The 115343-nt window shown below is 72.8% G+C and carries 99 protein-coding genes and 5 pseudogenes (2 of these 104 running past the window's edge); 68 read left to right on the top strand and 36 right to left on the bottom strand.

Translation table 11 applies throughout. From position 1 onward, the window contains the following. From ABD981_RS37205 to ftsH, 3 genes are all read left to right on the top strand, one after another. Nucleotides 1-784, top strand: partial view of a [protein-PII] uridylyltransferase gene (locus ABD981_RS37205; RefSeq protein ID WP_046905477.1) — the end only. The gene continues 1688 nt to the left of window position 1, outside the view; the window shows 784 of its 2472 coding nt (coding positions 1689-2472); its start codon lies off the left edge, out of view; it ends in the stop codon at nt 782-784. 101 nt (nt 785-885) lie between these two features. Next, nucleotides 886-2436 carry a signal recognition particle protein gene (gene ffh / locus ABD981_RS37200; RefSeq protein WP_046905478.1) on the top strand — a complete coding sequence of 517 codons (1551 nt, stop codon included), beginning with the start codon at nt 886-888 and terminating at the stop codon, nt 2434-2436. 131 nt (nt 2437-2567) lie between these two features. Continuing rightward, on the top strand, nt 2568-4484 hold the full coding sequence (gene ftsH, locus ABD981_RS37195) for an ATP-dependent zinc metalloprotease FtsH (RefSeq protein ID WP_046905479.1): 1917 nt from the start codon (nt 2568-2570) through the stop codon (nt 4482-4484). Nucleotides 4485-4511: 27 nt separating this feature from the next. On the opposite strand, the gene ABD981_RS37190 is transcribed toward ftsH, so the two are convergent. Then, entirely contained in the window at nt 4512-5246 is a 735-nt protein-coding gene (locus tag ABD981_RS37190) for a class I SAM-dependent methyltransferase (protein WP_046905480.1), read from the bottom strand. Between the two features lie 331 nt (nt 5247-5577). Here ABD981_RS37190 and ABD981_RS37185 point away from each other — a divergent pair, with 331 nt between their 5' ends. From ABD981_RS37185 to ABD981_RS37105, 17 genes and pseudogenes are all read left to right on the top strand, one after another. Further along, nucleotides 5578-6171, top strand: coding sequence for a hypothetical protein (locus ABD981_RS37185; RefSeq protein WP_046905481.1), 594 nt, complete (start codon nt 5578-5580; stop codon nt 6169-6171). Between the two features lie 157 nt (nt 6172-6328). Next, complete coding sequence (rpsP, locus tag ABD981_RS37180) at nt 6329-6766, top strand: 30S ribosomal protein S16 (RefSeq protein ID WP_046905482.1); 438 nt, start codon at nt 6329-6331, stop codon at nt 6764-6766. Between the two features lie 2 nt (nt 6767-6768). Next, nucleotides 6769-7008, top strand: coding sequence for an RNA-binding protein (locus ABD981_RS37175; protein WP_030206382.1), 240 nt, complete (start codon nt 6769-6771; stop codon nt 7006-7008). Nucleotides 7009-7125: 117 nt separating this feature from the next. Beyond that, nucleotides 7126-7689, top strand: coding sequence for a ribosome maturation factor RimM (gene rimM / locus ABD981_RS37170; protein ID WP_046905483.1), 564 nt, complete (start codon nt 7126-7128; stop codon nt 7687-7689). Continuing rightward, nucleotides 7686-8508 (top strand): annotated as a pseudogene (gene trmD, locus ABD981_RS37165) (tRNA (guanosine(37)-N1)-methyltransferase TrmD). Before rimM ends, trmD begins: the two are co-directional and overlap by 4 nt. A gap of 128 nt (nt 8509-8636) precedes the next feature. Further along, the gene (rplS, locus tag ABD981_RS37160) at nt 8637-8987 is read left to right on the top strand and encodes a 50S ribosomal protein L19 (RefSeq protein WP_046905485.1); all 351 of its coding nucleotides are present in this window, start codon (nt 8637-8639) and stop codon (nt 8985-8987) included. Nucleotides 8988-9026: 39 nt separating this feature from the next. After that, complete coding sequence (lepB, locus tag ABD981_RS37155) at nt 9027-9839, top strand: signal peptidase I (protein WP_046905486.1); 813 nt, start codon at nt 9027-9029, stop codon at nt 9837-9839. Then, the gene (gene lepB / locus ABD981_RS37150; RefSeq protein WP_046905552.1) at nt 9832-10932 is read left to right on the top strand and encodes a signal peptidase I; all 1101 of its coding nucleotides are present in this window, start codon (nt 9832-9834) and stop codon (nt 10930-10932) included. Before lepB (ABD981_RS37155) ends, lepB (ABD981_RS37150) begins: the two co-directional genes overlap by 8 nt. Continuing rightward, nucleotides 10847-11812 carry a signal peptidase I gene (lepB, locus tag ABD981_RS37145; protein ID WP_046905553.1) on the top strand — a complete coding sequence of 322 codons (966 nt, stop codon included), beginning with the start codon at nt 10847-10849 and terminating at the stop codon, nt 11810-11812. Before lepB (ABD981_RS37150) ends, lepB (ABD981_RS37145) begins: the two co-directional genes overlap by 86 nt. A 65-nt stretch (nt 11813-11877) precedes the next feature. Continuing rightward, nucleotides 11878-12627, top strand: a complete 750-nt coding sequence (gene lepB, locus ABD981_RS37140) for a signal peptidase I (RefSeq protein WP_046905487.1) — start codon at nt 11878-11880, stop codon at nt 12625-12627. Continuing rightward, nucleotides 12624-13118, top strand: a complete 495-nt coding sequence (locus ABD981_RS37135; RefSeq protein ID WP_046905488.1) for an NUDIX hydrolase — start codon at nt 12624-12626, stop codon at nt 13116-13118. Before lepB (ABD981_RS37140) ends, ABD981_RS37135 begins: the two co-directional genes overlap by 4 nt. 55 nt (nt 13119-13173) lie before the next feature. After that, nucleotides 13174-13482, top strand: a complete 309-nt coding sequence (locus ABD981_RS37130; protein ID WP_005311352.1) for a DUF2469 domain-containing protein — start codon at nt 13174-13176, stop codon at nt 13480-13482. Nucleotides 13483-13590: 108 nt separating this feature from the next. Continuing rightward, nucleotides 13591-13956 carry a YraN family protein gene (locus ABD981_RS37125; protein WP_046905489.1) on the top strand — a complete coding sequence of 122 codons (366 nt, stop codon included), beginning with the start codon at nt 13591-13593 and terminating at the stop codon, nt 13954-13956. Then, nucleotides 13956-15569: a YifB family Mg chelatase-like AAA ATPase gene (locus ABD981_RS37120; RefSeq protein WP_046905490.1), complete on the top strand. Its 1614-nt coding sequence runs from the start codon at nt 13956-13958 to the stop codon at nt 15567-15569. The genes ABD981_RS37125 and ABD981_RS37120 overlap by 1 nt, the downstream gene beginning before the upstream one ends. Then, nucleotides 15566-16729, top strand: a complete 1164-nt coding sequence (gene dprA / locus ABD981_RS37115) for a DNA-processing protein DprA (RefSeq protein WP_046905491.1) — start codon at nt 15566-15568, stop codon at nt 16727-16729. The genes ABD981_RS37120 and dprA overlap by 4 nt, the downstream gene beginning before the upstream one ends. 245 nt (nt 16730-16974) lie before the next feature. After that, nucleotides 16975-17811, top strand: coding sequence for an RNA polymerase sigma factor WhiG (gene whiG / locus ABD981_RS37110; RefSeq protein WP_046905492.1), 837 nt, complete (start codon nt 16975-16977; stop codon nt 17809-17811). 57 nt (nt 17812-17868) lie between these two features. Next, the gene (locus tag ABD981_RS37105; RefSeq protein WP_046905493.1) at nt 17869-18429 is read left to right on the top strand and encodes a TetR/AcrR family transcriptional regulator; all 561 of its coding nucleotides are present in this window, start codon (nt 17869-17871) and stop codon (nt 18427-18429) included. A gap of 122 nt (nt 18430-18551) precedes the next feature. Here ABD981_RS37105 and ABD981_RS37100 read toward each other — a convergent pair. Continuing rightward, a pseudogene (locus ABD981_RS37100) lies at nt 18552-18896 on the bottom strand (peptidoglycan DD-metalloendopeptidase family protein); the annotation flags it as partial. A 253-nt stretch (nt 18897-19149) separates the two neighbouring features. On the opposite strand from ABD981_RS37100, the gene rpsB reads away from it, so the two are divergent. From rpsB to ABD981_RS37070, 6 genes and pseudogenes are all read left to right on the top strand, one after another. Further along, the gene (rpsB, locus tag ABD981_RS37095; protein WP_046905494.1) at nt 19150-20034 is read left to right on the top strand and encodes a 30S ribosomal protein S2; all 885 of its coding nucleotides are present in this window, start codon (nt 19150-19152) and stop codon (nt 20032-20034) included. A 111-nt stretch (nt 20035-20145) separates the two neighbouring features. Next, complete coding sequence (gene tsf / locus ABD981_RS37090) at nt 20146-20982, top strand: translation elongation factor Ts (protein WP_046905495.1); 837 nt, start codon at nt 20146-20148, stop codon at nt 20980-20982. 157 nt (nt 20983-21139) lie between these two features. Next, nucleotides 21140-21904 (top strand): UMP kinase, encoded by a 765-nt coding sequence (gene pyrH, locus ABD981_RS37085; protein WP_046905554.1) that lies wholly within the window; start codon nt 21140-21142, stop codon nt 21902-21904. A gap of 94 nt (nt 21905-21998) precedes the next feature. Next, entirely contained in the window at nt 21999-22556 is a 558-nt protein-coding gene (frr, locus tag ABD981_RS37080) for a ribosome recycling factor (protein WP_046905496.1), read from the top strand. Beyond that, nucleotides 22556-23666, top strand: a pseudogene (locus ABD981_RS37075) (phosphatidate cytidylyltransferase). Before frr ends, ABD981_RS37075 begins: the two are co-directional and overlap by 1 nt. A gap of 138 nt (nt 23667-23804) precedes the next feature. After that, entirely contained in the window at nt 23805-25418 is a 1614-nt protein-coding gene (locus ABD981_RS37070) for an MFS transporter (protein WP_046905498.1), read from the top strand. 19 nt (nt 25419-25437) lie between these two features. Here the strand turns inward: ABD981_RS37070 and ABD981_RS37065 are convergent, their stop codons facing one another. After that, a complete protein-coding gene (locus ABD981_RS37065) occupies nt 25438-26280 on the bottom strand; it encodes an SLATT domain-containing protein (RefSeq protein WP_205628091.1) in 843 nt (280 codons plus the stop codon). Nucleotides 26281-26546: 266 nt separating this feature from the next. Here ABD981_RS37065 and rlmN point away from each other — a divergent pair, with 266 nt between their 5' ends. The 4 genes from rlmN (at nt 26547) to ABD981_RS37045 (ending at nt 31660) form a co-directional block, all read left to right on the top strand. Next, a complete protein-coding gene (gene rlmN, locus ABD981_RS37060) occupies nt 26547-27653 on the top strand; it encodes a dual-specificity RNA methyltransferase RlmN (RefSeq protein ID WP_046905499.1) in 1107 nt (368 codons plus the stop codon). A gap of 232 nt (nt 27654-27885) precedes the next feature. Further along, on the top strand, nt 27886-28977 hold the full coding sequence (locus ABD981_RS37055) for a thiamine ABC transporter substrate-binding protein (protein WP_046905500.1): 1092 nt from the start codon (nt 27886-27888) through the stop codon (nt 28975-28977). Then, a complete protein-coding gene (locus tag ABD981_RS37050; protein ID WP_382748469.1) occupies nt 28953-30641 on the top strand; it encodes an ABC transporter permease in 1689 nt (562 codons plus the stop codon). Before ABD981_RS37055 ends, ABD981_RS37050 begins: the two co-directional genes overlap by 25 nt. Further along, the gene (locus ABD981_RS37045; protein WP_046905502.1) at nt 30641-31660 is read left to right on the top strand and encodes an ABC transporter ATP-binding protein; all 1020 of its coding nucleotides are present in this window, start codon (nt 30641-30643) and stop codon (nt 31658-31660) included. The genes ABD981_RS37050 and ABD981_RS37045 overlap by 1 nt, the downstream gene beginning before the upstream one ends. Before the next feature lie 76 nt (nt 31661-31736). Here the strand turns inward: ABD981_RS37045 and ABD981_RS37040 are convergent, their stop codons facing one another. The 5 genes from ABD981_RS37040 to ABD981_RS37020 all read right to left on the bottom strand — a co-directional run bounded on the left by ABD981_RS37040 (nt 31737) and on the right by ABD981_RS37020 (nt 36819). Next, nucleotides 31737-32867 carry an LOG family protein gene (locus tag ABD981_RS37040; protein WP_046905503.1) on the bottom strand — a complete coding sequence of 377 codons (1131 nt, stop codon included), beginning with the start codon at nt 32865-32867 and terminating at the stop codon, nt 31737-31739. Nucleotides 32868-32937: 70 nt separating this feature from the next. Continuing rightward, nucleotides 32938-34014, bottom strand: coding sequence for a hypothetical protein (locus ABD981_RS37035; protein WP_046905504.1), 1077 nt, complete (start codon nt 34012-34014; stop codon nt 32938-32940). Then, nucleotides 33996-34724 carry an ABC transporter ATP-binding protein gene (locus ABD981_RS37030; protein WP_046905505.1) on the bottom strand — a complete coding sequence of 243 codons (729 nt, stop codon included), beginning with the start codon at nt 34722-34724 and terminating at the stop codon, nt 33996-33998. Before ABD981_RS37030 ends, ABD981_RS37035 begins: the two co-directional genes overlap by 19 nt. 224 nt (nt 34725-34948) lie before the next feature. Next, nucleotides 34949-36328 (bottom strand): aspartate aminotransferase family protein, encoded by a 1380-nt coding sequence (locus ABD981_RS37025; protein WP_205628092.1) that lies wholly within the window; start codon nt 36326-36328, stop codon nt 34949-34951. Further along, nucleotides 36313-36819, bottom strand: coding sequence for an Lrp/AsnC family transcriptional regulator (locus ABD981_RS37020; RefSeq protein WP_046905507.1), 507 nt, complete (start codon nt 36817-36819; stop codon nt 36313-36315). Before ABD981_RS37020 ends, ABD981_RS37025 begins: the two co-directional genes overlap by 16 nt. 190 nt (nt 36820-37009) lie before the next feature. Here ABD981_RS37020 and ABD981_RS37015 point away from each other — a divergent pair, with 190 nt between their 5' ends. The 4 genes from ABD981_RS37015 (at nt 37010) to ABD981_RS37000 (ending at nt 41005) form a co-directional block, all read left to right on the top strand. Further along, nucleotides 37010-38446, top strand: a complete 1437-nt coding sequence (locus ABD981_RS37015) for a gamma-aminobutyraldehyde dehydrogenase (protein WP_046905508.1) — start codon at nt 37010-37012, stop codon at nt 38444-38446. Between the two features lie 124 nt (nt 38447-38570). Continuing rightward, nucleotides 38571-39770, top strand: a complete 1200-nt coding sequence (locus ABD981_RS37010) for a polyamine ABC transporter substrate-binding protein (protein ID WP_123954094.1) — start codon at nt 38571-38573, stop codon at nt 39768-39770. 11 nt (nt 39771-39781) lie between these two features. Continuing rightward, the gene (locus ABD981_RS37005; protein ID WP_123954087.1) at nt 39782-40402 is read left to right on the top strand and encodes an HXXEE domain-containing protein; all 621 of its coding nucleotides are present in this window, start codon (nt 39782-39784) and stop codon (nt 40400-40402) included. 30 nt (nt 40403-40432) lie between these two features. Then, complete coding sequence (locus ABD981_RS37000) at nt 40433-41005, top strand: hypothetical protein (RefSeq protein ID WP_046905509.1); 573 nt, start codon at nt 40433-40435, stop codon at nt 41003-41005. Here the strand turns inward: ABD981_RS37000 and ABD981_RS36995 are convergent. The 6 genes from ABD981_RS36995 to ABD981_RS36970 all read right to left on the bottom strand — a co-directional run bounded on the left by ABD981_RS36995 (nt 40971) and on the right by ABD981_RS36970 (nt 46674). Continuing rightward, a complete protein-coding gene (locus ABD981_RS36995) occupies nt 40971-42161 on the bottom strand; it encodes a serine hydrolase domain-containing protein (RefSeq protein WP_046905510.1) in 1191 nt (396 codons plus the stop codon). The genes ABD981_RS37000 and ABD981_RS36995 overlap by 35 nt on opposite strands. Before the next feature lie 121 nt (nt 42162-42282). After that, nucleotides 42283-42981, bottom strand: a complete 699-nt coding sequence (locus tag ABD981_RS36990; RefSeq protein WP_046905511.1) for a response regulator transcription factor — start codon at nt 42979-42981, stop codon at nt 42283-42285. After that, nucleotides 42978-44147 (bottom strand): sensor histidine kinase, encoded by a 1170-nt coding sequence (locus ABD981_RS36985; RefSeq protein WP_382748474.1) that lies wholly within the window; start codon nt 44145-44147, stop codon nt 42978-42980. Before ABD981_RS36985 ends, ABD981_RS36990 begins: the two co-directional genes overlap by 4 nt. After that, a complete protein-coding gene (locus ABD981_RS36980; protein ID WP_046905512.1) occupies nt 44148-44927 on the bottom strand; it encodes an SAM-dependent methyltransferase in 780 nt (259 codons plus the stop codon). Further along, nucleotides 44924-45613, bottom strand: coding sequence for a glycerophosphodiester phosphodiesterase (locus ABD981_RS36975; RefSeq protein WP_046905513.1), 690 nt, complete (start codon nt 45611-45613; stop codon nt 44924-44926). The genes ABD981_RS36980 and ABD981_RS36975 overlap by 4 nt, the downstream gene beginning before the upstream one ends. A 35-nt stretch (nt 45614-45648) precedes the next feature. Beyond that, entirely contained in the window at nt 45649-46674 is a 1026-nt protein-coding gene (locus ABD981_RS36970; RefSeq protein ID WP_046905514.1) for an adenosine deaminase, read from the bottom strand. 76 nt (nt 46675-46750) lie between these two features. Here ABD981_RS36970 and ABD981_RS36965 point away from each other — a divergent pair, with 76 nt between their 5' ends. Further along, nucleotides 46751-47338, top strand: coding sequence for a DUF4190 domain-containing protein (locus tag ABD981_RS36965; protein WP_046905515.1), 588 nt, complete (start codon nt 46751-46753; stop codon nt 47336-47338). Between the two features lie 186 nt (nt 47339-47524). Here ABD981_RS36965 and ybiA read toward each other — a convergent pair whose 3' ends face one another. Next, nucleotides 47525-48067 carry a riboflavin biosynthesis intermediates N-glycosidase gene (gene ybiA, locus ABD981_RS36960; RefSeq protein WP_046905559.1) on the bottom strand — a complete coding sequence of 181 codons (543 nt, stop codon included), beginning with the start codon at nt 48065-48067 and terminating at the stop codon, nt 47525-47527. A gap of 175 nt (nt 48068-48242) precedes the next feature. On the opposite strand from ybiA, the gene ABD981_RS36955 reads away from it, so the two are divergent. The 8 genes from ABD981_RS36955 (at nt 48243) to ABD981_RS36920 (ending at nt 57999) form a co-directional block, all read left to right on the top strand. Further along, complete coding sequence (locus ABD981_RS36955; protein ID WP_046905516.1) at nt 48243-49757, top strand: gamma-aminobutyraldehyde dehydrogenase; 1515 nt, start codon at nt 48243-48245, stop codon at nt 49755-49757. A 49-nt stretch (nt 49758-49806) separates the two neighbouring features. Beyond that, complete coding sequence (locus tag ABD981_RS36950) at nt 49807-51054, top strand: ABC transporter substrate-binding protein (RefSeq protein ID WP_046905517.1); 1248 nt, start codon at nt 49807-49809, stop codon at nt 51052-51054. Nucleotides 51055-51097: 43 nt separating this feature from the next. Continuing rightward, a complete protein-coding gene (locus ABD981_RS36945; RefSeq protein WP_046905518.1) occupies nt 51098-52267 on the top strand; it encodes an ABC transporter ATP-binding protein in 1170 nt (389 codons plus the stop codon). Then, on the top strand, nt 52264-53196 hold the full coding sequence (locus tag ABD981_RS36940; protein WP_046905519.1) for an ABC transporter permease: 933 nt from the start codon (nt 52264-52266) through the stop codon (nt 53194-53196). The genes ABD981_RS36945 and ABD981_RS36940 overlap by 4 nt, the downstream gene beginning before the upstream one ends. Further along, nucleotides 53196-53990 (top strand): ABC transporter permease, encoded by a 795-nt coding sequence (locus ABD981_RS36935; protein WP_046905520.1) that lies wholly within the window; start codon nt 53196-53198, stop codon nt 53988-53990. The genes ABD981_RS36940 and ABD981_RS36935 overlap by 1 nt, the downstream gene beginning before the upstream one ends. 36 nt (nt 53991-54026) lie before the next feature. Beyond that, nucleotides 54027-55454 carry an NAD(P)/FAD-dependent oxidoreductase gene (locus ABD981_RS36930; protein WP_046905521.1) on the top strand — a complete coding sequence of 476 codons (1428 nt, stop codon included), beginning with the start codon at nt 54027-54029 and terminating at the stop codon, nt 55452-55454. Nucleotides 55455-55617: 163 nt separating this feature from the next. Continuing rightward, a complete protein-coding gene (locus ABD981_RS36925) occupies nt 55618-56097 on the top strand; it encodes a hypothetical protein (protein ID WP_046905522.1) in 480 nt (159 codons plus the stop codon). Nucleotides 56098-56193: 96 nt separating this feature from the next. Beyond that, nucleotides 56194-57999, top strand: coding sequence for a chitinase (locus tag ABD981_RS36920; protein ID WP_046905523.1), 1806 nt, complete (start codon nt 56194-56196; stop codon nt 57997-57999). 9 nt (nt 58000-58008) lie between these two features. On the opposite strand, the gene ABD981_RS36915 is transcribed toward ABD981_RS36920, so the two are convergent. The 4 genes from ABD981_RS36915 to gabT form a co-directional block, all read right to left on the bottom strand. Then, nucleotides 58009-59304: an McrC family protein gene (locus ABD981_RS36915; RefSeq protein WP_123954089.1), complete on the bottom strand. Its 1296-nt coding sequence runs from the start codon at nt 59302-59304 to the stop codon at nt 58009-58011. Continuing rightward, the gene (locus ABD981_RS36910) at nt 59288-60193 is read right to left on the bottom strand and encodes an McrB family protein (RefSeq protein WP_345530551.1); all 906 of its coding nucleotides are present in this window, start codon (nt 60191-60193) and stop codon (nt 59288-59290) included. Before ABD981_RS36910 ends, ABD981_RS36915 begins: the two co-directional genes overlap by 17 nt. Nucleotides 60194-61684: 1491 nt before the next feature. Next, the gene (locus ABD981_RS36905; protein ID WP_165590876.1) at nt 61685-62509 is read right to left on the bottom strand and encodes a phosphatase PAP2 family protein; all 825 of its coding nucleotides are present in this window, start codon (nt 62507-62509) and stop codon (nt 61685-61687) included. An 88-nt stretch (nt 62510-62597) separates the two neighbouring features. After that, a complete protein-coding gene (gabT, locus tag ABD981_RS36900; protein WP_046905525.1) occupies nt 62598-63932 on the bottom strand; it encodes a 4-aminobutyrate--2-oxoglutarate transaminase in 1335 nt (444 codons plus the stop codon). 283 nt (nt 63933-64215) lie between these two features. On the opposite strand from gabT, the gene ABD981_RS36895 reads away from it, so the two are divergent. The 12 genes from ABD981_RS36895 to ABD981_RS36840 all read left to right on the top strand — a co-directional run bounded on the left by ABD981_RS36895 (nt 64216) and on the right by ABD981_RS36840 (nt 82361). Next, on the top strand, nt 64216-66828 hold the full coding sequence (locus tag ABD981_RS36895; RefSeq protein ID WP_382748478.1) for an ATP/GTP-binding protein: 2613 nt from the start codon (nt 64216-64218) through the stop codon (nt 66826-66828). Nucleotides 66829-67034: 206 nt separating this feature from the next. After that, complete coding sequence (locus ABD981_RS36890) at nt 67035-68633, top strand: PucR family transcriptional regulator (protein WP_046905526.1); 1599 nt, start codon at nt 67035-67037, stop codon at nt 68631-68633. Nucleotides 68634-68765: 132 nt separating this feature from the next. Beyond that, a complete protein-coding gene (locus ABD981_RS36885; protein ID WP_123954090.1) occupies nt 68766-69752 on the top strand; it encodes an EamA family transporter in 987 nt (328 codons plus the stop codon). 372 nt (nt 69753-70124) lie between these two features. Then, nucleotides 70125-71570 carry an aldehyde dehydrogenase family protein gene (locus ABD981_RS36880; RefSeq protein ID WP_046905527.1) on the top strand — a complete coding sequence of 482 codons (1446 nt, stop codon included), beginning with the start codon at nt 70125-70127 and terminating at the stop codon, nt 71568-71570. A 342-nt stretch (nt 71571-71912) separates the two neighbouring features. Continuing rightward, the gene (locus tag ABD981_RS36875) at nt 71913-73841 is read left to right on the top strand and encodes an acyl-CoA dehydrogenase family protein (protein ID WP_046905528.1); all 1929 of its coding nucleotides are present in this window, start codon (nt 71913-71915) and stop codon (nt 73839-73841) included. Between the two features lie 96 nt (nt 73842-73937). Then, nucleotides 73938-75185, top strand: coding sequence for a 3-phosphoshikimate 1-carboxyvinyltransferase (aroA, locus tag ABD981_RS36870; RefSeq protein ID WP_046905529.1), 1248 nt, complete (start codon nt 73938-73940; stop codon nt 75183-75185). Between the two features lie 34 nt (nt 75186-75219). Then, nucleotides 75220-76470, top strand: a complete 1251-nt coding sequence (gene dxr / locus ABD981_RS36865) for a 1-deoxy-D-xylulose-5-phosphate reductoisomerase (RefSeq protein ID WP_046905530.1) — start codon at nt 75220-75222, stop codon at nt 76468-76470. Further along, entirely contained in the window at nt 76467-77771 is a 1305-nt protein-coding gene (locus ABD981_RS36860; RefSeq protein ID WP_046905531.1) for a M50 family metallopeptidase, read from the top strand. The genes dxr and ABD981_RS36860 overlap by 4 nt, the downstream gene beginning before the upstream one ends. A 103-nt stretch (nt 77772-77874) precedes the next feature. Next, nucleotides 77875-79032 (top strand): flavodoxin-dependent (E)-4-hydroxy-3-methylbut-2-enyl-diphosphate synthase, encoded by a 1158-nt coding sequence (gene ispG, locus ABD981_RS36855; protein WP_046905532.1) that lies wholly within the window; start codon nt 77875-77877, stop codon nt 79030-79032. A 120-nt stretch (nt 79033-79152) separates the two neighbouring features. Further along, nucleotides 79153-79998 carry a GNAT family N-acetyltransferase gene (locus ABD981_RS36850; RefSeq protein WP_046905533.1) on the top strand — a complete coding sequence of 282 codons (846 nt, stop codon included), beginning with the start codon at nt 79153-79155 and terminating at the stop codon, nt 79996-79998. Between the two features lie 43 nt (nt 79999-80041). After that, complete coding sequence (locus ABD981_RS36845) at nt 80042-80587, top strand: GNAT family N-acetyltransferase (RefSeq protein ID WP_046905534.1); 546 nt, start codon at nt 80042-80044, stop codon at nt 80585-80587. A gap of 70 nt (nt 80588-80657) precedes the next feature. Then, a complete protein-coding gene (locus ABD981_RS36840) occupies nt 80658-82361 on the top strand; it encodes a proline--tRNA ligase (RefSeq protein ID WP_046905535.1) in 1704 nt (567 codons plus the stop codon). A gap of 57 nt (nt 82362-82418) precedes the next feature. Here the strand turns inward: ABD981_RS36840 and ABD981_RS36835 are convergent, their stop codons facing one another. The 7 genes and pseudogenes from ABD981_RS36835 to ABD981_RS36805 form a co-directional block, all read right to left on the bottom strand. After that, nucleotides 82419-82607: a hypothetical protein gene (locus ABD981_RS36835; protein ID WP_046905536.1), complete on the bottom strand. Its 189-nt coding sequence runs from the start codon at nt 82605-82607 to the stop codon at nt 82419-82421. Nucleotides 82608-82689: 82 nt separating this feature from the next. Beyond that, nucleotides 82690-83748 (bottom strand): glycosyltransferase family 2 protein, encoded by a 1059-nt coding sequence (locus tag ABD981_RS36830; protein WP_046905537.1) that lies wholly within the window; start codon nt 83746-83748, stop codon nt 82690-82692. Between the two features lie 187 nt (nt 83749-83935). Beyond that, nucleotides 83936-84676: a response regulator transcription factor gene (locus ABD981_RS36825; protein WP_046905538.1), complete on the bottom strand. Its 741-nt coding sequence runs from the start codon at nt 84674-84676 to the stop codon at nt 83936-83938. Between the two features lie 110 nt (nt 84677-84786). Further along, nucleotides 84787-85818, bottom strand: coding sequence for a slipin family protein (locus tag ABD981_RS36820; protein WP_046912501.1), 1032 nt, complete (start codon nt 85816-85818; stop codon nt 84787-84789). 135 nt (nt 85819-85953) lie between these two features. Next, a pseudogene (locus ABD981_RS36815) lies at nt 85954-86839 on the bottom strand (aminoglycoside phosphotransferase family protein). Nucleotides 86840-86884: 45 nt separating this feature from the next. Then, nucleotides 86885-87301, bottom strand: coding sequence for a ferritin-like domain-containing protein (locus ABD981_RS36810; RefSeq protein ID WP_046912499.1), 417 nt, complete (start codon nt 87299-87301; stop codon nt 86885-86887). Then, entirely contained in the window at nt 87298-87855 is a 558-nt protein-coding gene (locus ABD981_RS36805; protein WP_345530549.1) for a hypothetical protein, read from the bottom strand. The genes ABD981_RS36810 and ABD981_RS36805 overlap by 4 nt, the downstream gene beginning before the upstream one ends. Before the next feature lie 156 nt (nt 87856-88011). On the opposite strand from ABD981_RS36805, the gene rimP reads away from it, so the two are divergent. The 9 genes and pseudogenes from rimP to ABD981_RS36760 all read left to right on the top strand — a co-directional run bounded on the left by rimP (nt 88012) and on the right by ABD981_RS36760 (nt 99203). Next, nucleotides 88012-88518 carry a ribosome maturation factor RimP gene (gene rimP / locus ABD981_RS36800; protein WP_046912514.1) on the top strand — a complete coding sequence of 169 codons (507 nt, stop codon included), beginning with the start codon at nt 88012-88014 and terminating at the stop codon, nt 88516-88518. Nucleotides 88519-88520: 2 nt separating this feature from the next. Further along, nucleotides 88521-89516, top strand: coding sequence for a transcription termination factor NusA (nusA, locus tag ABD981_RS36795; protein WP_046912513.1), 996 nt, complete (start codon nt 88521-88523; stop codon nt 89514-89516). A gap of 74 nt (nt 89517-89590) precedes the next feature. After that, complete coding sequence (locus ABD981_RS36790) at nt 89591-89872, top strand: YlxR family protein (RefSeq protein ID WP_123955322.1); 282 nt, start codon at nt 89591-89593, stop codon at nt 89870-89872. A 148-nt stretch (nt 89873-90020) separates the two neighbouring features. Beyond that, entirely contained in the window at nt 90021-93110 is a 3090-nt protein-coding gene (gene infB, locus ABD981_RS36785; protein WP_345530548.1) for a translation initiation factor IF-2, read from the top strand. 138 nt (nt 93111-93248) lie between these two features. Continuing rightward, nucleotides 93249-93542, top strand: a complete 294-nt coding sequence (locus ABD981_RS36780; protein ID WP_046912270.1) for a DUF503 domain-containing protein — start codon at nt 93249-93251, stop codon at nt 93540-93542. Nucleotides 93543-93578: 36 nt separating this feature from the next. Next, the gene (gene rbfA, locus ABD981_RS36775) at nt 93579-94019 is read left to right on the top strand and encodes a 30S ribosome-binding factor RbfA (protein ID WP_046912269.1); all 441 of its coding nucleotides are present in this window, start codon (nt 93579-93581) and stop codon (nt 94017-94019) included. Further along, nucleotides 94016-94915 (top strand): tRNA pseudouridine(55) synthase TruB, encoded by a 900-nt coding sequence (gene truB / locus ABD981_RS36770; protein WP_046912268.1) that lies wholly within the window; start codon nt 94016-94018, stop codon nt 94913-94915. Before rbfA ends, truB begins: the two co-directional genes overlap by 4 nt. 190 nt (nt 94916-95105) lie before the next feature. Continuing rightward, nucleotides 95106-98099: pseudogene (locus ABD981_RS39000) on the top strand (trypsin-like peptidase domain-containing protein); the annotation flags it as partial. Nucleotides 98100-98249: 150 nt separating this feature from the next. After that, nucleotides 98250-99203 (top strand): bifunctional riboflavin kinase/FAD synthetase, encoded by a 954-nt coding sequence (locus ABD981_RS36760; protein ID WP_123955247.1) that lies wholly within the window; start codon nt 98250-98252, stop codon nt 99201-99203. 194 nt (nt 99204-99397) lie between these two features. Here the strand turns inward: ABD981_RS36760 and ABD981_RS36755 are convergent, their stop codons facing one another. The 8 genes from ABD981_RS36755 to eccE form a co-directional block, all read right to left on the bottom strand. Continuing rightward, nucleotides 99398-100420, bottom strand: coding sequence for an oligopeptide/dipeptide ABC transporter ATP-binding protein (locus ABD981_RS36755; protein ID WP_046912267.1), 1023 nt, complete (start codon nt 100418-100420; stop codon nt 99398-99400). Continuing rightward, nucleotides 100417-101382 (bottom strand): ABC transporter ATP-binding protein, encoded by a 966-nt coding sequence (locus ABD981_RS36750; protein WP_046912266.1) that lies wholly within the window; start codon nt 101380-101382, stop codon nt 100417-100419. Before ABD981_RS36750 ends, ABD981_RS36755 begins: the two co-directional genes overlap by 4 nt. Further along, on the bottom strand, nt 101379-102263 hold the full coding sequence (locus tag ABD981_RS36745) for an ABC transporter permease (protein WP_046912265.1): 885 nt from the start codon (nt 102261-102263) through the stop codon (nt 101379-101381). Before ABD981_RS36745 ends, ABD981_RS36750 begins: the two co-directional genes overlap by 4 nt. Beyond that, nucleotides 102260-103324: an ABC transporter permease gene (locus ABD981_RS36740; RefSeq protein WP_046912264.1), complete on the bottom strand. Its 1065-nt coding sequence runs from the start codon at nt 103322-103324 to the stop codon at nt 102260-102262. Before ABD981_RS36740 ends, ABD981_RS36745 begins: the two co-directional genes overlap by 4 nt. Nucleotides 103325-103327: 3 nt before the next feature. Continuing rightward, the gene (locus ABD981_RS36735) at nt 103328-105175 is read right to left on the bottom strand and encodes an ABC transporter substrate-binding protein (protein WP_046912272.1); all 1848 of its coding nucleotides are present in this window, start codon (nt 105173-105175) and stop codon (nt 103328-103330) included. Between the two features lie 206 nt (nt 105176-105381). Continuing rightward, nucleotides 105382-108528 (bottom strand): SCO5717 family growth-regulating ATPase, encoded by a 3147-nt coding sequence (locus ABD981_RS36730; RefSeq protein WP_345530547.1) that lies wholly within the window; start codon nt 108526-108528, stop codon nt 105382-105384. 235 nt (nt 108529-108763) lie between these two features. Further along, entirely contained in the window at nt 108764-109645 is an 882-nt protein-coding gene (locus tag ABD981_RS36725; RefSeq protein ID WP_425586547.1) for a hypothetical protein, read from the bottom strand. A gap of 38 nt (nt 109646-109683) precedes the next feature. Beyond that, complete coding sequence (gene eccE, locus ABD981_RS36720) at nt 109684-111009, bottom strand: type VII secretion protein EccE (protein WP_345530546.1); 1326 nt, start codon at nt 111007-111009, stop codon at nt 109684-109686. 190 nt (nt 111010-111199) lie between these two features. On the opposite strand from eccE, the gene eccB reads away from it, so the two are divergent. From eccB to ABD981_RS36700, 4 genes are all read left to right on the top strand, one after another. Further along, complete coding sequence (eccB, locus tag ABD981_RS36715; protein WP_345530545.1) at nt 111200-112741, top strand: type VII secretion protein EccB; 1542 nt, start codon at nt 111200-111202, stop codon at nt 112739-112741. Nucleotides 112742-112755: 14 nt separating this feature from the next. Then, on the top strand, nt 112756-114015 hold the full coding sequence (gene mycP / locus ABD981_RS36710; protein WP_345530544.1) for a type VII secretion-associated serine protease mycosin: 1260 nt from the start codon (nt 112756-112758) through the stop codon (nt 114013-114015). 179 nt (nt 114016-114194) lie between these two features. Next, on the top strand, nt 114195-114533 hold the full coding sequence (locus ABD981_RS36705) for a WXG100 family type VII secretion target (protein WP_345530543.1): 339 nt from the start codon (nt 114195-114197) through the stop codon (nt 114531-114533). 44 nt (nt 114534-114577) lie between these two features. After that, entirely contained in the window at nt 114578-114871 is a 294-nt protein-coding gene (locus tag ABD981_RS36700; protein WP_345530542.1) for a WXG100 family type VII secretion target, read from the top strand. A 72-nt stretch (nt 114872-114943) separates the two neighbouring features. Here the strand turns inward: ABD981_RS36700 and ABD981_RS36695 are convergent, their stop codons facing one another. Continuing rightward, the gene (locus tag ABD981_RS36695; protein ID WP_132918945.1) at nt 114944-115189 is read right to left on the bottom strand and encodes a DUF397 domain-containing protein; all 246 of its coding nucleotides are present in this window, start codon (nt 115187-115189) and stop codon (nt 114944-114946) included. A gap of 120 nt (nt 115190-115309) precedes the next feature. Beyond that, nucleotides 115310-115343 carry the final stretch of a type VII secretion protein EccCa gene (gene eccCa / locus ABD981_RS36690; protein ID WP_345530541.1) on the bottom strand. It continues 3920 nt past the right edge of the window, so only the last 34 of its 3954 coding nucleotides appear in the window; its start codon lies off the right edge, out of view; the stop codon is at nt 115310-115312.

Raw genomic sequence — 115343 nt, 5'->3', positions numbered from 1 at the left:
CGGGCCCGCCGCCTGGTCCTCCTGGCGCGCCTCCCTGGTGGCCGATCTCGTCAAACGCGTCGCCGGGGTGCTCGCGGGGGAGGAGCTGCCCGACCCGGAGGCCGCCGCGCCCAGCGCCGAGCAGGAACGGCTCGCCATCGAGGCGCTGCGCACCGGCGAGCCCGTCCTCGCCCTGCACACCGAACCCGTCGTCGCCGGTGCCGGGGAGCCCGAGCCCGTCGGCGTCGAACTGCTCGTCGCCCTGCCCGAGCGGCCCGGCGTGCTGCCCGCCGTCGCCGGCGTGCTCGCCCTGCACCGGCTCACCGTGCGCGCGGCCGAGCTGCGCGCCGTCGCCCTGCCGGCCGAGATCGGCAAGGGCCCCGTCCTCGTCCTCGACTGGCGGGTCGCCGCCGAGTACGGCTCGCTCCCCGAGGCCCGACGGCTCCGCGCCGACCTCGTGCGCGCCCTGGACGGCTCCCTCGACGTCCCCGCCCGGCTCGCCGAACGCGACGCCGCCTACCCCCGGCGCCGCGGGGTCGCCGCCCCGCCGCCCCGGGTCACCGTCGCCGCCGACGGCTCCCGGCTCGCCACCGTCCTGGAGGTCCGCGCCCAGGACGCCCCCGGCCTGCTGCACCGCATCGGCCGTGCCCTGGAGGGCGCCGAGGTCCGGGTCCGCAGCGCCCATGTCTCCACCCTGGGCGCCAACGCCGTCGACACCCTCTACGTGACCCGGCCGGACGGCTCGCTGCTGGCGTCGGAGGAGGCGGCCGGACTGGCGCGGACGCTGGAGGAGGCGCTGCGCTGAACGGCCGGGGCGCCCCGACCCGTACCGGCCAGGGCGCCCCCGTCCGCGGGACGGATACCCTTGGGGGACTGCCCGCCCCGACCCGAGGAATCGCGACCACCGTGTTCGATACGCTTTCCGACCGCCTCAGCGCGACTTTCAAGTCCCTCCGGGGTAAAGGCCGCCTCTCCGAGCAGGACATCGACAGCGCGGCCCGGGAAATCCGTATCGCGCTCCTCGAGGCCGATGTCGCGCTGCCCGTCGTCCGCGCGTTCATCAAGAACGTCAAGGAGCGGGCCGCCGGTGCCGAGGTCTCCAAGGCGCTGAACCCCTCGCAGCAGGTCATCAAGATCGTCAACGAGGAGCTCGTCGGCATCCTCGGCGGCGAGACCCGCCGCCTGCGGTTCGCCAAGACCGCCCCGACCGTGATCATGCTCGCCGGTCTCCAGGGTGCCGGTAAGACCACCCTCGCCGGAAAGCTCGGTCTCTGGCTCAAGGGCCAGGGGCACTCGCCGCTGCTCGTCGCCTGCGACCTCCAGCGCCCCAACGCCGTCACCCAGCTCTCCGTGGTCGCCGACCGCGCGGGCGTGGCCTTCTACGGCCCCCAGCCGGGCAACGGCGTCGGCGACCCGGTCCAGGTCGCCAAGGACTCGATCGAGTACGCGCGCGGCAAGCAGTACGACATCGTCATCGTCGACACCGCCGGCCGCCTCGGTATCGACCAGGAGCTGATGCAGCAGGCCGCGGACATCCGCGACGCCGTCAGCCCCGACGAGATCCTCTTCGTCGTCGACGCGATGATCGGTCAGGACGCCGTCAACACGGCCGAGGCCTTCCGCGACGGCGTCGGCTTCGACGGCGTGGTGCTCTCCAAGCTGGACGGCGACGCCCGCGGTGGTGCGGCGCTCTCCATCGCGCACGTCACCGGCAAGCAGATCATGTTCGCCTCCAACGGCGAGAAGCTGGACGACTTCGACGCGTTCCACCCGGACCGCATGGCGTCCCGCATCCTCGGCATGGGCGACATCATGTCGCTCATCGAGAAGGCCGAGCAGACCTTCAGCCAGGAAGAGGCCGCCAAGATGGCCTCCAAGCTGGCGTCCAAGAAGGGCCAGGAGTTCACGCTCGACGACTTCATGGCGCAGATGGAGCAGGTCCGCAAGATGGGCTCCATCTCCAAGCTCCTCGGGATGCTCCCCGGCATGGGGCAGATGAAGGAGCAGATCGCCAACATCGACGAGCGCGAGGTCGACCGCGTCGGCGCCATCATCAAGTCGATGACCCCGGCCGAGCGCCAGGACCCGACCATCATCAACGGCTCCCGCCGTGCCCGTATCGCCAAGGGTTCCGGTGTCGAGGTCAGCGCGGTCAAGGGCCTGGTCGAGCGGTTCTTCGAGGCCCGCAAGATGATGTCCCGCATGGCCCAGGGCGGCGGCATGCCGGGCATGCCGGGGATGCCGGGCATGGGCGGCGGCCCCGGCCGGCAGAAGAAGCAGGTCAAGCAGGCCAAGGGCAAGCGCAAGAGCGGCAACCCGATGAAGCGCAAGGCCGAGGAGCAGGCCGCCGCGGAGCGCCGCGAGCAGGCGCAGGCCGGCGGCGCCTTCGGGCTGCCGGCGGGCCAGGACCCGGGCCAGTTCGAGCTGCCCGACGAGTTCAAGAAGTTCATGGGCTGAGTGCCCACCGGAGAGGGGCCCGCGGCGGTGCGAAACCGCCGCGGGCCCCTTTTCACTCCCGCGCGTCATCCGTAATGCCGGGTATGCCCGGCTCTTCGATACTGGGGCCACTGCCACCCCGAGGAGAGCACGTGGCCAACCCCGTACCCCCGCGCGACCGGACCGACCAGCCCTGGCGCTCGGAAGGGGCTCCGCCGTCCCCGCCGCCCAAGAGGAGGATGCCCGGCGGCTGGGGCAGCCTGATCCTCACCGCGCTCGCGGTCTACCTCATCGCCAACCTCGTGCTCGGCTTCTTCAACGAGGGCGACGGGCCGACCATCTCGTACACGGAGTTCGACAAGCAGGTCGCGGCCGGCAACGTCACCAAGATCTACTCCAAGGGCGACGCCATCCAGGGCCAGCTCAAGACCAAGCAGCCCGTCCCCGACGGCGACGGCGACTACACCAAGTTCCAGACCCAGCGGCCCGCCTTCGCCGACGACGACCTCTGGGCCCAGCTGACCAAGCAGAACGTCGTCGTCACCGCCAAGCCGGTCGTCGCGGAGCGCAGCTTCCTCGCCAACCTGCTGATCTCGCTCGCCCCGATGCTGCTGCTCATCGTGCTGTGGGTGTTCATCGCCCGCCGGATGAGCGCCGGCATGGGCGGCGCCGGCGGCATGCTCGGCCGCAAGGCCCCGCCCAAGCCCGTCGAGCTGGACGGCGCCAAGCGCACCACCTTCGCCGACGTCGCCGGCATCGACGAGGTCGAGGGCGAGCTCAACGACGTCGTCGACTTCCTCAGGAACCCCGACGCCTACCGCGCGATGGGCGCCAAGATGCCCCGCGGCGTGCTGCTCGCCGGACCGCCCGGAACCGGCAAGACGCTCCTCGCCAGGGCGGTCGCGGGGGAGGCCGGGGTGCCCTTCTTCTCGGCCTCCGCCTCCGAGTTCATCGAGATGATCGTGGGCGTCGGCGCCTCCCGGGTGCGCGAGCTCTTCGCCGAGGCCCGCAAGGTCGCCCCCGCGATCATCTTCATCGACGAGATCGACACCATCGGCCGGGCCCGCGGCGGCGGCGCCGGCATGGGCGGCCACGACGAGCGCGAGCAGACGCTCAACCAGATCCTCACCGAGATGGACGGCTTCACCGGCTCCGAGGGCGTCATCGTGATCGCCGCCACCAACCGGGCCGACGTCCTCGACCCCGCCCTCACCCGCCCCGGCCGCTTCGACCGGATCGTCCACGTCAACCCGCCCGACCGCGGCGGCCGCGAGGCCATCCTCAAGATCCACACCCGGGAGATCCCGCTCGCGCAGAACGTCGACCTCGAACACGTCGCCAAGACCACCCCCGGCATGACCGGCGCCGAACTCGCCAACCTCGCCAACGAGGCCGCCCTGCTCGCCGTCAAGCGCCAGCAGAAGGCCGTCACCCAGTCCGACCTCTCCGACGCCCTGGAGAAGGTCCAGCTCGGCGCCGAACGGCCCCTGGTGATGCCCGACGAGGAGCGCCGCCGCACGGCCTACCACGAGAGCGGCCACGCCCTGCTCGGCATGCTCCAGCCCGGCGCGGACCCCGTCCGCAAGATCACCATCGTGCCGCGCGGCCGCGCCCTCGGCGTCACCCTCTCCACCCCCGAGGCCGACCGCTACGCCTACACCGAGGAGTACCTGCGCGGCCGGATCATCGGCGCGCTCGGCGGCATGGCGGCCGAACAGGTCGTCTTCGGGGTCATCACCACCGGCGCCGAGAGCGACCTGGAGCAGGTCACCGGCATCGCCCGCGGGATGGCCGGCCGCTGGGGCATGAGCGAGCGGGTCGGCCGCCTCACCGCCATCCCCGGCGACGCCCAGCAGGCCTACGGCCTCTCCGCCGCCCCCGCCACCCTCGACACCGTCGACGCCGAGATGCGCCGCATCGTCGACGAGTGCTACGAGAGCGCCCTGCGGCTGCTCCGGGAGAACCGCGACAAGCTCGACGCCCTCGCCGAGGCCCTCCTCGCCAACGAGACCCTGGAGGAGGCCGCCGCCTACCGGGCGGCCGGCATCCCGCGCCTGGAGAAGGAGTAGCCCCGCGCCCCACGCGGGACCACCCCGCTACGGCAGGCGGGCGATCACGTACCGGAAGACGTTCGGCATCCACACCGTGCCGTCCGCGCGCACGTACGGCTCCAGCGCCTCCAGGAGCTCCTTCTCCACCTGGTGCGCATCCGTCGCCCGGACCGCCGCGTCGAACTCGCCCGTCGACAGCAGCCCGCGCACCGCGCTGTCCGGGCCCGCGTAGCCGAACGGGCAGGCCACCCGGCCCGAACCCTCCCAGCGCAGCCCCGCCGCCGCGACGGCCGCCTCGAGCTCCTCGCCGTCCTCGCGTTCCCCCGGCACCCAGCCGGTCAGCCGCTCCGCGACCCGGAGCACCGAGGCCGTGGCGCAGCGCTCCGGCGGGCCCCAGCCCGCCACCACGACCGCCGCGCCCGGCTGGGCCGAGCGGGTGAACGAGGCCGTCCCCGCGGTCAGCGGGCCCGTCCCGTGGAAGGCCGTGATCACGTCGTACGGGTCGCCCTCCGGGGGCCCCGCCATGCTCACCGTCCCCTCCGGGAGCCGCTCCCTCGCGAGCGCCAGCCGGGCGAGGTCGTCGTCCGTCCCGGCCACCCGCGCGCCCCGCGCCGCCGCGATCAGCAGGGCCAGTCCGGAGCCGCAGCGCAGGCCGAGCACCGAGGACCGGGCGCCCACGCCGAGCCGGTCGTAGACCGTCTCGTAGAGCGGCACGAGCATCCGTTCCTGGATCTCGGCCCAGTCGCGCGCGGGGTGGTGCGGGACGAGCGTAGGTGTCATGGAAAGCGCCCCAATCGGTGCCTGGACGACGACCCCCCGTAGTCAGGGAACTGCGCATCCCGCCCCGCGTCCAGTGCTCGGGCCGTACGACTTCCGGACAGGGGGAGGAGGCGGTTTCGCGACGAGTGGGGGGCGGTGCCCGACTTCGGGCAGGAGCCCGGTACTGTCCCTCCCACCAGGCCCCCGGCGCATGTGCCACCACCGCGCGCCGGGGCGTATGCGCCGCTACGCACCGGCTTGACGGGCAACCAGGGCAACTGACGGGTACGTGCAAAATATTTGGGATGCCCCGGAATGGAACCCGGAGGGGATCAGGCTCGTTGTACCCGACGTGAGCACGACACCCCCTGTTCTCGCCGCAGAGCTGGCACAGGCGTGGGCCGACATTCAGCGGTACCACCCCGAGCTGCCGGACCTTGCCGCGCCCGAGTCCCTGATCGGAGAGTCCTCGTCCGCCTGCGGCGCCGAGCTCTCCTTCGAGCGACTGCTCCACGAGGCAGTCCACGGCATCGCCGCCGCCCGAGGTGTCCGCGACACCTCCCGGGCCGGCCGCTATCACAACCGCAGATTCCTCGCGATCGCCGAGGAGCTGGGCCTGGACCATCCCGAGGAACCGCACGCCAGCAGCGGCTTCTCCCTGGTCACCCTGAACGCGGAGGCCAGGCGCCGCTACCGGCCCACCATCGAGCGGCTCCAGCGCGCGCTCAAGGCCCACACCGTCGCGACCGCCGCCGACACCAAGCGCTCCTTCCGCGGACCTGCCGCCCGGCACGGCTCCTCGGGCGGCGGCGTGCGGGTCAAGGCCGTCTGCGACTGCGGGCGCAACGTGCGCGTGGTCCCGTCCGTGCTCGCCCAGGCGCCGATCGTCTGCGGCGGCTGCGGCAAGCCCTTCCGCATCCCGGAGACCGTGGGCGCCGCAGGCTGACCTCGCGGTGTGTGGCACAATGGCTAGCTGTACTCGACAGTCGCACAGGACCCCTCTCTCCTCCGGCTGACGCGTCCTCCGGGCCCCTCGGGTTCCGCAACCCCACGTGGCATCCCGTTGGTGCCCAACCACGTCAAGACCAGGAGACACCACTCCAGTGGCAGTCAAGATCAAGCTCAAGCGCCTCGGCAAGATCCGCCAGCCCCACTACCGCATCGTCGTCGCCGACTCCCGCACCCGTCGGGACGGTCGCGCGATCGAGGAGATCGGCCTTTACCACCCGACGTACAACCCGTCGCGTATCGAGGTCGACTCCGAGCGTGCGCAGTACTGGCTGTCCGTCGGCGCCCAGCCGACCGAGCCGGTTCTCGCCATCCTGAAGCTCACCGGCGACTGGCAGAAGGCCAAGGGCCTGCCGGCCCCGGAGAAGCCGCTGCTCGTTCCGGCGACCAAGGAAGCCAAGCGCGCCTCGTTCGACGAGTTCGCCAAGGCTCTCGAGGGCGGCGACGCCAAGGGTGAGGCCATCACCCCGAAGGCCAAGAAGGCCAAGGCGGACGAGGCCGAGGCCGAGTCCACCGAGACCACCGAGGCCTGAGCATGCTCGAGGAGGCTCTCGAGCACCTCGTGAAGGGCATCGTCGACAACCCCGACGATGTGCAGGTCGCCTCGCGCAACCTGCGTCGCGGCCGTGTGCTCGAGGTTCGGGTCCATCCCGAGGACCTCGGCAAGGTGATCGGCCGCAACGGCCGCACCGCGCGTGCGCTGCGCACCGTCGTGGGCGCCATCGGCGGCCGGGGCATCCGCGTCGACCTCGTCGACGTGGACCAGGTGCGCTGAGAAGAGAACACCGGCACGGGCCGGGGAGGGCCTAGCGCCCGCCCCGGCCCGTTGTCGTACCCGCCCGATGGGCGTACGGACGTCGTACCCCCGGGAGAGACAGGAGAGAGTGGAGAAGTGCAGCTGGTAGTCGCGCGGATCGGCCGCGCCCACGGGATCAAGGGCGAGGTCACCGTCGAAGTGCGGACGGACGAGCCCGAGCTCAGGCTCGGCCCCGGAGCCGTCCTGCTCACCGACCCGGCCTCCACCGGGCCGCTCACCATCGAGACCGGCCGGGTGCACAGCGGCCGCCTCCTGCTGCGCTTCGAGGGAGTCAAGGACCGCACCGGCGCCGAGGCCCTGCGCAACACCCTCCTGATCGCCGAGATCGACCCCGAGGAGCTTCCCGAGGAGGAGGACGAGTACTACGACCACCAGCTCGTGGACCTCGACGTGGTCCTCGCCGACGGCACCGAGATCGGCGTGATCTCCGAGATCTCCCACCTGCCGTCCCAGGACCTCTTCATCGTGGAGCGGCCCGACGGCAGCGAGGTGATGATCCCCTTCGTCTCGGAGATCGTCACCGAGATCGACCTGGAGAACCAGCGGGCCGTGATCGTCCCGCCGCCCGGCCTGATCGACGACCGCGCCGAGATCGCCTCCGCCCGCGAGGACGCCGCCGAGCCCGAGGACCGCGCATGAGGCTCGACGTCGTCACGATCTTCCCGGAGTACCTCGAACCGCTGAACGTGTCGCTGGTCGGCAAGGCCCGCGCCCGCGGCCAGCTCGACGTGCACGTCCACCACCTGCGCGACTGGACCTACGACCGGCACAACACCGTCGACGACACCCCGTACGGCGGCGGCCCCGGCATGGTCATGAAGACCGACCCCTGGGGCGACGCGCTCGACCAGACCCTCGCCGACGGCTTCGAGGCAGGCGCCCACGGCCCGGTCCTCGTCGTCCCCCACCCCCAGCGGCCGGCCCTTCACCCAGGAGCTCGCCGTCGAGCTCTCCGAGCGGCCCTGGCTGATCTTCACGCCGGCCCGCTACGAGGGCATCGACCGCCGGGTCATCGACGAGTACGCCACCCGGATGCCGGTCTACGAGGTGTCCATCGGCGACTACGTGCTGGCCGGCGGCGAGGCCGCCGTCCTGGTCGTCACCGAGGCCGTCGCCCGGCTGCTGCCCGGCGTCCTCGGCAACGCCGAGTCGCACCGGGACGACTCCTTCGCCCCCGGCGCCATGGCCAACCTCCTGGAGGGCCCGGTCTACACCAAGCCCCCGGAGTGGCGCGGCCGCGGCATCCCCGACGTGCTGCTCAGCGGGCACCACGGGAAGATCGCGCGCTGGCGGCGCGACGAGGCCTTCCGGCGCACCGCGGCCAACCGCCCCGACCTGATCGAGCGCTGCGACCCCGCCGCCTTCGACAAGAAGGACCGGGAGATCCTCTCCATGATGGGTTGGGCCCCCGAGCCCGGCGGCCGATTTTGGCGCAGGCCGCAGGCCGTGGAAGAATAGGCCGCTGTCGTACGTCCGGCGCGCGCCCCTGCCACAGGGGGACGACGCCCGCCAGGGACGCACGGCGCTCACTCATCATTCGTACGTACCGCTGATGACCTGTGGCATCAGCGAGGAAAGAGACCTCCATGGCCTCCCTGCTCGACCAGGTCAACGCCGGTTCGCTGCGCTCCGACGTCCCGGCCTTCCGCCCCGGCGACACCGTGAACGTCCACGTTCGCGTCATCGAGGGCAACCGCTCCCGTATCCAGCAGTTCAAGGGTGTCGTCATCCGCCGTCAGGGCTCGGGCGTCAGCGAGTCCTTCACGGTCCGCAAGGTCTCGTTCTCCGTCGGCGTCGAGCGCACCTTCCCGGTGCACAGCCCGATCTTCGAGAAGATCGAGCTCGTCACCCGCGGTGACGTCCGTCGCGCCAAGCTGTACTACCTCCGTGAGCTGCGCGGCAAGGCCGCGAAGATCAAGGAGAAGCGCGACCGCTGACCCACGGTCCACAGGGTGGCGGGATAAGCTCTGCCCCCGATGGACACCGAAGCACAGCACTCGGAGCGCGATCGCTCCTCCGACGAGGAGGAGCGATCGCGCTCCGCGCGCATGTCCGGGCCCTTCGGGGGCTCCGGACCGCTCACCTGGCGCCGTACCGGGCTGATCGGCGCGGCCTGCATGGTCTTCCTGCTGGTGTTCAGCCACTTCGTGCTGCAGCCCTTCCTGGTGCCCAGCGGCTCCATGGAGCCCACCCTCCAGGTCGGCGACCGGATCCTGGTCAACAAGCTGGCGTACCGTTTCGGCGACGAGCCGCGCCGGGGTGACGTCGTCGTCTTCGACGGCACCGGGTCCTTCGTCCGCGAGGAGCCGTCGGGCAACCCGGTCACCGGGCTGTTCCACGACGCGGCCGCCGCCCTCGGCCTCGCCGAGCCCGACGAGACCGACTTCGTGAAGCGGGTCGTCGGCACCGGCGGCGACCGGGTGGTCTGCTGCGACAAGGACGGCCGGATCAGCGTCAACGGCGCGCCCGTCCAGGAGCGCTACGTGATGCTGGGCGACCAGCCGTCCAGGGTGCCGTTCGACATCGTGGTGCCGCCCGGCACCCTGTGGGTCATGGGCGACCACCGCAGCCAGTCCAGCGACTCCCGCGACCACCTCGGTCAGCCCGGCGGCGGCATGGTCCCGGTCGAGAAGGTGGTCGGGCGCGCGGACTGGATCGGCTGGCCCTTCGGCCGCTGGTCCACCGTTCCCGGCACCGACGCCTTCGCCGCCGTGCCCGACTGGACGGGTGGTGGCCACGCCGGGAGCCCGGGGAGCCCCTCGGGCGGCTCCGGACGGGGCCATGGGTAGGCGGGGCCGGGCGCCCGAAGGCCGCCAGGGCCCCTCGGGCGACCCGGGCGGCTCGGCCGGCACCGGAGACGGCCCGGAGGACGGCGTCCGTACGCTGCCCGGCCGGGCCGAGCGGCGCCGGCTGGCCCGCAAGGTGAAGCGGCGCCGACAGCGCTCCGCCCTCAGGGAGATCCCGCTCCTCGTCACCGTCGCCGTCCTGATCGCCCTGGTCCTGAAGACCTTCCTGGTGCAGGCCTTCGTGATCCCGTCCGGCTCGATGGAGCAGACGATCCGGATCGACGACCGGGTGCTGGTCGACAAGCTCACGCCCTGGTTCGGCTCCCGGCCCCAGCGCGGTGACGTGGTGGTCTTCAAGGACCCGGGCGGTTGGCTCCAGCAGGAGACCGCGCCGCCGGCCGACGACCCGGTGGGCGTCAAGCAGGTCAAGCAGGCCCTGACCTTCATCGGGCTGCTGCCCTCCGCCGACGACCAGGACCTGATCAAGCGGGTGGTCGCGGTCGGCGGGGACACCGTGAAGTGCTGCGGCGACGACGGACGGATCACCGTCAACGGCGTACCGTTGGACGAACCGTATCTGCACCCCGGGAACGCACCGTCGAACATCCCCTTCGAGGTGAAGGTCCCGCAGGGGAGGATCTTCGTCATGGGCGACCACCGGGCCAATTCCGCCGACTCGCGCTATCACCTGGACGAGAAGGACCACGGCACGGTCTCCGAGGACCAGGTCGTGGGCCGCGCCGTCGTCATCGCCTGGCCGGTGGGCCACTGGCGACGGCTGGAAGAACGGTCGGCCTTCGCCTCCGTGGCCGCCGCGGACTCCGGGTCCGAGGACGGCGCGGTGGACGGGGCCGGAGCGCAGGGTGTGTCGCATAGTGTGTCCCAGCGGAATCTGAACGGATTGCCCTGGCTCCCGACCCCTGCGGAACTCCCGCTCGTTATGGGAGTGGTGGGCCTGTCCCTGTTCCGGGACGGGCGTTTGCACGGATTGAGGAGTGGATGTGGGGGATTTGGCCGTCGGCGCACGATCCGGACACGACGAGCCCGAGAAGAGGCCCGATCGGCCCGCCCAACAGGTGGCGGCCATGACGGATGACTCCACGGGCCGTCGGGACGGTGACGCGGGCTCCGACCAGGGCCCGGACCAGGGTGCCACCCCGCCCGGCGACACCGGTGACGGCGGCGACGGCGCGGGCCGGAGCGGCAGCGGCGGCGCGAAGAAGCCGCGCTCCTTCTGGAAGGAGCTGCCGCTGCTCATCGGCATCGCGCTGATCCTCGCGCTGCTGATCAAGACCTTCCTGGTGCAGGCGTTCTCGATCCCCTCGGACTCGATGATGAACACCCTCCAGCGCGGTGACCGGGTGCTCGTGGACAAGCTGACCCCGTGGTTCGGCTCGGAGCCGGAGCGCGGCGAGGTCGTCGTCTTCCACGACCCGGGCGGCTGGCTGGAGGAGGGCAAGACGCCCGAGCCCAACGTGGTGCAGAAGGTCCTGAGCTTCATCGGCCTCATGCCGTCCGCCGAGGAGAAGGACCTGATCAAGCGGGTCATCGCGGTCGGCGGCGACACGGTCTCCTGCAAGGAGGGCGGCAAGGTCACGGTCAACGGCAAGGAGCTGGACGAGACCTCGTACCTGTACCCCGGCTCCGTGCCCTGCGAGCCCGCCTTCGGCCCGATCAAGGTCCCCGAGGGCCGCATCTGGGTCATGGGCGACAACCGGCAGAACTCCCTGGACTCCCGCTACCACCAGGAGCTCGCCGGCGGCGGCACCGTCTCCAACGACGAGGTCGTCGGCCGGGCCGTCGTCATCGCCTGGCCGGTGACCCGCTGGGCCACCCTGCCGGTGCCGTCCACCTTCGACCAGCCCGGCCTCAGCCAGGCACTGGCCGTCGCCCCGGGCGCGGCGGGTGTCGCGGGAGCGCTTCCGCTGGTGCTGTGGCGCCGCAAGAAGCTCGCCGCACGTCATACCGCCGAGTAGCGACCCGCGGGTAGGGTGCCCTCCCGGACCGTCGCACGGACGGTCCGCGGACCCCTGAGGTGCCCATGAGCGTCAAACCGCGTACGAACGACGGCCGCGGCCGTCTCGGCAGGGTGCTGTCGGGACTGGCCGTGGCCGTCGGCTGTGTGCTCTTCCTCGGCGGCTTCGCGCTCGGCGCCGTGCTCTACCAGCCGTACACGGTGCCCAGCGACTCCATGACGCCGACCCTCGCGGTCGGCTCCAAGGTGCTGGCCGAGCGCATCGACGGCTCGGAGGTCCGGCGCGGCGACATCGTCGTCTTCACCGACCCGCTCTGGGGCGACGTGACCATGGTCAAGCGGGTGGTGGGCGTCGGCGGCGACACCGTCACCGGCGCCGACGACGGGCGGCTCCTGATCAACGGCAAGCCGGTCGAGGAACCGTATCTGCCGGCCGGTCAGCCCGCCTCGGACTACGCGTTCTCCACGACCCTGCCGGCGGGGAAGCTCTTCCTCCTCGGCGACGAGCGGCGCAACTCGGTGGACTCGCGCTCCCACCTCCAGGACGCCGGCCACGGTGCCGTGCCGGCCTCCTCCGTCGTCGGCCGCGTCGACGCCGTCGCCTGGCCCTCCCCGGCCGTCCTCGAACGGCCCGCGAGCTTCGCCGCGCTGCCCGGCGGCATCTCCGGGCCCGGACCGGTCGCGCCGCTCTTCTACGCGATCGTCGCCGGGTGCGTACTGATCCTCGGCGGGGCGGCGTACGGCCCGCTGGCCGGGCTGGGCGGCCGGAAGCCGGCCCCGGCTTCCGGAGGCGGCAGGGACAGGGTGAGCGCATGACGCACGCGGCCGAGACCCGGCGGGTGGCCCGGGTCGTCCTGCTCGACCCCGACGACCGCATCCTGCTCCTGCACGGCTACGAACCCGACGACCCCGCGCAGACCTGGTGGTTCACCCCCGGCGGCGGGCTGGAGGGCGACGAGGGCCGGGAGGAGGCGGCGCTGCGCGAGCTCGCCGAGGAGACCGGCATCACCGAGGTCGAGCTCGGGCCCGTGCTCTGGCAGCGCTACTGCTCGTTCCCCTTCGACGGGCGCCGCTGGAACCAGGACGAGTGGTACTACCTGGCCCGCACCACCCGGACCGAGACCGCCCCGGCCGGCCTCACCGAGCTGGAGGCCCGCAGTGTGGCCGGCCTGAGGTGGTGGACTTCCGCCGAACTGTCGGCGGCCCGTGAGACGGTGTACCCCAACAGACTCGCCGAGCTGCTGCAGACGCTGCTCGACGAAGGACCTCCCAGCGCGCCGCTCGTTCTCGCCCCGGAAATCGTTTAGGGGCCCGTGCGACCGGCGCACAATAGGGGGACGCACGGCTGAAGGGGAACATGCCATGAGTGCCGAGGACCTCGAGAAGTACGAGACCGAGATGGAGCTCAAGCTCTACCGGGAGTACCGCGATGTCGTCGGGCTGTTCAAATACGTGATCGAGACCGAGCGGCGCTTCTACCTCACCAACGACTACGAGATGCAGGTGCACTCGGTCCAGGGCGAGGTCTTCTTCGAGGTCTCGATGGCCGATGCCTGGGTCTGGGACATGTACCGGCCGGCCAGGTTCGTCAAGCAGGTCCGCGTCCTCACGTTCAAGGACGTGAACATCGAGGAGCTCAACAAGAGCGACCTGGAACTCCCCGGCAGCTGACGGTCCACCCGAACGGGTGGCCGGGTTTTCCCCAGTCGCCCCCTCGTCCACAGCCCCGCACACGGGGCGTGCGGGCTGCGTCACAGTCGGTGCCGGAGGTGGTACCGAATGAACGCGACCCGAGCACTCGGGCGGTACGGGGAAGAGCTCGCCGCCCGCCGGCTGACCGCGGCCGGCCTGCACGTCCTCGCCAGGAACTGGCGCTGCGGCCGCACCGGAGAGATCGACATCGTCGCCCGCCAGGGCGACACCCTCGTCGTCTGCGAGGTCAAGACCCGCCGCGACGGGGCCTTCGAACACCCGATGGCCGCCGTCAGCCCGCGCAAGGCCGAGCGGCTGCGGCGCCTCGCCGCCTGCTGGCTCGACCGACACGGCGGCCCGCCCGCCGGCGGAGGCGTCCGCATCGACCTCGTCGGCGTCCTGCTGCCCCGGCGCGGCGCACCCGTCGTCACCCACGCCCGGGGGGTGGCGTGATGGGATTCGCCCGCACCTGCTCCGTCGCCCTGGTCGGCGTCGAGGGCGTCGTCGTCGAGGTCCAGGCCGACCTCGAAGCCGGGGTCGCCGCCTTCACCCTCGTCGGACTCCCCGACAAGAGCCTCACCGAGAGCCGCGACCGGGTCCGCGCCGCCATCGTCAACTCCCAGGCGGAATGGCCGCAGAAGAAACTCACCGTCGGCCTCAGCCCCGCCTCCGTGCCCAAGGGCGGCTCGGGATTCGACCTCGCCGTGGCGGCCGCCGTGCTCGGCGCCGCCGAGCGCATCGACCCGCGCAGCATCGCCGACCTCGTCCTCATCGGCGAACTCGGCCTGGACGGCCGGGTCCGGCCCGTCCGCGGCGTCCTGCCCGCCGTGCTCGCCGCCGCCGAGGCCGGATACCGGCAGGTCGTCGTCCCCGAACGGACCGCGGGGGAGGCCGCCCTCGTGCCCGGCGTCTCGGTCCTCGGCGTCCGCAGCCTGCGCCAGCTCATCGCCGTGCTCTCCGACGAACCCGTCCCCGACGAGCAGCCGCTGGAGGAGGGGCGGCCCGACCCCATGCTCGCCGGACTCCTCGTCCCCGGCGCCGGGGTCGGCACCGGACTCGCCGCCGACCCCTCCGACGGGCCCGACCTCGCCGACGTCGCCGGGCAGCACACCGCCCGCCGCGCCCTGGAGATCGCCGCCGCCGGCGCCCACCACCTGCTGCTCACCGGACCTCCCGGCGCCGGCAAGACCATGCTCGCGGAGCGGCTCCCCGGCATCCTGCCGCCGCTCACCCGCCAGGAGTCCCTCGAAGTCACCGCCGTCCACTCGGTCGCCGGGATCCTCCCGCCCGGCGAACCCCTCGTCCACCGCCCGCCCTACTGCGCGCCCCACCACTCCGCGACCATGCAGTCCCTCGTCGGCGGCGGCAACGGACTGCCGCGGCCCGGCGCGGTCTCCCTCGCCCACCGTGGGGTGCTCTTCCTCGACGAGGCGCCCGAGTTCTCCACCAAGTCCCTCGACGCCCTGCGCCAGCCCCTCGAATCCGGCCACGTCGTCGTCGCCCGCGCCGCCGGAGTCGTCCGGCTCCCCGCCCGCTTCCTCCTCGCCCTCGCCGCCAACCCCTGCCCCTGCGGCCGCCACACCCTTCACGGCGCCGGCTGCGAATGCCCCGCCTCCCTCATCCGCCGCTACCAGGCCCGGCTCTCCGGCCCCCTGCTCGACCGCGTCGACCTGCGCGTCGAGGTCGAGCCCGTCACCCGCTCCGACCTCCTCGGGCAGGGCGGGCGCGGCGAGCCGAGCGGCGCCGTCGCCGACCGGGTCCGCGAGGCCAGGGCCCGCGCCGCCGCCCGGCTCGCAGACACCCCCTGGACCGTCAACAGCGAGGTCCCGGGCCACGAGCTGCGCACCCGGTACGTCACCGAGCCCGGCGCCCTGGCCGCCGCCGAACGCGACATCGAGCGGGGCCTGCTCACCGCCCGCGGCCTCGACCGGGTGCTCCGCGTGGCCTGGACCGTCGCCGACCTCGCGGGCCGCGACCGGCCCGGCGCCGACGACCTCGCGCTCGCCCTCGAACTGCGCACCGGCATCGCCCGGGGCGTCCCCGTCGGCGCGGGGGACCGGCGGTGACCGCCGAGGAGCGCGAGCGGCTCGCCCGCGCCGCCCTCACCCACGTCGTCGAACCGGGCGACGAACACGCGGGCCGCGCCCTGCGCCGGCACGGGGCGGCCGGCTTCCTGCGGCTGCTGCGGGAGGACGGGGGCCCGCTCGCCGATCCCTTCCAGGGGACCGGCGAGCGGCGCGTCGACGGCTGGCGGCGCCGGGCCCGCACGGCCGCACCGGACCGGGACCTCGACCTCGTCGCCCGGCTCGGCGGGCGCTTCCTCGTCCCCGGCGATCCCGAGTGGCCCCGCCAGCTGGACGACCTGGAGGATGCCCGCCCCCTCGGCCTCTGGGTCCGGGGACCCGCCGACCTGCGCGGCTGGGCCCTGCGCTCGGTCGCCGTCGTCGGCGCCCGCGCCTGCACCCCCTACGGAGCCCACACCGCCGCCACCCTCGCCGCCGGGCTCGCCGAGCGCGGCTGGGTCGTCGTCTCCGGAGCGGCGTTCGGCGTCGACGGCGCCGCCCACCGGGGCGCCCTCGGCTCCGACGGCGCCACCGTCGCCGTCCTCGCCTGCGGAGTCGACGTGCCGTACCCCCGCGGCCACGCCCGACTCATCCGCCGCATCGCCGAACAGGGGCTGGTCCTCGGCGAACTCCCGCCCGGCGCCCACCCGACCCGCAGCCGGTTCGTGCTGCGCAACCGCGTGATCGCCGCCCTCACCCGCGGCACCGTCGTCGTCGAGGCCGAGTACCGAAGCGGCTCCCTGGTCACCGCCCGCGCCGCGGCCCGGCTCGGCCGCCACGTGATGGGGATCCCCGGCCCGGTCACCAGCGGCCTCTCCGCCGGGGTCCACGAACTCCTGCGCGGCGAGGCCACCCTCGTCACCGACGCCGACGAGGTCGAGGAACTGGTCGGCGCCATCGGCCGGCTGGCCCCGGCGCGCCGGGGCCCGGTCCTGCCCCGCGACCTGCTCGCCCCGGACACCGCCCGCGTCCTCGAAGCCCTTCCGGGCCGAAGCCCCGCCGCCCTCGCCGAGATCGCCGCCCGGGCCGGCACCCACCCCGACCACACCCTCGCCAAGCTGTACGAACTCCACTCCCTGGGGTTCGTCGAACGACGGCAGGACGACTGGCAGTTGACGAACAGAAGGACAGAAGCCTCGAACGCCCGGCATGGCGGTACTTGACCTGGAGCATTCGGGTGAAAGGGTGATGAGGATGAGCATTCGAGTTCTCTCGGTCACGTCCGAGGGGCCGACGCGCGCCACGGCCCCCGTTCGAAGACATGGCCGACGGTGTCCACCCGGACCGGCGCGATCCGCCGACGTTCGCGCACCGCGACAGCCCACTCACGCTACGCTCACGGGCATCCCCCTCCCGACCGACGGACCGACTCCTCCACACCCGACAGCAGAACGGCTCAAGGCGACGCATGCCCCAGCACACCTCCGGGTCTGACCGCGCTGCGGTGCCCCCAGCAGCCCGGGGCCCCGTGCGACCGCCCGCACCGACCTCGCTCGACGAGCTGTGGCGCTCGTACAAGGACAGCGGCGACGAGCGGCTGCGGGAGCAGCTGATCCTGCACTACTCGCCCCTCGTGAAGTACGTCGCCGGACGCGTCAGCGTCGGCCTGCCGTCCAACGTCGAGCAGGCGGACTTCGTCTCCTCCGGGGTCTTCGGACTCATCGACGCGATCGAGAAGTTCGACGTCGAGCGGGCCATCAAGTTCGAGACCTACGCCATCACCCGCATCCGCGGCGCGATGATCGACGAACTCCGGGCCCTCGACTGGATCCCCCGCTCCGTCCGGCAGAAGGCCCGCAACGTCGAACGGGCCTACGCCACGCTGGAGGCGCAGCTGCGGCGCACCCCCTCCGAGCCCGAGGTCGCGGCCGAGATGGGCGTCAGCCTGGAGGAACTGCACTCCGTCTTCAGCCAGTTGTCCCTCGCCAACGTGGTCGCGCTGGAGGAGCTGCTGCACGTCGGCGGCGAGGGCGGCGACCGGCTCTCCCTGATGGACACCCTCGAGGACACCGCCGCCGACAACCCCGTCGAGGTCGCCGAGGACCGTGAGCTGCGCAGACTGCTCGCGCGCGCGATCAACACCCTCCCCGAGCGGGAGAAGACCGTCGTCACGCTCTACTACTACGAGGGCCTCACCCTCGCCGAGATCGGACACGTCCTCGGCGTCACCGAGAGCCGGGTCAGCCAGATCCACACCAAGTCCGTCCTCCAGCTGCGCGCCAAGCTGGCCGACGTAGGGCGCTGACGGGGCGGGGCGCTCCCGCCGTACAGTGGATCCGTGCCAAGGATTCGAGCGGCCTCCGTGGCCGAGCACCGGACGATGCAGCGCGGCGCCCTGCTGGACGCCGCGCGATCCCTGCTGTCCGAAGGCGGGACGGAGGCGCTGACCTTCCCCGCCCTCGCCGAGCGGACGGGCCTGGCCCGCTCCTCGGTCTACGAGTACTTCCGCTCCCGCGCCGCCGTGGTCGAGGAGCTGTGCGCGGTGGACTTCCCGGTCTGGGCCGCCGAGGTCGAGGCGGCCATGGCCGGTGCCACGACCGCCGAGGGCAAGGTCGAGGCCTATGTGCGCACCCAGCTGGCGCTGGTCGGCGACCGGCGGCACCGCGCGGTGGTCGCGATCTCCGCGAGCGAGCTGGACGACGGCGCCCGCGAGAAGATCCGCGCCGCGCACGGCGGCCTGGTCACCATGATCGTGGACGCCCTCACCGCCCTGGGCCGCCCCCAGCCCCGCCTGGAGGCGATGCTCCTCCAGGGCGTGGTGGACGCGGCGGTCCGCCGCATCGAGCTCGGCGCGGCCGAGGACCCGGCCGTGATCACCGAGGCGGCGGTCTCCATGGCCCTCGGCGGCGTCCGCGGCGCCTGAGCCGCCCGGGGAGGCGGCGGCACCGGCAGCAGCCGGGACGGGCCGCCGCGCACCAGCGCCAGCGGGTCGACGTACCGGTCGCCGCGCAGCAGCCCCCAGTGGAGACAGGACCGCGGGCAGTGCCCGCCCGGGGCGACCCGGGCCACCACCTCACCGGGGCGGACGGGGGTGCCGGCCCCGACCAGCGGCTCCACCGGCCCGTACGTCGTGCGCAGCGGCGGCAGGCCCGTACCCGTGAGGGTGATCGTGAGGACCCCGCGGCCGCCGACCGGGCCCGCGAAGGCGACCGTGCCCGCCGCGGGGGCCCGCACCGGGGTGCCCGGCGGGGCCGCCAGGTCGACCCCGCGGTGACCCGCCGCGTACGGCCCGGGAGGCGGCTCGAAGCCGCGCAGGACCTCGGGACGGGGCGGTCCGAGGGGCCAGACCGCGGTGAGCAGGGACAGCAGGAGCAGCGTGACGTGGCGCATGACGGCAGGCTGCCCGCCGCACCGCCGCCGGCCCCGGGGCGGCCCGGATCTGTGGACGACGGGGCCCTTGTGGACAGCGCCGTCACCCGCTGCCTTCACGGTCCCGTACACTTTCCATGGCGACCCGGGTCACCGGGTCGACTTCGCACGCCCCGCCATCGGTCTCCGTGACGGATGGCAGCGCCTTTCGGTCCCTCGTGGCACGGCGCGTCCGGGGCGTCAGGAACACAACCGAGAACCCAAGGAGATGGCCATGGCCGTCGTCACGATGCGGGAGCTGCTGGAGAGCGGCGTCCACTTCGGTCACCAGACCCGTCGCTGGAACCCGAAGATGAAGCGCTTCATCTTCACCGAGCGCAACGGCATCTACATCATCGACCTGCTCCAGTCGCTGTCGTACATCGACCGCGCCTACGAGTTCGTCAAGGAGACCGTCGCGCACGGCGGCTCCATCATGTTCGTCGGTACGAAGAAGCAGGCCCAGGAGGCCATCGCCGAGCAGGCGACGCGCGTCGGCATGCCGTACGTCAACCAGCGCTGGCTGGGCGGCATGCTCACCAACTTCTCGACCGTCTACAAGCGTCTGCAGCGCCTCAAGGAGCTCGAGCAGATCGACTTCGAGGACGTGGCCGCCTCCGGTCTCACCAAGAAGGAGCTCCTGGTCCTCTCCCGCGAGAAGGCCAAGCTGGAGAAGACCCTCGGTGGTATCCGCGAGATGCAGAAGGTGCCGAGCGCCGTCTGGGTCGTCGACACCAAGAAGGAGCACATCGCCGTCGGTGAGGCGCGCAAGCTCCACATCCCGGTCGTCGCGATCCTCGACACCAACTGCGACCCCGACGAGGTCGACTACAAGATCCCGGGCAACGACGACGCGATCCGCTCCGTCACCCTGCTCACCCGCGTGATCGCCGACGCCGTCGCCGAGGGCCTCATCGCCCGCTCCGGCGCCGCGACCGGCGACTCGAAGCCGGGCGAGAAGGCCGCCGGCGAGCCCCTCGCCGAGTGGGAGCGCGACCTGCTCGAGGGTGAGAAGAAGGCCGACGAGGCTCCGGCCGCCGAGGCCGCGGCCGTCGAGGCTCCGGCCGCCGAGGCCGAGGTCGTCGCCGAGGCTCCGGCCGCGGACGCCGAGCAGGCCTGACCCTTCAGGACCCTGAGGACCTTCGGGTGACGACGGCGGGGGCCCACGAAGCCCCCGCCGTCCACCCGTGGACCCGCCCGATCTTTCAGACTTCGAGAGAGAAACAGACTCATGGCGAACTACACCGCCGCTGACGTCAAGAAGCTCCGCGAGCTCACCGGCGCCGGCATGATGGACTGCAAGAAGGCCCTGGACGAGGCCGACGGCGATGTCGACAAGGCCGTAGAGGCCCTGCGCATCAAGGGCCAGAAGGGTGTCGCCAAGCGTGAGGGCCGCTCCGCCGAGAACGGCGCCGTGGTCTCCCTCATCGCGGACGACAACACCGCCGGCACGATCGTCGAGCTGAAGTGCGAGACGGACTTCGTCGCCAAGGGTGACAAGTTCCTCGCCGTCGCCAACGCGCTGGCCGCGCACGTCGCCGCCACCGCCCCGGCCGACATCGAGGCGCTCCTCGCCTCCGAGATCGAGCCCGGCAAGACCGTCCAGGCGTTCGTCGACGAGGCCAACGCCAACCTCGGCGAGAAGATCGTCCTCGACCGCTTCGCGCAGTTCGCCGACGGCTACGTCTCCGCGTACATGCACCGCACCATGCCCGACCTGCCCCCGCAGATCGGTGTCCTGGTCGAGCTGGACAAGGAGAACGCCGAGGTCGCGAAGGGTGTCGCGCAGCACATCGCCGCGTTCGCCCCGAAGTACCTGACCAAGGAAGACATCCCGGCCGACGTCGTCGAGTCCGAGCGTCGCATCGCCGAGGAGACCACCCGCGCCGAGGGCAAGCCCGAGGCCGCGATCGCCAAGATCGTCGAGGGTCGCCTCAACGGCTTCTTCAAGGACGCCACGCTGCTCGGCCAGCCGTACGCCCTTGACAACAAGAAGTCCGTCCAGAAGGTCCTGGACGAGGCCGGTGTCACCCTGAAGCGCTTCGCCCGCATCAAGGTCGGCATCTGAGTCCGTCAGCAACGGACACCGGACCCCGGTAGGGTCTGAGGCAGCCGCCCGCGTTCGCGTCGGACGGCCGCAGATCTGACGAGGAGGCCATTGCCGTACGGGAAGCCGCAAGGACCCCAGGCAATGGCCTTCTTCGTATGTGCACGAGGAGACCTCCATGAATCAGGGCGCCGCACAGGGCGACGACAACAACGGCAAGAAGACCGGCCGCTACATGCTGAAGCTGTCCGGAGAAGCCTTCTCCGGCGGTACCGGGCTTGGGGTCGACCCGGACGTCGTGCACGCGATCGCGCGGGAGATCGCCGCCGTGGTCCGTGACGGCGCGGAGATCGCGATCGTCATCGGCGGCGGCAACTTCTTCCGCGGCGCCGAACTCCAGCAGCGCGGCATGGACCGGGCCCGCTCGGACTACATGGGCATGCTCGGCACCGTGATGAACTGCCTCGCCCTCCAGGACTTCCTGGAGAAGGAGGGCATCGACTCCCGCGTCCAGACCGCCATCACGATGGGCCAGGTCGCGGAGCCGTACATCCCGCTGCGGGCCGTGCGCCACCTGGAGAAGGGCCGCGTGGTCATCTTCGGTGCCGGTATGGGCATGCCGTACTTCTCCACCGACACCACCGCCGCGCAGCGCGCGCTGGAGATCGACGCCGAGGCCCTGCTGATGGGCAAGAACGGTGTCGACGGGGTCTACGACTCCGACCCGAAGACCAACCCCGACGCGGTCAAGTTCGACGCGCTGGAGTACGGCGAGGTGCTCTCCCGCGACCTCAAGGTCGCCGACGCCACCGCGATCACGCTGTGCCGGGACAACAACCTTCCGATCCTCGTCTTCGAGCTGCTCGCCGAGGGCAATATCGCCCGCGCGGTGAAGGGTGAGAAGATCGGCACTCTCGTGAGCGACCAGGGCACCCGGGCCTGACCCGAACCGGGAACCGCCCCGCGAGGGGATGGACAGAGCCCTGCCGGTCGTACAGCCGTGCAGGACACAACGCGACGACACGCAGGAGCAAGTGGTGATCGAAGAAATCCTCCTCGAGGCCGAGGAGAAGATGGAGAAGGCCGTCGTGGTCGCCAAGGAGGACTTCGCCGCGATCCGCACCGGCCGTGCGCACCCGGCGATGTTCAACAAGATCGTGGCGGACTACTACGGTGCCATCACCCCGATCAATCAGCTGGCGTCGTTCTCGGTGCCGGAGCCGCGCATGGCCGTGGTGACCCCGTTCGACAAGAGCGCGCTGCGCAACATCGAGCAGGCCATCCGCGACTCGGACCTGGGCGTCAACCCCAGCAACGACGGCAACATCATCCGTGTGACGTTCCCGGAGCTGACCGAGGAGCGCCGCCGCGAGTACATCAAGGTCGCCCGCGGCAAGGCCGAGGACTCCAAGGTCTCCATCCGCGCCGTGCGCCGCAAGGCCAAGGACGCCCTCGACAAGCTCGTCAAGGACAAGGAGGCCGGCGAGGACGAGGTCCGCCGTGCCGAGAAGGAGCTCGACGACACCACCGCGAAGTACGTCGCGCAGGTGGACGAGCTGCTGAAGCACAAGGAAGCCGAGCTCCTCGAGGTCTGATGAACGACTCTTCCTGGGGGGGCCCCGGCCGGAACCGGCTTCGGGGGACCCGACCAGGGGCCTGCCCCGGCGGGTCCCGCCTACGAAGGGCGGCAGGCGGCGCAGACTCGGCCCATGCCCATCGTGTCCGACGTTCCCGCCGGCGACAACCAGGACGATCACGACCGGGGGGCCGCCCAGCAGGGCGGTCCCCCGTTCCGTGACGTGACGCCGCACGAGCACCCGCAGGAGCCCATGTCCAGCCCCTCCCAGCCCGCGCCCGCGCCTTCGCCCCGGCAGCAGCCGCGGCAGAAGAAGAGCGCGGGCCGTGACCTGGGCGCCGCCATAGGGGTCGGCCTCGGACTCGGCGCCGTGATCGTCGCGTCGCTGTTCATCTGGAAGCCCGCGTTCGTCGGCGTGATAGCGGTCGCCGTGGTCGTCGGCCTGTGGGAGCTCACCTCCCGCCTGCAGGAGCGCAAGGGCATCAAGGCCCCGCTGGTCCCGCTCGCGGTCGGCGGCGCGGCCATGGTCGTCGCCGGGTACGTGCGCGGGCCGGAGGGCGCCTGGGTCGCGATGGCCCTGACCGCGCTCGCCGTGCTGGTGTGGCGGATGACGGAGCCGCCCGAGGGCTATCTGAAGGACGTCACGGCGGGTGTCTTCGCCGCCTTCTACGTGCCGTTCCTGGCGACCTTCGTGGCGATGCTGCTGACCGCCGACGACGGCCCGCAGCGGGTGCTGACCTTCCTGATCCTCACGGTGGTCAGCGACACCGGCGCGTACGCCGTCGGCTGGCGCTTCGGCAAGCACAAGCTGGCGCCGCGCATCAGCCCCGGAAAGACCCGCGAGGGCCTGGCCGGAGCGGTGGCCTTCGCGATGGCGGCCGGCGCGCTCTGCATGGAGTTCATGATCGACGACGGCACCTGGTGGCAGGGTCTGGTCCTCGGCCTCGCGGTCGCGGCCAGCGCGACCCTGGGCGACCTGGGCGAGTCGATGATCAAGCGTGACCTCGGCATCAAGGACATGGGCACCCTGCTGCCCGGTCACGGCGGCATCATGGACCGGCTGGACTCCCTGCTGCCGACGGCGCCGGTGGTGTGGCTGCTCCTGGTGCTGTTCGTGGGCAGCGGCTGACCGCTCCCTCCACCGCACGGCGGAGGCCGAAGGGCCCGTCGCTCCTCCTGGGGGCGGCGGGCCCTTCCGCGTCCGCCATGCGGTGGACCTTGGGGCGGGTCGCCGGTCCGGCGCGGGCGGCGCGGGAAGGATGCGCCCATGACACCGAAGGCCCGCTCGGCCGGGAAGCCCCCGGGGTCCCTGACCGTCCTGCTGACCCTCGCGTCGGGGCAGTTCCTGATGGCGCTCGACAGCTCCGTCATGAACGTGTCCATCGCGACGGTGGCCGCGGACGTGGACACCACCGTGACCGGCATCCAGGGCGCCATCACCGCGTACACCCTGGTCATGGCGATGTTCATGATCCCCGGCGGCAAGGTCGGGGTGCTCATCGGCCGCAAGCGCGCCTTCATGATCGGCTGCTGCGTCTACGGCGCCGGCTCCCTCACCACGGCCCTCGCGCCGAGCCTCACGGTGCTGCTGATCGGCTGGTCCCTCCTCGAGGGCATCGGCGCGGCGCTGATCATGCCCGCGATCGTGGCCCTGGTGGCCGGCAACTTCCCCACCGAACGGCGCCCCTTCGCGTACGGCATCGTGGCCGCCGCGGGCGCCGTCGCCATCGCGCTCGGCCCGCTCATCGGCGGCATCGCCACGACCTACTTCTCCTGGCGCTGGGTCTTCGCCGGCGAGGTCCTGCTGGTCCTCGTCATCCTCGTCTTCGCCCGGGGCATCGCCGACGCGGTGTCCGAGGAGCGCCCGCACATCGACCTCGTCGGCGCCCTCCTGTCCGCCGCCGGGCTCGGGATCTTCGTCTACGGCGTGCTGCGGTCCGACGAGTGGGGCTGGGTCCAGCCGAAGGCGGACGCGCCCGCCTGGCTCGGGGTGTCCATGGTCGTGTGGCTGACGTTCGCGGGCCTGCTGCTGGTCTGGCTCTTCCTGCGCTGGGAGGCCCGGCTGGTCAAGCAGGGCAAGGAGCCGCTCGTCCACCCGGACATGCTGCGCAACCGGCAGCTCACCGGCGGGCTGACCATGTTCTTCTTCCAGTACCTCGTGCAGATGGGCGTCTTCTTCGTCGTCCCGCTCTACCTGTCCGTCGCCCTCGGCCTGTCCGCGCTGGCGACCGGTGCGCGCATCCTGCCCCTGTCGGTCACCCTGCTGGCCGCCGCGCTCCTCATCCCGCGCTTCCTGCCCGACGTCTCGCCGCGCCGGGTGGTCCGCTTCGGTGTGCTCGCGCTGCTCGCCGGGGCGGTCGTCCTGATGGCGGCGCTCGACGCGGACGCCGGCGCGGAGATCGTCACCCTCCCGCTGCTGCTGATCGGACTCGGCATGGGCGCGCTCGCCTCCCAGCTGGGCTCGGTCACCGTCTCCGCCGTCCCCGACCGGCAGAGCGCGGAGGTCGGCGGCATCCAGAACGCCGTCACCAACCTCGGCGCCTCCATCGGCACGGCCCTCGCCGGCTCCCTCATGATCGCGGCGCTCACCACCTCGTTCCTGACCAGCGTCGAGCAGAACCCGGCGATCCCCGCCGAGGTCAAGAGCACGGCCGCCGTCGAGCTCCAGAGCGGCGTCCCGTTCCTCTCCGACGCCCAGCTCACGACGGCCCTCGACGAGGCCGGGACCAGCCCGGAGGTCACCGACGCCGCCCTGGAGGCCAACGCCGCCGCCCGCCTGGACGGCCTGCGCGCCGCCCTCGCGATCCTCGCCGGCGCCTCCGTCCTGGCCCTCTTCTTCACCTCCCGCATCCCCAGGACCCAGCCCGGCACCCCAGCCTGATCCGGAGGACACGGCCTGGCTAGAGCACCTGCTGCTGGCCCTGCTGAGGCTGGTCGAGCTGCTGCTCGCGCAGCCGCTGCTCGGCCCGTATCCGCTCCACGGCCGCGGCGAACTCCCGCAGGGTCGGCTCGCCGTCGCCGCCCGCGTAGGGAGCGATCCCCAGTTCGAGGGCGGTGATGTGCTGCTCCATCGTGTCGGCGGTCTGCTGGAGGTTGAAGGCCCGCTCGCGAGGCTTGAAGTAGCCGGCCGCACCGGTGACCACGGTCACGGTGAAGCCGAGGGCGATGAGCACGCCCTTGCCCGGCTGCGGCGGGTCGTACCACGCCGTCACCCCGGTGATCGCCGCCGAACTCGTGAAGAGCACCCACTGCATCAGCAGGTTGAGCCGGCGGTAGTGCCGGGACTCCCTGCGGAGCCTGTTGATCTCGGCCGGCAGACGTTCCTTGTACGAGGACTGCCGCTCGTCGACGGGGGGCGTGCGGCGGCGGGCCTCCAGGATGCGGCGCTCTTCCGCGAGCTCCAGGTCGAGACGGAGGTTCTTTACGGGGGTCTTGGGGTCTTTCCACGTCGCGGGCTTGCTGAATTCCAGGAAGAACTGGGCAATGGTCGCGAGAATGAAGAAAATGGTCAGGCCGAGCGCGAGATTGTCGACGGAATCCGGGGTCGGAGCGCTTCGCCAGAGGGCGATTTTCAGTCCCGCCCAGGAAAGGACGGTGGACGCGACGGCCACGGGGGTCGCGTACAGCCCGAAGACCTGCAGCCGACGGTTCTTGATCCGCTGTTCGAGATCCGCGACTTCTCGCCGGAAGCGAATCATCTCGCTGGTGGTGGCGGCTTCCGCGGTAGTGGGCGGACCGGGCATGAAAATCCCCTCCTCATGTCGCTCGATGGGCTGGAGGGGTGGTTCTCGCGGTTCTTCCCGTGGCTCGCGCCATGACGCCTCGCGTCATTCCCCCCGCCGACGCGCCTCGAATTCTGCCAGCTCCGCTCGCGTGCCGTTCCCGGTCCGTCCGAGGGCCGGCGGGGGCGGCGCCGTACGGCCCGAGACGGCCCGGTACGGCCCGGGGCGCCCCCGCGGAGGGCTCGTGCCCCGGGCAACCGGCATCCGTCTGCGACACTGGTAGCACCATGCCCAAGCCCGGAGAACTCACTTTCGTCGCCCCGCGCGGAGCCAAGCAGCCCCCGCGGCACCTCGCCGACCTCACGCCCGCAGAGCGCAAGGAGGCGGTCGCCGCGATCGGCGAGAAGCCGTTTCGCGCCAAGCAGCTGTCCACGCACTACTTCGCGCGCTACGCGCACGACCCGGCGGAGTGGACCGACATCCCCGCCGGCTCGCGCGAGAAGCTCGCGGGGGAGCTGCTGCCCGATCTGATGTCGGTCGTGCGGCACATCTCCTGTGACGACGACACCACCCGCAAGACGCTGTGGCGGCTGCACGACGGCACGCTCGTCGAGTCGGTGCTCATGCGCTACCCGGACCGGGTGACCATGTGCATCTCCTCGCAGGCGGGCTGCGGAATGAACTGCCCGTTCTGCGCCACCGGCCAGGCGGGCCTCGACCGCAACCTGTCCACGGCCGAGATCGTGCACCAGATCGTCGACGGCATGCGCGCCCTGCGCGACGGCGAGGTCCCCGGCGGCCCGGCCCGGCTGTCCAACATCGTCTTCATGGGCATGGGCGAGCCGCTCGCCAACTACAAGCGGGTCGTCGGCGCCATCCGCCGGCTCACCGACCCCGAGCCGGACGGCCTCGGCCTGTCCCAGCGCGGCATCACCGTCTCCACCGTCGGGCTGGTCCCGGCGATGCTGCGGTTCGCCGACGAGGGCTTCAAGTGCCGCCTCGCGGTCTCCCTGCACGCCCCCGACGACGAGCTGCGCGACACCCTCGTCCCCGTGAACACCCGGTGGAAGGTCCGCGAGGTCCTCGACGCCGCCTGGGAGTACGCGGAGAAGTCCGGCCGCCGGGTCTCCATCGAGTACGCCCTGATCCGGGACATCAACGACCAGGCCTGGCGCGGCGACCTCCTCGGCAAGCTGCTCAAGGGCAAGCGGGTGCACGTCAACCTGATCCCGCTCAATCCGACGCCCGGTTCGAAGTGGACCGCGTCCCGTCCCGAGGACGAGAAGGCGTTCGTCGAGGCCATCGCCCGCCACGGCGTGCCCGTCACCGTCCGCGACACCCGCGGCCAGGAGATCGACGGTGCCTGTGGACAGCTGGCCGCCGCCGAACGCTGACCTTGTACTCTGAGCTCGAACACATCTTCATATTCCGACAGGGGAGCGCCACAGCGCTGAGAGTGCGGTGACCAGCTGACGAACAGCGGCCGCAGACCCTCTGAACCTCGCCCAGGTCATTCTGGGTAGGAAGTTCGGTCGTAACTCGAGCTGTTGCGCCCTGCCCGCGTCCGGTGTCCCCGGCCGCGGGCAGGGCCGCGTCTCTTCCTGGACACCCCAGGAGGACAACCACGTGAACACCAAGAAGGCAGCCGCCGCCGCGCTCGTCGCCGCGCTCGGCGTCACCACCCTCGCCGCCTGCGGCGGCGGGGACGGCGGCAAGGACAAGGCCACCGGCACGCCCGCGCCGAAGACCGTGACGCTCGTCAGCCACGACTCCTTCAACGCCTCCAAGGAGGTGCTCGCGGAGTTCACCAAGCAGACCGGATTCACGCTCAAGGTCCTCAAGAGCGGCGACGCCGGCGAGGCCGTCAACAAGGAGATCCTGACCAAGGGCTCCCCCCAGGGAGACGTCTTCTTCGGCGTCGACAACACCCTGCTCTCCCGCGCCCTCGACAACGGCATCTTCACCTCGTACGAGGCGAAGGGCCTGGACCGGATCCCCGCCGCGCTCCAGGTCGACACGGAGCACCGGGTCACCCCGGTCGACTCCGGCGACATCTGCGTCAACTACGACAAGCAGTACTTCGCCGACAAGAAGCTGGCGCCGCCGCAGACCTTCGACGACCTGGCCGAGCCCGCGTACAAGGACCTCCTCGTCGTCGAGAACCCCGAGCGCTCCTCCCCGGGCCTCGGCTTCCTCCTCGGCACCGCCGAGAAGTACGGCGACGCCGGGTGGCAGGACTACTGGAAGAAGCTCAAGGCCAACGGCGTGAAGACCGTCGACAGCTGGGAGCTCGCCTACAACCAGGAGTTCTCCGGCTCCGCCGGCGGCAAGAAGGCCAAGGGCGACCGCCCGCTGGTCGTCTCGTACGCCTCCAGCCCGCCGGTCGAGGTGCTCTACTCCGAGCCCCAGCCGAAGGTGGCGCCCACCGGCGTCTCCACCGGCACCTGCTTCCGGCAGACCGAGTTCGCGGGCCTGCTGAACGGGGCGAAGAACCCCGAGGGCGGCAAGGCGCTGATCGACTTCCTGATCTCCAAGAAGTTCCAGGACGACATGCCCCTCCAGATGTTCGTCAACCCGGTGACGAACGACGCCACCCTCCCCGAGCTGTTCACCAAGCACGGTGTGGTCGTCGACAAGCCGGAGACCATGGCGCCCGACAAGATCGCCGCCAACCGTGACCAGTGGATCCAGCAGTGGACCTCGCTCGTCCTGAAGTAGCCGGACCGGCCCGACGCGGCCGTACGGGGAACGCGGCGCGGCTCGCCCTCATGGTGCTGCCCGTCGCGTTCTTCGCGGTCTTCTTCGCCTGGCCCGTCGTCTCCATCGTCGAGCGCGGGCTCCGGCCGGACGGGCACTGGGAGCCGGGCCGCCTCACCGAGACGCTGGGCAGCCCCGAGATCCTCGACGTGCTGTGGTTCACGCTCTGGCAGGCGCTCGCCTCCACCGCGCTCACCCTGCTCGTCGCCCTGCCCGGCGCGTACGTCTTCGCGCGCTTCGACTTCCCCGGCAAGGGGCTGCTGCGCGCCGTCGTCACCGTGCCGTTCGTGCTGCCCACCGTCATGGTCGGCACCGCGTTCCTCGCCCTCGTCGGCCGCCGCGGGCTGCTCGACGAGCTGTGGGGCGTCCGGCTCGACACCACCGTCTGGGCCATCCTCATCGCCCACGTCTTCTTCAACTACGCGGTCGTCGTCCGCACCGTCGGCGGCCTCTGGTCCCAGCTCGACCCCCGCCAGGAGGAGGCCGCCCGGGTCCTCGGCGCCTCCCGCTGGCGGGCCTGGCGGACGGTGACCCTGCCGGCCCTCGGCCCGTCCGTCGGCGCCGCCGCGCTCATGGTGTTCCTGTTCACCGCGAGCTCCTTCGGCATCGTCCAGATCCTCGGCGGCCCCGCGTACTCCACCCTGGAGACCGAGATCTACCGGCAGACCGCCGACCGGCTCCAGCTCTCCACGGCCGCCGTCCTCACCCTGGTCCAGTTCGCGGCCGTCGGCGCGGTCCTCGCCGTGCACGCCCGGATGGTGCGCCGCCGCGAGACCGCGCTGCGGCTGGTCCCCCCGGAGCGGACCGCCGCCCGTCCGCGCGGCGCCGGACAGTGGCTGCTGCTCGCGGCCGTCCTGCTGTCGATCGGGCTGCTCATCCTGGCGCCGCTCGCCGTCCTCGTGGAGCGCTCCCTCGCCACCCCCACCGGCTACGGCCTCGACTATTACCGGGCGCTGCAGTCCGTGGACGAGAACGGCACCTTCCTCGTGCCGATGACCGACACGATCGTCAACTCCCTCCAGTACGCGCTCGCCGCCACCGCCATCGCCGTCGTCATCGGCGGCCTCGCGGCGGCCGCGCTCACCCGGCGGGCCGGACGGCTGGTCCGCGGCTTCGACGCGCTCCTCATGCTCCCGCTCGGGGTCTCCGCCGTCACCGTCGGCTTCGGCTTCCTCATCACCCTCGACGAGCCCCCGCTCGACCTGCGGGCCAGCTGGATCCTGGTGCCGCTCGCCCAGGCCCTGGTCGGCGTCCCCTTCGTCGTCCGGACCATGCTGCCCGTGCTCCGCGCCGTGGACGAACGGCTCCGGGAGGCCGCCGCCGTGCTCGGCGCCTCCCCGTGGCGCGCCTGGCGCGAGGTCGACCTGCCGCTCGTCCGGCGGGCCCTGCTCATCGCGGCCGGCTTCGCCTTCGCCGTCTCCCTCGGCGAGTTCGGCGCCACGGTCTTCATCGCCCGTCCCGACAACCCCACCCTCCCGGTGGCCGTGGCCCGCCTCCTGGGCCGGCCGGGCGAACTCAACTACGGCCAGGCCATGGCCCTCTCGACGATCCTCATGGTGGTGTGCGCGGTGTCCCTGCTGCTCCTCGAACGGCTCCGCACCGACCGGACCTCGGGGGAGTTCTGATGCTGACGCTCAAGGACGCGACCGTACGGTTCGGGGACCGCGCGGTGCTCGACGCCGTGGACCTGGAGGTCGCCGAGCACGAGACCGTGTGCGTCCTCGGCCCCAGCGGCAGCGGAAAGTCCACCCTGCTGCGGGCCGTCGCCGGACTCCAGCCGCTCACCGCCGGCCGGGTGCTCCTCGGCGGCGCCGACCAGACCGGGGTGCCCGTGCACCGGCGCGGGGTCGGCCTCATGTTCCAGGACCACCAGCTGTTCCCGCAGCGGGACGTCGCCGGGAACGTGGCCTTCGGGCTGCGCATGCACGGGGTGCCGAAGGCCGAACAGGGCGCCCGCGTCGAGGAGCTGCTCGACCTCGTCGGCCTCCCGGGCGCCGGCCGCCGGGCCGTCTCCTCCCTGTCCGGCGGCGAACAGCAGCGCGTCGCCCTCGCCCGCGCCCTGGCCCCCCGCCCCCGGCTGCTCATGCTGGACGAGCCGCTCGGCCAGCTCGACCGGGGCCTGCGCGAACGGCTCGTGGTCGAACTCCGCGGGCTCTTCGCGCGGTTGGGCACCACGGTGCTCGCCGTCACGCACGACCAGGGCGAGGCCTTCGCGCTCGCCGACCGGGTCGTGGTGATGCGCGACGGGCACATCGCCCAGACCGGCACGCCCCTGGAGGTCTGGCGGCGCCCCGCCTCCGCGTTCGTGGCCCGCTTCCTCGGCTTCGACAACGTGGTCGCGGCCACCGTCACCGGAGCCGCGGCGGCCACCGTCTGGGGCGGGATCCCCGTCCCGGACGGCTCCCCCCAGGGCGACCGGCGCCTCCTCGTCCGCCCCGGCGGCGTCCGGCTGGTCCCCGCCGGCGAGGGCCTGACCTGCCGCGTCGAGTCCCGCACCTTCCGCGGCAACCACGTCGCCGTACGGCTCCGCCCGGCCGAAGGGCCGCCCCTGGAGGCGGAGTTCCCGCTGCGGGACGCGCCGGAGGCGGGCGCGGAGGTGGGCGCGGCGTTCCGGGCGGAGGACGTGGTCGTTCTCGACGCGTGACGCGGGCCTCCCGGCGGGGCGGGCCCGGCACGTCCGCTCAGGGGGGGGGGACCAGGTCCGCCGCGCGGGGGAGCGGCTAGGCGGCGAGCCGTGCCAGCGCCTCCGGCGCCTCGTCGATCGAGTCGACCAGGGCGATCCGCGCCGCCATCGGGCGCCCCTCCGCCAGGGTCCGGAGCAGCGGCCAGGCCGGCAGGCGTTCGGTCCAGTGGGTCCGGTCCACCAGGACCATCGGGGTCGGCTCGCCCCGCGACCCGTAGTAGTTCGGCGTCGCGTTGTCGAAGACCTCCTGCACCGTGCCGGCGGCCCCCGGCAGGAAGACGATCCCGGCGTTCGAGCGGGCGAGCAGCCCGTCCTCGCGGGTCGCGTTGGCGAAGTACTTGCCGATGAACGAGGCGAAGGCGTTGGGCGGCTCGTGCCCGTAGAACCAGGTGGGGATGCCGACCGAGTCGCCGCCGCGCGGCCAGCGGGCCCGTACCTCGAAGGCGGCGCGGGCCCAGTCCGTGACGGAGGGCGTGAACGAGGGGGCCTTCGCGAGCAGTTCCAGGGCCTCGTCGAGGACCCCGTCCGAGAGCGGGGCGGTGTACGCCCCCAGGTTCGCGGCCTCCATCGCGCCCGGCCCGCCGCCCGTGGCCACGGTCAGCCCCCCACGCGCCAGCGCCCGCCCGAGTCGGGCGGCCCCCGCGTACGCCTCCGTGCCGCGGCCCATCCGGTGCCCGCCCATCACGCCCACGACGCGGGCGTCCGCCAGGTGCTCGTCCAGCGCGTCCGAGATCGCGTCGTCGTGGAGCGAGCGCAGCATCGAGGAGAAGATGTCGCCGTCGCCCCTGGTCCGCTGGAACCAGGCGTAGGAGCGGGCGTCGGGCGTCGAGGCGTAGGGGAGGCCGGCGATGCCCTCGAACAGTTCCTCGGGGGAGTAGAGCCGGGCCCGGTACGGGTCGAAGGGCAGGTCCGGCACCGGCGGGAACACCAGCGCCCCGTCCGCCCGCACCTTCGCGGCGGCCTCGGGCTGCATGGCGCAGCCCAGGAAGACGGCGTCCGTGGTGGAGGCGGCGAGCAGCGCGAAGGTGCGGTCGGTCAGGTCGACGGACTGGATCCGGTACGAGCTGAGGGAGCCGCGCGAGCCGAGTGCGGCGTCGAACTCGTCGAGGGAGTGGATCTCCCGGGCCTGGTCCCGGTCCCGTCCGTGGTCCTGTCGGTGAGTCGCCATGGGGTCACGATAGGGCGGCCCGGCGCCGGTGTGGTGCGCCGGGCGGCGCGGCCTCGCCCGCCCCGCCCCCTCAGCCCTTCAGCGGTACCGCCGCCAACGCGCCCACCGTCCAGGTCAGGGGGACGAAGACGAGCAGCAGGACGCCCGCCCTCAGGAGGGCCGTCGTGCGGAGGACCGTCGGCGGGGCGCCGATGCGGAGGAGGGCCTGGGTCGTGTGGGTGCGGGACTGTTTGGATTCCAGGGCCGCCGTGAGGAGGGTCGCCGTCGTGCACGCGACGACCAGCGCGGCGCCCAGGCCGCCGAGGGGGCCGAAGTCGGTGCCGAGGGCGAGGGCCGCCACCGCGCCCGAGCCGACCGCGCAGACCACGCCCAGCGGGCGCCCGATCCGGCGGGACTCGTCCATGAGGACGCGGCCGGCGAGGAGCCGTACCGCGCCGGGGCGGACCATCTGGAGCAGGCGCCCGCACCAGTGGGTCAGGCCGGGGCCCGCCATCGCGAGGCCCACCGCGGTGAGGATCCAGCCGGCCAGGACGCCGCCGCTGCCCTCCCGGCCGGCGTAGGTCTCCAGGGCGAGGCCGACCGCGAGGAGGGCCACGCCCCAGGGGAGGCCGGAGGGCTGCGGGGCGGCCTCGGCCGGGGTGCGGGGGCGCAGGGCCAGGCCGGCCGCGGTGGCCGCCGTCACCGGCAGGACCGCCAGGAGGGTGAGCGCCCCCGCGAGCGGGATCGGCTGGTCGGCGGCGAGCAGCTCCGCCGCGGCGCCGTCGAAGGGCAGCCCGGTGATGTCGCCGCGCAGGTGCAGGTAGAAGAGCAGGGCCAGGGCGGAGCCCAGGGTGCAGGCGACCGCGGTGGAGGCCGCCGCGAGGGCGGTGAGCCGGGCGGGCCCCAGGCCGACCGCGTCGAGGCCCCGCCGGGGCCGGGTGCTGGGGTCGGTGCGGGCCACCGCCACCGCGAACTGCACCGTCGCGGCGAGGGGCAGGGCGCACCACAGCAGGCGGAGGACCGAGGTGGAGGAGTCCGCGGGGTGGCCCACCGCGTAGCCGAGGGAGCAGAGCAGGAGGAAACCCACCCCGGCGGCCGCCGCGGCCACCAGCAGGCGGCGCGCCTGGACGACGGGGTGGGTGCCGCGGACTAGACGGAGAGCGAGCACGCGGTGACGCCCTCCGCCCCGGTGGCCGGCGGTACGGAGCCGACCCGGCGTCCGTCGAGGAGCGCGACCGAGCGGTCGGCGAGGGCGGCTACCTCGGGGTCGTGGGTCGCGAGCAGCACGGTGATCCGGTGGGAGCGGGCCGCGGCGGTGAGGGTGCGCAGCACCTGGGCGCCGTCCGCACGGTGCAGGGTGGCGGTCGGCTCGTCGGCGAACAGCACCGTGGGGGTGGTGACGAGCGCGCGGGCGATGGCGATCCGCTGGCGCTGGGAGTGGTTGAGGGTGTGCGGCCGCCTGCGGGCGGCGGCGCCGATGTCGAGGCGGTCGAGCCATTCGAGGGCGCCGGCCTTGGCGGTCCGGTGGGAGATGCCGCGCAGCAGCAGGGGGAGGGCCGCGTTCTCCCAGCCGGTGAGTTCGGGGACCAGGCCCGGCTCGGGGTCGATCCAGCCGAAGCGCTCACGCCGCACCCGTTCGCGCTGGGCGGTGCCGAGGGTGTGGAGCGGGGAGCTGTTGAACCAGACCTCGCCCTGCTGGGCGACGGTCTGGCCGGAGAGGCAGCGCATCAGGGTGGTCTTGCCGCTGCCGCGCGGGCCGACGAGGGCGAGGATCTCGCCTTCCCGTACGCCGAGGGAGACGCCGGTAAGGACGTCCGTGCCGCCCAGGGTGCAGTGCAGGGAACGCGCCCAGAGCACGTCGTTGTCCGGTGGGGCCATCGCGTACACCTCGATGTTGAAGCCGACGGGGTCCGTTCCCCCGTCCGGGGGAACGAGGGGACGGGCCTGTCGGTCACTGGGACCCGGCGGGCGTCACTCGGCACCGTAAGGATTCAGATCAGTTTGTACGGACAGCACGCGGCCCGGGCCGCCGCCATCCACTCGGATGGCGGCATGCCCGGGCCGGGGTCACGCCGTGAGGGCGGCGTGGCGCACGTCGAGAACTACAGCTTCGTCCAGGCCTCGGTGAGGGTGGTCCGGAGGATCTGCTCGATCTCGTCGAACGTGGACTGGTCCGCGATCAGCGGCGGAGCCAGCTGGATGACCGGGTCGCCACGGTCGTCGGCGCGGCAGTAGAGGCCGTTCTCGTACAGCGCCTTGGAGAGGTAGCCGTAGAGGACGCGCTCCACCTCCTCGTCGTTGAACGACTCCTTGGTGACCTTGTCCTTGACCAGCTCGATGCCGTAGAAGAACCCGTTGCCGCGGACGTCGCCGACGATCGGCAGGTCGTGCAGCTTCTGCAGCGTCGAGAAGAAGTTGCCCTCCTGGTCCAGCACGTGCTGGTTCAGGCCCTCCTTGTCGAAGATGTCGAGGTTCGCCAGGGCCACGGCGGAGGACACCGGGTGACCACCGAAGGTGTAGCCGTGCAGGAAGGTGTTGTCGCCCTTGTAGAACGGCTCCGCGATGCGGTCCGAGACGATGCAGGCGCCGATCGGGGAGTAGCCCGAGGTCATGCCCTTGGCGCAGGTGATCATGTCCGGCACGTAGCCGAACTTGTCACAGGCGAACATCGTGCCGAGGCGGCCGAAGGCGCAGATCGTCTCGTCGGAGACGAGCAGCACGTCGTACTGGTCGCAGATCTCGCGGACGCGCTGGAAGTAGCCGGGCGGCGGCGGGAAGCAGCCACCGGCGTTCTGCACCGGCTCCAGGAAGACGGCCGCGACGGTGTCGGGGCCCTCGAAGAGGATCTGCTGCTCGATCTGGTCGGCGGCCCAGCGGCCGAAGGCCTCGGGGTCGTCGCCGTGGATCGGGGCGCGGTAGATGTTGGTGTTCGGCACCTTGTGCGCGCCGGGGACCAGCGGCTCGAAGGGGGCCTTCAGGGCCGGCAGGCCGGTGATGGACAGGGCGCCCTGCGGGGTGCCGTGGTAGGCGACCGCACGCGAGATGACCTTGTACTTGGTGTGCTTGCCCTGGAGCTTGAAGTACTGCTTCGCCAGCTTCCAGGCGGTCTCGACGGCCTCGCCGCCACCGGTGGTGAAGAAGACCTTGTTCAGGTCGCCGGGGGCGTAGTCCGCCAGACGCTCGGCGAGCTCGACGGCCTTGGGGTGCGCGTACGACCACACGGGGAAGAACGCGAGCTCCTGGGCCTGCTTGTACGCGACCTCGGCCAGCTCCTTGCGGCCGTGACCGGCGTTCACCACGAACAGGCCGGCGAGGCCGTCCAGGTAGCGCTTGCCCTTGTCGTCGAAGATGTAGGTGCCCTCACCGCGGACGATGGTGGGGACGGGGTTGTTCTCGTACGACGACATGCGGGTGAAGTGCATCCACAGGTGGTCGTAGGCGGTCTTGGAGAGGTCCTGGCTCACGGCTATCGGGTTCCCCACATGTAGGTCTGCTTCTTGAGCTTCAGGTAGACGAAGCTCTCGGTGGAGCGCACCCCGGGGAGGGTGCGGATGCGTCTGTTGATCACATCCAGGAGGTGGTCGTCGTCCTCGCAGACGATCTCCACCATCAGGTCGAAGGAGCCCGCGGTCATCACCACGTACTCGCATTCGGCCATGGCGGTCAGTGCCTCCGCCACCGGATCCAGGTCACCCTCGACGTTGATGCCGACCATCGCCTGCCGCCGGAAACCCACGGTGAGCGGGTCGGTGACGGCGACGATCTGCATGACGCCCTGGTCGAGCAGCTTCTGGACGCGCTGTCGTACGGCGGCTTCGGAGAGACCGACGGCCTTTCCGATGGCTGCGTAGGGACGGCGACCGTCCTCCTGGAGCTGTTCGATGATCGCCAGGGAGACGGCATCGATCGTCGGGGACGAACCGGTTCCGGTTCTGGAGTCTGTGCTTCGACTGGCCACGACCTCACTGTGCACCGAACCTCGTCGGTCTGGCAAGCCCAGAGTGATGAAATCCGTTGTTCTGGGGTCTCGATCTCACTGAATCCGAAGTTGGCGGGGGCCGGGCCTGTTGAAAGCGTCAGCGGACCGATTAGGCTGAGGTGTCTCGCCCATCGGGACGCCGCACGACGGAGTGCGGAGACAGAACGTGACAGGAGGGGTGGCTGTGACCACCGAGCTGCGTCGGCTGCGCAACTACATCAACGGGGAGTTCCGGGATGCGGCCGACGGCCGCACGATCGACGTGATCAACCCTGCCACCGGTGAGGCCTACGCGACCTCCCCGCTCTCCGGTCAGGCCGACGTCGACGCCGCCATGGAGGCCGCCGCGGCCGCCTTCCCCGCGTGGCGCGACACTACGCCGTCCGAGCGTCAGAAGGTCCTCCTCAAGATCGCCGACGCCTTCGAGGAGCGCGCCGAGGACCTGATCGCCGCCGAGGTCGAGAACACCGGCAAGCCGGTCGCCCTCACCGCGAGCGAGGAGGTGCCGCCGATGGTGGACCAGATCCGCTTCTTCGCGGGTGCCGCCCGTCTGCTCGAGGGCCGCTCGGCCGGTGAGTACATGGAGGGCATGACCTCGATCATCCGCCGCGAGCCGGTCGGCGTCTGCGCCCAGGTCGCGCCGTGGAACTACCCGATGATGATGGCCGTGTGGAAGTTCGCCCCGGCCCTCGCCGCGGGCAACACGGTCGTCCTCAAGCCCTCGGACACGACCCCCGCGTCGACCGTCCTGATGGCCGAGATCATCGGCTCGATCGTCCCCAAGGGCGTCTTCAACGTCATCTGCGGCGACCGTGAGACCGGCAAGGCCATGGTCGAGCACCCGACCCCGGCGATGGCCTCCATCACCGGCTCGGTGCGCGCCGGCATGCAGGTCGCCGCGTCGGCGGCCAAGGACGTCAAGCGCGTCCACCTGGAGCTGGGCGGCAAGGCCCCGGTCGTGGTCTTCGAGGACACCGACCTGGAGAAGGCCGTCGAGGACATCTCCGTGGCGGGCTTCTTCAACGCCGGCCAGGACTGTACGGCCGCGACCCGCGTCCTGGTCCACGAGTCGATCCACGACGAGTTCGTGGCCGCCCTCGCCAAGGCCGCCAGCGAGACCAAGACCGGCCAGCCGGACGACGAGGACGTGCTCTACGGCCCGCTGAACAACGCGAACCAGCTGGGGCAGGTCAGCGGCTTCATCGACCGCCTGCCGGCGCACGCCAAGGTCGAGGCGGGCGGCCACCGGGTCGGCGACAAGGGCTACTTCTACGCCCCGACCGTCGTCTCCGGCCTCAAGCAGGACGACGAGATCATCCAGAACGAGGTCTTCGGCCCGGTCATCACGGTCCAGTCCTTCACGGACGAGGCCCAGGCCCTGGAGTTCGCCAACGGCGTCGAGTTCGCCCTGGCCTCCTCGGTCTGGACGAAGGACCACGCCCGCGCGATGCGCATGTCCAAGTCGCTCGACTTCGGCTGCGTGTGGATCAACACCCACATCCCGCTGGTCGCCGAGATGCCCCACGGCGGCTACAAGAAGTCCGGCTACGGCAAGGACCTCTCGGCGTACGGCTTCGAGGACTACACGCGCATCAAGCACGTGATGACCTCCCTGGGCTGACCAGGCCCGCCCCGCGCGGCCCCGGCACCTCGATCCACGTGATCGACAAGGTGTCGGGGCCGCGCCGTCCCGGTCGACGGAGCGTCCATTGCCGCTGGTCGCCCGGGGCGACCATGCTGTCCGGGTGACAGCCAGAGCCAGAGTTCCCGCCCGCCCGCACCCGTCCCGCCGCGCCCTGCTGCGGGGGATCGGCGGGGCCGGCGCCGCCGCGCTCCTCGCCGGATGCGGAGTGCCGGCCGCGTACGTCGATCCGGAGGACCGGGCCGGGCGGGACCTGTCCGCGCGGGACCGGGTGCTGCACTTCGCGAACTGGCCGCTGTACATCGACACCGATGACGACGACAAGTCGAAGCGGCCCACCCTGGACGCCTTCCGGAAGCGCACCGGGATCTCCGTGCGCTACACGGAGGAGATCAACGACAACGACGAGTTCTTCGGCAAGATCGGCCCCGCCCTGATGAACCATCAGGAGACCGGCCGGGACCTCATCGTGATCAGCGACTGGATGGCCGCCCGCTACGTGCGCCTCGGCTGGGTCCAGGAGATGGACCGGGCGAAGCAGCCCAACGTCGCCAGGTACCTGGACCCGCTGCTGCGCAAGCCCGCCTTCGACGCGGGGCGGCTGCACTCGGTGCCCTGGCAGTCCGGGATCACCGGCATCGCGTACAACCGCAAGAAGCTCGGCCGGGAGATCCGCTCCACCAAGGAGCTGTGGGCCGACGACCTGCGCGGCAAGGTCACCCTGCTGTCCGGGCTCGACGAGTCCTTCTCGCTGCTCATGCAGGGCAGGGGCGTGGACGTCACCCGGTGGACCGCGGACGACTTCCACGGACTGTGCGAGCAGATCGAGGACCTGGTCCGCCGCAAGCACCTCCGCCGCTTCACCGGCAACGACTACATCAAGGACCTGTCCACCGGCGACGTCCTCGCCTGCCAGGCGTACTCCGGCGACATCATCCAGCTCCAGGCCGACAACCCGGACATCGAGTTCGTCGTGCCCGAGGAGGGCGCCGAGCTGTGGGCCGAGTCCCTGATGATCCCCAACCTGGCCCAGCACAAGCGGAACGCCGAGCAGCTGGTCGACTACTACTACGAGCCCGCGGTCGCCGCCGAGCTCGCCTCCTGGGTCAACTACGTCTGCCCGGTCCCGGCGGCCCGCGACATCCTCGCGGACTCGGGCGACGAGGAGCGGGCGGCGCTCGCCGAGGACCCGCTGATCTTCCCGGACGACGCGATGCGGGCCCGGCTGGCCATCGCGCGGGACATATCCGGCGACGAGCGGGCCGAGTTCACCAAGAGGTGGAACGCGATCGTCGGTCTGTGAGTTGCGAGGGTATGGAGCGCTCAGACAGCACAGACGGCACAGACAGCACCGTCGGTTCAGACAGCACCGTCAGCACCGTCAGCACGGACGGCACCCGGCGTGATCCGCACCCGCTCGTCACCTACGGACTCCTCGCCGCCTGGGCCCTGCACGACGCCGAGGAGCTCGCCTTCGGGCCGCGCTGGATACGGGAGAACCTGCCCCGGCTGAAGGAGCGCTTCCCCCGGGTCCCGCGAGCCGGGTGGGAGGCCGTGGAGTCCGTCGACGAGCGCGAGTTCGCCGCCGCCGTCGGGGTGATGGCGGCGATCGTCGGCTCGGCGGCCGTGGCGGGCGGGCGTACGGGCGGCCGGTCGACCTTCTACCAGGGGGCGTTGAACGGCTTCGGGCTGCACGGCTTGGTCCATCTCGCCCAGGCGGCCGCCGTCCGCGGGGTGACCCCCGGCTCCGTCACCTCGCCCCTCGTGGTCGTCCCCTTCACCCTGTGGGCGCGCGGCCGGCTGCGGCGGGCCGGGGTGCTGAAGCCGGTGCGGGCCGTCGACGTGGCGGCCGGGCTGGCGGTCGCGGCGGGGGCGACGGTCGTCGCGCACGCCGTGGGGCGCCGGGTCGCCCGACGGCTGCCCCCCACTTTTTGAACACGTTCATGAGGGGCGTACGCTGCCCCCATGAGCGACACGAACGGGCCCAGAGCCCTCCTCGAGCGCATCCGCGTCTGGCTGGTCGTCTTCATCGTCTGCCTGGTGCTGAGCGGGGTCACCGCCTTCCCCCTCGTCACCGAACTCCGCCTGCTCGACGAGGCCCTGGGCTCCTGGGCCGCGCCCGTCGCCGACGCCCTTCCCGGCCTCGCCGAGTGGATCGCCCGCGTCCGCACCGGCCTGGAGGGCGCCGACGCCCGGGCCCCGTACCTCCTCTACGGCACCGACTGGCTGGCCTTCGCCCACCTCGTCATCGCCGTCGCCTTCTACGGGCCCTACCGCGACCCGGTCCGCAACATCTGGGTCATCGAGTTCGGCATGATCGCCTGCGTCGGCATCATCCCGCTCGCCCTGATCTGCGGACCGGTCCGCGGCATCCCCTTCTGGTGGTCCGTCATCGACATGTCGTTCGGCGTCATCGGCATCCTGCCGCTGCTCGCCGTCCGCCGGCTGATCAAGCGGCTCGAAGCCCTGCAGGCCCCGGGAGCTCCGGATGCCGCGCCGGGCCTCACTTCGACGGCGGTCCGTACGCCGTCAGCATGAGGTTCAGCGCCACCTTGTTCATGTCCTGGCCCTTGGCGTCCGTCGCGTTCACGCTGTAGACCAGGGTCCGCTCGCCGTGGCGGGTCGAGGCGATGGCCGTGTTGTAGCCCCAGCGGCCACCGGTCTTGCCCCACACCTCGCGCCCGCCCAGCTTCTTCATCGACAGGCCGACGGAGTACGCGGCCGGGGCCCCGCTCCCGAGGTCCGGCACCTTCGGCAGCGTGAACATCTCCTCCAGGAGCGGTCCCCGCACCACCCGGCCCGCGAACAGGGCGTTCGTGAAGCGCTCCAGGTCCGCGGTGGTGGAGATCAGGTCCCCGGCCGCCCAGCCGTCCGTCGCCCCCCAGACGGAGACGTCCCGCAGACCGGTCGTCCCGTCGTCCAGCCGCATCAGCTGGTAGCCGTGGTTGTGACGGCCCTCGATGCGGGGGCTGCCGCCGGGGAAGTACGTGTCGCGCAGCCCGAGCGGGCGCAGCACGCGGACGCCCACCTGGTGCTCGTACGAGTCGCCCGTCACCCGCTCGATGATCAGCCCGGCGACGGTGTAGCCGATGTTCAGGTAGTGCTGCTTCTCGCCCGGGGCGAACTCGCGCGGCCGCGCCGTCGCCGAGCGCACCATGTCCCGAGGGTCGTGCCGCTCGAAGCGGTTCGCGTACCACTCCTCGACCGTCTCGCCCGGCATCCCCGCCGCCGGGATCCCGTGCGTGTGGTTCAGCAACTGGCGCACCGTCACCCCGTCGTACGCCGCCGGGATCAGCTCCGGCAGGTACGAGCGGGCCGACCGGTCGAGGTCGATCCGGCCCTCGCCCGCCAGCTGGAGCGCGACCGCCGCCGTGAACACCTTCGTCACCGAGCCGGCCCGGAACCGGCCCCCGGGGTCGGCCGCCCGGTTCGTCCGCAGGTCGTGCACGCCCGCACTGCCCCGCCAGACGCCCTCCGTGCCGCCGACCCGCGCCAGGGCCGCCGTCGCGTCCTTCGACGGGAGGTCCGCGATCACCGCCGCCAGGGCCGCGGAGTCCGGTGCGCCGCCCGTCTCCGCCGCCGCGGTCCGAGCCGTCGCCGGCACCGGGGCGGCGCCCGCCGGGAGGACCGCCGGGCCCGCCGCCACGCCCAGGACGAGGGCGGCGGCCAGCAGCGTGCGGGTGGTGCTCTTCATGGTCAACTCCGTGGGTGTGAGCCGTCGTTCGCGATGACCCCATCCTGCTGACCTGCGGCGCTCCGCGGATCGCCCGCACCGGCGGTTCCCGCGCGCCGCTCTCCTCGCCCGCGCGGGGGAGTCACCCCCGTCCGGCCTCCCCCGGCCGGGGGAGGCCGGACGGGCCCGCCGCCACCAGCCCCGTCTCGTACGCGCAGATCACCGCCTGGATCCGGTCCCGCAGGCCCAGCTTGGCCAGCACGTTCCCCACGTGCGTCTTCACCGTGTGGTCGCTCACCACCAGCTCCGCCGCGATCTCCGCGTTCGAAAGACCCCGCGCGAGCAGCAGCAGCGTCTCGCGCTCCCGCCCCGTCAGCACGTCCAGGCGCGCGTCGGCCGGCGCGTCCGCCCGCCGCGCCGTCCCCGAGGTGTACTGCTCCACCAGCCGCCGCGCCACCGACGGCGCGAGCAGCGCCTCGCCCGCCGCCACCACCCGCACCGCGTGCACCAGGTCGTCCCGGCGCACGTCCTTCAGCAGGAAGCCGCTCGCGCCCGCGTGCAGCGCCTCGTACACGTACGCGTCCGAGTCGAAGGTCGTCAGGATCACCGTCCGGCACTCCGACTCCGCGCTGATCACCCGGCAGGCCTCGATCCCGTCCATCCGGGGCATCCGGATGTCCAGCAGCGCCACGTCCGGCCGCAGCCGCCGCACCGCCTCCACCGCCGCGGCGCCGTCCCCGACCTCCGCGACCACCTCGATGTCCTCCTGCACGTCCAGGATCAGCGCGAAACCGCTGCGCACCAGCTCCTGGTCGTCCGCGACCACCACCCGCAGCGTCATCCCCGCACCTCCAGCGGGAGCACCGCCCGCAGCTCGAAACCACGCCCGTCCGGACCGGGCCCCGCCGAGGCCGTACCGCCGTGGGCGGCGGCCCGCTCCCGCACCCCGACCAGACCGTGGCCGCCCTGCCCGCGGGCCCTCGTGGCCCCGGCGTGCCGCGGCCCGCGGCCGTCGTCCGTCACCCGGATCTCCACCGTGTCCCCCAGGTAGCCGAGGCACACCGAGACCCGCGTGGCCTCCGCGTGCTTCACCACGTTCGTCAGCGCCTCCTGCACGATCCGGAAGACCGTCGCCCCCGTCGCCGCCGGCAGCGGGCGCAGCGTGCCCTCCGTGGCGTACCGCACGTCGAGCCCCCCGCCCCGCACCCGCGCGACCAGCTCCGGGAGCCGGTCCACCCCCGGCTGCGGGTCCCTCGGCGCCCCGGCCCCCTCCTCGTCCCGCAACACGCCCAGCATCTGCCGCAGTTGCGTCATCGCGTCCCGCCCGGCCTCCGAGATCGCCTCGAAGGCGGCCTCGGCCCGCTCCGGCGCCCTGCGCACGGCCAGCGGGCCGGCCTCCGCCTGCACGATCATCAGGCTCACCGCGTGCGACAGGATGTCGTGCATCTCCCGGGCGATCCGGGCCCGTTCGCGCGCCGCGGCCCGCTCGGCCTCCACCCGGTTCGCCCGCTGCCGGGCGTCGGTCAGCCGCCCGAACACGTAGGCGGCACCGAACACGAAGAGCGAGAAGGTCAGTTCGCGCGCCGACTGGGTGTTGAGCCACACCGACGCCGGCACCGCGACGAGCATCACCAGCGCCGTCACCAGCCGCTTCCACGGCGGCGACAGCACGGCGATCGTGTACACGCTCACCAGGCCCGTGTACGGCAGCGGCTGCCCGGGCCCCTCCAGCGCCAGCTTGTACAGCGCGCCGGTCGCCAGGATCGCGAGCAGCACCGCCATCGGAGCCCTCCGCCGCCACACGAGGGGCACCACGGTGAGCGTCGTCAGGCCGTACGCCGGCCAGGTCGCCGGCTCCAGTTCCGGCCCGCGCGGGACGACGAACGGCATCGTCATCGCGGCCTGGACGAGAAGGGCCAGGCCGATGTCCACCGCCCACGGGTTGGCCGCCGCCCAGTTCCTCGTGTCCCGCAGTCCGGGTATGCCGTGAGCTCTGAGGATCTTCATCTACGGCTTGCGGCCCACCGCTCCGTACTGCGCCACCTCGGCCCCGTCCGGCGCCCGCCAGCGCGCGCACGACACGATGCCCGGCTCCAGCAGCTCCAGACCGTCCAGGAACGAGGCGAACTCCGCCCGGCTGCGCGCGGTGATCGGCGGGGTCGCGTGGGCGTTCCAGAACTCCATCGCCGCGATGTTCCCCTCCCCGCCCAGCTCCGCGTCGAAGGTCGGATGCGTCAGCACCAGATGACTGCCGGACGGCACCGCCGCCATCACCGTCCGCACGATCGACCGGGCCTCGTCGGTGTCCAGGACGAAGTTGAGGATGCCCAGTATCAGCACCGCCACCGGCCGCTCGAAGTCCAGCGTCCGGCCGGCCGCCGCCAGGATCGTCGCCGGGTCGTGCGCGTCCGCGTCCACGTACTCCGTCACGCCCTCCGGCGCGCTCGTCAGCAGGGCCCGCGCGTGGGTCAGGACGATCGGGTCGTTGTCGACGTAGACCACCCGCGACTCCGGCGCCACCCGCTGCGCGATCTCATGGGTGTTGTCGGCCGTCGGCAGCCCCGTACCGATGTCCAGGAACTGGCGCACCCCCGCCTCCGCCGCCAGGTACGTCACCGCCCGGCCGAGGAACGCCCGGTCCGCGCGCGCCACTTCGCCGATGCTCGGGTGGAACGACGTCACCCGGTCGCCGACCTCGCGGTCCACCGGGTAGTTGTCCTTGCCGCCCAGCCAGTAGTTCCACACCCGGGCGTTGTGCGCGATGTCGGTGCGGATCCTGTCGTTCATTCACGGCCCTTTCGCCGCACGCCGGCCAGCGTGTCGATCCGGTTGGTGGTGATCGAGTCCACCCCGTCGCGGATCAGCTTACGCATCGTCCAGGCCGTGTCCGCGGTCCAGGCCGACACCAGCAGACCGTCCTTGTGCACCCGCTCCACCAGCTCCCGACCGGCCAGCCCGAAGCGGTAGTTGAGCCACCGGGGGCGCACCGCGTCCAGCAGCGTGCGGCGCGGCGGGACCAGCGTGTTCCAGGTCAGCGCGATCTCCGCGGCCGGGTCCGCCGCCCGCACCTGGAGCATCGCGACGGCGCCCGCGCAGTAGTACACCCGCTCGCCCGCCCCGCACTCGCGGACCGTGCCCACGATCGTGCGCACCGAGCGCTCGTCGCCGCCCGGCAGGTCCAGCATCAGACGGTGCGGCCCTGCCGCGATCAGCGCCTCGCGCAGGGTCGGCACGCCGCCCCCCGTGGCCTCCGCGACCTCGGCCGCCGTCAGCGAGGACAGCGCGCGGTCCACCTTCCACAGGCGCTTGAGCGTGTCGTCGTGGAGCAGGACCGGGACGCGGTCCTTGGTGAGCCGGACGTCGACCTCCACCGCGTCCGCGCCCCGCTCGACCGCCGAGACGATCGAGGGGACGGTGTTCTCGCGGACGCGGTAGGGGTCGCCGCGGTGGCCTACGACAGTGACGGGGTCCATGGGGCCATTCTGCTGCGCCTCGGTCCGTCAGCGCGTCAGCGCGCCAGCCACTGCTCCGTGTACGTGTCGATCTCCTCGACGATCCGCGCCTTGCCCGCCTCGTCCAGGAACGAGGCCTCCACCGCGTTCTTGGCGAGGGCCGCGACACCGCGCTCGTCCAGGCCGAGCAGGCGGGCGGCGACGGCGTACTCGTTGTTCAGGTCCGTGCCGAACATCGGCGGGTCGTCGCTGTTGATCGTCACCAGCACGCCCGCGTCCACCATCTGCCGGACGGGGTGGTCCTCCAGGCGCTCCACCGCGCGGGTGGCGATGTTCGAGGTCGGGCAGACCTCCAGGGCGATCCGGTGCTCGGCCAGGTACTTCAGGAGCTCCGGGTCCTGGACCGAGCTGGTGCCGTGGCCGATGCGCTCGGCGCCCAGGTCGTTCAGGGCGTCCCAGACCGTCTCCGGGCCCGTCGTCTCGCCCGCGTGCGGCACCGAGCGCAGGCCGGCCGCGCGGGCGCGGTCGAAGTACGGCTTGAACTGCGGGCGGGGCACGCCGATCTCCGGGCCGCCGAGGCCGAAGGAGACCAGGCCCTCGGGGCGCAGCTCGACCGCCAGGCGCGCGGTCTCCTCCGCCGCCTCCAGGCCCGCCTCGCCGGGGATGTCGAAGCACCAGCGCAGGATCACGCCGAGCTCGGTCTCGGCCGCCTTGCGGGCGTCCTCGATCGCCTCCATGAAGGCGTGCTCGTCGATGCCGCGGCGGGTGGAGCTGTACGGGGTGATGGTGAGCTCGGCGTAGCGGATGTTCTGCCGGGCCATGTCCCGGGCGACCTCGAAGGTCAGCAGCCGCACGTCCTCGGGGGTGCGGACCAGGTCCACCACCGACAGGTACACGTCGATGAAGTGCGCGAAGTCCGTGAAGACGAAGTAGTCGCTCAGGGCCTCCGGGTCGGTCGGGACCTTGGAGTCCGGGTGGCGGGCCGCCAGCTCGGCGACGATCCGGGGCGAGGCCGAGCCGACGTGGTGGACGTGGAGCTCGGCCTTGGGGAGCCCGGCGATGAAAGGAAGCAGGTCGGTCATCGGGTCATCGTAGGCCGGGGCCCTCCTGCCCAAGGGGGAGGTCGTAGCATGGCGTGACCACGATGGGGGAGGCCCAATGTCCGAAAACAGCGAGCAGCCGGTGGACCCGTGGGCTCCGCCGAACCAGGACGGCGTCGAGCTGAGCAAGCCCGCGACGCCTCCGGTCCATGACCAGAACACCGTGATCTCGATGCCGGGCGCGGAGACCGCGCCGCCGCCGCCGGTCGCGCCGGGCGGCGCCTACGGGTACCCGACGGGCGGTGCGCCGTCGTACGGGTACCCGCCCGCGTCGCCGTACCCGGCCTACGGGCAGCCGGGGTACGGGCAGCCCGGGTGGCAGCAGGCGCCGTCCAACGGCATGGGCACCACCTCGATGGTGCTCGGGATCATCGCCGTGGCCGGCTTCTGCATGTACGGGCTCGGGATCGTGCTCGGCGTCCTCGCGCTGGTCTTCGGCATCATCGGGCTGAAGAAGGTCAACCGGGGCGAGGCGACCAACCGGGGCATGGCCATCGCCGGTGTCGTGCTCGGGGCGATCGGCACGCTGGTGAGCGCCGTGTTCCTCGGTTTCATCATCTGGGCCATCACCCAGGACCCGAGTTCCTTCGAGGACTCCAGCGATCCGTTCGCCACCTCGCTCGTCGTGGACGCCGGGGCCCGTTAGCCGCGAGCCCCTTCGGCCGGAACGCTCAGGCCGTGGGTGGTACGCGGGGGACGGGCTGGGGGCCGCGTTCCGGACTGCATGACGTACGGCGCGGAGCTGGTCACGGGAGACCTTGAGCTTCCAGTACCGCGCCACGCATCACGCTGTGCGTCCTGAACGCGGCCCCCTGCCCGTCCCCCGCTCCGGTCACCTCAGCCGGTCCCGCGCGGCCATCAGGGCGAAGCCCAGGAGGTTGCTGCCGCGCCAGCGGGCCGGGTCGGTCGCCCTCGGGTCGTCCGCCGTCATGCCGATGCCCCAGATGCGGTCCATCGGGCTCGCCTCCACGAGGACACGGGTGCCCGTGCCGAGGAGGTAGCCGCGGAGCTGCTCGGTCGAGGCGAACTTGTGGACGCTGCCCGTGGTCACGATGTCCAGGCGCCTCCGTTCCCAGAGGGATTCGTCGAAGTTCCTGACCAGGCGGCCGGCGTTCTTCGCCTCTGCCGGGGTGCGTGCCGCCAGGGCTTTCGCCTCGGCTTCCGCGTCCTCGAAGAGTCTGGCCTTCTCGGCCATCATCCAGTGCTCCGCGGTCGCGTACCGCACGTCGTCCACCACGAACGGTGACGGCCACCATTGGCTCAGACAGCTCGCCGAGAGGCGCCCGTCGGGGCTCGGGCGGTGGCCCCAGAAGTGCAGCCACTTGACCTTTTCACCCCTGCTGACCTGGTGAATCAGCTGCTCAAGATCCTTCATGCATGCCACCATCTCAGTTGCCACTGACACTCCGTACGGCAATTTCCCGCGGCCCTCGACACATGGTCGACCGATTCCGTCGCGTAACCAAAAGGCAACAACGGAATCACTTGTTGCACCCGTATGTCTCTGTCAGGATCGGCACTCAATTCGAGCTGGAACAACGGAGAGCGTCATGGGCAACCGCTTCCAGGTGTCGGACCGTTTCGCGGACGGCGCGCAGTACATCGGGGGGCGGCTCCGCCCCGGAACCTCGGGGCAGGAGCACAGTGTCATCGACCCCGCCACGGGGGAGAGCGTCTACACCTACACCCTGGCCTCCGTGGCCGATGTCGACGAGGCCGTCGCCGCCGCCAAGGCCGCGTTCCCGGCGTGGGCGGGTGCCACTCCGGGCGAGCGGTCCGAGGCCCTGCACCGGTTCGCCGCGGTCCTCGCCGAGCAGGCCGAGGACATCGCCGTCGTCGAGTCGCTCCAGTGCGGCAAGCCCATCAAGCTGACCACCGAGTTCGACGTGCCCGGCACCATCGACAACACCGCCTTCTTCGCCGGCGCGGCCCGCCATCTCCAGGGCCAGTCCGCCGCCGAGTACGACGGTGACCACACCTCGTACGTACGGCGCGAGCCGATCGGTGTCGTCGGGTCCATCGCGCCCTGGAACTATCCGCTCCAGATGGCCGCCTGGAAGATCCTTCCGGCTGTCGCGGCCGGTAACACGGTGGTTCTGAAGCCGGCCGAGCTCACTCCGCTGACGTCCTTGATGTTCGCTCAGGCCGCCACCGAGGCCGGGATTCCCGACGGCGTCATCAATGTCGTCACCGGGGCCGGGCGGGTCGTCGGCGAGCACCTGGTGGGGCACCCGGACGTCGTCATGACCTCGTTCACCGGGTCCACTCCGGTCGGCAAGCGGGTCGCCGAGATCGCCACGGCCACCGTCAAGCGGCTCCACCTGGAGCTCGGCGGCAAGGCGCCCTTCGTCGTCTTCGACGACGCCGACCTGGAGGCCGCCGCGCACGGCGCGGTCGCCGCCTCGCTCATCAACAGCGGACAGGACTGCACCGCCGCCACCCGCGCCTACGTGCAGCGGCCGCTCTTCGACGCCTTCGTGGCACGGGTCGCCGAGCTCATGGAGACCGTGCGGCTCGGGGATCCCTTCGATCCCTCGACCGACCTCGGGCCGCTCATCAGCCATGTCCAGCGCGACCGGGTCGCCGGGTTCGTCGAGCGGGCGCGTGGCTACGCGACCGTCGTCACCGGCGGTGAAGCTCCTGGTGGCGAGCTCAAGGACGGGGCGTACTATCGCCCCACCCTGATCACCGGCGCGGCGCAGGACAGCGAGGTCGTGCAGTCGGAGATCTTCGGTCCGGTCCTGGTGGCCCTGCCCTTCGACAGCGACGACGAGGGCATCCGGCTCGCCAACGACACCCCCTACGGGCTCGCCGCCTCCGCCTGGAGCCGCGACGTCTACCGGGCCAACCGGGCCACCCGCGAGATCAAGGCGGGGTGCGTCTGGGTCAACGACCACATCCCGATCATCAGCGAGATGCCCCACGGCGGCTACAAGGCCTCCGGCTTCGGAAAGGACATGTCGGCGTATTCCTTCGAGGAGTACACGCAGGTCAAGCACGTGATGTTCGATAACACGGCGGTCGCCGCGAAGGACTGGCACCGCACGATCTTCGGGGACCGATAGCAGCCAGCCGTCCGACCAGCGGCGAACCCATCCCGAAAGGGCACAGCGCATGGAGCAGTACCAGCCCGACAGTCTGTCCGCGGCGCAGATCGCGGCGATGCGGCGCAGCCTCACGAGCGGCCGGGGCGCGCTCACCCGCCGCTCGGTGCTGCGGGCCGGCGGCGTCGGAGCGCTCACGGTCGGCGGGCTCGCCGGCCTGAGCGCCTGCGGCATCCCGCCGGCCAAGCGGGAGGGCCAGGGGCCCGCGTCCACGGACTTCTCGGCCAAGGAGAAGAGCGTCACCTTCTCCAACTGGACCGAGTACATGGACGTCAGCGAGGACGAGAAGTCCCGTCCCACGCTGGAGGCGTTCGCCAAGCGGACCGGGATCAAGGTCAAGTACACCGAGGACATCAACGACAACGTCGAGTTCTTCGGCAAGATCAAACCGCAGCTCGCGGCCGGCCAGGACACCGGCCGCGACCTGATCTGCGTCACCGACTGGCTGGCCGCCCGCATGATCCGGCTCGGCTGGGCCCAGAAGCTGGACGCGGCCCACCTTCCCAACGCCTACGCCAATCTCTCGGCCCAGTTCCGTCGGCCCGACTGGGATCCCGGCCGTGCCTACTCGTACCCCTGGACCGGCATCTCCACCGTCATCGCCTACAACTCCAAGGCGACCGGCGGCAAGAAGGTCGACTCGGTCAGCCAGCTGCTCGACGACCCCACGCTCAAGGGCCGGGTCGGCTTCCTCACCGAGATGCGCGACTCGGTGGGGATGACCCTGCTCGACATGGGCAAGGACCCCGGGAAGTTCACCGACGCCGACTACGACGCGGCCATCGGGCGGCTCCAGAAGGGCGTCGACAAGAAGCAGATACGCCGCTTCACCGGGAACGACTACACGTCCGACCTCGACAAGGGCGACCTCGCGGCCTGTCTCGCCTGGGCCGGTGACGTCATCCAGCTGCAGGCCGACAACCCGGACATCAAGTTCGCCATTCCGGCGGCCGGCTACATCACCTCCAGCGACAACCTGCTGGTCCCCGCCCAGGCCCGGCACAAGACCAACGCCGAGAAGCTGATCGACTACTACTACGAGCTTCCGGTCGCCGCGCAGCTCGCCGCGTACATCAACTACGTCTGCCCGGTCGACGGGGTGAAGGACGAGCTCGCCAAGATCGATCCCGAGCTGGCGAACAACACGCTGATCGTCCCCGACAAGGCGATGGCCCGGAAGTCGCACGCCTTCCGCTCGCTGAGCAGCGCGGAGGAGACGGCGTACGAGGAGAAGTTCGCCAAGCTCATCGGTGCCTGACCGCCGCCGCCCCTTTCCTTACGACCCTCCGGGACCGCAACCCATGACTGACAAGACTGCTCACACCGCAAAGAACGCCGGCGGCGGCGACGTCCGTCTCTCCGGCATCAGCAAGTCCTACGGCTCCTTCCACGCCGTCCGCCCGCTCGACCTGACCATCCCGCAGGGCTCGTTCTTCGCCCTCCTCGGCGCCTCCGGCTGCGGCAAGACCACCACGCTGCGCATGATCGCCGGCCTGGAGGACCCCACCACGGGCACCGTCTTCCTCGGCGACCGGGACGTCACCGACCTCCCGCCGTACAAGCGGCCGGTGAACACGGTCTTCCAGTCCTACGCGCTCTTCCCGCACATGAACATCTTCGAGAACATCGCCTTCGGCCTGCGCCGGCGCGGCATCAAGTCGGTGAAGCCGCAGGTGGACGAGATGATCGACCTCGTGCAGCTCGGCGAGCACGCCCACAAGAAGCCGCACCAGCTCTCCGGCGGCCAGCAGCAGCGCGTCGCCGTGGCCCGCGCGCTCATCAACCACCCGCAGGTGCTCCTGCTCGACGAGCCGCTGGGCGCGCTCGACCTCAAGCTGCGCCGGCAGATGCAGCTGGAGCTGAAGCGGATCCAGACCGAGGTCGGCATCACCTTCGTGCACGTCACCCACGACCAGGAGGAGGCCATGACCATGGCCGACCAGGTCGCGGTGATGAACGGCGGCCGGGTCGAGCAGCTCGGCGCCCCCGCCGACCTGTACGAGAACCCGCAGACCACCTTCGTCGCCAACTTCCTCGGCACCTCCAACCTCATCGAGGCCGAGGTCGTCGAGACGGGCGCCGACGTCCTGGCCACGGCCGGCGGCGGCAGGCTCCGGGTGCCCGGCGCGCGCTGTACGGACGCCGTCCGCACGGGTGGCAAGGTGCTGGTCGGCGTGCGGCCGGAGAAGATCACGATCACCCACGCCGACGACGCCGGCTCGATAGCCGACGGCCGCAACCGGGTCACCGGGCGGATCGCCGACTCCTCGTTCATCGGCGTCTCCACCCAGTTCGTGGTGAACTCGCCGGCCGGCGCGGAGCTCCAGGTCTTCGAGCAGAACGTCGAGCGCGACACGCGTCTGGTCCCCGGCGCCGAGGTCGTCCTGCACTGGAACCCGGCCCACACCTTCGGGCTCGACGCGGCCCAGGACATCGACGCGGGCGTGGAGACGGTGGAGGACGCCGCATGAGCGCCCCCACCCTCGTGAAGGAGGAGGCGGCCGCGACCGGCGACCCGGTGCCGCGCAAGGCCTCCACCCGCAAGCGGCTCGTCCCGTACTGGCTGCTGCTGCCCGGCATCATCTGGCTGCTCGTCTTCTTCGCGCTGCCGATGGTCTACCAGGCCTCCACCTCGGTGCAGACCGGCTCCCTGGAAAAGGGCTTCGAGGTCACCTGGCACTTCCAGACCTACTGGGACGCCTTCCAGGAGTACTGGCCGCAGTTCGTCCGCTCGCTGCTCTACGCGGGCACCGCGACCCTGCTCTGCCTGCTGCTCGGCTACCCGCTGGCGTACCTGATCGCCTTCAAGGCCGGCCGCTGGCGCAACCTCCTCCTGGTCCTCGTCATCGCGCCGTTCTTCACCAGCTTCCTGATCCGCACGCTGGCCTGGAAGACGATCCTCGCGGACGACAGCCTCGTGGTGGACGCGCTGAACACCCTGCACGTCCTCGACGTCACCAGCTGGCTCGGCTGGACCGAGGGCAGCCGGGTGCTCGCCACCCCCATGGCGGTGGTGTGCGGTCTGACGTACAACTTCCTGCCGTTCATGATCCTGCCGCTGTACACCTCCCTGGAGCGGATCGACGGCCGGCTGCACGAGGCCGCGCAGGACCTGTACGCCTCCCCGGCGACCACCTTCCGCAAGGTGACCTTCCCGCTCTCCATGCCGGGCGTCGTCTCCGGCACGCTGCTCACCTTCATCCCGGCGAGCGGCGACTACGTCAACGCCGAACTGCTCGGCTCGACCGACACCAAGATGGTCGGCAACGTCATCCAGTCGCAGTTCCTGCGCGTGCTCGACTACCCGACGGCCGCCGCGCTGTCCTTCATCCTCATGGCGATCGTGCTGCTCATGGTCACCGTCTACATCCGCAAGGCGGGAACGGAGGACCTGGTCTGATGCGTTGGATCCGACAGCACCTTGTCGTCATCGCGGGCCTGCTGACGCTCGCGTACATGATCCTGCCGAACGTCGTCGTGATGGTGTTCTCGTTCAACAAGCCGAACGGGCGCTTCAACTACGCGTGGCAGCAGTTCTCCCTGGACGCCTGGAAGGACCCCTGCGGTGTCGCCGACATGTGCGGCTCGCTGTCCCTCTCGCTCCAGCTCGCCGCGTGGGCCACGGTCGGCGCGGTCGTCCTCGGCACGATGATCGCCTTCGCGCTGGTCCGCTACCGCTTCCGGGCGCGCGGCGCGATCAACTCGCTGATCTTCCTGCCGATGGCGATGCCCGAGGTCGTCATGGCCGCCTCGCTGCTCACCCTGTTCCTGAACATGGGGGCCGAGCTGGGCTTCTGGACGGTCCTGATCGCCCACATCATGTTCTGCCTGTCGTTCGTCGTGACGGCGGTCAAGGCGCGCGTGATGTCCATGGACCCGCGCCTGGAGGAGGCCGCGCGCGACCTCTACGCGGGGCCGGTGCAGACCTTCCTGCGGGTGACGCTGCCGATCGCGGCGCCCGGCATCGCGGCCGGCGCGCTGCTCGCCTTCGCGCTCTCGTTCGACGACTTCATCATCACCAACTTCAACGCGGGCTCGACCGTGACCTTCCCCATGTTCGTCTGGGGCTCGGCTCAGCGCGGTACGCCCGTTCAGATCAACGTCATCGGTACGGCGATGTTCGTCATCGCGGTCCTGGTGGTAGTGGCCGGACAGATGGTTACGAACCGGCGCAAGAAAACAGCAACAGCCTGACCGAAAGCCGGTCAGGCACCGAAGGAGTTGGAAACCATGGCCCCAGTCGCCATGCGTCTCGCTGCACAATCTCTCTCCGACGCCCAGCCCGTCCCCTTCTGGCTGGAAGACCCCGGCAAGCCGGGAGCCCTGCCCGCCCTCACCGGCACCAAGCGCTGCGACCTGCTGGTCGTGGGCGGCGGCTACAGCGGTCTGTGGACCGCGCTGATCGCCAAGGAGCGCGACCCCTCCCGGGACGTCGTGCTCATCGAAGGCCGCGAGGTGGGCTGGGCCGCCTCGGGCCGCAACGGAGGCTTCTGCGCCGCCTCCCTCACCCACGGCCTGGGCAACGGGCTCGCCCGCTGGCCGGGCGAGCTCGCCACGCTGGAGCGGATGGGCGAGCGCAACCTCGACGCCATCGAGGAGGCCGTCGCCCGCTACGCGCTGGACTGCGACTTCGAGCGCACCGGCGAGATCGACGTGGCCACCGAGTCCTACCAGGTGGACGAGCTACACGAGCTGTACGAGGAGGCCGCCGGGCTCGGTCTCGCCGAGGGCCTGGAGCTCCTCGACGGCGACGCGGTGCGGGCCGAGGTCGCCTCGCCGACCTTCAAGGGCGGTCTGTGGGACCGCCGAGGGGTCGCCATGCTGCACCCGGCCAAGCTGGCCTGGGGGCTCAAGCGGGCCTGCCTCGACCTGGGCGTGCGGATCTTCGAGAACACCCCGGCGCTCGACCTGGTCTCGGCGGGCGGCTCCGGCGGCGGCATGGCCGTGCGCACCCCGTACGGCCGGATCGCGGCCCGCCGGGTCGCCCTCGGCACCAACGTCTTCCCCTCGCTGGTCAAGCGGCTGCGGCACTACACCGTCCCGGTCTACGACTACGCGCTGATGACCGAGCCGCTCTCGGCCGAGCAGCTCGCCTCCGTCGGGTGGAAGAACCGGCAGGGCCTCGGTGACAGCGCCAACCAGTTCCACTACTTCCGCATCACCGCGGACAACCGGATCCTGTGGGGCGGCTACGACGCCGTCTACCAGTTCGGCGGCAAGGTGACCGCCGAGATGGACCACCGTCCGGAGACCTACCTGAAGCTGGCCCAGCACTTCTTCACCTGCTTCCCGCAGCTGGAGGGGCTCCGCTTCAGCCACGCCTGGGGCGGAGCGATCGACACCTGCTCGCGCTTCTCGGCCTTCTTCGGCACCTCGCACCAGGGCAAGGTGGCGTACGCGCAGGGCTACACGGGCCTCGGCGTCGGTGCGACGCGCTTCGGCGCGGACGTGATGCTGGACCTGCTGGCGGGGGAGCGGACCGAGCGGACCGAGCTGGAGATGGTCCGTTCCAAGCCGCTGCCGTTCCCGCCGGAGCCGATCGCCTGGGCGGGCATCGGGCTGACCAAGTGGTCGCTGGCCCGGGCCGACGAGAACGGCGGCCGACGCAACCTGTGGCTGAAGACCATGGACAAGCTGGGGCTGGGCTTCGACAGCTGACCGGCCCGGAGGGCCCGCGGCCGCTCGCCCCGATCCGTGATCGTGTTGTGATCCAGATCACAACTCACGGGTAGGGAACCCGCGTAAGAGAAACCCCGAGCCGCCCTCTCTCCGTACGGACACCGCGACCGTGGTGCCCGTACGGAGAGAGGAGACCGTTGCGATGACTGGTTCGGGGGCTTCGGAGGCCAGGACCGCCGTGGAGTGGCTGGCCTCGGTCGCGCCGGATCCCGACGCCTGCCGGTGGGAGTGGGAGCGCAACCCGCACGGGGTCGCACTGCTGCCCGCCGGGCGGCGCTGGGACGTGCTGATCCTGCCGTCGGAGCTCGGCTACCCGACGCTCGACGTGCTGACCCGCCTGGTGGACCGGCCGGGCCCGGTGCTGGCCGACTTCGGCGACGCCCGGATCGGCTTCTTCGTGCCGCCGGGCACCGCCGCCCGCTGGCTCGGCACCGGGGTGCGCGGCGCTGGCAGCGGCACCTGGATCGTGGTCCCGTACCCGGGCCGGCTGGCCGGCGGGGTGCGCTGGCTGGTGGCCCCGGACGCGGCCGGCACGCTCACGGACGCCGCGCTGCTCGAACTCGCGATGCACGAGGCGGCGGGCCGGCTGGCGCGCGGGGCGGGGGAGCCGGGGGACATCTGACACCACGTCATGCCGGGCAGAGGTCTTGACCACTCAATTGGTCTGGACCATGCTGTGGCGCGCTCCACCTCGATTCCCCCACCCCCGGAGGCAGTTGTGGACCGCACCAGACCCCTGACCCTGTTGCTGGCGGGCGTCCTCGCCGCCGGCGGACTCGTCGCGCTCACCCCCGTGGCCCAGGCCGCCGACACCGAACTCGCCCGCAACGGCGGCTTCGAGTCCGGCCTGGACGGCTGGAGCTGCACGGCCGGCAGCGGGGCCGCCGTCGCCACCCCCGTGCACGGCGGCACCAAGGCCCTGCAGGCCACGCCGGCGGGCAGCGACAACGCCAAGTGCTCCCAGACCGTCACCGTGAAGCCGAACTCCACCTACGCGCTCAGCGGCTGGGTCCGCGGCAGCTACGTCTACCTCGGCGCCTCCGGCACCGGCACCACCGACGTCTCCGCCTGGACCCAGTCCGCCCCCGACTGGCAGCGGCTCGCCACCACCTTCACCACCGGCGCCTCGACCACCTCGGTCACGATCTACACCCACGGCTGGTACGGCACCGGCGCCTACCTCGCCGACGACCTGTCCCTGCTCGGCCCCGGCGGCGACCCGGTCCAGATCCCGGCCACCCCGGCCGGCCTCACCGCGGGCTCCGCCACCTCGTCCTCGATCACCCTGAGCTGGCCGGCGGTGTCCGGCGCCACCTCCTACAAGCTCTACCGGGACGGCGTCCTCGTCGCGACCGTCACCGGCACCTCGTACACCGCCACCGGCCTGGCCGCCTCCACCTCGTACAGCTTCCAGGTCTCCGCGGCGAACAGCGCGGGCGAGTCGGCGAAGTCCACCGCCGTGACCGGCACGACGACCAGCGGGGGCGGCGGCAACCCCGGCGGCTCCCTGCCCGCCCACGCCCTCGTCGGCTACCTCCACGCCAGCTTCGCCAACGGCTCCGGCTACACCCGCATGGCCGACGTCCCCGACTCCTGGGACGTCATCAACCTCGCCTTCGGCGAGCCGACCTCGGTCACCTCGGGCGACATCCGCTTCAGCCTCTGCCCCGCGACCGAGTGCCCGAACGTCGAGTCCCCCGCCGACTTCAAGACCGCCATCAAGGCCAAGCAGGCCGCCGGCAAGAAGGTCCTGATCTCCATCGGCGGCCAGAACGGCCAGGTCCAGCTCTCCACCACGGCCGCCCGCGACACCTTCGTCTCCTCCGTCTCGAAGATCATCGACGAGTACGGCCTCGACGGCCTCGACATCGACTTCGAGGGCCACTCGCTCTCGCTCCAGACCGGCGACACCGACTTCCGCAACCCGACCAGCCCGGTCATCGTCAACCTGATCTCGGCGGTCAAGACCCTCAAGGCCAAGTACGGCGCGAAGTTCGTCCTCACCATGGCGCCGGAGACCTTCTTCGTCCAGCTCGGCTACCAGTACTACGGCTCCGGCCCCTGGGGCGGCCAGGACCCCCGCGCCGGCGCCTACCTCCCGGTCATCCACGCCCTGCGCGACGACCTCACCCTGCTGCACGTCCAGGACTACAACTCGGGCTCCATCATGGGCCTCGACAACCAGTACCACTCGATGGGCGGCGCGGACTTCCACATCGCCATGACCGACATGCTCCTCACCGGCTTCCCCGTCGCCGGCAACACGGCCCGCGTCTTCCCGGCCCTCCGCCCCGACCAGGTCGCCATCGGCCTCCCCGCCTCCACCCAGGCCGGCAACGGCCACACCACCCCGGCCGAGGTCAACAAGGCCCTCAACTGCCTCACCAGGAAGACCGACTGCGGCACCTACCAGACCCACGGCACCTGGCCGGCCCTGCGCGGCCTGATGACCTGGTCGATCAACTGGGACCGCTACAACCAGTGGGAGTTCAGCCGGAACTTCGACGCCTACAACTGGAGCTGACGGAGGGCCTCAGCCGAGCAGCTGTGAGAACAGCCGGTCCGCGGCCCGCGAGGGCCCCGGACCGGCCTGCTCGGCGAGGACCGCCGCCAGGTCCACCGGCACCGCCCGCACCCGGGCCGTGACCGGCCCGTCGAGCCGGCGCACCGCAACCCGGGCGCCCCGCGCCGATCCGTCGCCCGGGTGGAGCAGGACACGGACGGGAGGATCCCCGCCCAGGCCGCGGCCCAGGGTCTGCGCGTACAGGAACGCCTGGTACAGGTCCTCCGGCGAGAGCTTCCTCGTGTCGTACAGCTTGTACTTCACGTCCACCGGAAGCCGGAACGGCTCACCCTCCCGGCGCCCCGTGACCAGCAGGTCGGGCCGCACCTCCCCGTGGCTCCGCCCGGCCCGCTCGTCGTACAGCACCTTCCGGTGCCGGGACTGGGACGTCACGAGCAGCCCCGAGCCCGCCGCGCCCCACTCCACGAGCCGCGTCACGAAGTCCTCGAACAGCCGGTTCATGTCGACCAGGAAGGCCCGCGCCGCCAGCGCCCCGGACGCGAACAGGCCGTCCAGACCTCCGCCGAGCAGCAACAGCCGGGCCCATCCGTGCGCCGGCCGGTAGTGCTCGTTGTGCCGGTGGAACGCCAGACCGGACAGCAGCGCCCGTACGTCCCCGGGCGCGGTGGGCGCGTGGGCCGCGAACTCCGCCGCGGCCCGCCGGGCACGGGCCCGCACCCCGGGCGCGCGGGCGGTGCGGGCGGCGAGTGCGAGGGCGGCCGCGCACAGCCGGTTGTCGGGGATGTCGGCGTCGTGCTCCTCGAACCGGCAGGCGAGCCGGTCGAGCCGGCCGAGGTGGCGCACCAGCTGCCGGTCGGGGAGCAGCCGGCCGCGGACCACCCGCAGATCGTCCTCGACGGTCAGGTAGTCCCGGCGCACCCCGTGCCGCAGCAGCCGCTCACCGTGCTCCACCACCATCAGGCAGACCAGGTCCCGCAGGTTCGGCGCCCCGCCGCGGAACTCCTGGGCGGTGGGCAGCGGGTCGCGTGCCGCGCCCCAGGCGAGGTCGAGCATCCTCAGGACGTCGAGTTCGGTGCCGAGGTACTTCGGACGGACGCGGATCTCACAGCCGTCGAGACGCACCGCGCCCACGTACTGGTACGCCGTCACCTCCAGCTTCCCGCCGGCGAGCTCGCGCAGCCTCAGCCGCGCGTCGAGCCTGCCGTCGGCGAGCAGACGCCGGTCGGCATCCGACAGGCGGATGCCCTCGAAGACCGCGGAGCCGTACTCGCGCAGCTCGTGGACGGCCTCACTCGGCACCGGCACCGACCTGCAGTTCCTCGTAGAGCAGGGTGACGAGGGGTTCGTCGCCCACGTCCTTCAGGGTGTGCGTGGCCGGATCGACCAGCCCGTCCCCGAGGAAGCCGGCGAGCAGGGTGTAGTCGTCGTACGCGTACTCCTGCAGCAGGGGCAGGATCTCGCCCCGGATCACGGCCGCGAACTCCGCGGGCGAGGAGACCGGCCTGCCCCCGGGCAGGAAGAAGGCGTGCCCTATCTGCTTCTCGCGGTCGAGCAGGCTCCGGATGCGCCGGTTGAGCTCGTCGAGGAAGTCCGCCAGATGCAGCTTCCCGACCCAGCGGTCGACCAGCGGGCGGGAGTCGGGGAGGAGTTCGAGGAAGCTGAAGCGGCGGCGGATGGCCGCGTCGAGCATCCGGATCGAACGGTCGGCGGTGTTCATGGTGCCGAGGATCCGTACGTTCGGCGGCACCCGGAAGGCCTCGCCGGTCAGCGGCAGGGTGACCGGCAGACCCCGCTTGTCCTTCTCCAGGATCGTGATCAGCTCGCCCAGGATGCGGGGCAGATTGCCCCGGTTGAGCTCGTCGACGATCACCAGGTGCAGCCGGCCGGGGTTCTCGGCCGCCCGCGCGCAGACCCGCTTGAAGACGCCTGGCGCCGGGCGCAGCGCCAGACCTTCGGCGCCGTCGACCGGGCGCAGGCCCTCGACGAAGTCCTCGTAGCCGTAGCTCGGATGGAAGGCCACCATGGTCAGCCGGCCGGACCCGGTCAGCGCGTCGAGCGTCTCGCGGAAGGCCGCGGAGCCGGGCTCGGCGAGCGGGTCCACCCCCGGGAGGTCGTCGGAGAGCTCGCCCAGCCGTCGTACCGCGTAGCGCAGCGCGTGGTAGGTCTTGCCGGTGCCGGGCGGCCCGAACAGCACGGCCTGGCCGCGCCGTTCCAGGGCGTCGTCGATGCGCTGGAGGTCGTCCTCCAGGGGAGGGATCTCCTGGGCCTCGGAACCGCCGCCGGCCGGTGCCGTACCGTTCGCCGCGACGCCGTCGCCCGCCGAGCCGGGCGTGGCGGAGAGCTTCTGGATCCGGCGCCAGAGGGCGGGGGGGCACCTCGGTGACCGTCCGCCCGGCCCACTCGGCGACCGGCTGGTCCAGTCCGCCCGCGCAGGTCCCGTCCCACACGACGTCGACCGTGTGCCGGTGGTCGGGGAGGTCGGCGCGCCAGCGGTAGCCGTCGGTGACCTTGCCGACGCCGAGCACCTCGCTGCGCCCGCTGGTCGCCACCACGCGGTCGCCGAGGCGGAGCTCCGGAAGCTGCCAGAGGTCCGCCGCCCGCTCGGCCGGATGGCCGGTGCCGGCGAAGGCCTCGGCGTACGCGGCCTTGAACTCGTCCAGGTCGGCATAGCCGTGCAGGTCGCCGATCCGGTCGGCGTCGACGGCGATGTATCCCTCGCCACGGAACCTGTCCCAGCGGCCCGCGTCGGGCAGACCGATCCGGACGACCCGGCCCGCGGTGCGCCGGACCGGCGCCCACCAGTCCAGGAAGTACCAGACGAGCTGAGGCGGCCAGTCCTGGAAGCGGGGGTCGGCGTCGATGAGCCGCTTCAGCGCCTCCTTGCGGGCGAAGGGCTGCAGCTTCGTCCCGGTGCCGGGGGCGAGCCGGTCCAGATAGTGCTGGGTGAAGCTGTCGGCGTAGACGGGCAGGGTCGCCTCGGGGGCGTAGACGCGCAGGGTCTTCGCGATCACCGTGATGCCGGAGCGGACCGCCGGCAGGTCGTCGATGTCCCGGAGCCGCCCCTCGCGGGCGGCGGTCACCGCCGCCACGACGCCGGAACGGATCGCCTCCCAGGCCTCGTCGAGGCTGCCGTGGCCCTTGTCGTACCACCAGGTGCCGTCACTGCGCCGGTAGAGCAGGTGTTTCATCGCAGAGCCGCCGGTGATGCTGCCGAGCGCCTTGCTGCCGTACTCGAGGACATGGCTGTAGACCGGTCCGGGGGCGCCGGGCTGACCGAGGGCGTAGCGTTCGACCGGCAGCGTGGGCCACTCTTCCCAGGGGAACGCGGCCCTGATCGCCGCCGCGTCGCGCTCCGCCGCCTCCACGGCGTCGAGGTACCGGTCGCGGTCGAAGACGCGCAGCGCCTCATCGACCGGCCAGTACTCCAGGTCCGCCGCGTAACTCTCGGTGACGGGTCGCAGCGCGCAGGAGCAGACGCCGGTGACCGGCCGCCCCTTGCCGTTGAGGAGCTGGGCCCCCTCAGCGAAGGCGGTCACGTCGTCGGCGTCCAGCAGCCGGCGCCAGAGGAGCCCGTCGGGGTCGGGGTAGCGGGGGAGGGCGCCGGAGTCGGTGAGGTGGCCGCAGGACGGATCGTGATGGATCTTGCTGCCGTGGAGCGGCAGGATGACCCAGCCGCCCGACGGCATCAGCTCGTAGGGCCGTCCCCCGACCGTGACGGCGTACTGCTCTCCCGTGTCCGCCATGTTCCCGTCCCCTCCCCGCGCCGGCCGTCCGGCGAGCCCCGACCGTACCGCGCCGCCAGGACCGGCCAGCGCAGCAGGGGGACGCACAGGGCGACGGAGGCCAGGACGTCCAGGGGCCAGTGGAAGCCGCGGAGGAGCAGGCCCGTGGCGGTCACCGCCGTGAGCAGGGCGGCCACCGGGACCAGGCGCCGGGAGACCAGGAAGGCGGCGCCGAAGTAGGCGATCAGGGCCGTGGCCGTGTGGCCGGAGGGGTAGTAGCCGTGGGCCCAGGGCTCGAGGGGGCCGGGGCGGGCGGTCCACGCCTTCAGGGGGACGACCAGGAGGGGGACGGCGGCCATGGCCAGGCCCGCGAAGAGGGCCTCCGCGCGGCGGCCGCGCCGGATCGCGTACGCCATGGCGGCGGCCAGGACCGGCAGCGCGACCGTCAGGTTGCCCAGGTCGGAGGCGGCCTCGCTCAGGCCGCGCGGGACGGTGTCCACCAGGGCGCGGGAGAGGCGTTCGTCGAGGCGGGCCAGCGGGCCGTGGACCAGGACCTGCCAGGTGGTGAGGGCGAGGGCGACGAGGGCCCAGAAGACAGCCGGCCGCCCCGGAACAGGGGGGGTTGTTCCGGGGCGGCCGCCAGGACCGGGCTGCCGCGCGCCCCGGGGGGTGTGGGGCGGGCGGCCATCCGATCGGTGAGGAGTTCCGGAGCCCAGGGCTCCAGTGGTGTGCGCCAGGGCACGGTGTGGGCGGGGCTGGGGAGGCTCCGCCCGGGGTGTTTCTCTCATCTGCGGAAACCGTACGGCACGAAGAAGGGGACCGACAGCCGGATCTCCATCCCGCCATCGGCCCCCCACAGCTTCTTCACACGGAGCGTCAGATCTGGGCGAACGCGCTCTCGATGACGTCCAGGCCCTCGTTCAGGAGGTCCTCGCCGATCACCAGCGGCGGCAGGAAGCGGAGCACGTTGCCGTAGGTGCCACAGGTCAGGACGAGGACGCCCTCGGCGTGGCAGGCCTTGGCGAGCGCGCCGGCGGCCTCCGGGTTCGGCTCCTTGGTCGCCTGGTCCTTGACCAGCTCGATCGCGATCATCGCGCCGCGGCCGCGGATGTCGCCGATGATCGGGAACTTCTCCTGCATGGCCGTCAGACGGGCCTTCATGAGGGACTCGATCTTCTTCGCCGCGGCGTTGAGGTCGAGCTCCTTCATGGTCTCGATGGCGCCGAGCGCACCGGCGCACGCGACCGGGTTGCCGCCGTACGTGCCGCCGAGGCCGCCGCCGTGGACGGAGTCCATGATCTCGGCGCGGCCGGTGACCGCGGCGAGCGGCAGGCCGCCCGCGATGCCCTTGGCGGTGGTGATGAGGTCCGGGACGATGCCCTCGTCCTCGCAGGCGAACCACTGGCCGGTGCGGCAGAAGCCGGACTGGATCTCGTCGGCGACGAAGACGATGCCGTTGTCGTTGGCGAACTTCACGATGGCCGGCAGGAAGCCCTTGGCCGGCTCGATGAAGCCGCCCTCGCCGAGGACCGGCTCGATGACGATCGCGGCGACGTTCTCGGCGCCGATCTGCTTCGTGATGTTGTCGATCGCCTGGGCGGCGGCCTCGGGGCCGCAGTTCTCGGCACCGGTGGGCCAGCGGTAGCCGTAGGCCACCGGCACGCGGTAGACCTCGGGGGCGAACGGACCGAAGCCCTGCTTGTACGGCATGTTCTTCGCCGTCATGCCCATGGTGAGGTTCGTACGGCCGTGGTAGCCGTGGTCGAAGACGACGACGGCCTGGCGCTTGGTGTACGAACGGGCGATCTTGACCGCGTTCTCGACGGCCTCGGCGCCGGAGTTGAACAGCGCGGACTTCTTGGCGTGGTCGCCCGGGGTCAGCTCGGACAGCGCCTCGCAGACCTCGACGTAACCCTCGTACGGCGTGACCATGAAACAGGTGTGGGTGAAGTCCGCGAGCTGCGCGGAGGCGCGGCGGACCACGGCCTCGGCGGAGGCGCCCACGGAGGTCACGGCGATGCCGGAGCCGAAGTCGATCAGCTGGTTGCCGTCGACGTCCTCGATGATGCCGCCGCCGGCCCGCTTGGTGAACACCGGCAGCGTGGAGCCCACGCCACCGGCGACCGCGTCGAGACGACGGGCCTGAAGCTCCTGCGACTTCGGGCCGGGAATGGCGGTGACGACGCGCCGCTCCTGCGGGACAGCGTTCATGCGGGGCTCCTGGGGGTGTTCTGGACGCACTTGCGGGTTTCCTCCGCAGGCTAGGCGGGAGGGAGGGGCGGAGGCATGCGCCGATCGGGAGTGTTGGGGGGTGTGTCGTTGTCCTTGGTGGACATGACGGCAGGTGCTGCGGCCCGGCAGCGCGGCGGCTCGGGTCGGAGCTGTGCCGACGATCGGCCGAACGGGTGGGCGAAACCCCTCCGGGACGGGCCGCGCCCACTAGATTGACGATGGCACAGTTGCGGCGACCTGGCTGGTCAGGGGGCAGGGGTTCATGGAGACCGACGGCACGTACGAGTCCAGCGGCACCCGGGGGACCGGGGCCGGGGTGCCCCGCCCGGCCGCGTCGCCGCCCGCCGAGTCGCCATCGGCCCCGGCGGTCCCCGCCCGCCCGTCGGCGCTGCCGTCCGTACCGCCGCCGCCCGCGCACGCGCCGGGCGGTCCGGCGCCGGGTGTGCCCGCGGCACCGGACCGGAGGCCGTTCCCCGCCTCACCGCCGCCCGCACCCGCTGTGCCCGGATCCGCGCACGGGGCACCCCCGCCGCCGAGTGCCTCGCCGGGCTTTCCCGCGCCGTCCGGCGCCCCCCTCGTCGCCCCGCCCGTGCCGCCGCACACCGCTACGTCCCGCGCCCCCGCCGCCGAGTGGCTGGACGCGCCGCGGCCGGAGTCCGGGCTGGGCATCTGGCGGTTCCGGCACGTGCCGGCCGGCCCGCCGGCCGAGCGGCTGGCACCCGTCACGATCGTCGGGATGCTGCTGCCGGTGGCCATCGGACTCGTCCTGTGGTCCGTCTGGCGCACGGGCCTCTTCCCGTACAAGACCGAGATCCTGTGGGCCGTGACCCCCGAGGGCTGGTTCTGGCCGGCCAGCACCGTCGCGGTGGACTGGCACGGTGACGCGGCACGTGTGGTCGTGGACGGCGTGTTCTTCGCCGGACTCGTGACGGGCCTCGGCTTCCTCGGCTCCTGGCGCAAGATCACCATGCACTACATGAGGCGGTTCGAACCGGTCCCCCGTGCCGTGGTCGCCGCCCTCCTGGCACTCGGCGCCCTGCTCTTCGTGTGGCCCGAGGCGTTCGGCCTCGACTGGATGCCGCTGCCCGTCGCGAGCACCCTGCTCGCGCTCATCGCGTTGACCACCGGCGGCTTCGAGGTCTTCACGTCACCCCTTCTCGTCTACACCGCCTACACGCTGATCACCCTTCTCGTCCTGTGGCCGTTCGCCCGGCTCGGCGACTGGAAGGGGCTCTTCCTCGCCCGGCGGGCCCGCTCCGCGTCCGCCGCTCCGACCGCTCCCACCGGCCCCGTCGTACCGCCCTCCCAGTGGCCCGAGCTCCGAGCCGCCGGAGCGCAGCGCGCCGCCGACGTCCTCGCCGCCGAGGTCGCCGGCGGACGGATGAACGACGTCGACATCGCGCGCGTACGGCGGGCCTGGGCGGAGACCGACCGGGACGGGACGCGCCGCGGCGCGCTCGCCGAGGCGATCGTCGGCCAGGGCGCCGCCGCAGCCGGACACCCTTCTGGCGAGCGCGACCTGCCGGGCCGCCGGAACTCCACCCACGACCTGCTTCTCGGCCAGGTCCGGGTAGGCCGGTACGCGGCGGCCGAGCGCACCCCGCACGCCTACCAGGGCGCCGGGCTCGCCTTCGACCCCTCGCTGCTCGGCACCTCGCTGCTCGCGGTGGGCCCGTCCGGCTCCGGCAAGTCCCGCGCACTCGTCGCGCCCCTCGTGGAGTCGCTCACCCTGCAGGCCCTCACCGGCGGCTGCGCCGTCGTCGCCGTCGGCGCCGCCGGGGCGCCGCTGGGCCCGGACGAGGCGTACGACGTCGTGATCCGGCTCGGCGATCCGGCCTCGCGGCACGACCTCGACCTGTACGCGGGGGCCACCGACCCGGACGAGGCCGGTGCGCTGCTCGCGGAGGGCCTCGTCGGCGACATGCCGGGCGTCGAGCCCCGGCGCGCCGCCACCGTCCTGGCCCAGCTCATCGGCCCCTACCGGGCGGTTCACGGGCGCTTCCCCTCGGTCCCGGTGCTGCGCGAGCTCCTGGAAGCACGCCCGGAGACCCTGCGGCTCCTGCTCGACCGGCTGCCCGAGGACGGCTCCGTCACGCCCATGCGCCGTGAGCTGGAGTCCCGGATCCGGCAGGCCGGCACCGCGACCGACCTCGGCCCGGTGCTCGCCGACCGGCTCGCCGCGCTCGACCGGCCCGTTTTCGCCGACTTCTTCGGCGGCAGCGGCGACGACCGGGTGTTCGCCCTGCGGGCCGTCGTCCGGCACCCCATGCGGGTGCGGATCAGCCTCCCGGAAGGCGCGCACGAAGAGGCCGCCCGGCTACTCAACCGGCTGCTCCTCGCCCAGTTCCAGACCGTGGTACGGGACCGCGGGGGCAGGAACGGGGCTCACTTCGCCTGTCTCGTCCTCGACGACGCGGCCGGCGCGCTCACTCCAGGGACGGTGCGCGGCCTCCAGCGGCTGCGACCGCAGAACGCCGGAGTCGTGCTCGCGCTGCGCACCCTCGCCGAGGTCCCCGAGCCGCTGCACGGGCCGCTGCTCGCGGTCGTCGGCTGCCGGATGGCGTTCTCCGGCATCCCCACCTGGGACGGGCGGGCGTTCGCCGAGGCATGGGGCATCGAACGGGTGGAGACCACCGAGGTGGCCCACCACACGGTCTTCGCCGACCAGCCGATGACCCGGGCCATCCACGCCCTGCGCAAGAAGCTCACCGGCAAGGCCGTGACCACGGAGGCCGTGACCGTACGGGAGGTCGAGCGCGAGCGCTGGTCCGCCTCCGACCTCGCCCACTCCGTGCCGCCGGGGCACGCGGTCCTCTCCCTCACCCACGTGCGCGGCGAGCAGACGCCGCCGCTCCTCGTGGACCTGCGCGGCTGAGGGGGGTCCGGCCGAGGCCGGCCACCCCCGTGCGGGTCGGCGCGGCCGAGGTCGGCCATTCCCGTGCGGGTCGGCGCGGCCGAGGTCGGCCACTCCCGTGCGGGCCGGCGCAGCCGAGGGCGGGCTTCCCGGCGGGCTGGCACAATCGGGGGCGCGCCGCCCGACGGGCGGCGCCTCCCCTCCCCTCAAAGGTCCGACGGTCCCCAATGCCGCCCACCCTCGCCTCGCTCGTCCAGCACTCGGCGCTCAAACTCACGGTCCGAGCCGGTGAGGACCGCCTCGACACCCCCGTGCGCTGGGCGCACGTCAGCGAGCTCACCGACCCCGTCCCCTACATGGAGGGCGGCGAGCTGCTGCTCACCACCGCGCTCACCCTCGACGCCGAGGACCCGGAGGCGATGCGCCGCTACGTCCGGCGGCTGCTCGGTGCGGGGGTCGTCGGACTCGGCTTCGCCGTCGGCGTCAACTACGAGGCGATCCCGCAGGCGCTGCTCGACGCGGCCCGCGAGGAGTCGCTGCCGCTGCTGGAAGTGCCGCGCCGCACGCCGTTCCTCGCGATCAGCAAGGCCGTGTCCGCGGCCATCGCCGCCGACCAGTACCGGGCGGTCACCGCCGGCTTCGAGGCGCAGCGCGAGCTGACCCGGGCCGCGCTCGCCGAGGGCCCGGACGCGGTCGTCGCCCGGCTCGCCGCGCACGTCGACGGCTGGGCCGCGCTGTACGACACCTCCGGCAGCGTCGTCGCCGTCTCGCCCGAATGGGCCGCCCGCCGGGCCGCCCGGCTCACCTCCGACGTGGAACGCCTCCGCGAGCGCCCCGCGCCCGCGAGCGCCGTGGTCGGCGGCACCGACGACCGCGTCGAGCTGCAGTCCCTCGGCACCGGGCGGCGGGTGCGCGGGGCCCTGGCCGTCGGGACGGGGGCGCCGCTGGGGACGGCCGAGCGGTACGCGGTGCACTCGGCGATCGCCCTGCTCACCCTCACGACGGAACGCTCCCGCTCCCTCCAGGCCGCCGAGCAGCGGCTCGGCGCGGCGGTGCTGCGGATGCTGCTCGCCGGACAGCCGGACCACGCCCGGGCGGTCGCCGGGGACCTGTACGGCGGGCTGCTCGACGCGCCCTTCCGGCTGCTCATCGCCGAGCCCGTGGCGGCCGACGCGGGCTCGGGCGCGGGAGCGGGTCCGGGCGCCGGCTCGGCCCCCTCCGAGGCCCCGCTGGCCGTGCTCGCCGAGTCTCTGGAGGCCGCCGCGGCCCGGGCGGGCGAGTCGGTCCTGACCGTGCCCGAGAACGACGAGCGCCTGGTGGTCCTGGCCGGCGACGGGGGCGCGGTCGTCACGTCCTGCGAGGGGTACGCCTCGCGGGAGGCCGAGGAGGCCGAGCTCGTCATCGGCCTGTCCGCCCCGACCGGCCCGATCGCCGCGGCCGCCGCGTACAAGCAGGCCGAGCAGTCCCTGTCGGTGGCCCGCCGCCGGGGCAGGGCCCTGGTCGAGCACGAGGAGCTGGCGGCCGGGTCCGTGCTGCCGCTGCTCGCCGACGACGCGGTCCGCGCCTTCGCCGACGGCCTGCTGCGCGCGCTGTACGAGCACGACGCCACCGGCCGCGGCGACCTGGTCGCCTCCCTGCGCGCCTGGCTCTCCCGCCACGGCCAGTGGGACGCGGCCGCCGCCGACCTGGGCGTCCACCGCCACACCCTGCGCTACCGGATGCGCCGCGTGGAGGAGATCCTCGGGCGCTCGCTGGACGACCCGGACGTCCGGATGGAGCTGTGGCTGGCGTTGAAGGCGACGGGGGACGGGGCGGCGGCGGAGTAGGAGGGCGAGGGGAGAGGGAGGGGGAGTGGGAGGGGGAGAGAGGGAGGGGGGAAGGGCGGAAAGGGTGCTCCGCTGCCCGATCCCGGGCAGATTTCTTGGATATCCACCCCCGCGCTGCCTAATCTCCTGCACATGACAAGCCCCGCCGTCGATCCGGTCCCCGTGGTCCAGCCGTCCGCCCCCGAGAAGCCCCGGCCGGCCGGCCCCGCCCGGCGGATCCCGGCCGCCGTGTGGGCCGCGCTCGGGATCGTGTACGTCGTGTGGGGCTCCACGTACCTCGGGATCCGGGTCGTGGTCGAGACGCTGCCGCCCTTCCTCTCCGCCGGCACCCGCTTCGTCACGGCCGGGCTGCTGCTCGCCGGGATCATCGCCTGGCGGCAGGGGCCCGCGGCGCTCAAGGTGACGCCCCGGCAGCTCGCCTCCGCCGTCGGGGTGGGCCTGCTGCTGATCCTCGGCGGCAACGGGCTCGTCGTGCTCGCCGAGACCTCCATCCCCTCGGGGCTCGCCGCGCTGCTCATCGCCGTGGTCCCGGCCTGGGTCGTCGTCCTCAAGGCCCTCTCCGGCGACCGTCCGACCAAGGGCGGTCTCGCGGGCGTGCTCCTGGGGCTCCTCGGGCTCGGCGTCCTGACCCTGCCGGGGCTCAGCGGCGACGTGAAGGCGGGCGGGGTGGTCCTCGTGATCGCCGCGACGCTGTGCTGGTCGGTCGGCTCGTTCTGGTCGTCCCGGCTCCCGATGCCGGCCAACCCGTTCACCGCCAGCGCGTACGAGATGATCGCGGGCGGCCTCGCGGGCCTCGGGGTCGGTCTGGTCCGCGGCGAGCAGCACGGCCTGGACCTGTCGGCCGTCTCCGGCCGCTCCTGGGCCGCCCTCGGCTACCTGGTCGTCTTCGGCTCGCTGCTGGCCTTCACCGCGTACGCCTGGCTGCTCCAGGCCGCCCCGCTCTCGCTGGTCGCCACCTACGCGTACGTGAACCCGGTCGTCGCCGTCGCCCTTGGCGCCCTCGTCCTGAACGAGGCCCTGAGCCTGCCCATCGTCCTGGGCGGCGCGATCGTCGTGGGCGGGGTGTGCCTGATCGTCTCCACCGAACGCCGCTCACCCGCGCCACGCTCCCGCACCTGACCCTCCGGGCCCCTCCAGGCCCCCGATCAGGGCCGGGCCCCCGATCAGGGCCGGGCCCCCGATCAGGGCCGGGCCCCCGATCAGGGCCGGGTCCGCCGCGGGTCCCACCCGACTCCCGCCCGACTCCGGCCCGACACGGGCCGGCCGGGCCCACCGCTCCCGCCCCGTCCGGCCCGCCCCGCCCGAAGCCCGCCCCGTCCGGCCCGGCCCCGCCGAAGTCCGCCCCGCCCCCGCTCCCCTCCCCTTCGGCCAAACCGGAGCGCACCGCGACCCCCACCACTCCACACCGGACAAACCCACGCCCGCCCCCTCGGCCCTAACGTGTCACGAGAGCGATCGCTCACACCCCGATACGGAAAGGGCCGGGACGCAATGACGACCACCCACGCCTTCTGGCTCGCCGGCCGCGAGGCCACCGGCGAGGCCACCTTCGACGTCACGAACTCCTTCGACGGACGTCTGGTCGGCAAGGTCAGCGTGCCCACCGAGGCCCAGGTCGAGGAGGCCGTCGCCGCCGCGCACGCCGTCGTCGACGAGTTCGCCGCCACCCCGGCGCACGTGCGTGCCGCCGCGCTCGACCACGTGTCGAAGCGTCTGGCCGAGCGCACCGAGGAGATCGCCCTGCTGATCTCCGCCGAGAACGGCAAGCCCATCAAGTGGGCCCGCGGCGAGGTCGGCCGTGCCGTGTCGGTGTTCCGCTTCGCGGCCGAGGAGGCCCGTCGCTTCAACGGCGGCGAGGCCCAGCGCCTCGACACCGAGGCCGGTGGCGTCGGCCGCCTGGCGCTGACCCGCCGTATCCCCAAGGGCGTCGTCCTCGGCATCGCGCCGTTCAACTTCCCGCTGAACCTGAGCGCCCACAAGGTCGCCCCGGCCATCGCCGTCGGTGCCCCGATCATCCTCAAGCCGGCCCCGTCGACCCCGATCTCCTCCCTGATCCTGGGCGAGATCCTGGCCGAGACCGACCTGCCGGCCGGCTCCTGGTCGATCCTGACCGTGCCGAACGACCGCATGCCCGCCCTGGTCAAGGACGAGCGCCTCCCGGTCATCTCCTTCACCGGCTCCGACACCGTCGGCTACGCCATCCAGGAGTCCGTGCCGCACAAGCACTGCACCCTGGAGCTCGGCGGCAACGCCGCCGCCGTCGTGCTGCCCGACTGGTCCTCCGAGGCCGACCTGGACTGGGCGGCGACCCGCATCGCCACCTTCTCCAACTACCAGGGCGGCCAGTCCTGCATCTCCGTGCAGCGCGTGATCGCGGACGCCTCGCTCTACGAGCGCCTCGTCCCGAAGATCGTCGCCGCCGTCGAGGCCCAGGTCACCGGTGACCCGGCGGACGACGCCACGGACGTCGGCCCGCTCGTCGACGAGAACGCCGCCAAGCGCGTCGAGGCCTGGGTGGACGAGGCCGTCGCGGCCGGCGCGAAGCTGCTCGCCGGCGGCAAGCGCGAGGGTGCGACCTACGCCCCGACCGTCCTCACCGAGCTCCCGGCGGACGTCACCCTGGCCCGCGCCGAGGTCTTCGGCCCGGTCCTGACCATCGCCAAGGTGGACGGCGAGGCCGAGGCCTTCGCCGCGGTCAACGACTCCGACTTCGGTCTCCAGGCCGGCGTCTTCACCCACGACCTGCAGGCCGCCTTCCGCGCCCACCGGGCCCTGGAGGTCGGCGGCGTGATCGTCGGCGACGTCCCCTCCTACCGCGCCGACCAGATGCCGTACGGCGGTGCCAAGCGCTCCGGCGTCGGCCGCGAGGGCGTCAAGTACGCCATGGACGACTACACCTACGAGCGGGTGCTGGTCCTCACGGGCCTGGCGCTGTAACCCGTTCGTACGGATCACAGACCGACGGCCGGAGCCCACTGTGCGGGGGCTCCGGCCGTCCCCGTTTCCCGGCGCCCGCATCCCGGGCCGGACAAGACCGCACCGCACCGCACCGCATCGCACCGCACCGGGCGGGACCGCACCGGACCGGGCGGGGTCAGGTCACCGCGCTGCCCGGTCGGGGAGCGCGGTGACGTGGATGAGGAGCCTGATCGTCCGTGGGATGGCGCGGACCCTACGCGTCCTCCGTACGGTCCGCCCGTCTTTCCCAACCCGTGGATATCGGGTACGACGGACGGGTAGCCACACAAGGCCCCCGACGAGCGGCGAGGTGAGCTCCTCATGTCCGCACCCACCCAGCGCCCGCCCAAGGTCTCCGAACGCGAGGCCCGGCAGGTAGCCGAGGCGGCCCGCCAGCAGGACTGGCACAAGCCCAGCTTCGCCAAGGAACTCTTCCTCGGCCGCTTCCGGCTCGACCTCATCCATCCGCATCCGCTCCCCGCCGACGAGGACGTCCGGCGCGGCGAGGCCTTCCTCGCCAAGCTGCGCGAGTTCTGCGCGACCCGCGTCGACGGCGCCCGCATCGAGCGCGAGGCCCGCATCCCCGACGAGACCGTCACCGGCCTCAAGGAGCTGGGCGCGCTCGGCATGAAGATCGACCCCAAGTACGGCGGCCTCGGCCTCACCCAGCTGTACTACAACCGGGCCCTCGCCCTGGTCGGCTCGGTCAGCCCCGCGCTGGGCGCGCTGCTCTCCGCCCACCAGTCGATCGGCGTCCCGCAGCCGCTGAAGCTGTTCGGCACCCAGGAGCAGAAGGACGCCTTCCTGCCCCGGCTGGCCCGCGACGCGATCTCCGCGTTCCTGCTGACCGAGCCGGACGTCGGCTCCGACCCGGCGCGGCTCGCCACCACCGCCGTGCCCGACGGGGACGACACGTACGTCCTCGACGGCGTGAAGCTGTGGACCACCAACGGCGTCGTCGCCGACCTCCTCGTCGTCATGGCCCGGGTGCCCGCCTCCGAGGGCCACAAGGGCGGCATCACCGCCTTCGTCGTCGAGGCCGACGCGCCCGGCATCACCGTCGAGCACCGCAACGCCTTCATGGGCCTGCGCGGCCTGGAGAACGGCGTCACCCGCTTCCACCGGGTGCGGGTCCCGGCCGCGAACCGCATCGGGCCCGAGGGCGCCGGCCTGAAGATCGCCCTCACCACCCTCAACACCGGCCGGCTCTCGCTGCCCGCCGCCTGCGCGGGCGCCGGCAAGTGGTGCCTGAAGATCGCCCGAGAGTGGGCCGCCGAACGCGAGCAGTGGGGCAAGCCGGTCGCCCGGCACGAGGCCGTCGGCACGAAGATCTCCTTCCTCGCCGCCACCGCCTTCGCCTTGGAGGCCGTCGTCGACCTCGCCTCCCAGATGGCCGACGAGGACCGCAACGACATCCGCATCGAGGCCGCCCTCGCCAAGCTCTACGGCTCCGAGATGTCCTGGCTGATGGCCGACGAGCTGGTCCAGATCCGCGGCGGCCGCGGCTACGAGACCGCCGACTCGCTCGCCGCCCGCGGCGAACGCGCCGTACCGGCCGAACAGCTCCTGCGCGACCTGCGGATCAACCGCATCTTCGAGGGCTCGACCGAGATCATGCACCTGCTGATCGCCCGCGAGGCCGTCGACGCCCACCTGGCCGTCGCCGGCGACATCATCGACCCCGACAAGGCCCTCGTCGACAAGGCGAGGGCGGGCGCCCGCGCGGGCGGCTTCTACGCCCGCTGGCTGCCGAAACTGGTCGCCGGACAGGGACAGCTCCCCGGCGCGTACGGGGAGTTCGGCGAGCTCGCGACCCACCTCAGGTTCGTCGAGCGGACCTCCCGCAAGCTGGCCCGCTCGACCTTCTACGCCATGTCCCGCTGGCAGGGGAGGATGGAGCTCAAGCAGGCCTTCCTCGGCCGCATCGTCGACATCGGCGCGGAGCTCTTCGCGATGAGCGCGGTCTGCGTCCGGGCCGAACTCCTGCGCACCACCACCGACCACGGCCGCGAGGCGCACCAGCTCGCCGACGCCTTCTGCCGCCAGTCGCGGCTGCGGGTGGACGAGCTTTTCGGCCGACTGTGGGCCAACACCGACGACCTCGACCGCAAGGTCGTCGACGGCGTCCTCGCGGGCTCGTACACCTGGCTGGAGGAGGGCATCCTCGACCCGAGCGACGACGGGCCCTGGATCGCGGACACCACCCCCGGTCCCTCGGCCGAGGAGAACGTGCACCGGAAGATCCCGTAGCGGGAGCGGAACGGCCCGTGTGGACGGGCGGACGCCGTCCGTCCACTGGCCGAAACGCCGCGCCCCCCGTCCGCGGCCCACGGCAGACTGGGGCCCGTGACCGTCATAGACATCCCCGGCTCCAAGTCCGTCACCGCCCGCGCGCTCTTCCTCGCCGCCGCGGCCGAAGGCACCACCACGCTCCTGCGGCCGCTGCGCTCCGACGACACCGAGGGCTTCGCCGAGGGGCTGAAGGCCCTCGGCTACGCCGTACGCCAGGAGCCCGGCGCCTGGCACATCGAGGGCCGGCCCGCCGGCCCCGGGGTCGCCGAAGCCGACGTGTACTGCCGCGACGGCGCCACCACCGCCCGCTTCCTGCCGGCCCTCGCCGCCGCCGGCCACGGCACCTTCCGCTTCGACGCCTCGCCCCAGATGCGCCGCCGCCCGCTCGGCCCGCTCACCACCGCCCTGCGCGAACTCGGCGTCGAGCTCGCGCACGGCGAGCGCGAGGGCCACCACCCGCTCACCGTCACCGGCCGCGGCATCAAGGGCGGGGCGCTCCGCCTCGACGCCGGGCAGTCCTCCCAGTACCTCACCGCCCTGCTGATGCTCGGCCCGCTCACCGCCGACGGGCTCGCCGTCACCGTCACCGACCTGGTCTCCGAGCCGTACGTGGAGATCACCCTCGCGATGATGCGGGCCTTCGGCGCCGAGATCGCGCGCGAGGACGGGCCCGAAGGACGCACGTACACCGTCGCGCCCACCGGCTACCGCGCCACCACCTACGCCATCGAGCCCGACGCCTCCACCTCCAGCTACTTCTTCGCCGCCGCCGCCCTCACCCCCGGCGGCGCCGTCACCGTCCCCGGCCTCGGCACCGGCGCCCTCCAGGGCGACCTCGGCTTCGTCGACGTACTGCGCCGGATGGGGGCGGACGTGACGATCGGGGCGGACCGGACCACCGTCCGCTCCACCGGCACCCTGCGCGGCCTCACCGTCAACATGCGCGACATCTCCGACACCATGCCGACCCTCGCCGCGATCGCCCCCTTCGCCGACGGGCCGGTCCGCATCGAGGACGTCGCCAACACCCGGGTCAAGGAGTGCGACCGCCTCGACGCCTGCGCCGAGAACCTGCGCGCGCTCGGCATCACCGTGGACACGGGTCCGGACTGGATCGAGATCCACCCCGGCACCCCCGCCGGACCGGCGGAGATCGCCACCCACGGCGACCACCGCATCGTGATGTCGTTCGCGGTCACGGCCCTGCGCACCCCCGGCGTCACCTTCGACGACCCCGGCTGCGTACGGAAGACCTTCCCGGACTTCCACACCGTTTTCGAGGCGTTCGCCCGGGGGCTGTGAGGAGCGCACAGTCTTTGCGGCGAGAATGGGGGGCATGAGCGACCGCCCCTCTCCTCTCGCCGACCCGCACATCGCCTTCGATGTGTCCACCGGACGCCGCGACATCGTCGTGCTCGGCTCCACCGGTTCCATCGGCACCCAGGCCATCGACCTGGTCCTGCGCAACCCCGACCGGTTCCGGGTCACCGCCCTCGCCGCGTCCGGCGGCCGGATCGGGCTGCTCGCCGAGCAGGCGCACCGGCTGCGGGTCGGCGCGGTCGCGGTGGCCCGCGAGGAGGCGCTGCCCGAGCTGCGCGCGGCGCTGACGGCGCTGTACGGCACGGAGCCGCTGCCCGAGCTCCTCGCGGGCCCCGACGCCGCCACGCAGCTCGCGGCCTCGCCCTGCCACACCGTCCTCAACGGCATCACCGGCTCCATCGGCCTGGCGCCGACGCTGGCCGCCCTGGAGGCCGGCCGCACCCTGGCGCTGGCCAACAAGGAGTCGCTGATCGTCGGCGGCCCCCTGGTCAAGGCGCTGGCCAAGCCCGGGCAGATCATCCCGGTCGACTCCGAGCACGCGGCCCTCTTCCAGGCGCTCGCCGCCGGCACCCGCGACGACGTCCGCAAGCTGGTCGTCACCGCCTCCGGCGGCCCCTTCCGCGGCCGCACCCGCGCCGAGCTGGAGGGCGTGACCCGCGAGGACGCGCTCGCCCACCCGACCTGGGCCATGGGCCCGGTGATCACGGTCAACAGCGCGACCCTGGTCAACAAGGGCCTGGAGGTCATCGAGGCCCATCTGCTCTACGACATCCCGTTCGACCGCATCGAGGTCGTCGTCCACCCCCAGTCGTACGTCCACTCGATGGTCGAGTTCACGGACGGCTCCACGCTCGCCCAGGCCACCCCGCCGGACATGGGCGGCCCGATCGCCATCGGCATCGGCTGGCCCGAGCGGGTCCCCGACGCGGCCCCCGCCTTCGACTGGACCAAGGCCTCCACCTGGGAGTTCTTCCCCCTCGACAACGAGGCCTTCCCCTCGGTGAACCTGGCCCGCCACGTCGGCGAGCTCGGCGGCACCGCGCCCGCCGTCTTCAACGCCGCCAACGAGGAGTGCGTGGACGCCTTCCTCGCCGGAAAGCTGCCGTTCAACGGAATCATGGATACGGTCACCCGGGTCGTCACCGAGCACGGCACCCCGGACCGGGGAACCTCGCTCACGGTGTCCGACGTCCTGGAAGCGGAGACCTGGGCACGGGCCCGGGCCCGGGAACTCGCGGCGAAGGCAATCGCGGAGGCGCGCGCATGACCGTTCTCTTGTACGTACTCGGCCTGGTGCTGTTCGCATTCGGCCTGCTCGTCTCCATCGCCTGGCACGAGCTCGGCCACCTCTCCACGGCCAAGCTCTTCGGCATCCGCGTGCCCCAGTACATGGTCGGCTTCGGCCCCACCATCTGGTCGCGGAAGAAGGGCGAGACCGAGTACGGCTTCAAGGCGATCCCCGCGGGCGGCTACATCCGCATGATCGGCATGTTCCCGCCCGGCAGGGACGGGAAGATCGAGGCCCGCTCCACCTCCCCGTGGCGCTCCATGATCGAGGACGCCCGTGAGGCCTCCTTCGAGGAGCTCCAGCCGGGCGACGAGGACCGGCTCTTCTACACGCGCAAGCCGTGGAAGCGCGTCATCGTGATGTTCGCCGGACCGTTCATGAACCTGGTCCTGGCCGTGTTCCTGTTCTTCGGCAGCGCCATGGCCATCGGCTTCGAGACCCAGACCACCAAGGTCGCCGGCGTCCAGAAGTGCGTCATCCCGCAGTCCACCAAGCGCGAGGCCTGCCAGGCCGGCGACCCGGTGTCCCCCGCGTTCGCCGCGGGACTGAAGGACGGCGACAAGATCGTCGCCTTCAACGGCACCCCGGTCGAGGACTGGAACACCCTCTCCGACCACATCCGCGACACCATCGGCCCCGCCACCGTCACCGTCCAGCGCGGCGACCAGCGGATCGACCTCCACCCCACCCTGATCAAGAACGAGGTCTACAAGAAGGACGCCGACGGCCGGGTCGTCCAGCCGCTGCAGACGGTCCCCGCCGGCTACCTGGGCTTCGCCTCCAAGAACGAGGTCGTCCCGCTCACCTTCGGCCAGTCCGTCACCCGGATGTCCGACCAGCTCCAGGCCGGCGCCGAGTCCGTCATCGCCCTGCCGGGCAAGATCCCCGCCCTGTGGGACGCCGCCTTCGGCGACGGCGAGCGCGCGCAGGACTCGCCCGTCGGCGTCGTCGGCGCCGCCCGCATCAGCGGCGAACTGATGACCGTGGACGCGCCGCCGCAGACGATCCTCGTCTGGTTCATGAACCTGCTGGTCATGTTCAACGTGTCGCTGTTCCTGTTCAACATGCTCCCGCTGCTCCCGCTCGACGGCGGCCACATCGCCGGCGCCCTGTGGGAGTCGATCCGCCGCCACACCGCCAAGATCTTCCGGCGGCCCGACCCGGGCCCCTTCGACGTGGCCAAGCTGATGCCGGCCGCCTACGTCGTGGCGGGCGTGTTCGTCTGCTTCACCCTGCTCGTCCTCGTCGCCGACATCGTCAATCCGGTGAAGCTGACCTGAGCCGCAAGCGGCCGGAACCCGTGCGGTGTCCGGCCGCCCGCCCGCGGGGCGGTAATCTCGAAGACCTGAGCCCGATGAACCACACCTTGGGGTTGTACAGCTGATGACCGCCATCTCTCTCGGTATGCCTTCCGTCCCGACCAAGCTCGCTGAGCGGCGCAAGAGCCGTCAGATCCAGGTCGGATCGGTGGCCGTCGGCGGCGACGCCCCCGTGTCGGTGCAGTCGATGACCACCACCCGTACCTCGGACATCGGCGCCACGCTCCAGCAGATCGCCGAGCTCACCGCCTCCGGCTGCCAGATCGTCCGCGTGGCCTGCCCGACCCAGGACGACGCCGACGCGCTCGCGACCATCGCGAAGAAGTCCCAGATCCCGGTCATCGCGGACATCCACTTCCAGCCGAAGTACGTGTTCGCGGCGATCGACGCCGGCTGCGCCGCGGTCCGCGTCAACCCGGGCAACATCAAGCAGTTCGACGACAAGGTCAAGGAGATCGCCAAGGCGGCCTCCGCGGCCGGCACCCCGATCCGCATCGGCGTCAACGCCGGCTCGCTCGACGCCCGGCTGCTCGCGAAGTACGGCAAGGCCACCCCCGAGGCGCTCGTCGAGTCCGCCCTCTGGGAGGCCTCCCTCTTCGAGGAGCACGGCTTCGGCGACATCAAGATCTCGGTCAAGCACAACGACCCGGTCGTCATGGTCAACGCCTACCGCCAGCTGGCCGCCGCCTGCGACTACCCGCTGCACCTGGGCGTCACCGAGGCCGGCCCGGCCTTCCAGGGCACCATCAAGTCCGCCGTGGCCTTCGGCGCGCTGCTCTCCGAGGGCATCGGCGACACCATCCGCGTCTCCCTCTCGGCCCCGCCGGTCGAGGAGGTCAAGGTCGGCAACCAGATCCTGGAGTCGCTGAACCTCAAGCCGCGCCGCCTGGAGATCGTCTCCTGCCCGTCCTGCGGACGCGCCCAGGTCGACGTCTACAAGCTGGCCGAGGAGGTCACCGCGGGCCTGGAGGGCATGGAGGTCCCGCTGCGCGTGGCCGTCATGGGCTGCGTCGTCAACGGCCCCGGCGAGGCCCGCGAGGCCGACCTCGGCGTCGCCTCCGGCAACGGCAAGGGCCAGATCTTCGTGAAGGGCGAGGTCATCAAGACCGTCCCCGAGTCGAAGATCGTCGAGACCCTCATCGAGGAGGCGCTGAAGATCGCCGAGCAGATGGAGAAGGACGGCGTCGCCAGCGGCGAGCCCACCGTCGCCATCGGCGTCTGACCCCCGCACTCCCGGAGCCCCTCCGCCCCCTCGGGGGCGGAGGGGCTCCGCGCGCCCCGGGTGGCGGGGGACGGGGGTAAAGTGCGGAGACCAGCAGAAACCGCACGGTGAGGCCCCCTCGTGTTGACGCAGACCTCCACCCGGGTCCTCGAACCCGCCGACCTCGGCGCCGCGCTCGCCGTCCTGGAGAGCGCCCCCGTCGAGAACGCCTTCGTGACCGCCCGCGTCCAGGTCGCCGGGCTCGACCCCTGGCGCCTGGGCGGCGAGATGTGGGGCTGGTACGCCGACGGCCGGCTGCGCTCGCTCTGCTACTCCGGCGCCAACCTGGTCCCCATCTGCGCCACCCCCGAGGCCGTCCGCGCCTTCGCCGACCGGGCCCGCCGGGTCGGCCGCCGCTGCTCCTCGATCGTCGGCCCCGCCGGCCCCACCGCGCAGCTCTGGCGGCTCCTGGAGCCCGGCTGGGGCCCCGCCCGCGACGTCCGCGCCCACCAGCCGCTCATGGTCGCCGACGGGCCCTCCGCGACCGTCGCCCCCGACCCGCTGGTCCGCCGGGTCCGCAAGGACGAGATGGAGGTGATCATGCCCGCGTGCGTGGCCATGTTCACCGAGGAGGTCGGCATCTCCCCGATGACCGGCGACGGCGGACTCCTCTACCAGGCCCGGGTCGCCGAGCTCGTCGGCTCCGGCCGCTCCTTCGCCCGCATCGAGGACGGCAAGGTCGTCTTCAAGGCCGAGATCGGCGCCGCCACCCGCCAGGCCTGCCAGATCCAGGGCGTCTGGGTCGCCCCCGAGCACCGCGGCCGCGGCCTCTCCGAGACCGGCATGGCCGCCGTCCTGCAGTACGCGCTGGCCGACGTCGCCCCCCTCGTCAGCCTCTACGTCAACGACTACAACACCCCCGCCAGGGCCGCGTACCGCCGCGTGGGCTTCGACGAGGTCGGGGCCTTCATGAGCGTGCTGTTCTGAAGCGCCCGTACGGCACGTCCGTACGGCTTGTAGGGTGCGGCGCATGGATGACACGAAGGTCGTGATCGGGCCGGTCAATCTCGCCGCGCGGGTCGACGAGGCGCTCGCCGTGCAGGCCCGGGCCTTCGGGCTCGAAGCGGACGAGATCGCCGTGCGCCGCCACATCGTGCTGCGCCACCTGCTCAACCCGGGCGCCCGCGCGTACGGCGCGACCACGCCCGACGGGACGCTCGTCGGCTTCGTGTACGGGATGCCCAACGACCGCGGCCACTGGTGGTCCACCATCGTCGAGCCGTATCTCCGCGCCACCGGCAGCGAGGGCTGGCTCGACGACTCCTTCGTCATCACCGAGCTGCACGTCCACCCCGACTTCCAGGGCCGCGGCGTCGGCCGCGGGCTGATCACCACCATCACCGACGGCTCCGACCTGCCCCGGTCCATCCTCTCCGCCATCGACACCGACAGCCCCGCCCGCGGCCTCTACGGCTCCCTCGGCTACATCGACCTCGCCCGGCAGGTGCACTTCCCCAGCGCGCCCCGCCCGTACGCGGTCATGGGCGCGCCGCTGCCGCTCAGGCGCGGGAACTGATTTCTCCGACCCGGGCCCGCCCGGCTAACCTCCTAGCCACCACCAGTTATCCGGCAGGAGTACGAGAACCATGGCCAAGGCACCGGTCCAGCGCATGTCCCAGTTGATGGCGAAGACGCTGCGCGACGACCCGGCGGACGCCGAGGTCCTCAGCCACAAGCTCCTGGTCCGCGCGGGCTACGTGCGCCGCACCGCCGCCGGCATCTGGAGCTGGCTGCCCCTGGGCAAGAAGGTCCTCGCCAACGTCGAGCGCGTCGTCCGTGAGGAGATGGACGCCATCGGCGCCCAGGAGGTCTCCCTGCCGGCCCTGCTGCCCCGCGAGCCCTACGAGGCGACCGGCCGCTGGGACGAGTACGGCGCCGAGCTGTTCCGCCTCCAGGACCGCAAGGGCGGCGACTACCTCCTCGGCCCGACCCACGAGGAGATCTTCACGCTCCTGGTGAAGGACCAGGCGTCCTCCTACAAGGACCTGCCGGTCATCCTGTACCAGATCCAGACGAAGTTCCGCGACGAGGCCCGCCCGCGGGCCGGCATCCTGCGCGGCCGCGAGTTCCTCATGAAGGACTCGTACTCCTTCGACACCGAGGACGCGGGCCTCGACGCGTCCTACGGGATGCACCGCGCCGCCTACCAGCGCATCTTCGAGCGCCTCGGCCTCGACTACCGCATCTGCGCCGCCACCGCCGGCGCGATGGGCGGCTCGAAGTCCGAGGAGTTCCTCGCCCCGGCCGCGGCCGGCGAGGACACCTTCGCCGACTGCCCGAACTGCGACTTCGCCGCGAACACCGAGGCGGTCTACCAGGCGGTGAAGCCGGTCGACGCCACCGAGGTGCCCGCCGCCGAGGAGATCCCGACCCCCGACACCCCCACCATCGAGACGCTCGCCGCCTCGCTGGGCGTGCCGGCCTCCGCCACGCTCAAGAACCTCCTGGTGAAGGTCGACGGCGAGATCGTCGCCATCGGCGTTCCCGGCGACCGCGAGGTCGACATGGACAAGGTCGAGGCCCACTTCGGCCCGACGGCCACGGTCGAGCTGGTGACGGAGGAGGACTTCGCGCAGCGCGCCGACCTGGTCCGCGGCTACGTCGGCCCGCAGGGCCTGGAGAAGGTGACGTACATCGCCGACCCGCGCGTGGCGCCCGGCACGGCGTGGATCACCGGCGCCAACAAGCCCGGCACCCACACCAGGAACGTCGTCGCGGGCCGCGACTTCGAGGTGGAGCAGTACGTCGACGTCGTCGTCGTCCAGGACGGCGACCCCTGCCCCAAGTGCGGCACCGGCCTGAAGCTGGACCGCGCGATCGAGATCGGCCACATCTTCCAGCTCGGCCGCAAGTACGCCGACGCGCTCAAGCTGGACGTCCTCGGCCAGAACGGCAAGCCGGTCCGCGTGACCATGGGCTCCTACGGCATCGGCGTCTCCCGCGCGGTCGCCGCCCTCGCCGAGCAGACCGCCGACGAGAAGGGCCTGTGCTGGCCCGCCGAGATCGCCCCGGCCGACGTCCACGTCGTCGCCGCCGGAAAGGCGCAGCAGATCGAGCTGGCCCTCGAGGTCTCCGACAAGCTCTCCGCCGCGGGCCTGCGGGTCCTGGTCGACGACCGCCCGGGCGTCTCGCCCGGCGTCAAGTTCACCGACGCCGAGCTCATGGGCGTCCCGAAGATCCTCGTCGCCGGCCGCCGCGCGGGCGAGGGCATCGTCGAGCTGAAGGACCGCCGCACCGGCGAGCGCGAGGAGCTTCCGGTCGACGAGGCGATCGCCCGCCTCTCCGCCTGACGGCACGGGCGTGCCCCCTCCTCCCGCCTCGGCGCGGGGGAGGGGGCACGCCCGTTCTCAGCGGCGCCCGGGCCGGTCGCCCCGGATGACGGGGACGAGGCTGCGCAGGGCGAGGCCGGCGGCGATCAGGGTCGTCGCGGCCACGATCAGCCCGAGCACGGCGAGCGGCGAGAGGCCGCCGCCCGTCGCGGCGAGGGTCGCGCCCGTGCCGCCCACGGCACTCGCTCCGATGGGTTTCCCGTACATGGTGATCCTTTCTGGTCAGGTCAGGTCAGGTCAGGTCAGGTCTGGTCGGGCCTGCTCGGTCTGCTCGGTCTGCTCGGTCTGTTCAGGTGGCGACCCAGTGCTCCTGCCGACGCAGGACGAGGTCGACGAGGGAGCGGGCGAACACCAGCTGCCGGAACACGTCGTAGAGGAGTTCCGGGACGAGCGGCAGGGCCAGCAGGACCGCCCGCCGGCCCGCCCCGCGCACGGTCAGCGTGCGTTCCAGGACGAAGATCAGCGTGATCGCCGTCCAGAACAGCGAGAAGCCCTGCCAGCCGACGGTGACCAGCACGATCACGGTGAAGACGGCGAACAGGCCGAGCGCGACGGCGCCGAGGCCGAGCATGATCTGCTGCCCGAAGTACGGCAGGGTGACCCTGGTCAGGCCGTAGTCGCGCAGGTTCTCCAGGGCGCCCCGCTGCCAGCGCATCCGCTGGTGCCACAGTTTGGGCAGGGTCGGCATGACCTCGGTGACCAGCCAGCAGCCGTCGGGGGAGACGGTGCGGTGCCCCAGCGTCTTCACGGCCTTGGTGATCTCGTCGTCCTCGGTGAGCGAGGCGAGGCTGTAGTAGCCGTCCCCGCCGCCGATCCGGCCCGCCCGGCGCGCGGCACGCACCTCGCGCAGCACCCGCGCGCGGAAGACGGTGCCGGTCCCGGTGAGGACGACCGCCTCGTTGCCCTTGCGGTGGATCTCCAGGGCGTACCGCTCGTACTCCATGCGCTGGAGGAGGCCGAGCAGTCCGCCGCCCTCCTCGCCGAAGAAGATCCCTCCGACCGCTCCGACGCCCTCGTCCTCGTCCAGGGCGTCGACGGCGCACCGGACGAAGCCGGGGTTGAGCACGGTGTCGGCGTCCTGCACGAGGAGCAGGGCGTCGTCGGGGAGGGTGTCGAGGACCGCGGGCACGGCCTGGTTGAGCGCCCCCGCCTTCTTGTCCCGGTTGCCGGAGGTGACGAAGACCTCGGCCCCGCAGCGTTCGGCGATCTCCGCGGTGAGATCGGCGCAGTTGTCCGCGACCACGACGATCCGGTCGGGTCGCAGGGACTGCCGGTAGAGGCCGGCCAGGGTGGCGACGATGCCGTCCTGTTCGTCGTGTGCGGGAACGAGCGCCACCAACTCCGTCACCGTTTCTCTCCGTCCGTCGGTCGTGCCGTGCGTGCCGGTACGTCGACGGTCCCGCGGTGAGGTTGCGGGGCGGGTGCGGAGCGGGTGCGGCCGGGTTGCCGCGGGGCGGTGGAGGACGTCCGGCGCGCGGTTCGGGACCTTCGCCGCCGGACCCGGAGGGGCCGAACGCCCCCGGCGGCGGGGGCGGTCAGTCCCCGGGGCGGTAGCGGTAGCCGATGCCGCGGACGGTGGCGATGCCGGTGCGCCCGCCGGTCGCCTCGGCGATCTTGCGGCGCAGGCGCAGGACGGCGTACTTCACCCGGCCGGGATCGGCGTGCTCCTCCTCGCCCCACACCTGGCGGAGCAGCTGCCCGTGACTCAGCACCCGCTCGGGCTGGGCGGTGAGGACGGCGAGCAGGTCGAACTCCAGCGGGGTGAGGTCCAGCGGCGTCCCGTCCGCTCGGGCGGTGCGGCTCGGGCGGTCCACCGTGATCCGCTGCCCGGGCCGCCCGTCGGCGCGTCCCGCCGGGGCGTCCTCGCGCCGGGGCAGCAGGCGCCGGAAGCGGGCCGCGACCCGCGGCAGGCTCTGGGCGGTGGAGAGGACGTACGTGATGTAGTCGTCCGCGCCGAGGCGGTAGGCGCGGATCGCGTCGTCCTCGACGTAGACGGGAGAGGTCACGACCACGGGCAGGTCACGGGCGCGGGCGCGCAGCTCGCCGAGGAGCCGCCAGGGGTCGCAGCCCGGCAGCAGGAGGCTCAGCACCACCCCTTGGGGCGGATGCTCGCGCAGCGCGCGCCGGACGGCCGCGCCGTCCCCGGCCTGCCGCACCTCGAACCCCCGCTCCCGCAGCATGCCGTCGAGCAGGTCCAGGGCACGGGCGTCCGTGACGGCGAGCAGGATCAGCGGTCGGGCGGGCCCGTCCGGCTCCCGGGCGGCGGAGAACGGCATACCAGGACAATAGGGTCACTCGTCCGCCCCGGCACCCCCCACCGCCCCCCCCGGCACCCCCCATCGCCCCCCGGCACCCCCATCGCCCAGCGGCACCCGGCGGCTGCTCGTCAGGCTTCCTCGTCCTCCCGGGGCGTGGGCTCCACGGAGGCGCCCGCCAGGTCCTCGACGGCCTCCTTCGCGTGCGCGACGCCCTTCAGGTAGGCGTCGGAGTGGGGCGGCGGGACGGCGGGGGGCACCGGCTCCGGGTGGAGCGCCGCATCCGGGCGGCTCGGCTCCGGGTGGAGCGCCGCATCCGGGAGGCTCGCCTCCGGGCGGCTCGGCTCCGGGCGGTCGGCGTCCGGGTGTGCCGCCGCCGACGCCGCGGCGGCCGGCTCCGGCCCGCCGCCGGCGCGCTCCAGGAAGCGCAGGAGCTCCACCGGGATCGGCAGCACCAGCGTCGAGTTCTTCTCCGCCGACACCGCCATCACCGTCTGCAGCAGCCGCAGCTGCAACGCGGACGGCGTGTCCTCCATCTGGCGCGCCGCCTCCGCCAGCTTCTTCGAGGCCTGCAGCTCCGCGTCCGCGTTGATCACCCGCGCCCGCCGCTCCCGGTCGGCCTCGGCCTGCCGGGCCATCGAGCGCTTCATCGTCTCCGGCAGCGAGACGTCCTTGATCTCCACCCGGTCGATCGCGACCCCCCAGCCCATCGCCGGGCTGTCGAGCATCAGCTCCAGGCCCTGGTTGAGCTTCTCCCGGTTGGACAGCAGGTCGTCCAGGTCGCTCTTGCCGATGATCGACCGCAGCGAGGTCTGGGCCATCTGCGAGACCGCGAACTTGTAGTCCTCCACCCGCACCAGCGCGTCCGCCGCGTCCACGACCTTGAAGTAGACGACGGCGTCCACCCGCACCGTCACGTTGTCCCGGGTGATGCCCTCCTGGGCCGGCACGGGCATCGTGACGATCTGCATGTTGACCTTGTGCAGCCGGTCGACCAGCGGGACGATCATCTGGAAGCCGGGCTGGCGCTCCCTGTCGACGAGCCGCCCGAAGCGGAACACCACCCCGCGCTCGTACTGCTTCACGACCCGCGCCGCCGCGCCCGCGTACACCGCGACCGCCGCTGCCGCGCCCACGGCCGCCATCAGGACCTCTTGGATCATCACGACCCCCTGAGGAAGGATTACAAAAAGGGTATTCCCCTACAGCTCACCCACGAACGCGCAGCCGCCCCACGAACTCGCGGCCGACCGGCGCACTCACGGCCCGACCTGCGAGCTCGCCGCCGACCGACGGACTCACAGCCAGCCCGCGAACTCCAGCAGCAGCTCCGCGTCCGCCGTGCGTCCCGCGTCGAGCGCGCGCGTTCCGGACTCGACCGCCCGGAACAGGGTCCAGCCGCGCAGCCGCTCGCGGTCCACGTCCAGCGCGTCCGCCAGTTTGTTCACCCGCCGCCGGGCCGTCGAGGCCCCCGACGAGGCGGCCACCAGGTCCTCCACCCGGTCCCGCACCAGCCGCGCCAGGTCGTAGGCCCGCTCGCCGACCAGCGGCTCGGGGCCGACGGCGAGCCAGGGCGTCCGGTCGCCCGCGAGGACCTTGCCCTGACGGAAGCAGCCGTGCAGCAGCAGCGTCTCGGCCTCGCCCGCGAGCAGCTCCTCGCGGGCCGCGAGCGCGGCGGCCACCAGCGCGCCGGTCTCCTCGCCGGCCCCGTGCGCCGCCATCGCGGCCGCCTGCCGTCCGGTCCGCTCGGCCACCGACTCGAAGCCGTGGTCCGCGGGCGGTTCGACCCACAGCCGCCGGACGGTACCGGCCGCCTCCAGGAGCGCCTTCGCCTCCGGCAGCGAGCGCAGCGAGACCTCCGGGTGCAGCCGCTCCAGGAGCAGCCCGCCCTCCTCCGTCCCGCCGAGCAGGCGCACCGCGCCCCAGCCGTTCCAGTGCGCGAGCGCGTCCCGCTCCAGGTCCGGGCGGGCGACGGGGGGGCGCGAGCTTCAGGGCGGCCCGCGGGACGAGGACGACGAGGCTGCTGCGACCGCCGGGGGCCATCACCCGTTCGGCGGCGAGACCGGCGTGCTCCAGCGCGTCCCGGGTGAGCTCGGGGAGCTTCCCGAGCCACTCGGCGGCGACGGCCTCCCCGTACGTCTCGCCGAGCGCCCGCACCAGTCGCTGCGGCGGTTCGAAACCCATGCGTGCCTTGTTCCTTCGTTTCCTCGGTGACGGGCGGGCCCAGGCCTACGCCCGTTCGGCGAGCCCAGGAAAGGTTACGTCGCTGCCGCGCCAGCGGACGGCCCGGACCGCCGCCTCGCGCAGCGCCGCCGCCGCCTCCTTGCGGAGCGGCCCGTCGGCGGAGCGGACCAGGTCGGAGTAGACCCCGGCGACCCGGTCCTCCAGGACGGCCGCGAGCCGCACGGCCGCGGCCGGGTCCGGCACCGCGAACGGCAGCGCGTAGCCCGCCGCGGCGGCGACCGGCTCGCCGCCCAGGTCGCGGACGGTGCGGCGCAGCGCGTCCCGGCGGGCGCGGTGGCCCTCGTACGCGGCGGTGGCCTCGGCGCGCCGGGCCTCGCCGACGCGGGCGCCGACGACCCCGTACCCGTACACGGCGGCGTGCTCGGCGGCGAGTGCGGCCTGGGCCGCGTCGAGCGCGGTCATCCCCGGGCCCCTTCGGTCAGCAGATAGGCGTGGGCCGCGCCGGCGGCCGCGACGGAGGCGAGCAGCCGGGCGTACTCGGGAGGCGCGGTCAGGAGCGTCGCCGTGTGGGTGTCGGCGGTCGCCCGTTCGGCGGCGGCCAGGTCGGTGAGCGCCGCGGCGGGATCGGCGGGCACGGGGGCGGCCGCTGTGGGGGAGGCGGAGGGGGAGGCCGGTGCCGAGGCCGGCCCGGACGCTGACGCCGGGGCCTTCGGTGCCGGTGCCGGGGGTGCCGCGCCCTCGCCGAGCGCCTTCACGTGGGCCGCGACCGAGGCCCGCAGCGGTGCCAGCCGGCCCGCGAGGGCGGGGTGCGCGGCGAGCACGGCGTCGTAGCGGCCGAGCAGGGTGCGGCCGGTCGCGGCGGAGCGGGCGCGCAGCGCGGCCTCGGCGCGCGCGGCGCGTTCGGCCGCGCTCGGCGGCTCGGGGCGCGCGTCCCCCGAGGAGGTGCAGCCGGCGAGCACCGCCGCGCCCCCCGCCGCGCCCACCGTCAGGAGCGCGCGCCTGCCGATGCCTTCCACGCCTTCTCCCTCACGCTCAGGTATTCGAAGATCACCGCTGGCGAGCGTACCCGCGGCCCCCGGCCCGGTGGACGGCAACACCCTCCCCGACCGGATACCCTTTGATCTGACACGCGACGAACCCACAACAGCACACGCGGCCGAGGAGTCACCCGGATGAGCACCACCCAGAGCGAACGGCTGCGCGGTCTTCTGGAACCGCTCGTTCACGCGAAGGACCTCGACCTCGAGGAGATCGAGGTGTCCCGGGCCGGCCGCCGCGGACTGCTGAGGGTCATCGTCGACTCGGAGGAGGGCGTCGAGCTCGACGCCTGCGCCGAGCTGAGCCGCGTCATCTCCGAGAAGCTGGACGAGACGGACGCGATGGGCGAGGGCGAGTACGTCCTCGAAGTCAGTTCCCCCGGCGCCGACCGCCCCCTGACCCAGCACCGCCACTACGTGCGCGCCACCGGCCGCCTGGTGAAGCTGCAGCTGACCCCCGAGGCGGGCGGCGGCGAGGTCGTCACCCGCATCCTGGCCGTGGACGAGGACGGGCTGGACACCGAGGTGCCGGGCGTGAAGGGCCGCAAGGCCACCGCCCGCCGGGTGGAGTTCGCCGAGATCGCGAAGGCGCGTGTCGAGATCGAGTTCAACCGCAAGGACAAGAAGGAAGAGGAGGCGTAGCCGTGGACATCGACGTGAAGCTCCTGAAGGGCTTGGCACAGGAGAAGGAAATCTCCTTCGAGATGCTGGTCGAGGCGATCGAGTCGGCCCTCCTCATCGCCTACCACCGCACCCCCGACGCCCGCCGCCACGCGCGGGTGGAGCTGGACCGGGCCACCGGTCACGTGACGGTGTGGGCGAAGGAAGACCCGGCCGACCTGGAGGAGGGCCAGCAGCCCAAGGAGTTCGACGACACGCCGTCGGACTTCGGCCGGATCGCCGCGAGCACCGCCCGCCAGGTCATCCAGCAGCGGCTGCGGGACGCCGAGAACGACGTCACCTTCGGCGAGTACGCCCGCCGCGAGGGCGACATCGTGGCCGGCATGGTGCAGCAGGGCAAGGACCCGAAGAACGTCCTCGTCAAGCTGGACGACAAGCTGGAGGCCATCCTTCCGGTGCAGGAGCAGGTGCCGGGCGAGGACTACACGCACGGCCTGCGCCTGCGGACGTACGTCGTCCGGGTGGCGAAGGGCGTCCGCGGTCCGTCCGTCACCCTTTCGCGTACGCACCCCAACCTGGTGAAGAAGCTCTTCGCCCTGGAGGTGCCGGAGATCGCCGACGGCTCGGTCGAGATCGCGGCCATCGCCCGTGAGGCCGGCCACCGCACCAAGATCGCCGTCCGTTCCACCCGTTCGGGCCTGAACGCCAAGGGCGCCTGCATCGGCCCGATGGGCAGCCGGGTGCGCAACGTCATGGCCGAGCTGCTCGGCGAGAAGATCGACATCGTCGACTGGTCGGACGACCCGGCCGAGATGGTGGCGAACGCGCTCTCCCCGGCCCGGGTCTCCAAGGTCGAGATCGTGGACCTGGCCGCCCGCTCGGCCCGCGTGACGGTGCCGGACTACCAGCTGTCGCTGGCGATCGGCAAGGAGGGGCAGAACGCCCGTCTGGCCGCGCGCCTCACCGGCTGGCGGATCGACATCCGTCCGGACACCGAGGTCTCCGGTCCCCAGGACTGAGACCGATTTTGGCCAACAGCTGTTCGATTTTTGCCCCGAACGGGTGAGGTCGGCGCGGGGAGGTAGACTTAGTAATGTCTGGCCGGACGCATGCCAGCCCGCGCCCTGAGCGAACCTGTGTGGGATGCCGGGAGCGAGCGGCCAAGAGCGACCTGCTGCGGATCGTGATGAATAAGGACGAGTGCGTCCCGGATCATCGCGGTACGCTGCCCGGCCGGGGTGCGTACGTGCACCCCGCCGTGGTCTGTCTCGACCTGGCGGTCCGCCGCCGGGCGTTCCCCAGGGCCTTCAAGGCCCAAGGGCAGCTCGACACCGTGGCCCTCCGCCACCACGTCGAGCGGATGGCACCGCAGTGACACAGAAGTACGGCACGGAACCCCGTGCGGTCAGGTACCTCGCGAGTTGGAAGTAGGTCGAGATTGCGATGAGCACTCGATGAGTACGCGATGAGTACGCCCATGAAGTAGCGACGGTCCGGCGGTAACCGGACCTAAAAGGAGCGAAGTGGCTAAGGTCCGGGTATACGAGCTCGCCAAGGAGTTCGGTGTGGAGAGCAAGGTCGTCATGGCCAAGCTCCAAGAACTCGGTGAATTCGTCCGTTCGGCGTCCTCGACGATCGAGGCGCCGGTCGTGCGCAAGTTGACTGACGCTTTGCAGGGTCCCGGCGGCAACGCCGGCAAGACCGCTGCCAAGCCCGGCGCGCCCCGCAAGGCGGCGCCCTCCCCCGCGAAGCCCGCGGCGCCGTCTCCGGCCGCCTCGGCTCGCCCCGCTGCCCCCAAGCCCGGCGCCCCGGCCCCCAAGCCGGCCCCCGCCGCGCCCGCGGCGCCGGTCACCCCGGCCGCGCCCGCGAGCAGCACCCCCTCTCCGGCTCCGGCCGCCTCGGGCCCGCGCCCGGGTCCGAAGCCGGCCCCGAAGCCCGCGCCCGCCGCGCCGGCTCCGACCACCCCGGAGTTCACGGCGCCCCCGGCGGCTCCGTCGGCCCCGGCCGCCGGTCCCCGCGCCGGTGGTGCCACCCCCGGCCCGCGTCCCGCCGCTGCCCGTCCGGGCCAGCAGGCGCCGCGTCCGGGTCAGCAGGCCCCCCGTCCCGGCCAGCAGGCTCCGCGTCCGGGCGGTCGCCCGGCCGGCCCGCGTCCGGGCAACAACCCCTTCACCTCCGGCGGCTCCACCGGCATGGCGCGCCCGCAGGCGCCCCGTCCGCAGGGTGGCGCGCCGCGTCCCGGCGGCCCCGGTGCCCCGGGCGGCGCCCCGCGTCCGCAGGGCCAGGGCGGCGTTCCCGGCGCCCCGCGTCCCCAGGGCGGCGCCGCGCGTCCGACCCCCGGTGGCATGCCTCGTCCGCAGGCTCCCCGTCCGGGCGGCGCGCCCGGCGGTAACCGTCCGAACCCGGGCATGATGCCGCAGCGTCCCGCTGCCGGCCCGCGTCCCGGCCCCGGCGGTCGTGGCCCCGGTGGCCCCGGCGGTCGTCCGGGCGGTCCCGGCGGCGGCGGCGGTCGTCCCGGCTTCGCCGGTCGTCCGGCCGGTCCCGGCGGCGGTGGCGGCGGCTTCGCCGGCCGTCCCGGTGGTCCCGGTGGCGGCGGCGGTCGTCCGGGTGGTCCCGGCGGTGGCGGCGGCTTCGGCGGTCGTCCCGGCGGCTTCGGCGGTCGTCCCGGTGGTCCGGGTGCCCGTGGTGGCACGCAGGGCGCCTTCGGCCGTCCAGGCGGTCCCGCGCGTCGCGGTCGCAAGTCGAAGCGTCAGAGGCGCCAGGAGTACGAGGCCATGCAGGCCCCGTCCGTGGGCGGCGTGATGCTGCCCCGCGGCAACGGCGACACCATTCGCCTGTCGCGCGGTGCCTCCCTCACCGACTTCGCCGAGAAGATCGGCGCCAACCCGGCGTCGCTCGTCGCGGTGATGATGAACCTCGGTGAGATGGTCACGGCCACGCAGTCGGTCTCCGACGACACGCTGACCATGCTCGGCGAAGAGATGAACTACGTCGTTCAGATCGTCTCGCCGGAGGAGGAGGACCGCGAGCTCCTCGAGTCCTTCGACATCGAGTTCGGCGAGGACGAGGGCGGCGAAGAGGCTCTGGTCTCCCGTCCGCCGGTCGTCACCGTCATGGGTCACGTCGACCACGGTAAGACCCGACTGCTCGACGCGATCCGCAAGACGAACGTCGTCGCGGGCGAGGCCGGTGGCATCACGCAGGGCATCGGTGCCTACCAGGTGGGCACCGAGGTCAACGGCGAGGACCGCAAGATCACCTTCATCGACACCCCGGGTCACGAGGCGTTCACCGCCATGCGTGCCCGTGGTGCGAAGTCGACCGACATCGCGATCCTCGTGGTCGCGGCCAACGACGGCGTCATGCCGCAGACGATCGAGGCGCTCAACCACGCCAAGGCCGCCGGCGTCCCGATCGTCGTCGCGGTCAACAAGATCGACGTCGAGGGTGCGGACCCGGTCAAGGTCCGTGGTCAGCTGACCGAGTTCGGTCTGGTGGCCGAGGAGTACGGCGGCGACACGATGTTCGTCGACATCTCCGCCAAGCAGGGTCTGCACATCGACTCCCTGCTGGAGGCCGTCGTCCTCACCGCCGACGCCTCGCTCGACCTGCGGGCCAACCCGAACCAGGACGCGCAGGGTATTGCGATCGAGTCCCACCTCGACCGCGGTCGCGGTGCCGTCTCCACCGTCCTCGTCCAGCGCGGAACGCTGCGCATCGGCGACACCGTGGTGGTCGGCGACGCGTACGGCCGCGTCCGGGCGATGCTCGACGACAAGGGCAACAACGTCGAGGAGGCGACCCCGTCGACTCCCGTCCTGGTGCTCGGTCTCACCAACGTGCCGGGTGCCGGCGACAACCTCATCGTTGTCGACGAGGACCGTACGGCCCGTCAGATCGCCGAGAAGCGCGCCGCGCGTGAGCGCAACGCCGCCTTCGCCAAGCGCGTCCGCCGGGTGTCCCTCGAGGACCTCGACAAGGTGCTCAAGGCCGGTCTGGTCCAGGAACTCAACCTCATCATCAAGGGCGACGCGTCCGGTGCGGTCGAGGCTCTCGAGTCCTCGCTGCTCCAGCTCGACGTCGGCGAAGAGGTCGACATCCGCGTCCTGCACCGCGGTGTGGGTGCGGTCACCGAGTCCGACATCGACCTGGCGATGGGCTCCGACGCCATCGTCATCGGCTACAACGTCCGTGCGGCCGGCCGTGCCGCGCAGATGGCGGAGCGCGAGGGCGTCGACGTCCGGTACTACTCGGTGATCTACCAGGCCATCGAGGAGATCGAGGCGGCCCTGAAGGGTCTCCTCAAGCCGGAGTACGAAGAGGTCGAGCTCGGTACGGCGGAGATCCGCGAGGTCTTCCGCTCGTCCAAGCTGGGCAACATCGCCGGTGTCCTCATCCGCTCGGGCGAGGTCAAGCGCAACACCAAGGCGCGCCTCCTCCGCGACGGCAAGGTCATCGCGGAGAACCTCAACATCGAGGGGCTGCGCCGCTTCAAGGACGACGTCACCGAGATCCGCGAAGGCTACGAGGGTGGTATCAACCTCGGAAACTTCAACGACATCAAGATCGACGACGTCATCGCGACGTACGAGATGCGCGAGAAGCCGCGCGCCTGACGTACAGCGTTGATCCGGGGCCGGTCGGCGGGAAGGAATTCCGTCGATCGGCCCCGGCCGTTGCGTGTACGGTTCTGATGTCCCTGCCAAGCGGTTGGCGGGGCCACGAACCCGAACCGGCGGGACATCCGGGCATACATGTATGTGGGGACGCTGTCCTTCGATCTGCTCCTCGGCGACGTACGGTCGCTGAAGGAGAAGCGCTCCGTCGTCAAGCCGATCGTCGCCGAGCTCCAGCGGAAGTTCTCCGTGAGCGCGGCGGAGGTGTCGGGCCAGAACCTCCATCGGCGGGCCGAGATCGGCGTCGCGATGGTGTCGGGCGACCCGGGGCACCTCAGTGACGTACTGGACCGGTGCGAGCGCCTGGTCGCCGCCCGTCCGGAGGTGGAACTGCTGTCGGTTCGACGCAGGCTCCACACGGACGAAGACTGAACTCAGCAAGCAAGGCAAGAAAGAGGAGAAGGACCAGTGGCCGACAACGCGCGGGCGAAGAAGCTGGCGGACCTCATCCGGGAGGTGGTCGCCGAGAAGCTGCAGCGCGGCATCAAGGACCCGCGCCTGGGTACGCACGTGACCATCACGGACACCCGCGTCACCGGTGACCTGCGGGAGGCCACGGTCTTCTACACGGTCTACGGGGACGAGGAGGAGCGGGCCAGCGCCGCCGCCGGCCTGGAGAGCGCCAAGGGCATCCTGCGTTCGGCCGTCGGCCGGGCCGCGGGCACCAAGTTCACCCCGACGCTCACCTTCGTGGCCGACGCCCTCCCGGAGACCGCCAAGAACATCGAGGACCTCCTCGACCAGGTGCGCGCCTCCGACGCCAAGGTGCGGGACGCGTCCTCGGGCGCGACCTTCGCCGGTGACGCCGACCCGTACAAGAAGCAGGGCGGGGACGAAGCCGCCGAATGAGCAACGGACAGAAGACTCCCGACGGCCTCGTCATCGTCGACAAGCCGTCGGGATTCACTTCGCACGACGTCGTGGCCAAGATGCGGGGGATCGCCAAGACCCGCCGCGTCGGCCACGCCGGCACGCTCGACCCCATGGCCACGGGCGTCCTCGTCCTGGGCGTGGAGCGGGCGACCAAGCTGCTCGGTCACCTCGCGCTGACCGAGAAGGAGTATCTGGGCACGATCCGGCTCGGGCAGACCACGATCACCGACGACGCCGAGGGCGAGATCACGGCGTCGGTCGACGCTTCGAAGGTCACCCGCGAGCAGATCGACGCGGGGGTCGCGGAGCTCACCGGCGCCATCATGCAGGTGCCGTCGAAGGTCTCCGCGATCAAGATCGACGGCAAGCGGTCCTACGCGCGGGTGCGCGGCGGCGAGGAGTTCGAGATCCCGGCCCGCCCGGTGACCGTCTCCTCCTTCCGCGTGTACGACGTGCGCGAGGCCACCGCGGAGGACGGCACCCCGGTCGTGGACCTGGTGGTCTCCGTCGTCTGCTCCTCGGGTACGTACATCCGGGCGCTCGCCCGCGACCTCGGCGCCGGTCTCGGCGTGGGCGGCCATCTGACCGCGCTGCGCCGCACCCGGGTCGGCCCGTACAAGCTGGACTCGGCGCGCACCCTGGAGCAGCTCCAGGAGGAGCTCACGGTCATGCCGGTCGCCGACGCGGCCGCGGCGGCGTTCCCCCGCTGGGACGTCGACGAGAAGCGGGCCAAGCTGCTGCTGAACGGCGTCCGCCTGGAGATGCCGGAGTACCCGGCGGGCGCGGTCGCGGTCTTCGGGCCGGACGGGCGTCTGCTCGCGCTGGTCGAGGCGCAGCGGGGCAAGGCGAAGAGCCTGGCCGTCTTCGGCTGAGCAGGTCTTCACCGTGGGGCGGGCACGCGCGCGTGCCCGCCCCACGATCCCCCTCCGCCGGGGTTCCTGTCCCGCCTCCGACCGCGTCATCACCCTTTCGGGCAGGCGCTCGGAGCGAACCGGGGGAGCGCGAGGGGGCGCGTTCGGGCGGGCGCTTTCTTCGTGATCACCGTCGACCTACCGTCGGACCATGGGGAGCGGGGACCGGGCGGAGCTGGTGCGGATCGAGGATCCGGCCGGCCGGCCGTGCGGCACCGGATTCCTCGCCGACCACCAGGGCACGGTGCTCACCGGCCACGAGGTGGTCCACGGCCGCACCGCCCTCCTGCTGCGCACCCCCGACGGCCGCAGCCGACGGGTCGGCCCCGCCGACCTCACCCTGCTGCCCGACAGCGGGCTCGCGCTCGTCCGCGCCGAAGGACTGACCGCCCGCCCGCTGCCCCTGGCCACCCGGCAGGGCATCGAGCCCGGCACGTACGTCCGCATCGCCGCGCACGGCTGGCGCGAGGCACGGGTCCTCGGCGGCACACCGGGACCCGCCCTGGAACTGGCCATCGGCACCGAGGGCGCCGAGGCGCTGCACGCCGGCGGCCCGGCCGCCGGCGGCCCCGTCCTCGACCCCGCCACCGGAGCCGTCCTCGCCGTCCTCGGCACCGCCCTGCACGGCGACCGGCGCGCGGCCGGCCACGCCCTGCCGATCCCCGCACCGCGGCCCTCGGCGCCCCCTGCCGGACCGCTCGCCGCGCTGCTGCTCCGCAACGCCGCCACCGTCCCCGCCTACGGCCGCGACCTCAACCTGGCCGGCGTCCTGGAGCTCACCGCCACCACCACCGGCACCCGAGAGGAGCTCCCCGCCGGACGGGTCCGGGACGACGGCGAGGCCCTCGTGCTCGCCGTCGTCGGCGTGCCCGGCACCGGCCGCAGCACCGCCCTCGCGGGCCTCGCCGCCCTGCGCGCCCGGGGCCCGGCCCCCGCGCCCACCGTCTGGCTGCGCGGCGCGGACCTGCGCGCCGACGACCGCTCCGTCGCCGACGCGATCGGCCGGGCGCTGCACCGGGCCGGGCGGGTCGCCGCCGCCTCCGGCACCCCCGGCGACCCCGCCGGGGCGACCCCCGAGCAGGCCGCCGCGCTCGCCCGCGCCGCCCACCGCCCCCTCCTGGTCCTGCTCGACGGCCCCGAGGAGATGCCGCCGCTCCTCGCCCACCGCCTCGGCCCCTGGACCACCGCCACCGAGCAGTGGCTCGCCGCGCACGGCGCCCGGCTGGTGACCGCCTGCCGCCCGGAGCACTGGGAGCAGGCCGGACCGCTGTACGTCACCGGACCGAGGACCGTCGTCCTGGGCGACCTCACCGAACCGGCGGCGCGCGAGGCCCGGCGCCTGCACGCGGTCCCCGACGACGCGATCGCCGAGGAGGACGCCCGGCACCCGCTGGCCCTCCGGCTCCTCGGCGAGGTCCGGGCCGCCGCCCGGGGCGAGGCGGCGGGACGGCCCGGGCGGGACGAGGTCTTCGCCGCCCACCTGGCCCTGATGTGCCTGCGGGTCGCGGTCCGGATCGCCGCCGGCACCCGCCCGGCGGTGCGCGGGACGGCCGTGCGCCGGCTCGCCGCGCGGGTCAGCGGCCAGGTCCACGAGGCCGCCCGCCGCTGCCTCGGCCCCGGCCAGGGCGAGCTGGACCGGGAGTCCTTCGAGGAGCTCTTCCCCTGGCCCACGGGCTGGGCCTCCGCGGTCCTCACCGAGGCCCTGCTCGTCCCGGCGGGCCCCGGCTACCGCTTCGCCCACGAGGAGTTCGCCGACTGGCTCCAGGGCGCCCACCTGGACGTCGACCGCGCCCTGGACTCCCTGGTGCGCCACCCGGCCCCGGCCGGCAGCCTCCCGGTGCCCCGCCACCGCATCGGCCCGGTCCTCCAGGCCCTCCACCACCTCCACCGGGACCAGGGCCCGGAGGCCCTCGCGGCCCGGCTCGCGTCGCTGGCGGACGCCCTCGCGGGCTTCCGGGACCTCCCGGACGCGGGAAGGGCGCAGGACCCCGGCGGCGGGCCGGGCGGGGCCGCCGAGGGCGTCTGGTGGGCCTCGCGGCTGCTCGCCGGAGTCCTGCACGGGATCCGCGAGCTCCGGCCGTACCTGCCCGTCCTGCGGCACCTCGCCGACCTGATCGGGGCCCGGCCCGGCGCCCAGGACGCCTTCCCGGGGTTCGGGGCCGGTTTCTGGGCGGGGCTGCGGCTGCCCGAGGGGGAGCGGGTGGACCTGCTGCGCCGGCTGGTGCCCGCGGACCCGGCCCCAGGGGCCGGGGCGCCGCCGCGGTTCCTCGACGCCGTCGCCGGACTGCTCGCGGCCGACCCGCGGGGCGTGCAGCCGCTGCTGTGCCGCTGGTTCGGGGACGAGCGGCCGCTGGCCGCCGCGCCCGGCGCCACTGTCGGCACCGCCGCCCAGGCCGTGCTGCACACCCACCGGGGGCTGGCCGTCGACGACCTGTGCGAGGCACTGGTCGCCACCGCCCATCCGCTCGCCGAGGGGCTGCTCGGCGCGCTCGCCGAGGACGAGCCGACGGCCCTCTGCCGGGCCGTCGACCGCTGGGCCCACGACGACGGGCGGCCCGACCGGCGCACCGCCGCCGCCGCCTACGGGCGGCGCGTCGCCCCGCACGTCACGACCGGAGCCGACCGGGCCACGCTGCGCTTCGCGGCCCTCGCCCTGCTCGCCCGGCCCGCCGACCGCGCCCTGCACGGGCCCGCGCTCGGCCTGCTCGTGCGCGACCCGGACTCCCGCGCCCGGCACCTGCCCCGCGCCCTCGCCGAGCCGGGCGTGCCCGTGGACGCGCTCGGCGCCGCCCTGGCCACCCACCCGGAGCCCGTCCTCGACGCCCTCCGCGCCCGGCTGCACGGCCACGAGCCCGCGGCCGTGCTGCGGATCCTCGCCGGAGTCCCCACACCCCGGCTCGCGCGCCGCGCCGCCGAGCTCGTCGCCGAGTACGCCGAACGGCACCCGGAGGGCGCCGCACTGGTCGCCGCCTTCGTCGACACCCGGCTGGAGGAGGGGCCGGTGGCCCGCTGCGTCCTCCACCCCCTGGTCGTCCGCCTGCTCGCCGGGCCCCAGCCGGCCGTCCGCACCGCCCTGGTCCCCGTCCTCGCCGCGCCCGGCACCGGCGCCTCCCGCTTCCTGCGCGCCGAACTCCGCGAACTGCTGCGGGCCGGACCGCCCGCCCGGCCCCGGGCCGTAACGAAGGTCACCTCACCCATGCCGATGCCGACGTGGCCGCATGCTCATGGCAGTCTTAGACCTGCGCCAACAGGCGTACACGCGGACTTGGGTACAGGCGGACGAGGAGCGGTCACAGTGCAGCGCTGGCGTGGCTTGGAGGACATCCCCCAGGACTGGGGGCGCAGCGTCGTCACCATCGGCTCCTACGACGGGGTGCACCGCGGGCACCAGCTGATCATCGGGCGTGCCGTGGAGCGCGCCCGTGAGCTGGGCATCCCCTCGGTCGTCGTCACCTTCGACCCGCACCCCTCCGAGGTGGTGCGCCCCGGCAGCCACCCGCCGCTGCTCGCCCCGCACCACCGGCGCGCCGAGCTGATGGCGGAGCTGGGCGTGGACGCGGTGCTGATCCTGCCGTTCACGTCCGAGTTCTCCCAGCTGTCCCCGGCGGACTTCATCGTGAAGGTCCTGGTCGACAAGCTGCACGCCAAGCGCGTCATCGAGGGCCCGAACTTCCGCTTCGGCCACCGGGCCGCGGGGAACGTCGACTTCCTGGCCGAGCTGGGCGCCACCTACGACTACGAGGTCGAGGTCATCGACCTGCGGGTGACCGGCGCGGCGGGCGGCGGCGAGCCGTTCTCCTCGACGCTCACCCGACGCCTGGTCGCCGAGGGCGACATGGCCGGCGCCGCCGAGATCCTGGGCCGCCCGCACCGCGTCGAGGGCATCGTCGTGCGCGGCGCCCAGCGCGGCCGCGAGCTGGGCTTCCCGACGGCCAACGTCGAGACCCTGCCGCACACCGCGATCCCGGCCGACGGCGTCTACGCGGGCTGGCTGACCGCCGCCGGCGAGCGGATGCCCGCCGCGATCTCGGTCGGCACCAACCCCCAGTTCGACGGCACCGAGCGCACCGTCGAGGCGTACGCGATCGACCGCGTGGGCCTGGACCTGTACGGCCTGCACGTGGCCGTCGACTTCCTCGCGTACGTGCGCGGCATGCTCAAGTTCGACACGCTCGACGACCTGCTCGCGGCGATGGCCGACGACGTCAAGCAGAGCCGCGAGCTCACCGAGACGTACGACCGGGGCTGAGCCGGCCGTACGTCACCGGCCGCCCGTCACCGGCCGCCCGTCACCGGGCGGACTGTCCCGCCGGGCGGACGCCCCCGCCGGGCCCCGAGCGGCGGTCGGGCCCGGCGGTTCCTCGACGCCCTCGCCGCGGACCGGGGCCGTGGCCCCCGGGGTCCTGGGGGCCCGCGGGCTCCCGGACGGCCACCGCCCGGGCTTCAGCCCCCCACCGCCTCCCGTCCCGCCCAGTGGCAGGCCGCCGCCCGCTCCCCGGCGCCGCCGAGGACCGGCAGGTCCTCCGTCCGGCAGCGGTCCGCCACCTCGCCGGCCCGGCCCCCGGCGAGCACCTGGCAGCGGACGTGGAAGCGGCAGCCGGGCGGGACCCGCGCCGGGTCCGGCGGCTCGCCGCCGAGCACCACCGGCTCGCCCCCGGACTCCGGGAGGACCGACAGCAGCGCCTGGGTGTAGGGGTGCCGGGGGTCGGTCAGGACGGACTCGACCGGCCCGGTCTCCACGATCCGGCCCAGGTACATCACCGCCACCCGGTCCGCGATGTTCCAGGCCAGCCCCAGATCGTGCGTCACGACCAGCGCGGACAGGCCCAGTTCGTCGCGCAGCCGCAGCAGCAGCGCCAGGATCTCGCCGCGCACCGAGGCGTCCAGCGAGGCCACCGGCTCGTCCGCCACGATCAGCTCGGGCTCCAGGACCAGCGCGCCCGCGATGACCACCCGCTGCCGCTGCCCGCCGGACAGCTCGTGCGGGTACCGCAGCAGGAACCGCTCCGGCGGCCGCAGCCCCGCCCGGGACAGCGCCTCGCAGACCGCGGCCCGCTCGTCGCCCGGGTACCCGTGGATGCGCAGCCCCTCCGCCACCGCGTCGTACACCGTGTGCCGCGGGTTGAGCGAGCCGCTCGGGTCCTGGAGGACCAGCTGGGCCCGCTTCCGGTACGCCTTCAGCGCCTTCCCCGCATACGCGAGCGGCGTCCCCGCGAACGACACCTCGCCCCCGCTCGGCCGGACCAGGCCCAGCAGCGAGCGCGCCAGCGTGGTCTTGCCGCACCCCGACTCGCCGACCAGCGCCACGATCTCGCCCGCGCCGATGTCCAGGTCCACCCCGTCCACCGCCCGCGCGGCCGCCCCGCCCCGCCGCCCGGGGAAGGCCACCCGCAGCCCGCGCGCCGACAGCAGCGGTGCCGGCGCCGACGCGTCCGTTCCCGTTCCCGTTCCCGTGACGGTGCTCACCTCGTGCTCCCCACGTGTACGCAGGCCGCCCGGCGCCCCGCGCCCGCGTCCCGCAGCTCCTGGTCCTGCTCCGCGCAGAGGTCCACCGCCACCGGGCAGCGGGGGTGGAAGGTGCAGCCGCCCGGCAGCCCCGCCGGGTCCGGCGGGTCGCCCGGCAGACCGCGCGGGGCCCGCCGGGAGGCCGGGTCGCCGATGCGGGGGAACGCCGTGGACAGCGCCCGCCCGTAGGGGTGCGCGGCCGCCTCGTACACCGCCTTCGCCGGACCCTCCTCGACCACCCGGCCCGCGTACATCACCGCGAGCCGGTCGCAGGTGTCCGCTAGCACGGCCAGGTCGTGGCTGATCATCAGCAGCCCGATGTCCTGCTCGGCGACCAGCCGCTCGATCAGCCGCAGGATCTGCGCCTGGATCATCACGTCGAGCGCGGTGGTCGGCTCGTCCGCCACGATCAGCCGCGGATCGCAGGCCAGCGCCATCGCGATCATCACCCGCTGCCGCTGCCCGCCGGACAGCTCGTGCGGATAGGCTGCCGCCCGCGCGGCCGGCAGCCCCACGTGCTCCAGGAGCTCCCCGACCCGCCGCCGGGCCGCCGCCGGGGTGGCCCGGTCGTGCACCAGCAGCGGCTCGGCGATCTGGTCGCCGATCCGCCGCACCGCGTTCAGCGAGTGCATGGCGCCCTGGAAGACGATCGACGCCCCCGCCCAGCGGACCGCGCGCAGCCGCCCCCACTTCATGGTGAGGACGTCCTCGCCGTCCAGCAGGATCTCCCCGGTCATCCGGGCCGAGGCGGGCAGCAGCCGCAGCAGCGCGAGCGCCATCGTCGACTTCCCGCAGCCGGACTCGCCGGCCACCCCCAGCTTGGTCCCGGCGGGCAGGCTCAGGTCGACCCCGCGCACGGCGGGGACGGCGGCCGCCCCGGAGCCGTACGTCACGCTCAGGTCCCGTACCTCCAGCAGGGTCATCGACCCACCCCCAGCTTCGGGTTGAGCACGGACTCCACGGCCCGCCCGCACAGCGTGAACGCGAGCGCGACCAGGGCGATGGCGATGCCGGGCGGGGCCAGGTACCACCAGTGGCCGGACGAGACGGCGCCCGCCTCCCGGGCGTCCTGGAGCATCCCGCCCCAGGAGACCACGGTCGGGTCGCCGAGGCCGAGGAAGGCCAGGGTCGCCTCGGTGAGGATGGCCGTCGAGATGCCGAGCGTGGTCTGGGCGAGCACGAGCGGCATCACGTTCGGCAGCACGTGCCGGGACATGACGTGCCCGTGCCCGCCGCCGAGCGCGGTCGCCCGTTCGATGTACGGGCGGGACTCCACTGCGATCGTCTGCGCCCGCACCAGCCGGGCCGTCGTCGGCCAGCTGGTCACGCCGATCGCGAGGACCACCGTCCACATCGAGCGGGACATCACGGTCGCGAGGACGATGGCCAGGACCAGCGTCGGCATCACCAGGAACCAGTCGGTGATCCGCATGACGAGGGTGGAGAACCAGCCGCCGTAGTGCCCGGCGACGATCCCCACGAGGGTGCCGATGGCGACGGAGAGGGTCGCCGCGAGCAGCCCCACGAGCAGCGAGATCCGCGCGCCCCACACCAGCAGGCCGAGCAGCGAGCGCCCGAACTGGTCGGTGCCGAGGGGGAACTCGGCGCTCGGCGGCTCCAGGGCGGTGCCCGGGGCGTCGGTCACCGACTGCACGTCGGCGCCGACGGTCCACGGCGCGGTGAGGGCGAGCAGGGCGATCAGGGCGAGGCCCAGCAGGCCGTAGAGACCGGCCCGGTGGGTGCGGTAGGACGTCCAGAAGCGGGCGACGCTGCCGCGTCGGCGTTCCCAGGTCAGAGAGGTCATCGGCCCACCCGGGGGTCGAGCAGCGGATAGAGCAGGTCGGCGATCAGGTTCATCACGATCATCGCGCCGGCGAAGACCACGAACAGGCCCTGCACCAAGGGCAGGTCGGGCACGCTGAGCGCCTGGTAGAACAGCCCGCCGAGCCCCGGCCAGGAGAACACCGTCTCCACCAGGATCGACCCGGCCACCACGTGCCCGAGGTTGATGAAGACCATGGTGACCGTCGGCAGCAGCGCGTTCGGCACGGCGTGCCGGCGCCGTACGGCGTCGTCGCGCAGCCCCTTCGCCCGGGCGGTGGTCAGATAGTCGCCGCCCATCTCGTCGAGCAGCGAGGAGCGCATCACCAGCAGGGTCTGCGCGTAGCCGACGGCGACCAGGGTGAGCACCGGGAGCACCATGTGGTGGGCCACGTCGAGCGCGTACCCGAATCCGGTCTCGCCGGTGCCCGACTCCATGCCGCCGGTCGGGAAGAGCCCCGGGATCGGGCCCATGCCCACCGAGAACACGATGATCAGCAGCAGCCCGAGCCAGAACGACGGAACCGACCACAGGGTCAGCGCGACGCCCGTGTTGAGCCGGTCGCCGAGGCTGCCGTGCCGCCAGGCGGAGCGGGTGCCCAGCCACAGCCCGAGCGCCGAGTAGAGCACCACGGCCGTGCCGGTGAGCAGCAGGGTCGCGGGGAGCTTCTGGGCGATGAGCTCGCCGACCGGCGCGCGGAACTGGAAGGAGGTGCCGAGGTCGCCGCTCAGCGCCTTGGCGCAGTAGTCGGCGAACTGCTGGAGCAGCGGCTGGTCGAGGCCGAACTGGTGCCGCAGAGTGGCCAGTTGCTCGGCCGAGGTCGGCAGTCCGTGGGTCATCGCCTTGACCGGGTCGCCGGGGATGATCCGGAACAGGAAGAAGCTGGTGACGAGCACGGCGAGGAGGGAGACGGCCGCGCCGGCCACCTTCCCCGCCGCGTGGCGCAGATACGCGAGGGCGGCGGCGGACCGTGGTGCGCCGCCCTCCGCGGCCCGGACCGGCTCGGTCCGGGCCACGGAGGCGGGAGTGCTTGCGCTCGTCACCGGCTACTCGCGGTCGTCGGAGGTGGAACGGCGGCGCAGGCCGAGGAAGATCCCGAGGCCGACGACCAGCACCACGGCGGCGCCGATCCCGACGATCACCCCGGTGGAGGAGGACCCGGACGTCCCGTCGGAGGCCTGGGCGGCGGGCACGGCCGACCACCAGCTCCAGTAGCCGTCCTGGCCCCAGAGGTTGCCGGCCGCCTCGGGCATCGTGGTGATGGAGCGGATCTGGTCGGTGCGGTACGCCTCCAGGGCGTTCGGGTACGCGAGGACGTTCATGTACCCGGTGTCGTACAGCCGCGACTGCATCTGCTTGACCAGCGCGGACCGCTTGGCGGCGTCGTACTCGACGGCCTGCTGCGCGTACAGCGCGTCGAAGCGCGGGTCGCAGATGAAGTTGTCGGTGGCGCCGGAGTCCTTCGGGGTCGCGGGCAGCGCCCCGCAGGTGTGGATCGACAGGACGTAGTCCGGGTCCGGGTTGACCGACCAGCCGTCGAAGGCGAGGTCGTAGTCGCCCTTGACCCAGGGGTCCGAGACGCTGTCGAGGCACTCGACCTTCAGCCCGATGCCCAGCTTCCCCCACCACTCCTGGAGGTACTTGCCGACCGCCTTGTCGTTCGGGTCGGTGGCGTGGCACAGGATGCGGAAGTCGAGCGGCTTGCCGTCCTTGCCGACCCGCTTGCCCTCGCCGTTCTGCCTGTACCCGGCGGCGTCCAGGACCTGCCCGGCCTTCGCGGGGTCGTAGCCGCGCCTCTGCCCGGCGTCGGGCTGCCAGAAGTAGGAGCCGAAGCGCGGCGGGATGTAGCCCTCGCCCTCGACGGCGTGGCCCTGGAAGACCTTGTCCACGAGGGTGGCGCGGTCCACGGCGAGGAAGAGCGCCTTGCGCACCTCGGGGTCGAGCAGCGCCTTGTTCCCGTTGCCGAAGGCCTTGCCGTCCCTGGCGCGGGCGCCGGGGTTGGTGGCCAGCGCGAAGAAGCGGCGGCCGGGGGCGTCGTTGACCTTGATGTCCGGCTGGGACTTCAGCGCGGCGGCCTGGGCGGGCGTCAGGTTCGGTACGAAGGACACCTCGCCCTTCTGGAGGGCGGCGACGGCCGCGTCCCCGTCCTTGTAGTACTTGAAGACCAGCTCGTCGAACTTGGGCGCCCCGCGCCAGAAGCCCTTGTTGGGCTTGAGCTTGATGTACTGGTCGACCTTGAAGTCCGTGATGACGAACGGGCCGTTGCCGACGATCGGGAACTGCTTGTCGTTGTTGAACTTGGAGAAGTCGGAGACCTTCTCCCAGACGTGCTTGGGCACGATCGGCACGTCCAGTGCCGTCATCGTCGCCTGCGGCTTCTTCAGCTCGATGACGAGGGTCTGCGGGTCGGGCGCGCTGACCTTCTTGAAGTTGGCCGTGAAGCTGCCGTTGGCGGTGGCCGCGTTCGGGTCGGTCATCATCTTCCGGAAGGTCCACGCCGCGTCCTCGGCGGTGGCCTGCTGCCCGTCGGACCACTTCGAGTCCTTGCGGATCGTGTAGGTCCAGGTGAGCTTGTCCGGCGAGGACCGCCACGCGGTCGCCAGGCCCGGGACGGTGCGCGCGTCCTTCGGGTCGAAGTTGGTCAGGTACTCGTAGGCCAGCCGGTGGATGCTGGTGGAGACCAGCTTCTGGGCGAGGAAGGGCGAGAGCGAGTCGACGCTCTGCGAGACGGCGACGGTGAGCGTGGTGCCGGAGCCCTCCTTGCCGTCGGCCGCCGCGGAGGCCTGCGCCGTCTGCGGGACGGCCATGAGCGAGGCGGCGGCGACACCGCCCGCGACGGCCAGCCGGAGGGCTCTGTGGAGGGGTGCCGGACGGGGTGGAGCCTTCGTGACCATGACCATGGGACGTGACCTCGCGTCGGGATGCGTGCGTCGTGGGATGTGCCGTGGATCTTGGGCTGACGATGGATGAAGCGAAGGTGTATCAGCGGTGGTCTGCCGTCGTCAACGATGTCTCAAACCCCGTGTGGACTGCGGGAATGCCAAAAGCCCCCGTACCGGAACACCGGTTCGGGGGCTCATTGGTCTACTCCTGTGACGCCCTACTGCTGAGGGGCTGGCGGCGGCTGCGGAGGCTGCTGCTGGGGCCAGTTGGGCGGCGGGACCTGCCCCTGCGGATCGGCCTGCGGCGGGAGCGGCTGCGCCGGAGGCTGCTGCCAGCCCTGCGGCACGGCGGGCTGGCCAGGCTGCGCCCCGTACGGCTGTCCGGGTGCGGGCGGTGCTCCGTACGGCTGACCCGGCTGCGGGTAGGGCTGGCCCGGATAGGGCTGCCCGGGCGCGGGCTGACCCTGCGGGGGGTAGGCCTGCGGCGGGTACGGCTGACCGGGCGCCGGCTGACCGGGCATCGGCTGGCCCGGCATCGGCTGGCCGGGTGCGGCCTGGCCCGGCATCTGGTGGCCCGGCATCGGCGGGGCCATGTGCGGCGGCAGCCCGCCCTGCCCGTCGCCGGTCCACAGGCCCTGCGCCTGCTGCGCCCGCACGAAGTCCTCCGCCACCATCGCGGAGAGGTGGAAGTACGCCTCACGGGTCTTGGGCCGCATCATGTCGAGGTCGACCTCGGCGCCCGCCGCCAGGTGCTCGTCGAAGGGCACGACGACCACGCCGCGGCAGCGCGTCTGGAAGTGCTGCACGATGTCCTCGACCTTGATCATCTTGCCGGTCTCGCGAACCCCCGAGATGACGGTGATCGACCGCTGCACCAGCTCCGCGTAGCCGTGCGCGGAGAGCCAGTCGAGCGTCGTGGAGGCGCTGGAGGCGCCGTCCACGGACGGCGTGGAGATGATGATCAGCTGATCGGCCAGGTCGAGCACCCCGCGCATCGCGCTGTAGAGCAGACCGGTGCCGGAGTCGGTCAGGATGATCGGGTACTGCTTGCCCAGGACGTCGATCGCCCGCCGGTAGTCCTCGTCGTTGAAGGTCGTCGAGACGGCCGGGTCCACGTCGTTGGCGAGGATCTCCAGACCGGACGGCGCCTGCGAGGTGAACCGGCGGATGTCCATGTACGAGTTGAGGTACGGGATCGCCTGCACCAGATCGCGGATGGTCGCCCCGGTCTCGCGGCGCACCCTGCGCCCGAGCGTGCCCGCGTCCGGGTTGGCGTCGATCGCCAGGATCTTGTCCTGCCGCTCGGTGGCGAGGGTCGCGCCCAGCGCGGTGGTCGTCGTGGTCTTGCCGACGCCGCCCTTGAGCGAGATGACCGCGATCCGGTAGCAGGAGAGCACCGGCGTCCGGATCAGCTCCAGCTTCCGCTGCCGCTCCGCCTCCTCCTTCTTGCCGCCCAGCTTGAACCGGGCCGAAGCGCCGGGATTGCGGCTGGACTTGGGCTTCTGCTTGTTGTTGCGCAGCAGCCGGTCGGAGGAGAGCTCGACGGCCGCGTTGTACCCGAGCGGGGCACCCGGCACGGACCGCTCGCGCTGGTCGTGCGTCACGGCCGTCGGCCACGCGGCCCCGGTGCGCGGATCGACCGGCGAGGGCATGGGCGCGGGCGGCACGACGTAGTCCGGCGGAAGGCTGCCGGGCTGCGGCGACTGCGGGGCGTGCGGTGCCTGCGGCGGTACGGGTGCGGGCGGCACGTCCTGCGGCTGGCCCGGGTGCGGGAAGCCGTACCCGGCCTGCGGGGGCTGGGCCTGGCCGGGGAACGGCTGCGGCGGGCCGGGCTGCGGGAAGCCGTACCCGCCCTGCGGCGCCTGCGGCGGTACGGGTGCGGGCGGCACGTCCTGCGGCTGGCCCGGGTGCGGGAAGCCGTACCCGGCCTGCGGGGGCTGGGGCGGTACGGGTGCGGGCGGCACGTCCTGCGGCTGGGGCTGGCCCGGGTGCGGGAAGCCGTACCCGGCCTGCGGGGGCTGGGGGGCCTGCGGCGGCTGCGGCTGGGCCTGGCCCGGGAACGGCTGCGGCTGCTCGCCGACGGGAGGCTGCGGGAACCCGTATCCCCCCTGCGGCGGCTGCGGCGCGGGCACCGGCGGGGCGGGCCAGGACGCTGCGGCGGGCAGCGGCGCGGCGGGCGGCTGCTCGCCGGGGGTCGCCTGGGCGGGCCACTGCGGGGCGGGCGCGGGCGTCGCGGGCTGGAACGAGGGCGGCAGCGGCGGCAGTCCGGCGCTCTGCGGCGGCACGGGGGCCACGCCGGGCGCGGGCTGGGGCTGGACCGGCGGCAGGCCGGGGCCCGGGACGCCGTCCTGCGGCCCGGCGGGCGCGGGCACCGGCGGGGCGGGCTGGACCGGCTCCACGGGCGGGGTGTCCTGTGACGGGGCCGGAACCTGTTCGGCGACGGGCGCGGCGGCCTGGACCGGCGGCAGCCCCTCGGCCACGGGCTCCTGCGGCCCGGCGTCCGGGGCGGTCTCGGGCTCGGCCTCGGCGCGGTTGTCGTCGCCGGTCGCCTCGGTCGCCTCGGGCGTCCCGCAAGTGGCGTCCGGCGCCTCCGCCTCGGTGTCCGCCGGGTCGGCCTCGCCGCTCGGGGCGGTCTCGTCCGCGGCCTCGGCCGGGTCGTCGGCGCCCGCGACCGGCGCGGGGACGGCGGCAGGCTCGGGGGCCGGCTCAGGGGCCGGCTCAGGGGCCGACTCAGGGGTCGGCGCAGCGGCCGGGGCGTCCGCCGCCGGCCCGGGCGTCACCGCCGCGGCCTCGGGCGTCCCGCTCGTGTCCAGGGACGCGACGGGAGCGGCGACGGGCGCGGCCGGGGCGACGACGGGCGCGGCCGGGGTCGCCGGCGGAGCCTGGTCCGGGGCGGGCCCGTCCGCGGAGCGCTCCTCCATCTCGCGCTTCAGCGCGGCGGGGGAGAAGCGCATGGTCGCACCGCTCTCCACGTCGCCACCGCCGAAGGGCGTCGGCGCGACGGGCGCGGGCGCGGCCGGAGCCGGGACGACCGGTGCGGGGGCGACGGGCACGGCGGGGGCGGCAGGAGCGGGAGGCGCCGCGGGCGCGGGCATCGGGGCCGCGGGCGGGGGCGTCGGCGTCGGGGCCCAGGTCGGCTCGAAGCCGCCGCTCGCCGGGAGGCCCGGCACCGCGACCGGCGCCCCGGTCGGCGGGGGAGGCGTGGCCGTGCCACCGGCCGAACCGCCCGACGCGTTCTGGGTGTACCAGGCCGGAGGGGTGTAGTCGATGGTGAACTCACCCGTCATCTCGGCGGCGTCCGCGTCGGACTGATCGTCGACGGGCGGGTTCCAACCCCCCTTGATCTCGTCCCGATCGCCGTTCACTTTGCCTCCTGGTGTGGTCGCGCACCCTTGTGCCGTCATGGGCGGGCCTTCCCACCCTAAACGCCAACCGTGCCCGTCGGGCAGGGCCGACGGCCCCCCGCCGCGCCCCGCGCGGAACACGCCCGGGCCCCAAGTGACCCACGCGTACCGGAGCGTGAAACCCCCGGTGAATCAAACGCATATGAAAGCGGACGGATGGGCCTGTTTCGCTCGCCCGTCCCGCGGTCCCGGCCGCTCAGTCCATCCGGCGCGCGCCGCCCAACAATCCGGTCTCGGCGTCCGTGGCCTGCGTCATCACGAACTGCCGGTCGCCCGGCGTGCACCACAGGGTCACGCCGTCGGCGAGCGTCGACAGCGCCTCCGACTCGGCGCGCTGCAGGCCCATGATGCGCCCGATCTGCGTGGCCTCGTCGGGGGACACCCGCTGGACCCCGACCAGCGAGGACTTCTCCAGGAGCCGCGGGGCCACCGGGCTGAGATAGGGGAGCAGGGTCACGACGGACTGCCAGGGCCCGGACACGACCCGGCCGCGCGGCGGCCGCATGCCGCAGTCGCGGATGACGACCACGGGGCTGCCGGCCGAGGCGCCCTGCGGCGGCACCCGGCCCACGTCGTGCAGGGTGATGCAGGGCTGCCCGCCGCCCGCGGCCTGGGCGAGCGCGGTCCACGCCTGCGCGCGGCCGGTCTCGACGGCGATCCGGGCGCCGGTCGCCGCCGCCCGCAGCGCCAGGACCTGCGCGGTCCACAGGCCGCCGATCAGCGTCACGTCGTACGGGCTCGGCCGGTTGATGCCGAGCACGGCCGGCCGGCCCTCGGCGTCCACGCCGACGACCAGGCCGTCGTCGCCCACCGGCAGGGCCAGCGCACCGAGTTGGTCGAGGGGGACGGAGTGGCGGTCCCGGCGCGGGCCGATCAGCCCGAAGCCGAACCGGGGCTTGGTGCCCCGCCCCGTACGCCGTCCGGCGCCACGCGACCCACCCCCGCCGGAGGCGGCCCGCCGCGCGGGCGCCCCGGCCGGACGTCCGCCGGACACCCCGGACCCCACGGCGCCGGGCAGGCCGGGCGCCCCACCGGGGACGGGGCCCCCGGGCGTCCCGACGGGCTGGCCCGCGCCCATGCCCGGACCCGTCGCCGGTCCGTTCGCCGGAGTCGACATCAGCGCGCACCCCCCAGCGGCAGCGTCGCCAGCATGCCCGGGACCTGTTCGCGGTCGAGCCGCACCAGACCCGTCTTCACGCCGCGCGCCGCGCGCTCCAGTTCGTGCCGGGCGGCCACCAGCTCCTCGTCGCTGCGCCCGGTGATCCGTACGTGTCCGGTGACCGTCACCTCCTGACGGTCACCGCCGCTCAGCGTCAGGCTGAACGTCGTCGCCAGCGCGGGCAGCGAGGTCAGCAGCGCCACCAGCTGCGGCATCGACGCCCCCGCGCCGCCCGCGCCGCCCAGCTGGGGCCAGCGCCCCACCCAGTACGTCGTGTGCCGCCGGTCGTCCACCCGCCAGGTCCGCGCCGTCTCCTGGGTCCGCCGCGCCTGCGCCTGCCCGCGGCCCGCCTGCGCTATCGCCATCGGGCTGGCACAGGTCGAGGTGGCGAGCGCGGCGGTCAGCTCCTGCTCGGTGAGGACGGTGGCCCGGAACCCGGCCCCGGCCAGCCGGCTCGCCAGCTGGTCCGCCGCCCGCACGACGCACTTCTGCGCGCCCTCCAGACCGCCGCCGCGCGCCTCCACCGCCTCCGGGCACAGCTCCGGGTCCAGCTTGAGCGCGATCCACGTGATGCGGAGCGCGGGCGAACCCGTCTGCGCCTGCAGCGGCGCGTAGTTGCGGGTGGCCATCGACTGCGCCGGCAGGTGCGGCGCGGGCGCCGGCTGGGTGTGCTGCACGATCTGCGCGGACTCCAGCCGGATGCCGTCCACCGACAGCACCTCACGGACGAGCCCGACCGGAAGCGGCCATGCCGAGCGGTCCGGGCGCAGCGCCGTGGCCTCGGACTCGACCCGCACCACCGCGGTGAGGAAGGTGCCGTCGCCGATCATCCCGACCGGACGCCGGTCGCGGTCGCTGTACGCGTAGGTCCGCAGCGCCGGGTCGCACTCGACGACCGGGGCGAGCCCCGGCTCGGTGCCCTCCGGGACGGTCAGCGAACCGGCCCGGCGGGTCCGTGCCCGCAGCGCGAAGAAGGTGGACAGCCACTCCGGCAGCGAACGCCGGTGCCGGCGCACCACCGCCAGCAGCACGAGCAGCGCCGCGACCACTCCCGCGGGGACCAGCATCAGCTTGTCGACGACCGCGGCCACGAGCAGCAGCGCCGCCGCGACCTCGATCAGCACGAGCTGTTGCAATCGGAACGAACCGAAGTGCCCGGGGCGCGCCTGGAGTCGCGGCGCCACCGAGGACGGAACGGGCGAACCGGGCCCCGGAGAAGGGGAGACGGGGGGCGCGGAAGAAGACGTGGCGGCAGTGGGCCGCGTCCGCGTCGCGGAAGCCATGATGGAGAATCCCCCTCAATTCGTCCGATCACCCTGGCCCGCCAGGCCATTGGCGGCTGGATCACCCTACCCGCCCCACGGGCACGGGCGGACAGCAGGCATAGTAGGGGGCCGGTCCGACAGCCGGAGCCCGGGCGCCATGCTCCCCGGACTTCCGAGCGAAGACTGCGCCTGACGAAAATGGGGACTCATGGCATCACGGCGGGACGAGCTCAACGCGTACACCTTTGCGAAGAAGCGCACGGTCGCGGCATTCCTCCAACCCTCTCCGTCGGGTACGGAGGAGGGGGCGCCCAGGCCGCTGCGGGCGGTCGTCCCCGGCCTGATCATCGGCGCGCTGGTGCTCGCCGGGTTCGGGGCCTGGGGCATGTTCAAGCCCACGGCCCCCAAGGGCTGGGACAAGCCCGGCACCAAGGTGATCGTCGGCAAGCAGTCGACCACCCGCTACGTGGTGCTCACCACCGGCACGGGCAAGGACCGGAAGACCCTGCTGCACCCGGTGCTCAACCTGGCCTCCGCCCGGCTGCTGCTCAACCCCGACGACTTCCAGGTCATCCAGGTCGACGACAAGGAGCTCGACAAGGGCAAGCCGCCGCGCGGCCCGATCCTCGGCATCCCGTACGCTCCCGACCGGCTCCCCGGCGCCGAGGACGCGGGCACCGCCAAGCGCTGGGCGGTGTGCGAGCAGCCCGGCGGCGGCAACGGCGACGGCGTGCAGAAGGCCACCTTCCTCTTCGCCAAGCGCGACCTCGGCCGCACGGACGACAAGGGCAGGCTGGGCCCCGGCCAGGTCCTGTACGTGAAGGGGCAGAAGGAGAGCGCCCAGTACCTCGTCGACCACACGGGCACCAAGTACCGGGTCAACGAGAAGGCGCTCAACCTCACCACCGTCCTCTTCGGCGTCAACCGGCAGCCGCAGCAGGTGACCGACGACTGGCTGGCCACCCTGAAGACCGGCACCCCCGTCGACTATCCCGAGATCCCCGGCACCATCGGTGCCGACGCCGGCGTCAACGGCGGCCTCACCCAGGCCCAGGACAAGGTCGGCATGGTGCTGCTCGCGCAGACCGGCTCCGGCCCGCAGCACTACCTGGTGCTCCAGGGCAGGGTGCAGCCGGTCACCGCCTTCACCGCCTGGCTGCTCACCAACTCCCCGCAGACCAAGGACCTGGGCATGAAGGGCTCGCCCAGCGGCGTCAGCCTGGGCCAGCTCAGCCCCGACGCCACCCCGTTCGCCGCCGACCGCCGCTGGCCCGAGCGGAAGTCCGAGCAGGCCAACTCCGTCGGCGGCGCGGGCGCCCGCGACACCGTCTGCTCGGTCCTGCAGAGCGTCGGCCCCAAGGGCGAGACGACCCTGTCGACCTGGGCGGGCACCAAGTACCCCGCCGACATCACCGCCGGCGGCACCAGCACGTACGTCACCCCCGGCACCGGACTGCTCTACACCCAGGTCCAGGGCCGGCAGACCGCGGCCGAAGGCTCGCTCTTCCTCGTCACCGACACCGGTCTGCGCTACGCCGTGCAGGCCAACGGGGACAGCGACAAGGGCCGTTCCGAGATCGGAGCGGGGGATCAGCGGCAGACCGACGGGCGCCCGGAACCCTCCGACGCGCAGAAGCGTCTCGGCTACGAGAAGGTCACTCCGGTGCCCGTCCCGATGGAGTGGTCGGAGTTCCTGTCCAAGGGCCCGCGCCTCGACACCAACAGCGCGCGCCAGCCGCAGGGTTCGTGAAGGGGGTGGAGCGGATGACGAGGTACCGTGCGGCGGCCCTGCTCGCCGCGACGACCCTCACCGGCCTGCTCGCGGTGCCGCCCGCCGCGTACGCGGAGGGCATCCAGCGGCCGGCCGGTCTGGACGGCAGCGGCGAGTGCACCTTCCCCATGAAGAAGCAGATCGAGGGCATCCCCTGGGCGCTCCAGCGGGTGCTGCTCGACGAGCTGTGGCAGGACACCAAGGGCGAGGGCGTCCGGGTCGCCGTCATCGACACCGGCGTGGACGACGTCAACCCGCAGCTGAAGCGCGCGGTGGACGCCAAGGCGGGCAAGGACTACCTGAAGCCCGACAAGGAGAACCCGGGCCCGGGCGACGCCACCCGGGGCAAGACCGACGGCACCGTGGACGAGGTCGGCCACGGCACCAAGGTCGCCGGGATCATCGCCGCCCGCCCCGCCAAGGGCACCGGCTTCGTCGGCCTGGCCCCCGAGGCCATGATCATCCCGATCCGGCAGAACGACGAGAAGAACAGCGGCAAGTCCGACACGATGGCCGAGGCGATCGACTACGCGCGCACCAAGGGCGCGCACGTCATCAACATCTCCCAGGACACCGCCCAGCCCCTCGGACCGGACTCCGCCATGGCCAAGGCCGTGGCCCGGGCCGTCGCGGCGGACATCGTGGTCGTCGCCTCCGCGGGCAACGACGGCATCGACGGCAAATCCAAGAACACCTACCCCGCGGCCTTCCCGGGGGTGCTCGCCGTCGGCTCCTCGGACCGCAACAACGAACGCGCCGCGTTCTCCCAGTCGGGCCCCTTCGTGGGCGTCGCCGCCCCCGGCGTCGACATCGTCTCCACCGTCCCGGGCGGCGGCCAGTGCGTCGACAACGGGACCAGTTTCTCCGCCCCGTACGTCGCCGGCGTCGCCGCCCTGCTGCGCGCCAAGCACAAGGACTGGAGCGCCGCGCAGATCATCACCAGGATCGAGCAGACCGCGGTCCGGTCGATCAACGGCCATGACATACACGTGGGTTGGGGCGTCATCGACCCGGTACGGGCGCTCGCCGACACGGCCGGCGACCCCGCCCCCCTGAGCAGCCCCACCCCGGACCCGGGCCCGCCGAAGCCGGCGGCTCCCGAACCGGCCCGCATGGCGATGTCGGAGACGCCCCAGGAGCGCTCCGAACGGCTCGCCACCTATGCGTTGGGAATCGGCGCCGTGCTGGTGGCGGTGGTCGCCGGAGCGGCCGCCGTGATCCGCGACAGCCGGCGCCGGAGACCGGCCCGGTGAGCCAAGTATCCGGTGGGTACTTTGCAGTTGGAACTACCGTCCCCAATGGCTAGAGTGACGGTCGGGGGCACGGCAGTGCGATCCCAGCACGGGGGCGGCATCAAGAGATACCCGTCCGTATCACGTTCGGAAGGCCCGGCGGCCCGACCGCCGCCGCCACCGAAGGAAGAAGGGGCAAGATGTCGAAAGACCTGAACGTAACCAGTGCCGAACAAGTCAAGCTCGCCGGCCGGATCCAGGACTTCCACGACGAGCTCCAGGCCCGCATCACCTCCCTCAACGGCGTGGTGGACCGCATCCAGGCGGGCTGGCAGGGCGCTGCGAGCAAGGAGTACGACCGGGTTCAGAACGACCTGAACCAGCGTCTGCGCAACATGCGCGTCGAGCTCGTGAAGCTCGAAGAGGTCATGCGCATGAGCGCCGACGGCTTCACGCAGGAGGAGGAGGACCGCATCCGGTCCTTCCGCAAGATGGACGACACCACGGGTGGCCAGAGCGCCATCCTCGGCATGGCCTGAGCCACGCCCTCCTCCCGCGTCTCTACACTCCAGGAGCCACGAACATGACTACTGCGGTCAATTACGACACCGTGACCCAGGCGGCGGGCGACGTCCGCCTGACGGCCAGCCAGCTCGGCCAGAAGCTCGAGGACCTCATGACCGAGGTCAACCGCGTCGCCTCCAACTGGGAGGGCGAGGCGAAGGTCGCGTACCGCGAGAGCCAGGACCGCCTGACCAAGGACATGGCGGGCATGAACCACGACCTGGGGCGCATCGCCCAGCTCCTCGACGAGTCGGTCGTCGGCTACCGGGACACCGACAAGGGCAACGCGGCCCGCTTCCGCATGATGATGTGATCCCACGTCGCTGACGCCGAGGGGGTGGCCCGTGAGACACGGGCCACCCCCTCGCGCATGTGCGGACGCACGCTACTTCAGGTCGAACTCGCCGTCCCGCGCCCCGAGCACGAAGGCGTCCCACTCGGCCTTCGTGTAGCGCAGCACGGTCTCCTTGTCGAGCGAGGACCGCATCGCCACCCCGCCGCCCGGCAGATACGCGATCTCGACCCGCTCCTCGTCCGGACTGGTCCCGGGAGCCCCCTGCCACTCGACCCCCGAGATGTCGAGGGCGTAGAGCTCTTCCTTCACGCGTTCCCGGTCCTGGGCGTCAGTCATCGGCGCGGTCCTTATCTGTGCTGATCAGTCCTGTGAACGAGCCTGCGCGCCAGCCTATCGACGAGGACGCCCGCCCCGGGACCGTAAGACGAAACGGTCCCGGGGCGGGCGTCGGAGCTGCTAAGCGCGGTCAGGCAGCCACCCCAGCTGCACC

The sequence above is a fragment of the Streptomyces showdoensis genome, from assembly GCF_039535475.1.
Lineage (GTDB): Bacteria > Actinomycetota > Actinomycetes > Streptomycetales > Streptomycetaceae > Streptomyces > Streptomyces showdoensis.
The sequence above is the reverse complement of the archived record's forward strand: the minus strand, read 5'-3'. Positions and strand labels throughout refer to the sequence as shown.

Coding starts and splice junctions, on each gene's coding strand:
- ABD981_RS37190 (WP_046905480.1), bottom strand. CDS start 5,246: ATGACACCTACGCTCGTCCCGCACCACCCCGCGCGCGACTGGGCCGAG.
- ABD981_RS37175 (WP_030206382.1), top strand. CDS start 6,769: ATGCTCGAGGAGGCTCTCGAGCACCTCGTGAAGGGCATCGTCGACAAC.
- rplS (WP_046905485.1), top strand. CDS start 8,637: ATGGCCTCCCTGCTCGACCAGGTCAACGCCGGTTCGCTGCGCTCCGAC.
- lepB (WP_046905486.1), top strand. CDS start 9,027: ATGGACACCGAAGCACAGCACTCGGAGCGCGATCGCTCCTCCGACGAG.
- lepB (WP_046905552.1), top strand. CDS start 9,832: ATGGGTAGGCGGGGCCGGGCGCCCGAAGGCCGCCAGGGCCCCTCGGGC.
- lepB (WP_046905487.1), top strand. CDS start 11,878: ATGAGCGTCAAACCGCGTACGAACGACGGCCGCGGCCGTCTCGGCAGG.
- ABD981_RS37135 (WP_046905488.1), top strand. CDS start 12,624: ATGACGCACGCGGCCGAGACCCGGCGGGTGGCCCGGGTCGTCCTGCTC.
- ABD981_RS37130 (WP_005311352.1), top strand. CDS start 13,174: ATGAGTGCCGAGGACCTCGAGAAGTACGAGACCGAGATGGAGCTCAAG.
- ABD981_RS37125 (WP_046905489.1), top strand. CDS start 13,591: ATGAACGCGACCCGAGCACTCGGGCGGTACGGGGAAGAGCTCGCCGCC.
- ABD981_RS37120 (WP_046905490.1), top strand. CDS start 13,956: ATGGGATTCGCCCGCACCTGCTCCGTCGCCCTGGTCGGCGTCGAGGGC.
- whiG (WP_046905492.1), top strand. CDS start 16,975: ATGCCCCAGCACACCTCCGGGTCTGACCGCGCTGCGGTGCCCCCAGCA.
- rpsB (WP_046905494.1), top strand. CDS start 19,150: ATGGCCGTCGTCACGATGCGGGAGCTGCTGGAGAGCGGCGTCCACTTC.
- tsf (WP_046905495.1), top strand. CDS start 20,146: ATGGCGAACTACACCGCCGCTGACGTCAAGAAGCTCCGCGAGCTCACC.
- pyrH (WP_046905554.1), top strand. CDS start 21,140: ATGAATCAGGGCGCCGCACAGGGCGACGACAACAACGGCAAGAAGACC.
- ABD981_RS37070 (WP_046905498.1), top strand. CDS start 23,805: ATGACACCGAAGGCCCGCTCGGCCGGGAAGCCCCCGGGGTCCCTGACC.
- ABD981_RS37065 (WP_205628091.1), bottom strand. CDS start 26,280: ATGCCCGGTCCGCCCACTACCGCGGAAGCCGCCACCACCAGCGAGATG.
- rlmN (WP_046905499.1), top strand. CDS start 26,547: ATGCCCAAGCCCGGAGAACTCACTTTCGTCGCCCCGCGCGGAGCCAAG.
- ABD981_RS37045 (WP_046905502.1), top strand. CDS start 30,641: ATGCTGACGCTCAAGGACGCGACCGTACGGTTCGGGGACCGCGCGGTG.
- ABD981_RS37040 (WP_046905503.1), bottom strand. CDS start 32,867: ATGGCGACTCACCGACAGGACCACGGACGGGACCGGGACCAGGCCCGG.
- ABD981_RS37030 (WP_046905505.1), bottom strand. CDS start 34,724: ATGGCCCCACCGGACAACGACGTGCTCTGGGCGCGTTCCCTGCACTGC.
- ABD981_RS37005 (WP_123954087.1), top strand. CDS start 39,782: ATGGAGCGCTCAGACAGCACAGACGGCACAGACAGCACCGTCGGTTCA.
- ABD981_RS37000 (WP_046905509.1), top strand. CDS start 40,433: ATGAGCGACACGAACGGGCCCAGAGCCCTCCTCGAGCGCATCCGCGTC.
- ABD981_RS36995 (WP_046905510.1), bottom strand. CDS start 42,161: ATGAAGAGCACCACCCGCACGCTGCTGGCCGCCGCCCTCGTCCTGGGC.
- ABD981_RS36990 (WP_046905511.1), bottom strand. CDS start 42,981: ATGACGCTGCGGGTGGTGGTCGCGGACGACCAGGAGCTGGTGCGCAGC.
- ABD981_RS36985 (WP_382748474.1), bottom strand. CDS start 44,147: ATGAAGATCCTCAGAGCTCACGGCATACCCGGACTGCGGGACACGAGG.
- ABD981_RS36980 (WP_046905512.1), bottom strand. CDS start 44,927: ATGAACGACAGGATCCGCACCGACATCGCGCACAACGCCCGGGTGTGG.
- ABD981_RS36975 (WP_046905513.1), bottom strand. CDS start 45,613: ATGGACCCCGTCACTGTCGTAGGCCACCGCGGCGACCCCTACCGCGTC.
- ABD981_RS36970 (WP_046905514.1), bottom strand. CDS start 46,674: ATGACCGACCTGCTTCCTTTCATCGCCGGGCTCCCCAAGGCCGAGCTC.
- ABD981_RS36965 (WP_046905515.1), top strand. CDS start 46,751: ATGTCCGAAAACAGCGAGCAGCCGGTGGACCCGTGGGCTCCGCCGAAC.
- ybiA (WP_046905559.1), bottom strand. CDS start 48,067: ATGAAGGATCTTGAGCAGCTGATTCACCAGGTCAGCAGGGGTGAAAAG.
- ABD981_RS36955 (WP_046905516.1), top strand. CDS start 48,243: ATGGGCAACCGCTTCCAGGTGTCGGACCGTTTCGCGGACGGCGCGCAG.
- ABD981_RS36950 (WP_046905517.1), top strand. CDS start 49,807: ATGGAGCAGTACCAGCCCGACAGTCTGTCCGCGGCGCAGATCGCGGCG.
- ABD981_RS36945 (WP_046905518.1), top strand. CDS start 51,098: ATGACTGACAAGACTGCTCACACCGCAAAGAACGCCGGCGGCGGCGAC.
- ABD981_RS36940 (WP_046905519.1), top strand. CDS start 52,264: ATGAGCGCCCCCACCCTCGTGAAGGAGGAGGCGGCCGCGACCGGCGAC.
- ABD981_RS36935 (WP_046905520.1), top strand. CDS start 53,196: ATGCGTTGGATCCGACAGCACCTTGTCGTCATCGCGGGCCTGCTGACG.
- ABD981_RS36930 (WP_046905521.1), top strand. CDS start 54,027: ATGGCCCCAGTCGCCATGCGTCTCGCTGCACAATCTCTCTCCGACGCC.
- ABD981_RS36925 (WP_046905522.1), top strand. CDS start 55,618: ATGACTGGTTCGGGGGCTTCGGAGGCCAGGACCGCCGTGGAGTGGCTG.
- ABD981_RS36905 (WP_165590876.1), bottom strand. CDS start 62,509: ATGAGAGAAACACCCCGGGCGGAGCCTCCCCAGCCCCGCCCACACCGT.
- gabT (WP_046905525.1), bottom strand. CDS start 63,932: ATGAACGCTGTCCCGCAGGAGCGGCGCGTCGTCACCGCCATTCCCGGC.
- ABD981_RS36895 (WP_382748478.1), top strand. CDS start 64,216: ATGGAGACCGACGGCACGTACGAGTCCAGCGGCACCCGGGGGACCGGG.
- ABD981_RS36890 (WP_046905526.1), top strand. CDS start 67,035: ATGCCGCCCACCCTCGCCTCGCTCGTCCAGCACTCGGCGCTCAAACTC.
- ABD981_RS36885 (WP_123954090.1), top strand. CDS start 68,766: ATGACAAGCCCCGCCGTCGATCCGGTCCCCGTGGTCCAGCCGTCCGCC.
- ABD981_RS36880 (WP_046905527.1), top strand. CDS start 70,125: ATGACGACCACCCACGCCTTCTGGCTCGCCGGCCGCGAGGCCACCGGC.
- ABD981_RS36875 (WP_046905528.1), top strand. CDS start 71,913: ATGTCCGCACCCACCCAGCGCCCGCCCAAGGTCTCCGAACGCGAGGCC.
- dxr (WP_046905530.1), top strand. CDS start 75,220: ATGAGCGACCGCCCCTCTCCTCTCGCCGACCCGCACATCGCCTTCGAT.
- ABD981_RS36860 (WP_046905531.1), top strand. CDS start 76,467: ATGACCGTTCTCTTGTACGTACTCGGCCTGGTGCTGTTCGCATTCGGC.
- ispG (WP_046905532.1), top strand. CDS start 77,875: ATGACCGCCATCTCTCTCGGTATGCCTTCCGTCCCGACCAAGCTCGCT.
- ABD981_RS36845 (WP_046905534.1), top strand. CDS start 80,042: ATGGATGACACGAAGGTCGTGATCGGGCCGGTCAATCTCGCCGCGCGG.
- ABD981_RS36840 (WP_046905535.1), top strand. CDS start 80,658: ATGGCCAAGGCACCGGTCCAGCGCATGTCCCAGTTGATGGCGAAGACG.
- ABD981_RS36835 (WP_046905536.1), bottom strand. CDS start 82,607: ATGTACGGGAAACCCATCGGAGCGAGTGCCGTGGGCGGCACGGGCGCG.
- ABD981_RS36825 (WP_046905538.1), bottom strand. CDS start 84,676: ATGCCGTTCTCCGCCGCCCGGGAGCCGGACGGGCCCGCCCGACCGCTG.
- ABD981_RS36820 (WP_046912501.1), bottom strand. CDS start 85,818: ATGATCCAAGAGGTCCTGATGGCGGCCGTGGGCGCGGCAGCGGCGGTC.
- ABD981_RS36810 (WP_046912499.1), bottom strand. CDS start 87,301: ATGACCGCGCTCGACGCGGCCCAGGCCGCACTCGCCGCCGAGCACGCC.
- rimP (WP_046912514.1), top strand. CDS start 88,012: ATGAGCACCACCCAGAGCGAACGGCTGCGCGGTCTTCTGGAACCGCTC.
- ABD981_RS36790 (WP_123955322.1), top strand. CDS start 89,591: ATGTCTGGCCGGACGCATGCCAGCCCGCGCCCTGAGCGAACCTGTGTG.
- ABD981_RS36780 (WP_046912270.1), top strand. CDS start 93,249: ATGTATGTGGGGACGCTGTCCTTCGATCTGCTCCTCGGCGACGTACGG.
- truB (WP_046912268.1), top strand. CDS start 94,016: ATGAGCAACGGACAGAAGACTCCCGACGGCCTCGTCATCGTCGACAAG.
- ABD981_RS36750 (WP_046912266.1), bottom strand. CDS start 101,382: ATGACCCTGCTGGAGGTACGGGACCTGAGCGTGACGTACGGCTCCGGG.
- ABD981_RS36745 (WP_046912265.1), bottom strand. CDS start 102,263: ATGACCTCTCTGACCTGGGAACGCCGACGCGGCAGCGTCGCCCGCTTC.
- ABD981_RS36735 (WP_046912272.1), bottom strand. CDS start 105,175: ATGGTCACGAAGGCTCCACCCCGTCCGGCACCCCTCCACAGAGCCCTC.
- ABD981_RS36725 (WP_425586547.1), bottom strand. CDS start 109,645: ATGGGCGCGGGCCAGCCCGTCGGGACGCCCGGGGGCCCCGTCCCCGGT.
- eccE (WP_345530546.1), bottom strand. CDS start 111,009: ATGGCTTCCGCGACGCGGACGCGGCCCACTGCCGCCACGTCTTCTTCC.
- eccB (WP_345530545.1), top strand. CDS start 111,200: ATGGCATCACGGCGGGACGAGCTCAACGCGTACACCTTTGCGAAGAAG.
- mycP (WP_345530544.1), top strand. CDS start 112,756: ATGACGAGGTACCGTGCGGCGGCCCTGCTCGCCGCGACGACCCTCACC.
- ABD981_RS36705 (WP_345530543.1), top strand. CDS start 114,195: ATGTCGAAAGACCTGAACGTAACCAGTGCCGAACAAGTCAAGCTCGCC.
- ABD981_RS36700 (WP_345530542.1), top strand. CDS start 114,578: ATGACTACTGCGGTCAATTACGACACCGTGACCCAGGCGGCGGGCGAC.
- ABD981_RS36695 (WP_132918945.1), bottom strand. CDS start 115,189: ATGACTGACGCCCAGGACCGGGAACGCGTGAAGGAAGAGCTCTACGCC.